The sequence below is a fragment of the Streptomyces sp. BL1 genome, from assembly GCF_057628045.1.
Genome location: NZ_JBXYWZ010000002.1, coordinates 4097497 through 4211193, shown reverse-complemented (window position 1 = coordinate 4211193; position 113697 = coordinate 4097497). Strand labels below are relative to the sequence as shown.

99 protein-coding genes, 8 tRNA genes and 1 riboswitch (2 of these 108 cut by a window edge) are annotated in these 113697 nt (G+C 71.3%); of the genes, 41 read left to right on the top strand and 66 right to left on the bottom strand.

The features are described from left to right. Both AC3AGO_RS18615 and AC3AGO_RS18610 read left to right on the top strand, forming a co-directional pair. On the top strand, nt 1–56 hold the 3' end of the coding sequence (locus AC3AGO_RS18615; protein WP_487821341.1) for a very short patch repair endonuclease. The gene continues 415 nt to the left of window position 1, outside the view; the window shows 56 of its 471 coding nt (coding positions 416–471); the start codon falls outside the window, past its left edge; it ends in the stop codon at nt 54–56. Nucleotides 57–280: 224 nt separating this feature from the next. Next, entirely contained in the window at nt 281–1036 is a 756-nt protein-coding gene (locus AC3AGO_RS18610) for an HNH endonuclease (RefSeq protein WP_487821340.1), read from the top strand. Here the strand turns inward: AC3AGO_RS18610 and AC3AGO_RS18605 are convergent, their stop codons facing one another. After that, complete coding sequence (locus tag AC3AGO_RS18605) at nt 1037–1483, bottom strand: ATP-binding protein (RefSeq protein ID WP_487821339.1); 447 nt, start codon at nt 1481–1483, stop codon at nt 1037–1039. Between the two features lie 178 nt (nt 1484–1661). Between AC3AGO_RS18605 and AC3AGO_RS18600 the strand changes: the two genes are divergently transcribed. From AC3AGO_RS18600 to AC3AGO_RS18590, 3 genes are all read left to right on the top strand, one after another. Then, nucleotides 1662–2510 (top strand): helix-turn-helix domain-containing protein, encoded by an 849-nt coding sequence (locus AC3AGO_RS18600; protein WP_487821338.1) that lies wholly within the window; start codon nt 1662–1664, stop codon nt 2508–2510. After that, nucleotides 2494–2706: a DUF397 domain-containing protein gene (locus AC3AGO_RS18595; RefSeq protein ID WP_487821337.1), complete on the top strand. Its 213-nt coding sequence runs from the start codon at nt 2494–2496 to the stop codon at nt 2704–2706. The genes AC3AGO_RS18600 and AC3AGO_RS18595 overlap by 17 nt, the downstream gene beginning before the upstream one ends. 162 nt (nt 2707–2868) lie before the next feature. After that, a complete protein-coding gene (locus AC3AGO_RS18590; RefSeq protein ID WP_487824704.1) occupies nt 2869–3273 on the top strand; it encodes a PPOX class F420-dependent oxidoreductase in 405 nt (134 codons plus the stop codon). On the opposite strand, the gene AC3AGO_RS18585 is transcribed toward AC3AGO_RS18590, so the two are convergent. The 4 genes from AC3AGO_RS18585 to AC3AGO_RS18570 form a co-directional block, all read right to left on the bottom strand. Then, nucleotides 3233–4297 (bottom strand): hypothetical protein, encoded by a 1065-nt coding sequence (locus tag AC3AGO_RS18585; protein WP_487821336.1) that lies wholly within the window; start codon nt 4295–4297, stop codon nt 3233–3235. The genes AC3AGO_RS18590 and AC3AGO_RS18585 overlap by 41 nt on opposite strands. Nucleotides 4298–4368: 71 nt before the next feature. Then, on the bottom strand, nt 4369–5340 hold the full coding sequence (locus AC3AGO_RS18580) for an aldo/keto reductase (protein WP_487821335.1): 972 nt from the start codon (nt 5338–5340) through the stop codon (nt 4369–4371). Nucleotides 5341–6182: 842 nt separating this feature from the next. Continuing rightward, the gene (locus AC3AGO_RS18575) at nt 6183–7337 is read right to left on the bottom strand and encodes a M23 family metallopeptidase (protein ID WP_487824703.1); all 1155 of its coding nucleotides are present in this window, start codon (nt 7335–7337) and stop codon (nt 6183–6185) included. Between the two features lie 256 nt (nt 7338–7593). Further along, nucleotides 7594–7811: riboswitch (cyclic di-AMP (ydaO/yuaA leader) on the bottom strand. Between the two features lie 287 nt (nt 7812–8098). Further along, complete coding sequence (locus AC3AGO_RS18570) at nt 8099–9241, bottom strand: PP2C family protein-serine/threonine phosphatase (RefSeq protein WP_487821334.1); 1143 nt, start codon at nt 9239–9241, stop codon at nt 8099–8101. A 248-nt stretch (nt 9242–9489) separates the two neighbouring features. Between AC3AGO_RS18570 and AC3AGO_RS18565 the strand changes: the two genes are divergently transcribed. The 4 genes from AC3AGO_RS18565 to AC3AGO_RS18550 all read left to right on the top strand — a co-directional run bounded on the left by AC3AGO_RS18565 (nt 9490) and on the right by AC3AGO_RS18550 (nt 16687). Then, complete coding sequence (locus AC3AGO_RS18565; RefSeq protein ID WP_487821333.1) at nt 9490–10803, top strand: PP2C family protein-serine/threonine phosphatase; 1314 nt, start codon at nt 9490–9492, stop codon at nt 10801–10803. Then, the gene (gene crcB, locus AC3AGO_RS18560) at nt 10800–11288 is read left to right on the top strand and encodes a fluoride efflux transporter CrcB (protein ID WP_487821332.1); all 489 of its coding nucleotides are present in this window, start codon (nt 10800–10802) and stop codon (nt 11286–11288) included. Before AC3AGO_RS18565 ends, crcB begins: the two co-directional genes overlap by 4 nt. Before the next feature lie 484 nt (nt 11289–11772). Then, complete coding sequence (locus tag AC3AGO_RS18555; protein ID WP_487821331.1) at nt 11773–12762, top strand: DMT family transporter; 990 nt, start codon at nt 11773–11775, stop codon at nt 12760–12762. Then, nucleotides 12752–16687, top strand: coding sequence for a non-ribosomal peptide synthetase family protein (locus AC3AGO_RS18550; protein WP_487821330.1), 3936 nt, complete (start codon nt 12752–12754; stop codon nt 16685–16687). The genes AC3AGO_RS18555 and AC3AGO_RS18550 overlap by 11 nt, the downstream gene beginning before the upstream one ends. A gap of 59 nt (nt 16688–16746) precedes the next feature. Here the strand turns inward: AC3AGO_RS18550 and AC3AGO_RS18545 are convergent, their stop codons facing one another. After that, a complete protein-coding gene (locus tag AC3AGO_RS18545; protein WP_487821329.1) occupies nt 16747–18159 on the bottom strand; it encodes an amino acid permease in 1413 nt (470 codons plus the stop codon). A 145-nt stretch (nt 18160–18304) separates the two neighbouring features. Here AC3AGO_RS18545 and AC3AGO_RS18540 point away from each other — a divergent pair, with 145 nt between their 5' ends. Then, nucleotides 18305–19144 carry an IclR family transcriptional regulator gene (locus AC3AGO_RS18540; protein WP_487821328.1) on the top strand — a complete coding sequence of 280 codons (840 nt, stop codon included), beginning with the start codon at nt 18305–18307 and terminating at the stop codon, nt 19142–19144. Between the two features lie 2 nt (nt 19145–19146). Here AC3AGO_RS18540 and hutC read toward each other — a convergent pair whose 3' ends face one another. Then, nucleotides 19147–19902 (bottom strand): histidine utilization transcriptional repressor HutC, encoded by a 756-nt coding sequence (hutC, locus tag AC3AGO_RS18535; RefSeq protein WP_487821327.1) that lies wholly within the window; start codon nt 19900–19902, stop codon nt 19147–19149. 209 nt (nt 19903–20111) lie between these two features. Between hutC and hutU the strand changes: the two genes are divergently transcribed. Continuing rightward, on the top strand, nt 20112–21797 hold the full coding sequence (gene hutU, locus AC3AGO_RS18530) for a urocanate hydratase (RefSeq protein ID WP_487821326.1): 1686 nt from the start codon (nt 20112–20114) through the stop codon (nt 21795–21797). Next, nucleotides 21794–22777: a formimidoylglutamase gene (gene hutG / locus AC3AGO_RS18525; protein ID WP_487821325.1), complete on the top strand. Its 984-nt coding sequence runs from the start codon at nt 21794–21796 to the stop codon at nt 22775–22777. The genes hutU and hutG overlap by 4 nt, the downstream gene beginning before the upstream one ends. Nucleotides 22778–22851: 74 nt before the next feature. On the opposite strand, the gene hutH is transcribed toward hutG, so the two are convergent. Further along, the gene (hutH, locus tag AC3AGO_RS18520) at nt 22852–24387 is read right to left on the bottom strand and encodes a histidine ammonia-lyase (protein ID WP_487821324.1); all 1536 of its coding nucleotides are present in this window, start codon (nt 24385–24387) and stop codon (nt 22852–22854) included. 107 nt (nt 24388–24494) lie between these two features. On the opposite strand from hutH, the gene AC3AGO_RS18515 reads away from it, so the two are divergent. Further along, nucleotides 24495–25268, top strand: coding sequence for an IclR family transcriptional regulator (locus tag AC3AGO_RS18515; protein WP_487821323.1), 774 nt, complete (start codon nt 24495–24497; stop codon nt 25266–25268). 153 nt (nt 25269–25421) lie between these two features. Here the strand turns inward: AC3AGO_RS18515 and AC3AGO_RS18510 are convergent, their stop codons facing one another. The 10 genes from AC3AGO_RS18510 to AC3AGO_RS18465 form a co-directional block, all read right to left on the bottom strand. Further along, nucleotides 25422–25856 carry an ATP-binding protein gene (locus AC3AGO_RS18510; protein ID WP_487821322.1) on the bottom strand — a complete coding sequence of 145 codons (435 nt, stop codon included), beginning with the start codon at nt 25854–25856 and terminating at the stop codon, nt 25422–25424. Nucleotides 25857–26039: 183 nt separating this feature from the next. Then, nucleotides 26040–26474, bottom strand: a complete 435-nt coding sequence (locus tag AC3AGO_RS18505; RefSeq protein ID WP_487821321.1) for a DUF3662 domain-containing protein — start codon at nt 26472–26474, stop codon at nt 26040–26042. 778 nt (nt 26475–27252) lie between these two features. Next, nucleotides 27253–27627 carry a hypothetical protein gene (locus AC3AGO_RS18500; protein ID WP_487821320.1) on the bottom strand — a complete coding sequence of 125 codons (375 nt, stop codon included), beginning with the start codon at nt 27625–27627 and terminating at the stop codon, nt 27253–27255. A gap of 258 nt (nt 27628–27885) precedes the next feature. Beyond that, on the bottom strand, nt 27886–28458 hold the full coding sequence (locus AC3AGO_RS18495) for an FhaA domain-containing protein (protein ID WP_487821319.1): 573 nt from the start codon (nt 28456–28458) through the stop codon (nt 27886–27888). A gap of 303 nt (nt 28459–28761) precedes the next feature. Further along, nucleotides 28762–28938: a hypothetical protein gene (locus tag AC3AGO_RS18490; RefSeq protein WP_487821318.1), complete on the bottom strand. Its 177-nt coding sequence runs from the start codon at nt 28936–28938 to the stop codon at nt 28762–28764. A 757-nt stretch (nt 28939–29695) separates the two neighbouring features. Then, the gene (locus AC3AGO_RS18485; RefSeq protein WP_487824702.1) at nt 29696–29977 is read right to left on the bottom strand and encodes a MerR family transcriptional regulator; all 282 of its coding nucleotides are present in this window, start codon (nt 29975–29977) and stop codon (nt 29696–29698) included. Nucleotides 29978–30964: 987 nt separating this feature from the next. After that, a tRNA-Lys gene (locus AC3AGO_RS18480) sits at nt 30965–31037 on the bottom strand. A gap of 96 nt (nt 31038–31133) precedes the next feature. Then, entirely contained in the window at nt 31134–33116 is a 1983-nt protein-coding gene (locus AC3AGO_RS18475; protein ID WP_487821317.1) for a DEAD/DEAH box helicase, read from the bottom strand. 276 nt (nt 33117–33392) lie between these two features. Further along, the gene (locus AC3AGO_RS18470; RefSeq protein ID WP_487821316.1) at nt 33393–33950 is read right to left on the bottom strand and encodes a hypothetical protein; all 558 of its coding nucleotides are present in this window, start codon (nt 33948–33950) and stop codon (nt 33393–33395) included. 128 nt (nt 33951–34078) lie between these two features. After that, on the bottom strand, nt 34079–34441 hold the full coding sequence (locus AC3AGO_RS18465; RefSeq protein ID WP_487821315.1) for a metallopeptidase family protein: 363 nt from the start codon (nt 34439–34441) through the stop codon (nt 34079–34081). A gap of 86 nt (nt 34442–34527) precedes the next feature. Here AC3AGO_RS18465 and AC3AGO_RS18460 point away from each other — a divergent pair, with 86 nt between their 5' ends. From AC3AGO_RS18460 to AC3AGO_RS18445, 4 genes are all read left to right on the top strand, one after another. Beyond that, nucleotides 34528–36261, top strand: coding sequence for a metallophosphoesterase family protein (locus tag AC3AGO_RS18460; RefSeq protein ID WP_487821314.1), 1734 nt, complete (start codon nt 34528–34530; stop codon nt 36259–36261). A 139-nt stretch (nt 36262–36400) separates the two neighbouring features. Next, nucleotides 36401–36473: transfer RNA gene (locus tag AC3AGO_RS18455), tRNA-Glu, on the top strand. Between the two features lie 37 nt (nt 36474–36510). Then, nucleotides 36511–36585, top strand: a tRNA-Asp gene (locus AC3AGO_RS18450). A 20-nt stretch (nt 36586–36605) separates the two neighbouring features. After that, nucleotides 36606–36679 (top strand) — tRNA-Phe (locus tag AC3AGO_RS18445). Between the two features lie 119 nt (nt 36680–36798). On the opposite strand, the gene AC3AGO_RS18440 is transcribed toward AC3AGO_RS18445, so the two are convergent. The 5 genes from AC3AGO_RS18440 to AC3AGO_RS18420 all read right to left on the bottom strand — a co-directional run bounded on the left by AC3AGO_RS18440 (nt 36799) and on the right by AC3AGO_RS18420 (nt 41620). Beyond that, complete coding sequence (locus AC3AGO_RS18440) at nt 36799–37857, bottom strand: hypothetical protein (protein ID WP_487821313.1); 1059 nt, start codon at nt 37855–37857, stop codon at nt 36799–36801. 205 nt (nt 37858–38062) lie between these two features. After that, nucleotides 38063–39322: an ABC-2 transporter permease gene (locus AC3AGO_RS18435; RefSeq protein WP_487821312.1), complete on the bottom strand. Its 1260-nt coding sequence runs from the start codon at nt 39320–39322 to the stop codon at nt 38063–38065. A gap of 42 nt (nt 39323–39364) precedes the next feature. Further along, nucleotides 39365–40201: a cytochrome c biogenesis CcdA family protein gene (locus AC3AGO_RS18430; RefSeq protein WP_487821311.1), complete on the bottom strand. Its 837-nt coding sequence runs from the start codon at nt 40199–40201 to the stop codon at nt 39365–39367. Further along, nucleotides 40201–41013: a DsbA family protein gene (locus AC3AGO_RS18425; protein WP_487821310.1), complete on the bottom strand. Its 813-nt coding sequence runs from the start codon at nt 41011–41013 to the stop codon at nt 40201–40203. Before AC3AGO_RS18425 ends, AC3AGO_RS18430 begins: the two co-directional genes overlap by 1 nt. Nucleotides 41014–41131: 118 nt before the next feature. Next, a complete protein-coding gene (locus tag AC3AGO_RS18420) occupies nt 41132–41620 on the bottom strand; it encodes a hypothetical protein (protein ID WP_487821309.1) in 489 nt (162 codons plus the stop codon). Between the two features lie 139 nt (nt 41621–41759). On the opposite strand from AC3AGO_RS18420, the gene hrpA reads away from it, so the two are divergent. The 3 genes from hrpA to AC3AGO_RS18405 all read left to right on the top strand — a co-directional run bounded on the left by hrpA (nt 41760) and on the right by AC3AGO_RS18405 (nt 46369). Beyond that, complete coding sequence (gene hrpA, locus AC3AGO_RS18415) at nt 41760–45842, top strand: ATP-dependent RNA helicase HrpA (protein ID WP_487821308.1); 4083 nt, start codon at nt 41760–41762, stop codon at nt 45840–45842. An 84-nt stretch (nt 45843–45926) separates the two neighbouring features. Further along, nucleotides 45927–46001, top strand: a tRNA-Asp gene (locus tag AC3AGO_RS18410). Between the two features lie 182 nt (nt 46002–46183). Then, a complete protein-coding gene (locus tag AC3AGO_RS18405) occupies nt 46184–46369 on the top strand; it encodes a DUF6274 family protein (RefSeq protein ID WP_487821307.1) in 186 nt (61 codons plus the stop codon). Between the two features lie 515 nt (nt 46370–46884). On the opposite strand, the gene bldC is transcribed toward AC3AGO_RS18405, so the two are convergent. Further along, complete coding sequence (bldC, locus tag AC3AGO_RS18400; RefSeq protein ID WP_003949541.1) at nt 46885–47091, bottom strand: developmental transcriptional regulator BldC; 207 nt, start codon at nt 47089–47091, stop codon at nt 46885–46887. A 499-nt stretch (nt 47092–47590) separates the two neighbouring features. Continuing rightward, entirely contained in the window at nt 47591–48466 is an 876-nt protein-coding gene (locus tag AC3AGO_RS18395) for a DUF8083 family protein (RefSeq protein WP_487821306.1), read from the bottom strand. A 220-nt stretch (nt 48467–48686) separates the two neighbouring features. On the opposite strand from AC3AGO_RS18395, the gene AC3AGO_RS18390 reads away from it, so the two are divergent. Both AC3AGO_RS18390 and AC3AGO_RS18385 read left to right on the top strand, forming a co-directional pair. Further along, complete coding sequence (locus AC3AGO_RS18390; RefSeq protein ID WP_487821305.1) at nt 48687–49853, top strand: Leu/Phe/Val dehydrogenase; 1167 nt, start codon at nt 48687–48689, stop codon at nt 49851–49853. A 262-nt stretch (nt 49854–50115) separates the two neighbouring features. Next, a complete protein-coding gene (locus AC3AGO_RS18385) occupies nt 50116–50370 on the top strand; it encodes a DUF3073 domain-containing protein (protein WP_487821304.1) in 255 nt (84 codons plus the stop codon). Between the two features lie 96 nt (nt 50371–50466). On the opposite strand, the gene purM is transcribed toward AC3AGO_RS18385, so the two are convergent. The 3 genes from purM to AC3AGO_RS18370 all read right to left on the bottom strand — a co-directional run bounded on the left by purM (nt 50467) and on the right by AC3AGO_RS18370 (nt 54158). Beyond that, nucleotides 50467–51540, bottom strand: a complete 1074-nt coding sequence (gene purM / locus AC3AGO_RS18380) for a phosphoribosylformylglycinamidine cyclo-ligase (RefSeq protein ID WP_487821303.1) — start codon at nt 51538–51540, stop codon at nt 50467–50469. 60 nt (nt 51541–51600) lie between these two features. Then, nucleotides 51601–53163: an amidophosphoribosyltransferase gene (gene purF / locus AC3AGO_RS18375; RefSeq protein WP_487821302.1), complete on the bottom strand. Its 1563-nt coding sequence runs from the start codon at nt 53161–53163 to the stop codon at nt 51601–51603. A gap of 161 nt (nt 53164–53324) precedes the next feature. Then, nucleotides 53325–54158: a sterol carrier family protein gene (locus AC3AGO_RS18370; protein WP_487821301.1), complete on the bottom strand. Its 834-nt coding sequence runs from the start codon at nt 54156–54158 to the stop codon at nt 53325–53327. Nucleotides 54159–54222: 64 nt separating this feature from the next. On the opposite strand from AC3AGO_RS18370, the gene AC3AGO_RS18365 reads away from it, so the two are divergent. Then, nucleotides 54223–54732 (top strand): PH domain-containing protein, encoded by a 510-nt coding sequence (locus AC3AGO_RS18365; RefSeq protein ID WP_487821300.1) that lies wholly within the window; start codon nt 54223–54225, stop codon nt 54730–54732. 78 nt (nt 54733–54810) lie between these two features. On the opposite strand, the gene purL is transcribed toward AC3AGO_RS18365, so the two are convergent. From purL to purS, 3 genes are read right to left on the bottom strand one after another with little or no spacing between them, the layout of a single operon-like run. After that, nucleotides 54811–57060, bottom strand: coding sequence for a phosphoribosylformylglycinamidine synthase subunit PurL (purL, locus tag AC3AGO_RS18360; protein ID WP_487821299.1), 2250 nt, complete (start codon nt 57058–57060; stop codon nt 54811–54813). Further along, the gene (gene purQ / locus AC3AGO_RS18355) at nt 57057–57734 is read right to left on the bottom strand and encodes a phosphoribosylformylglycinamidine synthase subunit PurQ (protein WP_487821298.1); all 678 of its coding nucleotides are present in this window, start codon (nt 57732–57734) and stop codon (nt 57057–57059) included. The genes purL and purQ overlap by 4 nt, the downstream gene beginning before the upstream one ends. Further along, nucleotides 57731–58003: a phosphoribosylformylglycinamidine synthase subunit PurS gene (gene purS / locus AC3AGO_RS18350; protein ID WP_487821297.1), complete on the bottom strand. Its 273-nt coding sequence runs from the start codon at nt 58001–58003 to the stop codon at nt 57731–57733. The genes purQ and purS overlap by 4 nt, the downstream gene beginning before the upstream one ends. 384 nt (nt 58004–58387) lie before the next feature. Here purS and AC3AGO_RS18345 point away from each other — a divergent pair, with 384 nt between their 5' ends. The 4 genes from AC3AGO_RS18345 to AC3AGO_RS18330 all read left to right on the top strand — a co-directional run bounded on the left by AC3AGO_RS18345 (nt 58388) and on the right by AC3AGO_RS18330 (nt 59335). Beyond that, complete coding sequence (locus AC3AGO_RS18345) at nt 58388–58705, top strand: histone-like nucleoid-structuring protein Lsr2 (protein WP_487821296.1); 318 nt, start codon at nt 58388–58390, stop codon at nt 58703–58705. A 136-nt stretch (nt 58706–58841) separates the two neighbouring features. Then, nucleotides 58842–58913, top strand: a tRNA-Gly gene (locus AC3AGO_RS18340). A 75-nt stretch (nt 58914–58988) separates the two neighbouring features. Continuing rightward, a tRNA-Gly gene (locus AC3AGO_RS18335) sits at nt 58989–59061 on the top strand. A gap of 198 nt (nt 59062–59259) precedes the next feature. Beyond that, a tRNA-Gly gene (locus AC3AGO_RS18330) sits at nt 59260–59335 on the top strand. Between the two features lie 107 nt (nt 59336–59442). On the opposite strand, the gene AC3AGO_RS18325 is transcribed toward AC3AGO_RS18330, so the two are convergent. From AC3AGO_RS18325 to purD, 4 genes are all read right to left on the bottom strand, one after another. Next, complete coding sequence (locus tag AC3AGO_RS18325) at nt 59443–60357, bottom strand: phosphoribosylaminoimidazolesuccinocarboxamide synthase (RefSeq protein WP_487821295.1); 915 nt, start codon at nt 60355–60357, stop codon at nt 59443–59445. A gap of 113 nt (nt 60358–60470) precedes the next feature. Continuing rightward, nucleotides 60471–61979: a N,N-dimethylformamidase beta subunit family domain-containing protein gene (locus tag AC3AGO_RS18320; RefSeq protein WP_487821294.1), complete on the bottom strand. Its 1509-nt coding sequence runs from the start codon at nt 61977–61979 to the stop codon at nt 60471–60473. A 148-nt stretch (nt 61980–62127) separates the two neighbouring features. Continuing rightward, on the bottom strand, nt 62128–63855 hold the full coding sequence (locus AC3AGO_RS18315) for a hypothetical protein (RefSeq protein ID WP_487821293.1): 1728 nt from the start codon (nt 63853–63855) through the stop codon (nt 62128–62130). 286 nt (nt 63856–64141) lie between these two features. Beyond that, entirely contained in the window at nt 64142–65431 is a 1290-nt protein-coding gene (gene purD / locus AC3AGO_RS18310) for a phosphoribosylamine--glycine ligase (protein WP_487821292.1), read from the bottom strand. A gap of 269 nt (nt 65432–65700) precedes the next feature. Here purD and AC3AGO_RS18305 point away from each other — a divergent pair, with 269 nt between their 5' ends. Further along, the gene (locus AC3AGO_RS18305) at nt 65701–66471 is read left to right on the top strand and encodes an SLATT domain-containing protein (RefSeq protein WP_487821291.1); all 771 of its coding nucleotides are present in this window, start codon (nt 65701–65703) and stop codon (nt 66469–66471) included. 124 nt (nt 66472–66595) lie between these two features. On the opposite strand, the gene AC3AGO_RS18300 is transcribed toward AC3AGO_RS18305, so the two are convergent. The 4 genes from AC3AGO_RS18300 to AC3AGO_RS18285 form a co-directional block, all read right to left on the bottom strand. Further along, on the bottom strand, nt 66596–67249 hold the full coding sequence (locus AC3AGO_RS18300) for a hypothetical protein (RefSeq protein ID WP_487821290.1): 654 nt from the start codon (nt 67247–67249) through the stop codon (nt 66596–66598). Nucleotides 67250–67336: 87 nt separating this feature from the next. Then, nucleotides 67337–68023 (bottom strand): GntR family transcriptional regulator, encoded by a 687-nt coding sequence (locus AC3AGO_RS18295; protein WP_487821289.1) that lies wholly within the window; start codon nt 68021–68023, stop codon nt 67337–67339. A 28-nt stretch (nt 68024–68051) separates the two neighbouring features. Continuing rightward, on the bottom strand, nt 68052–69431 hold the full coding sequence (locus AC3AGO_RS18290; RefSeq protein WP_487821288.1) for an aminotransferase class III-fold pyridoxal phosphate-dependent enzyme: 1380 nt from the start codon (nt 69429–69431) through the stop codon (nt 68052–68054). 90 nt (nt 69432–69521) lie between these two features. Further along, the gene (locus AC3AGO_RS18285; protein WP_487821287.1) at nt 69522–70139 is read right to left on the bottom strand and encodes a hypothetical protein; all 618 of its coding nucleotides are present in this window, start codon (nt 70137–70139) and stop codon (nt 69522–69524) included. A 114-nt stretch (nt 70140–70253) separates the two neighbouring features. Here AC3AGO_RS18285 and AC3AGO_RS18280 point away from each other — a divergent pair, with 114 nt between their 5' ends. The 3 genes from AC3AGO_RS18280 (at nt 70254) to AC3AGO_RS18270 (ending at nt 73730) form a co-directional block, all read left to right on the top strand. Beyond that, on the top strand, nt 70254–71024 hold the full coding sequence (locus AC3AGO_RS18280) for a response regulator transcription factor (protein ID WP_487821286.1): 771 nt from the start codon (nt 70254–70256) through the stop codon (nt 71022–71024). Then, complete coding sequence (locus tag AC3AGO_RS18275) at nt 71017–72453, top strand: sensor histidine kinase (protein WP_487821285.1); 1437 nt, start codon at nt 71017–71019, stop codon at nt 72451–72453. The genes AC3AGO_RS18280 and AC3AGO_RS18275 overlap by 8 nt, the downstream gene beginning before the upstream one ends. Before the next feature lie 86 nt (nt 72454–72539). Further along, a complete protein-coding gene (locus tag AC3AGO_RS18270; RefSeq protein WP_487821284.1) occupies nt 72540–73730 on the top strand; it encodes an acyltransferase family protein in 1191 nt (396 codons plus the stop codon). 82 nt (nt 73731–73812) lie between these two features. Here AC3AGO_RS18270 and AC3AGO_RS18265 read toward each other — a convergent pair whose 3' ends face one another. Further along, entirely contained in the window at nt 73813–74616 is an 804-nt protein-coding gene (locus AC3AGO_RS18265; protein WP_487821283.1) for a polyphosphate polymerase domain-containing protein, read from the bottom strand. After that, complete coding sequence (locus AC3AGO_RS18260; protein ID WP_487821282.1) at nt 74613–75182, bottom strand: DUF4956 domain-containing protein; 570 nt, start codon at nt 75180–75182, stop codon at nt 74613–74615. The genes AC3AGO_RS18265 and AC3AGO_RS18260 overlap by 4 nt, the downstream gene beginning before the upstream one ends. A gap of 231 nt (nt 75183–75413) precedes the next feature. On the opposite strand from AC3AGO_RS18260, the gene AC3AGO_RS18255 reads away from it, so the two are divergent. Continuing rightward, nucleotides 75414–77300: a protein kinase domain-containing protein gene (locus tag AC3AGO_RS18255; RefSeq protein WP_487821281.1), complete on the top strand. Its 1887-nt coding sequence runs from the start codon at nt 75414–75416 to the stop codon at nt 77298–77300. 49 nt (nt 77301–77349) lie between these two features. Here AC3AGO_RS18255 and AC3AGO_RS18250 read toward each other — a convergent pair whose 3' ends face one another. Together AC3AGO_RS18250 and AC3AGO_RS18245 are read right to left on the bottom strand one after the other, a co-directional pair. Then, nucleotides 77350–79011, bottom strand: a complete 1662-nt coding sequence (locus AC3AGO_RS18250; RefSeq protein WP_487821280.1) for an ABC transporter permease — start codon at nt 79009–79011, stop codon at nt 77350–77352. Further along, nucleotides 79011–79943: an ABC transporter ATP-binding protein gene (locus tag AC3AGO_RS18245; RefSeq protein WP_487821279.1), complete on the bottom strand. Its 933-nt coding sequence runs from the start codon at nt 79941–79943 to the stop codon at nt 79011–79013. The genes AC3AGO_RS18250 and AC3AGO_RS18245 overlap by 1 nt, the downstream gene beginning before the upstream one ends. Before the next feature lie 93 nt (nt 79944–80036). On the opposite strand from AC3AGO_RS18245, the gene AC3AGO_RS18240 reads away from it, so the two are divergent. Further along, the gene (locus AC3AGO_RS18240; protein WP_487821278.1) at nt 80037–80567 is read left to right on the top strand and encodes a GbsR/MarR family transcriptional regulator; all 531 of its coding nucleotides are present in this window, start codon (nt 80037–80039) and stop codon (nt 80565–80567) included. A 30-nt stretch (nt 80568–80597) separates the two neighbouring features. Here the strand turns inward: AC3AGO_RS18240 and AC3AGO_RS18235 are convergent, their stop codons facing one another. Continuing rightward, nucleotides 80598–81401, bottom strand: a complete 804-nt coding sequence (locus tag AC3AGO_RS18235; RefSeq protein WP_487821277.1) for a diacylglycerol kinase family protein — start codon at nt 81399–81401, stop codon at nt 80598–80600. A gap of 152 nt (nt 81402–81553) precedes the next feature. On the opposite strand from AC3AGO_RS18235, the gene AC3AGO_RS18230 reads away from it, so the two are divergent. Then, nucleotides 81554–82837 carry an adenylosuccinate synthase gene (locus tag AC3AGO_RS18230; protein ID WP_487821276.1) on the top strand — a complete coding sequence of 428 codons (1284 nt, stop codon included), beginning with the start codon at nt 81554–81556 and terminating at the stop codon, nt 82835–82837. A 69-nt stretch (nt 82838–82906) separates the two neighbouring features. Here AC3AGO_RS18230 and AC3AGO_RS18225 read toward each other — a convergent pair whose 3' ends face one another. The 13 genes from AC3AGO_RS18225 to AC3AGO_RS18165 form a co-directional block, all read right to left on the bottom strand. Then, complete coding sequence (locus AC3AGO_RS18225; protein ID WP_487824701.1) at nt 82907–83590, bottom strand: alpha/beta hydrolase family protein; 684 nt, start codon at nt 83588–83590, stop codon at nt 82907–82909. Between the two features lie 35 nt (nt 83591–83625). After that, complete coding sequence (kynU, locus tag AC3AGO_RS18220; RefSeq protein ID WP_487821275.1) at nt 83626–84864, bottom strand: kynureninase; 1239 nt, start codon at nt 84862–84864, stop codon at nt 83626–83628. Then, entirely contained in the window at nt 84857–85678 is an 822-nt protein-coding gene (locus tag AC3AGO_RS18215; protein WP_487821274.1) for a tryptophan 2,3-dioxygenase family protein, read from the bottom strand. The genes kynU and AC3AGO_RS18215 overlap by 8 nt, the downstream gene beginning before the upstream one ends. A gap of 183 nt (nt 85679–85861) precedes the next feature. After that, nucleotides 85862–86275: a DUF3151 domain-containing protein gene (locus AC3AGO_RS18210; RefSeq protein WP_487821273.1), complete on the bottom strand. Its 414-nt coding sequence runs from the start codon at nt 86273–86275 to the stop codon at nt 85862–85864. 89 nt (nt 86276–86364) lie between these two features. Further along, complete coding sequence (fbaA, locus tag AC3AGO_RS18205) at nt 86365–87393, bottom strand: class II fructose-bisphosphate aldolase (protein WP_487821272.1); 1029 nt, start codon at nt 87391–87393, stop codon at nt 86365–86367. A gap of 144 nt (nt 87394–87537) precedes the next feature. Then, entirely contained in the window at nt 87538–88776 is a 1239-nt protein-coding gene (locus AC3AGO_RS18200; RefSeq protein WP_487821271.1) for a Cmx/CmrA family chloramphenicol efflux MFS transporter, read from the bottom strand. 120 nt (nt 88777–88896) lie between these two features. Next, nucleotides 88897–89460: a TetR/AcrR family transcriptional regulator gene (locus tag AC3AGO_RS18195; RefSeq protein WP_487821270.1), complete on the bottom strand. Its 564-nt coding sequence runs from the start codon at nt 89458–89460 to the stop codon at nt 88897–88899. A 128-nt stretch (nt 89461–89588) separates the two neighbouring features. Next, nucleotides 89589–90128: an orotate phosphoribosyltransferase gene (pyrE, locus tag AC3AGO_RS18190; protein WP_487821269.1), complete on the bottom strand. Its 540-nt coding sequence runs from the start codon at nt 90126–90128 to the stop codon at nt 89589–89591. A gap of 11 nt (nt 90129–90139) precedes the next feature. Further along, nucleotides 90140–90967, bottom strand: coding sequence for an aldose epimerase family protein (locus AC3AGO_RS18185; RefSeq protein ID WP_487821268.1), 828 nt, complete (start codon nt 90965–90967; stop codon nt 90140–90142). Between the two features lie 142 nt (nt 90968–91109). Beyond that, entirely contained in the window at nt 91110–91970 is an 861-nt protein-coding gene (locus tag AC3AGO_RS18180; RefSeq protein ID WP_487821267.1) for an SRPBCC domain-containing protein, read from the bottom strand. Between the two features lie 54 nt (nt 91971–92024). Next, a complete protein-coding gene (locus tag AC3AGO_RS18175) occupies nt 92025–93746 on the bottom strand; it encodes a spermidine synthase (RefSeq protein WP_487821266.1) in 1722 nt (573 codons plus the stop codon). 109 nt (nt 93747–93855) lie between these two features. After that, entirely contained in the window at nt 93856–94428 is a 573-nt protein-coding gene (locus tag AC3AGO_RS18170; RefSeq protein WP_487821265.1) for a DUF2617 family protein, read from the bottom strand. A gap of 244 nt (nt 94429–94672) precedes the next feature. Next, nucleotides 94673–94948, bottom strand: coding sequence for a hypothetical protein (locus AC3AGO_RS18165; RefSeq protein ID WP_487821264.1), 276 nt, complete (start codon nt 94946–94948; stop codon nt 94673–94675). 198 nt (nt 94949–95146) lie between these two features. Between AC3AGO_RS18165 and AC3AGO_RS18160 the strand changes: the two genes are divergently transcribed. Next, the gene (locus tag AC3AGO_RS18160; protein ID WP_487821263.1) at nt 95147–96346 is read left to right on the top strand and encodes a pyridoxal phosphate-dependent aminotransferase; all 1200 of its coding nucleotides are present in this window, start codon (nt 95147–95149) and stop codon (nt 96344–96346) included. A gap of 48 nt (nt 96347–96394) precedes the next feature. Here the strand turns inward: AC3AGO_RS18160 and AC3AGO_RS18155 are convergent, their stop codons facing one another. Both AC3AGO_RS18155 and clpB read right to left on the bottom strand, forming a co-directional pair. Then, nucleotides 96395–96916, bottom strand: a complete 522-nt coding sequence (locus tag AC3AGO_RS18155) for a type III secretion system chaperone family protein (protein WP_487821262.1) — start codon at nt 96914–96916, stop codon at nt 96395–96397. 336 nt (nt 96917–97252) lie between these two features. Further along, nucleotides 97253–99883, bottom strand: coding sequence for an ATP-dependent chaperone ClpB (clpB, locus tag AC3AGO_RS18150; RefSeq protein WP_487821261.1), 2631 nt, complete (start codon nt 99881–99883; stop codon nt 97253–97255). Nucleotides 99884–99991: 108 nt separating this feature from the next. Between clpB and AC3AGO_RS18145 the strand changes: the two genes are divergently transcribed. Further along, on the top strand, nt 99992–100423 hold the full coding sequence (locus tag AC3AGO_RS18145) for a pyridoxamine 5'-phosphate oxidase family protein (protein WP_487821260.1): 432 nt from the start codon (nt 99992–99994) through the stop codon (nt 100421–100423). Between the two features lie 85 nt (nt 100424–100508). Here the strand turns inward: AC3AGO_RS18145 and AC3AGO_RS18140 are convergent, their stop codons facing one another. Genes AC3AGO_RS18140 through dnaK form a run of 4 tightly spaced genes read right to left on the bottom strand, consistent with a single transcriptional unit; the run spans nt 100509 to nt 104835 of the window. Further along, nucleotides 100509–100964 (bottom strand): heat shock protein transcriptional repressor HspR, encoded by a 456-nt coding sequence (locus tag AC3AGO_RS18140; RefSeq protein WP_487821259.1) that lies wholly within the window; start codon nt 100962–100964, stop codon nt 100509–100511. Between the two features lie 53 nt (nt 100965–101017). Continuing rightward, on the bottom strand, nt 101018–102223 hold the full coding sequence (dnaJ, locus tag AC3AGO_RS18135) for a molecular chaperone DnaJ (protein WP_487821258.1): 1206 nt from the start codon (nt 102221–102223) through the stop codon (nt 101018–101020). A gap of 45 nt (nt 102224–102268) precedes the next feature. Beyond that, on the bottom strand, nt 102269–102967 hold the full coding sequence (grpE, locus tag AC3AGO_RS18130; RefSeq protein WP_487821257.1) for a nucleotide exchange factor GrpE: 699 nt from the start codon (nt 102965–102967) through the stop codon (nt 102269–102271). Further along, a complete protein-coding gene (dnaK, locus tag AC3AGO_RS18125; protein WP_487821256.1) occupies nt 102964–104835 on the bottom strand; it encodes a molecular chaperone DnaK in 1872 nt (623 codons plus the stop codon). The genes grpE and dnaK overlap by 4 nt, the downstream gene beginning before the upstream one ends. 325 nt (nt 104836–105160) lie before the next feature. Here dnaK and AC3AGO_RS18120 point away from each other — a divergent pair, with 325 nt between their 5' ends. The 5 genes from AC3AGO_RS18120 to AC3AGO_RS18100 all read left to right on the top strand — a co-directional run bounded on the left by AC3AGO_RS18120 (nt 105161) and on the right by AC3AGO_RS18100 (nt 111579). Further along, nucleotides 105161–107440 carry a (Fe-S)-binding protein gene (locus AC3AGO_RS18120; RefSeq protein ID WP_487821255.1) on the top strand — a complete coding sequence of 760 codons (2280 nt, stop codon included), beginning with the start codon at nt 105161–105163 and terminating at the stop codon, nt 107438–107440. A gap of 175 nt (nt 107441–107615) precedes the next feature. Continuing rightward, nucleotides 107616–108650 (top strand): MEDS domain-containing protein, encoded by a 1035-nt coding sequence (locus AC3AGO_RS18115; protein ID WP_487821254.1) that lies wholly within the window; start codon nt 107616–107618, stop codon nt 108648–108650. Continuing rightward, nucleotides 108650–109096 (top strand): ATP-binding protein, encoded by a 447-nt coding sequence (locus tag AC3AGO_RS18110; protein WP_487821253.1) that lies wholly within the window; start codon nt 108650–108652, stop codon nt 109094–109096. Before AC3AGO_RS18115 ends, AC3AGO_RS18110 begins: the two co-directional genes overlap by 1 nt. Before the next feature lie 182 nt (nt 109097–109278). Beyond that, entirely contained in the window at nt 109279–110238 is a 960-nt protein-coding gene (locus AC3AGO_RS18105) for a Yip1 family protein (RefSeq protein WP_487821252.1), read from the top strand. 345 nt (nt 110239–110583) lie between these two features. Then, nucleotides 110584–111579 carry a hypothetical protein gene (locus AC3AGO_RS18100; protein WP_487821251.1) on the top strand — a complete coding sequence of 332 codons (996 nt, stop codon included), beginning with the start codon at nt 110584–110586 and terminating at the stop codon, nt 111577–111579. Between the two features lie 400 nt (nt 111580–111979). Here AC3AGO_RS18100 and AC3AGO_RS18095 read toward each other — a convergent pair whose 3' ends face one another. The 3 genes from AC3AGO_RS18095 to dcd form a co-directional block, all read right to left on the bottom strand. After that, nucleotides 111980–112546, bottom strand: a complete 567-nt coding sequence (locus AC3AGO_RS18095; protein WP_487821250.1) for a DUF5994 family protein — start codon at nt 112544–112546, stop codon at nt 111980–111982. 196 nt (nt 112547–112742) lie between these two features. After that, nucleotides 112743–113240, bottom strand: coding sequence for a phosphoribosyltransferase (locus AC3AGO_RS18090; RefSeq protein ID WP_487821249.1), 498 nt, complete (start codon nt 113238–113240; stop codon nt 112743–112745). A 112-nt stretch (nt 113241–113352) separates the two neighbouring features. Beyond that, nucleotides 113353–113697, bottom strand: partial view of a dCTP deaminase gene (gene dcd, locus AC3AGO_RS18085; RefSeq protein ID WP_487821248.1) — the 3' portion only. The gene runs 231 nt beyond the window's last position; the window shows 345 of its 576 coding nt (coding positions 232–576); its start codon lies off the right edge, out of view; its stop codon occupies nt 113353–113355.

Sequence of the window (113697 nt, the reverse complement as noted above, 5' to 3'; positions counted from 1 at the left end):
ACAACTGCGCTCTCACGATCGCTTCCACAGTCAGCCGCCTGCGGAATGAGAGTTGAGTTGATACATGCAGGCCAGTTATCTTGTGCGAATCATTTGCTACGCCAAGGACCTTGACACCGAGCTGCTTCCCGGCAGTTACTGCTGGACCTTTACCTTAAGTTTTCCGCACGCGTGGCTGTCGATCTCGACCAGGCAAGGCGCTGGAACCCTGCGTTGTGCAACCTGCCGGCCAGCCCCTACTTCCTCACAGGCTCCCGCACACGCTCATACGATATGTGCCATGCGGATACCTCCTTGGTCCTGGGACGAACTGATACTGGCCGGCGCGCTGGTGGTCCGGAACGGTTGGCAGGAGCTGCGTGAGCGGGACCGCGAGGTGCAGGCTCTCTCCGATCTGCTGCGCTCGCTCCCCCTCCATGGCGATGCCGTCCACCAATCAGAGAGCTTCCGCTCCCCTGCCAGCGTCAGCCGCAAGACCACGGACCTGGCGACCAATCACCCTGGCTACAGCAGAAAAGCGACTAAGGGCAGCAAACTCGATAAGCAGGTCATCACGGCCTTCATCGAGCATGAGAGTGAGATGCTCCAGGCTGCCGATGCGATCGAAGCAGGGGTTGGAACCGGGGAGCTTCACCGGATCCCGGAGCAACCCGATGAGGTCGGAGAAGACGGCGTAACCGCGCTCGAAGGGCGCCTCCTCTCCCGCTGGGCGACATCGCGTGAGCGAAACCCCAAGCTGCGTCGCCAGAAGGTGGAGCGGGCCCGGCGCCTCGGACAGCCCCTGCAGTGTGAGGTCTGCAGCTTCCGCTTCGATCTCACCTACGGCGAACTTGGCGAAGGCTACGTTGAGGTACACCACACCCTCCCCCTGCACATCTCGGGACCTCAGGAGACCAAGCTGGATGACCTCGCCTTCCTGTGTTCCAACTGCCATCGCATGTGCCACAAGAGCTTCCAAGGCGAGTCATGGCGCACACCTGCAGCGGTCCGGGCCGAGATCGCGAAGGCCGCAGAACGCACGAGCCGAGAGCCATAGTCACTCTGGCTCTGTCTGACCACGAGCCGGGTAGTCAGCCACAGTGATGACGTCCGAGGCGATCTCGCACCAGACTGTCTTGTGGTCGGGGTGTTGGGTGGTGCCCCAGCTCGTGGTTAGCGCGTCCAGCAAGGCCAGGCCTCGGCCTGATTCCTGGTTGGGCGTGGGGGTCAGTTGGAGGGGGAGGGCTCTTGGGGAGGGGTCGGTTAGTTCGATGCGGGGGTTGGGGGGCGTCATGACGAGGTGGAGCGTTGCCGGGGTGCCCTCGCCTACGTGGACGATCACGTTCGTGACCAGTTCGCTGACGCAGAGCTCCGCCGCGTCGGCCAGCCACGGCATGCCCCACAGTTCGAAGTGGGATCTCGTCCAGTGCCGCAGGTCAGCTACGGCCTTCGCCTCCGCGAGGAAGGACAGCGTCAGCTCTTCGCACTGATCCAACTCCCTCATCGCGCCGCCCCCTTGGCGGCGCACAGCACGTACGCAAGCCGACTCGCCCCTGAAACCCTCATTACGTCACCCTTCCGTGCGCTCTGTGATGTACCGCTCACAGCGTCGGCTGTCGGGCCGTAGCGTCATAGGGGTTCAGGTTCAGCGGGGAACGCTGCGGAAATGGAGGTGGCCAACCGTGCCACCGGACAAGGACCTTGACGCCTCAGCCGGCGTCCCGGAGTTCTACGGGGCGGAGTTGCGGCACAAGCGGAAGGCTGCCGGGCTGACCCTGCAGCAGTTGGCCGATGACGGCTTCTACAGCGTCGCGTTTCTGAGTCAGATCGAGATGGGCGACCGCCGGATGCCCGTCGACTTCGCTCGTCACGCCGATCAGAAGCTGGGTACGGACGGGTTCTTCGAGCGCCGTTGTGAAGACGTGCGCAAAGCCCGCCGCTCAGGCCATGCCGAATACTTCGCCGATGTTGCCGAGATGGAGAAGCGCGCGCAGACCATCGAGGACTGGGCGCCCGCGCTCGTCCCGGGGCTGTTGCAGACGGAGGCGTACGCGCGGGCAGTCGTCCGTGCCCAGTACCCGATGGACAGGTCCGCCGATGTGGACCGCAAGGTGAGTGCCCGGCTCGGCCGCGCCGGCATCTTCGATGAGCCGTCGATGCCGGAGCTCTGGGTGGTCCTGCACGAGGCCGTGCTGCGTCAGCCGGTAGAAGAACCGCAGGTCATGGCCGAACAGTTGGCTCACATCGTGGAGATGACGCATCGCTGCCACGTCATTACGCAGGTCGTGCCGCTGAACGCCGGGGCGTATCCGTTCATGATGGGCATGGCCCGGTTCATGACCTTCCCCGACGCTCCACCGATGCTGTACACGGAGGGCCTGCACAGCGGCCAACTCATCGACGATCCGGGCCTCGTGAAGCGATATGCGAGGTCGTACGATCTGCTCAGGGCCGCCGCATTGTCGCCGAAGGCGTCCCTGACCATGATCGAGACCGTGGCAGAGGACTACCGAAATGACCACCACCAGTGAGCTGACTGACGCCGTGTGGCGCAAGAGCAGCTACAGCAACGGTGACGGCGGAGAGTGTGTCGAGGTCGCCGTCGGCATACCCGGCCGGGTTCCCGTACGGGACAGCAAGGATCCGTACGGAGCCGAGCTCGCGTTCTCGTCACACAGCTGGGCCGGGTTCGTCGGAGCCCTGCGCGAGGGGCGGCTCCGCGGCTGAACCCGTAAGGGGGCTGAACCCGTAGGGGACGGCTGAGCCCGTAAGGGCGGGGCGCTCCGGCGTATGCCCCGGGCAGGGATCATCTCGGGGTCCGGGTTACGTACGATCAGGGGCGTTGGTCTCCTGAGAGGAGTTGCCGTGGACGACGCCGCGTTGTCGAGGATGCTGACCCGGTACGACCTGGGGGTGTTGGTCACCCTCAAGCGCGACGGCCGGCCGCAGCTGTCGAATGTCAACTACATCTACTCGCCGCAGAAGCGCCTCGTCCGTGTGTCGATCACCGCGGACCGTGCCAAGGCGCGGAACCTCGCCCGGGATCCGCGGACCAGCTTCTACGTCACCAGCAAGGACGGCTGGTCGTGGGCGGTCGCCGAGGGGAACACCGAGCTGACGCCCGTCGCGCAGGACCCGGGCGACGCGACCGTCGACGAACTGGTCGAGGTCTACAGCCTGATCCGCGGCGATCACCCCGACTGGGACGAGTACCGCGCCGCGATGGTCGCGGACCGCCGGCTCGTCGCGCGGATCAACGTGGAGCGGGTGTACGGGCACATCCAGCGCCGCTGACCCGTACGCCCGGAGCAGGTGCCCCGGCCCGCAGCGCGGCACGGACCGTACGGACGAGCTGCGCCGGATCCTCGCGCACCGTCTGTGGAGTGACCGTGATCACGCGCAGGCCGTGTTCCTCGATGCGCAGCCGCCGGGCCTGGGTGGACTGCCAGGCGTCACGCTCGAAGTGGTGCTCCGCGGAGTCCACTTCGAGCACGACGCCGTGATCCGGCCAGTACGCGTCGGGCCGCGCGATCCACCGCCCGTCCCCCGTCACCAGGTCCGCGTTCCACAGGGGCTCGGGCACTCCGGCGCCCCGCAGCACCCCGCGGGCGTCCCCCTCGGCCACGGAACGCACCCCGGCCACGAGCTCCTCCGCCGCCCCGCGCACCAGGGGCAACCGCAGCAGCCGCCCCTCCCGCAGCTCCGTCACCAACTCCCCCACGGTGCACCCGCCCCGCCGTTGCACCGCCGCGGCGAGCTGCGCCCGCAAGGCGTCGGGCAGCCCCTCCCAGCGCGCCGCGGCATCCGCGGCGGCCCGGGCCGGAAGGGTGCAGGGCACACCGTCGGGCCAGCCCCACCAGGACGGCCACCGTTTCGTACGGACCCGCCGTACGTACCCCTGACATTTTGCGCCCCGCCCCACGGGGACGAGCACCGGCACCGTCTCCACCGCATCGCGCCCGCTCCGCAGCCCGCGCAGAGCCAGCGCGGCCTCGCCGGTGACGAGCGCACCGGGTACGGCGCCGGGACGCAGCGGCCCCGATCCGGACCCTGACACCGACCCCGAGCCGGCCCCCGACCCCGACCCCGACGCGAACAGCGCGGCGGCGAGCGCCCGTTGTGCCGGGTCGGGCGGGCCCGTCTGGAGCAGGAAGACCCCCGGCAGCAGGCGCTGCCAGGGGCCGCCGGCACGACATCGCCGGGTGACCGACGTGGAACTGAGCCCCGCTGCCTCCAGCTGCGTACGGGTCGCCAGGCCGCGTTGGCAGCGGGCGAGTCCGGCGATCGCGTCGAGATCTGCCGTGGTCCGTCCGGGCATGGCCCCCGCCCCGTCGTGCGTCGTACCGTTCGTTCAACGAACAGTACGACGCACCACCGACAACGGCCCTGCTACGCCGACGCGACCGTCAGACTCGCGACCTCGGCTTCCGTCAGGGGCGTGTCGGCTGCCGCGAGCAGGGCTGGGAGTTGGTCGACCTTGCGGGCGCTGGCGATGGGGGCTGTGACCGTGGGCTGGGCCGCGAGCCAGGCGAGGGCGATGGTGGCGGGGGACGCGTCCCGCGACTGGGCGATCTCCTCCAGGGCCCGGAGGACCTTCTGGCCACGGTCGGACGCGAGGTAGTCCGCGACACGCGAGGCCCGCGCGCCCTCGGGCTGCTGCCCGGGACGGTACTTGCCGGTCAGGAAGCCGGACGCCAGCGCGTAGTACGGCATGACGCCCAACCCCTCCCGCGCCGCGAGCTGTTCGAGCTCACCCTCGTAGGTGTCGCGCGACATCAGGTTGTAGTGCGGCTGCAGCGCGACGTAGCGGGCGAGGCCCTCGCGGGAGCTGAAGTCGAGGGAGGCCTGGAGGCGGGCCGGGGTGATGTTGGAGGCCGCGATCTCGCGGACCTTGCCCTCCTTCACCAGCTCGTCCAGAGCGGTGATGATCTCCGAGACCTCGACGCTCTCGTCGTCGAAGTGCGTGTAGTACAGGTCGATGTAGTCCGTACGCAGCCGCCGCAGCGAGTCCTCGACGCCGGCCTTGATGGCCGGTGCGGAGAGGCCCTTGTTCGGGGGCAGCGCGCCGACCTTCGTCGCGAGGACGACCTGCTCGCGTACGGTGCTGCCGCGCTCGGCCAGCCAGTTGCCGATGACGGTCTCGGACTCGCCGCCCGAATTGCCGTCCACCCAGGCCGAGTAGACGTCGGCCGTGTCGATGAAATTGCCGCCGGCGGCGAGGTACGCGTCGAGTACGGCGAACGAGGTCGGTTCGTCCGCGGTCCAGCCGAAGACGTTGCCGCCGAGGGAGAGCGGGGAGACGGCCAGCGTGCCGAGAGGGCGCCGGTCCTCCGCGGAGTGGGAGTGAGAGTCAGAAGCCATGATCCCGACCGTAACTCCGTCCCGGCCACAACTCCCCTCGGAACGCCCACCGGACCGGAAAACCGGCGGCCCTGGTGTCGGGGGGTGAGCCACCAGAGCCGCCGGGGTCATGAGGGACGTGAGTCCGAGGACGTGAGTCCCGAGGACGTGAATCCCGAGGACGTGAGTCCGAGGGGCGCAGTCATGAAGGGCCGGGCTGAGGGCCGGGCTCCGCGGCCACCCCCGTACGGGCGCCTGCCCTACGGGATCGGCCCGTACGGGTCCTGGCCCCTACGGGAGGGCGCCCCTACGGCAGGGCCCCCGTTCGCCGCCGCCCCGTCCCCTCCTTGGTGTACCGCCGTGCAGGTCCGCAGGTCGGATGGTGCGTTGACCGGGCGGTTCCGCCGGCGGGCCGGGGCGGCGGCGTGCCCACGTCACCTGCGTGGTGGCCGGTGACGTGACATCTGCGGTACGGGGGCCGTGCTCCGGTACGAAGAGGCCGGGGTACCCGCGCACCGCCCGCCGAACCCCGAGGCGCAGGACGGAAGTAGAGAGCGGGCCGGCCCAGGAGCCCCGAGTCCGGCGGACCGGACCACGAGCCCCGCCGCCGAGTCCGGCGGACCGGACCACGAGCCCGGGGCCGGGTCCTGCGGACCGGACCAGAAGCCCTGCCGGGCCCGGCGGACCGGGCCCGGCAGGCCAGACCCGCCGCCCGGAGCCGGCGGCCCGGGACCGACCACAACCGGCCGGCCCCGAAGCCCTCAAGACCACAAAGCCCCAAGCCCCGAAGGAACCGAAGGCCCCCGAAGGTCCCGGAAGGCCCCGGAGATCCAGAGACCCCCAAGCCCCCAAGCCCCCGCCCCTCAGACGCTGAGGCCCTTCCCCCGCAGCCAGGCCAGTGGGTCGACCGCGTCGCCGCCGCCCGGGTGGACCTCCACGTGCAGGTGCGGGCCCGAGGAGTTGCCGGTGGAGCCGACCCGGCCGATGACGTCGCCGGTGTTCACCTTCTCGCCCGCCGACTTGTTCATCGACGAGAGGTGGCAGAACCACAGCTCCGTACCGTCGTCCAGCTCCAGCACGATGCGGTAGCCGAACGAGCCCGCCCAGCCCGCTTCCTTGATGGTGCCGGTGTGGATGGCCTTCACGGGGGTGCCCGTAGGGGAGGCGAAGTCCTGGCCCGAGTGGGTGGACTGCCACATGCCGCCGGAGGCGCCGAAGCCCTCGGAGAGCGTGTAGTTGGAGACCGGGACGGTGAAGGAGCGGGCCAGCTTGGCGAGTCGGGCGGCCTCCGCCTTGCGCTGCTTCTCCTCCTCGATCTTGCGCTGCTTCTCGGCCTCCGCCTTGCGTTCGGCCTTGGCGTGCGCGGCCGCCTTCTCCGCTGCGGCCTTCGCGGCCTGCTGCGCCGCGGCCTCGCGGGCCTGCGCGTCGGCCTCGTTCTGCTGCTGGTCGGCCTGCGCGAGGATGCGGGAGCGGAGCGCCTCGCCCGCGTCGGTACGGCCGGCCTCGGTGTCGCCGTCGGTGAGGCCCGCCTGCGTGAGGGGCCGGCCGGCGGCCACGGTGGTCTCGTCGTCCGAGCCGCTTGCCATCAGCTTGTCGACGCCGGGTATCTCGTCGGCGCCGGGGAGCTTGTCGGCCGCGGAGGCCAGGTCCGGCATCGAAATGGGCGCCGGGGCCTTGTCCTTGGCGGTGGCCATGCCGCCCGCGCCGACCGCGGCGATCATGCCGACGCCGAGGACGGCACCGCTGCGGGCCATGCCGCCGCTGCGCTGCTTGCCCACGCGGTGTCTGCCGCGGACGGGGCGGAGGGAGTCCTCGGTGGGGTTCCACTCGTCCCACTGCTCGCTGTCGTCCCGCGCGTCGGGCGGTCCGTACGCCACGCGGGGGAGGACGGAGGTGGCCGAGGGCGCGTCCCCGGAAAGGGAGTCCCCGGAGAGGGAGTTCCCCGACAGGGGTTCCCCTGACAGGGATGGGCCGGAGGGTGAAGTCCCGTACGGGGAGGGGCCGTAGGGGTCGGCCATGCTGCCGTACTCGTCGTACGCGGGCCGCGGCCCGCCGTGGGTGCCGTACGCGCCGCCCTGCGGCTCGTACGCACCGCCCTGCGGACCGTACGCACCGCCGCCGGACCCGTACGCGCCACCGGGCCCGTAGGAACCGCTGTGAGTACCGCCGTGGATGGTGCCGTGCTCGGTGCCGTACTCGCGGCCGCCGAAGGGCGGTTCGCTCACGGGCGAGGCTTCGGGGGCATGCCTCATGGACGCCACGGGTGGCGCTCTCCTTTCCTTCCTTCTCGCCTACCGGGTTAGCTGACGGGTTCGGAGCAGGAAGGTCTCCTACGGGCGCCTCGTGGGAGAAGGCGTCCGATTCACCCCGGACCTCTCCGGACGGCCCTTACGGGTCCGGCCGTTGAGGAACCCTTCTCCGGCGGCATCGTCGACGCCCGGCTGAGAAGGGGTGGTTCCCCGGTTCCCTCGGTGCTGTAGCTATCGAGTTGTGACTCGTGGTGCCGCACTTACAGGATTCGGCGACGGCGCACGGTGCCGTCTCTCGTGACGGCAGTGACGACCGCGCTGCGTTATCGAACGTTAATAGAGCCGGGCCCCGGATTCCAAGCCGTTCCGGTGAATTTGTAGTCGGGTTTGCCAGGCACTTTTCCCTCACACAGGGTCAATTGGGGCGCAGAATCACGCGTTTTGCGCCACGTACTCGCGGAGAGTGACGAACACGGAGCGGCATCGGCCCCGTTGACACGCCGTCACGTCAGCCGCCGGCCTTCACGTCGTCACCACGACTTCGCACTCGCCCCGTGATCAATGTGATCTTGAGCGGTACGCCGTGCCGCGAGCAGCGCCATGTCGTCGGTCGTCCCGCCGCCGCCCGTGTACGCCTGAACGTCCGCCATCACGGCGTCGAGCAGCGCGTCCACGGTCCCGAAGCGCTGCCCCGCCAGCTGCTTCACCGGCTCGTAGAAGGCGCCGTCGACCGCGGACCGGGCCTCCGACAAGCCGTCCGTGTAGAGGAGGAGTTGGGCGCCGGGCGAGAAGCGGACTTCCTCGGCGTGGTCCGGCCACCGCCCCAGCTCCGGCATCCCCAGGGGCAGCGCGTGGACCGAGGGGTCGACGGAGCGCACCGACCCGTCCGGGTCCAGCACCAGGGGGGCCGGGTGGCCCCGGTTGACGATGCGCAGGGTGTCGGGCCGGCCGGCGGGCAGTTCGGCCAGCACCGCCGTCGTGAACCCCTCGAACTGGTCCAGCCCCTGCCGCCGTTGGCCCTCCCGCTGCAGTGCCCCCTCCAGCCGCGCCGCCAGCCCCTCCAGCGTCCACTCCTGCTCGGCCGCCTCCCGGAAGGCGCCGATCACGATGACGACGGCCTCCACGGCGCCGAGTCCCTTGCCCCGTACATCACCGATCAGCATCCGCGTCCCGTACGGGGTTTCCTGTACGGCATAGAGGTCCCCGCCGATCCGCGCGTCGGTCTGCGCCGCCTGGTAGCGCGCCCCGAACTCGAGCGTCCCGATCCGGCCGGGCGGCAGCGGCAGAACGGCGCGCTGCGCGGCTTCGGCGATGCCCCGCGCGGAGGCGAGCGCGGCGTCGCCGCGGCTGAGCACCCGGTTGATGAAGACGGCGAGCGCGCCGACGGTGACGATCGTCAGCGTCCGCATGACGGCGGACAGACCGTCCGCTCCGACGTCGACGAGCAGCAGGTACGCGAAGCACAGCGAGGAGACCACGCCGGTGAGGGCGGTGCAGCGGATGCCGCAGAAGGGGGCGGCGACCAGCGGTGCGGCGGAGAAGAAGGGCGCTCCGGTGATCGCGGGATTGTCGGAGACCGCTTTGCAGAGGAGGCCGAGGACGATCAACAGAGCCGGAACCCAGCGGGCGTACACCGGCTTGTCCCTGCCTATGGCAGGCACTCTCTCCCGCACCAGTCCGCTCCCTCTGTTCCCGCTGTCCCTGTGCTGAGGCACCCGACCAATCTGGCCCGTCCCGTACGGGTCGGCCAGTTGACCTCCCCCATTCGCCCCGCCCCCGGCCGCTCCCGCCGCGCGGGCCGCGCCGCGGAACGTTCCACTGGAACGACTAGCCGGCAAGACGACCGGCCGGTAGGACGGGTCGGCGACGGCCGGAGACCGGTGTCCGGGGCATCGGAATGCCGCACGAAGGAGCGCGATCGGTGGGTACGGGCAGGGCCCTCACACAGGCGAGACCCGCCGCGTGGCCACCGGCGTGGATGCGCTGGCTGCCCCCGGTGCTCATCGTCCTCGCGGTCGTCCTGGAACTGGGCGCGCCGCCCCGGTACTTCTTCGGTTCGCTCCTCAGCGCGGCCGTGCTGCTCGGCGCACTCGTCTACCGGCCGCCGGCGACCGCCGCGACGGGCGTCACCTGCGTCGTCATCCTGCTGGTGCTCAACCTCGCCGACAGCGACGAGTACGACGCGCACATCGGCGGCTCCCTGGTGACCCTCGGCGTGGTCATCGTGCTCGTCACCCTGCTGTCCCTGGCCCGGGTGCGGACGCTGCGTCAGCTGAACCAGGTGCGGGCCGTCGCCCAGGCGGCCCAACTCGCCCTGCTGCGGCCCCTGCCGGAGCGTATGGGCCCCGTACGGATGGCCGGCTTCTATCAGGCGGCCACCGACGAGGCGCTCATCGGCGGCGATCTGTACTGCGTACGGCAGAGCCCCTACGGGCTGCGGGTGCTGGTGGGGGACGTACGGGGGAAGGGCATCGGTGCGACGGGGACGGTGGCCACGGTGCTGGCGTCGTTCCGCGAGGCGGCCACGGTCTGCCCGGACCTGCCGGAGGTCGCCGACAGGATCGAGGCGTCGCTGGCGCTGGACCGGGAGGACGCGGCCTCGGGGATGGTCTCCGGGATCGGCCCGGTGACCCTGACGGGGCCCGGAGGCCGGCACACCCGCGCGGCGGCCACCGTCTCGGGGAATCCTGCGGACATGGACGCCGTCGCCCGGAGCGCCGACGAGCTGTTCGCGACGGCCGTGCTGCTGGAGTTCCCGCCGGGGGAGGAAGTGGTGCGCATCCTCGACCGCGGCCATCCGCCGCTGATCCGCCTCGGCCGGGACGAGGTCACCCCGCTGGAACCCGAGTACGGGCTGCCGCTCGGCCTCGGCGAACTCGCCCCGTCCGCGCAGCGGGTGGGGGAGTTCGCGTTTCCGGCAGGCCGGATGCTGGTGGCCTACTCGGACGGCGTCACCGAGGCCCGCGACCGGGACGGCGCGTTCTATCCGCTAGAGGACCGGCTGGCCGCGCACTTCACGGACGCGGCGACGGACTGGGACGCGGCTCCCCCGTCGTCGCCCGCGGACGTCGTCACCTTCGTCCAGCACGACGTCACCCGCTGGACTCCCGTACTCGGCGACGATCTGGTCGTCGTCGTCCTCCAGCGCTGCGCCGACGAGCGCCGTCCGGACGGGGCCGGCGACGGGAGCGACGAACCCGGCGGCGAGAGCGACGCATCCGGCGACGGCCCGTGAGGGCTTCCGGCAGCGGGCAGGCGGGCGAGCCCCTCGACCCCGACGTCGATCTGCGGGTGCCCGCGCAACGGGGCGAACTGCGGCGCGGGCACGGGTCCGTACTGGCGGCGGTCGCCGTGGGCGGGGCGCTGGGCGCGGTCGCCCGGTACGGCGCCGCGCAGCTGTGGCCGACGTCTCCCGGCGGGTTTCCGTGGACGACGCTGTGGGTGAACGTGTCCGGGTGCGCGGTGATGGGCGTGTTCATGGTGCTGCTCACCGAGGTGTGGACTGCTCATCCGCTGGTGCGGCCGTTCTTCGGTACGGGGGTGCTGGGCGGGTTCACCACGTTCTCGACGTACGCGGTGGACATCCGGACGCTGGTGGCCGGCGGCGAGGCCCGTACCGGCCTGGCGTATCTGGCGGTGACGCTCCTGGCGGCACTGGCCGCGGTCTGGGCCACGGCGTGGACGACGCGCCGCGTCCTGGCCGTACGGAGGGCGCGGTGAACCGGGCCGGGCCGGCGGGGGCACACGCCGGCTGACCGGGCCGCGCGACCGGACCGCGACCGGGACCGGCACAGCGCAGCCGCCTGACTGTTCCTCACCACCCGCTCCCGCTCCGCCCGTTGAGCCGCGCGTGACCTGTCGCGGCTGCCCGCACGGCTTCGCATCCGTGGGGCCTGAGCTGCGGTGGTACCGGGAGGAACAGACCGGTTCGCGGGGGATGTCCAGCCGTCCGGCGGGGTTTGTTAGGTAAGCCTTACCTGCCTTAAAGTCTCCCGGCCAGATCCGGCCGTGCTCACCGCTCGACCGGCCGGATCCGACGCATCGTCATGTCCCGTCCGGGATGTGACGCCTTGCCATGTCCCGTCCGGGACAGTCCCCACCGGATCGGAGAACCGCACGTGTTCACTTCCGCCGCGCCCCCAGCGGCCGCAACCGCCCCGCCGCCCGCCTGCCTTGTGACGGCAGCCCCGCACGGGGAGGCCGGATGAGGGGCAACCGTACGGTGCTCGACCCCGCGCTCACCGCTCTCGCTCCGGCGGTCTGGGGCAGCACCTACCTGGTGACGACGGAGCTGCTGCCGTCCGACAGGCCGCTGCTGGCGTCCACCGTGCGCGCGCTGCCCGCCGGCCTCGTGCTCGTCGCGGCCGGCCGTGTCCTGCCGCGCGGCGCGTGGTGGTGGCGTGCGCTGGTGCTGGGCGTGCTGAACATCGGCGCCTTCTTCTACCTGCTGTTCGTGGCCGCCTACCACCTCCCCGGCGGCGTGGCCGCGCTCGTGGTGGCCATCCAGCCCATGCTCGTACTGCTGCTGGCGGCACTGCTGTTGAAGGACCGGATACGTCCGCTGCAAGTGGCGGCGTGCGTGCTCGGCGTACTCGGCGTGGCACTGCTCGTGCTGCAGCCGGAGGCCGGCGTGGACACCGTCGGCGTCCTGGCCGGACTCGGCGGCGCGGTCTGCATGGCCTCCGGCATCGTGCTCACCAAGCGCTGGGGCCGCCCGGAGGGGGTGAGCGTCTTGACGTTCACCGGCTGGCAGCTGGCTGTCGGCGGTCTCGTCCTGGCGCCCGCGACGCTGCTCGCCGAGGGCCTCCCCGACCGGATCACCGGGACGAACGTCACCGGGTTCCTCTATCTGAGCGTGATCGGCGCGCTGCTGGCGTACGCGGTCTGGTTCCGCGGCATCGAACGGCTGCCCGCGCTGGCGGTCTCCGTCCTCGGCTTCGCCAGCCCGCTGGCCGCCACCGTGCTCGGCTACGCCGTGCTCGGCGAGGCGCTGTCGCCGCTCCAACTGGCCGGTGCCGTGGCCGTCGTGGCCTCGGTCTTCCTCGCCCAGCCCCGGCAGCGGCCGGCCACGGCACCCCGTGGTCCCGAACCTGCCCGCGGCTCCCCGAGCACCCCGGGAGACCGGCAGGAAACGGAGCCCAGGACCGCGGCGGAGCCCCGGAACAGCGAGGAGTCCGCGACCCATGCGCAGTGACCACGTCCCCGGCGTCGGAGAGAAGCCCGTGAACATCCCCCGGCCGAGCACCACCCGAAAGCCGAACACCGCACGACCACGCGTACGACCACGGACCCGCCCGCACACACCCGGCACCCGTACGGGCACCGGCCTGCCCGCCCTCCTGCGGGAACAGGCAGCCGCCCGGCCCGACGGCACGGCGGTCACCGGTGACGGCGAGAGCCTCACCTTCCGGGAGCTGACCCGCACCGCCGAACGGCTGGCCGGAAAACTGCACCGGCTCGGCGCGGCACCCGGAGACACCGTCGGCCTGTACGCCGAACCGTCCCCCGGGCTGGTCACCGGGGCGTGGGGCGTCCTCTTCGCCGGAGCGGCCTATCTGCCGCTGGCCCCGGAGTATCCGGAGGAGCGGCTGCGCTACATGATCGAGGACAGCGGTACGCGCGTCATCGTCACCCAGGACCATCTCGCGCACCGGCTGGCCGAGTTGGCGCCCCGGGGAACGCACATCGTCACCCTTTCCGAGGCCGAGGAGTCCGCGGACACGTGTCCCGCGCCGCCGCGGGCCGACGACCTGGCGTACGTCATCTACACCTCGGGCAGCACCGGCAGGCCGAAGGGTGTGCTGATCGAGCACCGCAGTGTCACCTCCCAGATGCGCTGGATGCAGACCTGCGGCCACCTGGGCCGGGACACCACCGTGCTGCAGAAGACGCCGATGAGCTTCGACGCGGCGCAGTGGGAGATCCTCGCCCCCGCCGTGGGAGGCCGGGTCGTCGCCGGCGTGCCGGGCGTCCACCGTGACCCCGGGGCACTCATCCGTACGGTCACCGAGCACCGGGTGACCACGCTGCAGTGCGTACCGACGCTCCTCCAGGCGCTGCTGGACCACGAGGAGTTCTCCCGCTGTACCTCGCTGCGCCGCGTCTTCTCCGGCGGCGAGGCACTCTCCCGCCGGCTCGCACGCTCCCTCACGGACGAACTGCCGTGGGTCTCCCTGGTCAATCTGTACGGGCCGACGGAGTGCACCATCAACGCGACCGCGTATCTGGTCGACCCGGACGAGCTCGGCGACGACGCCGGAACGGTCCCCATCGGCGTACCCGTCGACAACACACAGTGCTTCATCCTCGACGAGAACCGCGCACCCGTGGACATCGGAGAAACGGGCGAACTGTATATCGGTGGCGTCCAATTGGCGCGCGGCTACCTGGGCCGGCCGGAGCAGACCAGTGAACGGTTCGTGCCCTCCCCCTTCGTACCGACCGAACGGCTGTACCGCACGGGCGATCTCGCGTACTGGAACCCGGACGGTTCGATCCAGTTCGCCGGACGGGCGGACAATCAGGTCAAACTGCGGGGCCATCGCGTCGAACTGGACGAGATCGCCCTGGCGATGGAGGAGCACACCTGGGTCCGGCGGGCTGCGGCACTCGTCACCGACGACGAACGGACCGGCTCCCGGCGCCTGGTGGCGTGCGTGGAGCTGAACCCGAAGGAAGCGGCCCTGATGGACCAGGGCAGCCACGGCGGCCACCATCTGTCCAAGGCGGACAAGCTCCAGGTGAAGGCGCAGCTGTCCGCCCCGGGACTGCGGGACGCCGCCGAGCTGCGCCGCCGCCCCGTGGTGGCCCTGCCCGGCGCGCGGGAGACCGTACGGCAGCGGCGCGAGACCTTCGCCCGCAAGACGTACCGGTTCTACGAGGGCGGCAAGGTCACCCGTGACGACCTGCTGGAGCTCCTCGCCCCGCGCCCGGCAGGCAGCGGCAGGGGCCGCGGCCTGCACGAGGTGACGCTCGCCGAGACCGGCGAACTCCTCCGCTGGTTCGGCCAGTTCCGCAGTGAGGAACGGCTGCTGCCGAAGTACGCGTACGCCTCGCCGGGCGCGCTGTACGCGACGCAGCTGTACGTGGAGACGGGCGGCGCCTGCGGTCTGGAAGCGGGCGTGTACTACTACCACCCCGTCGAGCACACCCTCGTCCGCGTCGGCGACGCGGAAGGCACTGCCGGGCCGTACCTGTCGGTGCACTTCGCCGGCCGGCAGCGGGCGATCGAGCCGGTCTACAAGAACAACATCCGCGAAGTGCTGGAGTTCGAGACGGGCCACATGGTCGGCCTGTTCGAGGAGGTGCTCCCCGAGTACGGGCTGAACATCCGCCCCCAGGGCCACCACCCGGCCGTGCGGGACCGGCTGGACCTCGCCGAAGAGGACCACTACCTGGGCACGTTCGAGATCCACCCGGACGACGGGCGGCCCCGGCAGGACACGGCCGAGATCTACGTACAGGCGCATCCCGGAGGAGTCGAGGGCCTGACGCCGGGTCAGTATTGTCATGAGCGTGGCAAGCTGCGCCGGATCTCGGACGAGCTGGTGCTCTCCCGGCACGTCATCGCCATCAACCAGCAGGTGTACGAGCGGGCCGCGTTCGGCATCACCGCAGTGAGCCGGGCCCCGGAGCCGTGGCTGGAGTACATCGGCCTCGGCACGAAGCTCCACCACCTTCAGCGCAACGGGCTCCATTTTGGTTTCATGTCCGCGGGCTACAGCTCGAAGACGGGCACTCCGCTGCCCGCCGCACGGCGCATGGACGCCGTCCTGAGCTCCTGCGGCATCACGCCCGGGCCCTCGTACTTCTTCGTCGGCGGCCGGGTCAGCGACGAGCAGATCCGCAGCGAGGGCATGTACGAGGACTCCGTCCACATGCGGGGACCGGCCGAGACCGTCAGGGACGAGCTGAACCGGCAGCTGCCCGGCTACATGGTTCCGGACCGGATCCTGGTGCTCGACGAACTGCCGCTGACTGCCAACGGGAAGGTCGACGCGGTGGCGCTGGCCGCCTCCGAGGACGTCCGCTCCGCGGAGACGGGCAGCCCGTACGTGGCCCCGTCCACGCCGACCGAACGGTGGCTCGCGGAGGCCTGGGGCGCGGCGCTGAAGTACGGACACGTGTCCGTGGAGGACGAGTTCTTCGCCTCCGGCGGGAACTCGCTGCACGCCGTCGCACTGATCCACAGGATCAACAGGGAGTTCGGCACACAGCTGCCGCTGCAGGCCGTCTTCGAGCACCCGAAGCTGGCCGGCCTGGCTGCCCGGATCGACAGCGGCCTCGGCACGCCGTCGTCACGGCTGGTGCTGCTGGACGGAGAGGGCGAGCGGGAGCCCGTGTTCTGCTGGCCGGGGCTCGGCGGCTACCCGATGAACCTCCGCCATCTGGCACGCGCCGCGGGCGACGGCCGGCCGTTCTACGGGATCCAGGCGCACGGCATCAACGCCGGCGAGACCCCGTACCCCACGGTCCGCGACATGGCGGCCGCCGACCTGGCCGAGATCCGGCGCACACAGCCCGACGGGCCCTACACGCTGTGGGGTTACTCCTTCGGCGCCCGCGTCGCCTTCGAGACGGCCTGGCAGCTGGAGCAGGCCGGGGAAGAGGTGACGGAACTGCTGCTGATCTGCCCCGGGAACCCGGAGATCCGCACGCACGACGCCGAACGGCACGGCCGGACCGCCTCGTACGGCAATCCCGCCTACGTGACGATCCTGTTCTCCGTCTTCGCCGGAAACGTCAGTGGAGCGGCGCTGCGGCGCTGTCTGGCGGTGACCCGCGACGAGGACACGTTCGTGGCGTTCGTCCACGGCCTGTACCCGGCGCTGGACGAGGAGCTGATCCGCAGGATCGTCCGGATCGTGGGGGAGACGTACGAATTCGAGTACAGCTTCCGCGAGTTGGCCGACCGGCGGCTGAACGCCCCGGTGACCGTCCTCAAGGCCGCCGGGGACGACTACTCGTTCCTCGAAGGGCACTCCGGCTACTCGGCCGAGCCCCCGGCGGTGGTCCAGCTGGACGGCGACCACTACAGCGTCCTGAAGGAGGACGGCGTCGACGGGCTGGCCTCGGCGATCCGCGGTCGGACAGCACGAAGCCCCGGCCGGGAATCCTGACCGGGGCCCGAAGGTGCCGGCCGCTGCCCCTCCACCGGGAGGGGCAGCGGCCGGTCCGCTCACGCGTCGAGTTCCGCGAGATCGTCCTCGGTGCGCTTCTCCGCGGCCGGGCCCGCCGACCGGGGCCGGACCCACAGGGCGTGGATCCCGGCGAGGAGTGCCAGCCAGACCACGCCGACCACCAGAGCGGTCCGCGTGCCGTCGTAGAAGCCGAGCAGCACCACGATGCCGACCATGAAGACGATGGCGGCGATCTGTCCGTACGGCCAGAAGGGCGCGGGGAACTTCAGCGCCGCCGTCTCCTCCGCCGACATCTTCCGGCGCGCCCTGACATGCGTCAGCAGGATCATCAGCCACACCCAGACCGTGGCGAAGGTCGCGATCGAGGAGATGATCAGGAAGACGCTCTCGGGCATCAGGGCGTTCAGCAGGACGCCGCCGAGCAGGGCACCGGTCATGATGACGGTGGTCACCCAGGGCACGCCGTTGCGGGTGACCTGCCGCATGACCGCGGGCCCCTGGCCGCGCTCCGCCATGCCGTACATCGTGCGGCCCGCGGCGAAGATGTCGCTGTTGATCGCGGAGAGCGCCGCGGTGAGGACGACGGCGTTCAGCACGGCGGCCGCGGACTTGAGCCCGACGCCGCTGAAGATCTCGACGAAGGGGCTTCCCGAGGCGTCGATCTGCTGCCAGGGCGTGACCGACATGATGACGGCGAGCGTCAGCACGTAGAAGAGGATGATGCGCACCGGGATGGAGTTGATCGCGCCGGGGATCGTCTTCTCCGGGTTCTCCGCCTCACCCGCCGTGACGCCGATGATCTCCGTGCCGCCGAAGGCGAACATGACCACGGCGAAGGACATCACGAAGCCGTCGATGCCGTTGGCGAAGAAGCCGCCGTGGGACCACAGGTTCGACAGTCCGACATCGGCACCGCCGCTGCCGATACCGAAGGCGATCACGGCGATGCCGGCCAGGATCATCGCGATGATGGCGACGATCTTCACCAGGGAGAGCCAGAACTCCAGCTCACCGAAGACCTTGACGCTGACGAGGTTGAGCGCGCCGATGAGGAGAACCGCGGCGAGCACCCAGATCCAGCGGGGCACGTCGGGAAACCAGAACCCCATGTAGACGCCGACCGCGGTCACGTCCGCCACGCAGACGATCACCATCTCGAAGGCGTACGTCCAGCCTGTGGTGAATCCGGCGAGCGGGCCGAGATGCTTGGTCGCGTACTCACCGAAGGAGCCGGCGCTGGGGGAACTCACCGCCATCTCGCCGAGGGACCGCAGGACGAGGAAGACGGCCGCTCCGCCGATCAGATAGGCCAGGAGGACCGCGGGGCCCCCGGCTTGGATCGACTCGGAGGAGCCGTAGAAGAGCCCGGTGCCGATGGCGGACCCCAGGGCGATGAAACGGATGTGCCGGGAACGGAGCCCTCTGCTCAGGCCGGCCTTGTCATTACGCAAACGTGTGCTCTCCTCTTCGGGCCTGCACCGGAGTATGCCGGGGCGGCCGTTCCCGGCCGCGCGGCGGTCCGTCTGTCGGGGGAAGCCGCGACGAACGGGGAGCCTGTATATTCCTGCCTATACAGGAGCGTCAAGAGGTGGTCCGATGAGTGAACGGCGGCCAACACCCGGGGCGACGTCGTCGAGTTCCTCTCCGGCCGTCGGCCGGGCGCTGGACATCCTGGTGCATCTCGCCGGCCGCCCGGGACCGGTGCGAGCCGTGACGCTCGCCCGTGACCTGGGCATTCCCCGCTCGTCCGCGTACCACGTCCTCACCGTCCTGGCCGACCGCGGCTTCGTCACGTACCTGCCGGAGGAGCGGGCGTACGGGCTCGGCGTCACCTCGTTCGAGGTCGGCTCCGCCTATCTGCGGCACGAGCCCCTGGAACGGCTCGCCCGTCCCGTCCTGCGCACCCTCGCGAACCGTCTCGGCCAGACCGTGCACCTGGGCATCCTGCACGGCGCGGAAACCGTCTATCTGCTCAAGGAGCGGCCGCCCGCCGTACGGGCCGGCGACGTCGACATCGCGCTCGTCACCGACATCGGCGTACGGCTGCCGGCCCACCTCACGGCCAACGGGCGGGCCATCCTCGCGCACACCTCCGAGGCCCAGCTCCGGGCGCTCTTCCCGCGGCCCGGCGACCTGACGACCCGTACGGGCAAGGGGCCCCGGACCCTGCCGGGGCTGGCCGGCGAACTGGCGCGGGAGCGGGAGCGCGGCTGGTCGCAGGAGATCGAACTGGTCACCCAGGGGTTCCGTTCGATGGGGGTGGCCGCCTTCGACCACAACGAGCGGCCGGTCGCCGCGATCAGCAGCACCTGGCGCCGCCACCGCTGCCGGCACGACGTGGACCAGGTGCGGGACATCCTGCAGCAGGGCGCCGCGCGGCTCACCGCGGCCGTCTCGGGCCGTGCGCCACAGTCGTCGGGACCGCGGGCCGCCTGAGGTCAGTGCGTGTCGAACGCGCCCTCGAGGCGGTAGCGCGAGCCGGGGTGCAGCAGCCGCGCGATGCTCACGAGAACGTCCCGTGACCAGGTGCGGCGCAGCACGAGCAGGCACGGCTCGCCCGGCGCGACCCCGAGGATCGCGCACTCCTCCTCCGAGGCCAGGACCGCCTCCACGATGTGTTCGCCCCTGCCCGGCGGCGCGACCTTGGAGAGGAACGTGAAGGGCGTCTGCCGGCTGAAGTCCTGCTCCAGGTAGCCGGGCGCGAAGGCCGGGTTGACGTAGCGGTCCTCGAGCTGGACCGGCACCCCGTCCTCGTAGTGCACCACCCGGGAGTGGAAGACGGGCCGCCCCTCGGCGAGACCGAGCTGCGCGCCCGTCTTCGCGTCGGCCGGCTCCTCGCGCACCGCCAGCACCCGGGCCCCGTAACGGTGGCCGCGCTGCCGCACCTCGTCGGCGATGTTGTGCACCTCCAGCAGCGCGGAGCTGGACTTGGCCGGCGCCACGAAGCTGCCCACGCCCATGACCCGCCGGATGACGCCCTCGGTGGCCAGCTCGCGCAGGGCACGGTTGATCGTCATCCGGGACAGCCCGAGCGCCTCGACGAACTGGCTCTCCGAGGGAAGGGCGTCGTCCTCACGCCAGTTGCCGTCCGCGATCTGCCCGGCGACGAGATCCTTCACGCGCTGATACGCGGGAGTGGAACCGGCCGAGCGCTGCTCGTACAGACGGCCGAGGTCCGCCGGATCCACGACCACGCCGTCCACCCTCCTCGTCACCACTGCACTGCAACTGCCCCGTACGCCACCGAAGTCTAGGGGGAACGTCCCCGTCGCCGGGGGCCGAGGACGCGCTGCCGCACAGGAAGGTCTCGGATCCGAGAAACCCGGACGACGCCGCTGGTCCGGCGACCGCCGCTGCCGTGTCATGGCGGGACATCAGCTCGTTCCCCCGCCGAGGAGTGCACATGACCAGCGTTTCCCCCGACGTACCGGGTGTCGTCCGCGCCCCGCGCGGCACCGGACTCAACTGCCTCGGCTGGCAGCAGGAGGGCGCCCTGCGGATGCTCATGAACAACCTGGACCCCGAGGTCGCCGAGCACCCCGAGGACCTGGTCGTCTACGGCGGCACCGGCAAGGCGGCCCGCAGCCGGGAGGCGTACGACGCCATCGTCCGCACGCTGAAGACGCTGAAGGACGACGAGACGCTGCTGGTCCAGTCCGGCAAGCCCGTCGGCGTCATGCGGACCAGCGAGTGGGCGCCGCGCGTCCTGCTCGCCAACTCCAACCTCGTGGGCGACTGGGCCAATTGGGAGGAGTTCCGCTCGCTGGAGGCGCGCGGGCTCATCATGTACGGCCAGATGACGGCCGGTTCGTGGATCTACATCGGCAGCCAGGGCATCCTCCAGGGCACCTACGAGACGTTCGGCGCCGTCGCCCGCAAGAAGTTCGGCGGCAGCCTCGCCGGCACCATCACCCTCACAGCGGGCCTCGGCGGGATGGGCGGCGCGCAGCCGCTCGCCGTCACCATGAACGAGGGCGTGGCAATCTGCGTCGACTGCGACCCGTCCCGCATCGAGCGCCGCATCGCCCACCGCTACCTGGACGTGGCGGCCGACGACCTGGACCACGCGCTCCGCCTCGCCACCGAGGCCCGTGACGCGCGCAGGCCGCTGTCCATCGGCCTGGCCGGGAACGCCGCCGAGGTCTTCCCCGAACTGCTGCGCCGGGGCGCGCCCATGGACATCGTCACCGACCAGACCAGCGCCCACGACCCGCTGTCCTACCTCCCCGTGGGCGTGACCCTGGAGGAGTGGCACGAGCGGGCCCGCAAGGATCCCGCGGACTTCACCGAGCGCTCCCGTACGTCCATGGCCCGGCACGTCGAGGCCATGGTCGGCTTCCTCGACGCGGGCGCCGAGGTCTTCGACTACGGCAACTCCATCCGCGACGAGGCCCGGAAGGCGGGCTATCAGCGCGCGTTCGACTTCCCCGGCTTCGTACCGGCGCACATCCGGCCGCTGTTCGAGGAGGGTCTGGGCCCGTTCCGCTGGGCGGCGCTCTCCGGTGACCCGAAGGACATCGAGGCCACCGACAAGGCGATCAAGGAGCTGTTCCCGGAGAACCAACACCTGCACCGCTGGCTCGACATGGCCGGCGAGCGCGTCGAGTTCGAGGGCCTGCCGGCCCGTATCTGCTGGCTCGGATACGGCGAACGGCACCGCGCCGGCCTCAAGTTCAACGAGATGGTGGCCTCCGGCAAGCTGTCCGCGCCGGTCGCCATCGGCCGCGACCACCTGGACTCCGGCTCCGTCGCCTCGCCGTACCGCGAGACCGAGTCGATGCTCGACGGCTCCGACGCCATCGCCGACTGGCCGCTGCTCAACGCCCTGGTGAACACCTCGTCCGGCGCCTCCTGGGTCTCCCTGCACCACGGCGGCGGCGTCGGCATGGGCCGCTCCATCCACGCCGGCCAGGTCTGCGTCGCCGACGGCACGGACCTCGCGGCACAGAAGCTCGCCAGGGTCCTCACCAACGACCCCGGCATGGGCGTCATCCGGCACGTCGACGCCGGTTACGAGCACGCCGCCTCGGTCGCCCAGGAGCGCGGCGTGCGCATCCCGATGACGGAGACCGAGGACGGTACGGCGTGAGCGTCGCGCGTACGGCCGGGCCGCCGCTGTCCGTGGACGTCCCGGCGGCTGCGTGGAGCGGCCGGGACGACGGCCCCGGCGCCGACGACCTGCGCTGGCACCGGGCCGTCCGCCTCGACCCGGACCAAGTGGCCCCGGGCGACGTCGCGTTCGTCGGCTTCCGCAGCGACGAGGGCGTACGCCGCAACAAGGGCCGGCAGGGCGCGGCGGACGGCCCGGCCGCGCTGCGCCGCGCCCTCGCCTCCATGGCGCTGCCCGAGCGGCTCCGGGCGCTGGACGCCGGCGACATCGAGGTGCCGGGAGAGGGCGAGGACGGCCTGGAGTCCGGGCAGCAGCGCCTGGGCCGTACGGTCGCCGCGCTGGCCGACCGGGGGCATCCGGTGATCGTGCTGGGCGGCGGCCACGAGGTCGCGTACGGCAGCTACTGCGGGCTGGAACAGTCGCGCGCGCTGCGCGGGGGCGGCCGTCTCGGAGTGCTGAACCTCGACGCGCACTTCGACCTGCGCGACGACATCCGGCCCAGCTCCGGCACGCCCTTCCTGCAGATGGCGCAGAGCGAGAAGCGGCACGGCCGGGAGCTCGGCTACCGGGTCCTGGGCATCAGTCAGCCGAGCAACACACAGCGGCTGTTCAGGACGGCGGACGCGCTCGGGGTCCGTCATCTGCGGGACACCGAGTGCGGACTGCTGGACATGGCGCGCGTCGAGACCTTCGTCAGGGAGTTCCTCGCGAGCTGCGACATCGTGCATCTGAGCATCGACCTCGACGTGCTCCCGGCCGCCGTCGCCCCGGGCGTCAGCGCCCCCGCCGCACACGGGGTGCCGATGGAGGTCATCGAGCAGGTCTGCGCCCGGGTGGCGGCGAGCGGCAAGCTCGCGGTGTGCGATGTCGCCGAGCTGAACCCGGAGTTCGACGTGGACGGGCGCACGGCGCGCGCCGGCGCCCGCCTGATCCACCGCATCGCGACGTCTCGCGGCTGAACGGGGGCGGGCCGGTCAAATCCGGCCCGCCCCCGTCCCGTTGGGTGCCCGCCCCCCGTCCTGTCGGGCCGGAGTCAGACCAGCGGTCCCGCGGCGGCCTCCGCGGCGGCGAGGGCGCGGCCCGACGACACGTACTGGACGGTCTCCTCGATCTCCGGGGCGAGCCAGCGGTCCGTCCCGGGGCCCTCGACCGTCTCGCGCAGCCCGTCGCGTACGGCGGCGGTGGCCGGCGCCGGCGTGAGCGGTGCCCGCATGTCGAGGGCGCGCGCCGCGGTGTAGATCTCCACTGCGAGGACGCGGCCGAGGCCGTCGACGGCACGGCGCAGCTTGCGCGCCGCGGACCAGCCCATCGAGACGTGGTCCTCCTGCATGGCGCTGGACGGGATCGAGTCGACGGAGGCCGGCGCGGCCAGCCGCTTGAGCTCGGAGACGATCGCGGCCTGGGTGTACTGCGCGATCATGTGGCCGGAGTCGACGCCGGGGTCGTCCGCGAGGAAGGCGTTGAGGCCGCGGTTGCGCGCCGGGTCGAGGAACCGGTCCGTACGGCGCTCGGCGTTCGAGGCGACATCGGCGACCGAGATGGCCAGGAAGTCGAGGACGGCCGCGACGGGAGCGCCGTGGAAGTTGCCGTTGCTCTCAACCCGGCCGTCGAGGGTGACGACGGGGTTGTCGACGGCGCTGGCCAGTTCGCGGGAGGCCACCAGTTCGGCGTGCGCGAGGGTGTCCCGGGCCGTGCCGTGGACCTGCGGCGAGCAGCGCAGCGAGTACGCGTCCTGGACGCGGGTGCACTCCGGTCCCTTGTGGCTGGCGACGATGCCCGAATCGGCAAGCAGGACCCGCAGGTTGGCGGCGCTGTCGGCCTGGCCCGGGTGCGGGCGCAGGGCCTGCAGGTCGGCGGCGAAGACGGCGTCGGTGCCGAGCTGGCCCTCGACGCTCATCGCGGCGGCGATGTCCGCGGTGCGCAGCAGCCGCCGCAGGTCGTCGGCGGCGAGGACGAGCATGCCGAGCATGCCGTCGGTGCCGTTGATGAGGGCGAGGCCCTCTTTCTCCTCCAGGACGACCGGGGTGATGCCGGCGGCCGCGAGCGCCTCCGCGGCGGGCTTGCGCTCGCCGCCGGCGGTACGGACCTCGCCCTCGCCCATGACGGCGAGCGCGCAGTGCGCCAGCGGCGCGAGGTCGCCGGAGCAGCCGAGGGAGCCGTACTCGTGCACGACCGGGGTGATGCCGGCGTTCAGCAGCGCGGCGTACGCCTCCGCGGTCTGCGTCCGTACGCCCGTACGGCCCGTGGCGAGGGTGGACAGGCGCAGCAGCATCAGCGCGCGGATGACCTCGCGCTCGACCTCGGGTCCCGAGCCCGCGGCGTGCGAGCGGACCAGGCTCCGCTGGAGCTGGGCGCGCAGCTCGGTGGGGATGTGGCGGGTGGCCAGCGCGCCGAATCCGGTGGAGACGCCGTAGTGCGGCGTGGTGTCCTCGGCGAGGGCCTGGACGACCTCGCGGCTGCGGGTGATTTCCTTGAGCGCCTCCGGGGCGAGGGATACCGGGGTACCGAGACGGGCAACGGACACAACTTCGTCGGCAGAGAGCGCGCCGACACCGACAACAACGGTCATGCCTTTATGAAGCCGCAGGTGGGCAGCGGTTTGCGAGGGGGTACCGGCCGGGAGTGTCTGGGATCCAAGACAATTGGTTTACGACTTCAGCGGTCTACGCTCGCCCCATGAGCATCGTCCCGGCCGCCGCGCAGGTGCTGGCCGTCCTCCGCTATCTGGCCCGGCAGGCCGCACCCGTACCCGCCGCCGCCATCAGCCGCGACGTGGGGCTGCCGCGCTCGACCACGTACCACCTGCTCGACACCCTCGCCGCGGACGGATTCGTCGTGCATCTGCCGGAGGAGCGGCGCTACGGCCTCGGCGTCAGCGCCTTCGAACTCGCCTCCGGATACGAGCGCCAGGCGCCGCTCCAGCGCCTGGCGCGGGTGCCGCTGGCCACGCTCGTCGACCGCACGGGACACAACGCGAACCTCGCCGTACTGCACGGCCGCGAGGTCATCTACGTGATCGAGGAGCGCGCCCCGGGCCGGGCCCCGCTGATCAGCGAGGTGGGCGTACGGCTGCCGTCCCAGCTGACCGCCAGCGGACGGGCGGTGCTGGCGCTCCTGCCGCCCGCGCAGGTGCGGGCGCTGTTCCCGGACCGGTCGTCCTTCGTGCTGCGGCACGACGTCGGCCCGGCGTCGCTGACGGCGCTGCGCGGCCTGCTGGCCGAGGTACGGCGCCGCGGGTACGCGACGGAGGAGGGCGAGGTCACCCCCGGCCTGTCCTCCGTCGCCGCGCCCGTGCTGGACCACCACGCACACCCGATCGCCGGCGTCTCGGTCACCTTCCCCGGCGAGCCGGCCGACGAGGCCGAGCGTCACCGGATCGCGGGTCATGTCGCGCAGACAGCGCGGGAGTTGACCCGCCGGCTGGGCGGCGTCACCGAAGCGAAGCGGTGACGCGACGGCCCGGAAACACGTCAGGGCCCCGGCCGGGAAGACCCTCGTGCACCACTGCGCACCAGCACCGGTGTGGTCAGCAGTGCAGCCAGTGCGTTGGCTGGCTGCACTGCTGATCAGTCACCGGAGGAGGCTGCGGCTGGTGTGTCCGCTCTACAGCGGGAGGCCGACCCGGATGGTCTTGGTGTGGTCGGGTCCGAGCCGGATGTCGATCTGGTGGGCGAAGTACTGCACCAGCGGCCATCCGAAGCCGCCGGTCTCTCCCAGGTCGCTGCCCGCGAGGTCGGGGGTGCGCTGGCTGGGCAGCTGCGGGCTGGGGTCGGCCACCGTGATGTGCAGGATGTTCCGGTGGGTGGCGAGGCCGAACTCGGTGACGCCGGAGGCGTGCTGGAAGGCGTTGGTGACCAGTTCGGAGACCACCAGCAGGACGTTGTCCGCGGTCTCCGGGGACGGCGCGGAGGAGAGCGCGCAGAGGTATTCGCGGGTGATGTCGCGGGCCTGCGCGCTGCTGCGCAGCATGCTGGTGCGGGTTTCGGGCCCGGCTCCATTGCTGTGGTGGCTGCGCTGGAGAGTGTCGGTGGAGCTCATGTGTATCACCCTCTGGCCGAGATGGAATCTGAAATTCCGGTCGATTACGGGAGACGCCGGCCCGGCGACTCGCCGCCTTCCCTGACATGTCGCGGGACTGTATCCCAACGGGCCCCGTATTCCCCGCTGTTGCCGGTGCGGAGTGCACGGTCACTTACCCGGGCGCCGCTTCCCTAATCCCCGTCATTCCTTCGGCTTCACCGCGGGGAGGGCTTTGGTGGAATCGTCGAACGGGGCCGGTGCCTGACAGGGGACAATGTGGCTGCGGACGCGGTAGCGGTCGGATGCCGTTCCCGCGTGCGGTGTGAGCTGCACCGTGACCGGGCCGGTGAAGTGGTACCGCCGCTCGGCCGCATGCCGGCGGACCTGCGCGGCCAGCTGCGCCGACACATCCCCGCTGTGGCCGGAGAGTTGACCATGCGCGGTGGGCGGCAGCTCGATGGTGAAGTGATTGGGCACCAGGGTGCGGCCCCGCTTCATGATCAGCGCGTTGTCGTCGCACTCCCGGCGCAGCACCGCCACCACTTCCATCGACTTGGGACGCGACGGGCGCACGACCGACCAGGCGGAGTGCGTCCAGCGTTCCATGGCACGTTCGAAGTTCCGGATGAGTCTCATTGCGCTCGGCTCCCCGATTCCAGATAGACCATGTTCCTCCATTGCGGTGTTCCGGAAATTTTCCGGTCCTGCCGGGTTCAACAGTCCGTACACCTGGGAGGAAATGTCCGAAGTGGGCGTCGCGGAATATCCGTTGCCGGCCGGGAACACCAGTGCGCGGACACCTGTCCGGGATATCGCAATTCAGTTGGCATTGACGGGCGACAGGAAGCCGCATGAGCAGCGCTTTCGCCAATAACGCCGGCGCCGCGGTGCAGTGTGTTTCTCTGCCCTCAAGTCGACGCTCCGTCAATTGGCCTGAGGCATCGTTCGACAAGGGTTCGGTGCCGGCGAACAGACGCGGCGTATGGCCGGCCGAAGCGACAGGGAAGAGTGGGACCGGCTGGTGACAGCCGGCCCGGCGCGGCGTCGTACCGACGTCGGTCGCCGCGGGCAGCCATCGCGAGTCGGGTGCGCCGTCAACGAGAGGACGGCGGCGGGCCCCAAGTCCCGCCGCCGTGGAGGCGTCGCACGTTTCCGGCCCGCGGCTTCTCCTGCCCTCCGGGGCCAACCGCCCGAAGGGGCGGCCCCACTGTGGACTCACGCGGGCCGGGAACGCGTGACGAGGAGAACAACGCGGGCCCGGGCGGAAGGTTACGTGCCCCCGTGCCTTCCCAACGCGGGTCAGGGCAGGGCGAGTACGGCACCACACTGTTTTGCCGCCGTGCGGGTGGCGGGTCGTGTGCAGCCGGTGGGCAAGGGCCGCGTGCCCACGCGCAGCTGTCGTCCTGCTGATGCCTCAGGTAGGTACGCAAGCGTGCAGGCTGCTGCTGCCCGGGCGTGGCCAGGCGAGGGTGACCGGTCCGGCCAGGCCGGGCGGCAGTATCTCCGCGGCGGGCAGCGATAGGTGCCCGGGGGCGGTGACGCGCAGGTGCACCGCCTCGTCCGTGGCACGCAGATGCAGGTCAGGGGGCCGTGGGCAGAAAGCCAGGGCGTGGTCCACCAGTACGCGGGCGGTCTGCTGGACCGCCTCCCAACAGGCGCGGGACGGGGCGGGGGTGAGGGTGAGCAGGAAGCCGGAGGCGATGCCGGCGGCCTGCGCCCCGCTCTCCAGGCAGCCCTCCGCGGGCGGGGTCGGGCGGGTTTCGGGCCGTCTGGCGGGCGTGATGGTCATGGCGGCCTCCTTCATCTCTGCCGGCGACGTGGCGCCGGCATCACGGTGATACCCGGCCCGCTGCCTGCTACCCCAGCGCGTCCAGGGCACACCCGCCCAGCCACCCACACAGCACCCCCTTCCCCGGACTGAGTAATGGGCCGGGCGCCCGGAGGAGCGATGCCGCCACGATCTCTGCCGACATCCCCTGCGCCCGCGCACCGGGCGGGCATCTGATGTCGGTGTGTCAGCAGCCCGCCCTGCCGGGGCTGTTGGTCTTCACCGGCGCGACCGTCCCGTACGCCACAACCCTCGCCCGGGCACGGGCAGCCTGCCCGCCCGCACCATCGGCGTATTGAGGCAGCTGAGCGGGACCACATCCGGCTTGTCCGCGGGCCGCAGCCCGGCCGCCGAGCCCTGCACCGGCGGCGCCGGCTGTGCTTCCACGACCGGCAGTTCCTTGGTCAGATCCGACGGCGAGGCGGGGGCTTGGTGCCGGGCCAGATGGCTGTGCACCCGGTAGCGCCGCTGCCCCGCGTGGTGGTCGGCGGTGACCGGGCCGGTGAAGCGGTAGCGCTGCTCGGTGGCGTACTGGCGCACCTGCGCGGCCGGCTCCACCCCCAACCGGCCATGGTGTGCCGCCAGTTGGTGGCAGCTGTCCTTGGGCAACTCGATGGTGAAGTGATGGGGCACCAGCGTGCGGCCCTGCTCCATGGTCAGCGTGTTGTCGTCGCACTCCCGGCGCAGTATCGCCACCACATCCGTCGGCTTGGGCCGCGGGCTGCGCACCGCCGACCACAGCGTGGAGGTCCAGCGCTCCATTGCCCGTTCGATGCCTGTCAGTGTCCGCATCAATGGCCGCTGCCCGCTGAGAGCACGGTCATGTTCCCCCAAACCGGTGGAGCGCAGTGGAAGCAACTGACAGTCCAGGACCCCTCATCGGCCTACACGTGCCCCTGCACCACCCCGAAGGAAGCCACGCACCCTGCGCCGGACGGCCTGAACGTACCCAACCCGGCACAGGCCGCGCAGCGCGGCCGACGAGAGAGGCGGCGCGACGGGCCGGTGCGGCCAACGGTCCGGAGCAGCGGTCGCGTTCGCCCCGTGCCGGCCGGCACGAGTGGTGCCCCTACCGGCGCGTCTCCCTGAGAGTTGTCAGTGGCTCTGGTCCGGGGCCGCAGTGAACGCATACGCCTCGGCCAAGTTCCTCAGCTCTTCAGCCTGGCTGCCTGGCACGTCACTCTCGGCGATCTTCTTGGCCTGACTGGTGATCGCGTCGTACAACGCCTGCCGAGTCAGCTGCCTGGCGTGCTCTTCACCGGCATCAGCCATGAGAACCTCCTTCAACGGCGGGCCCCTCGGTGTCCACGTAGGAGTGTCAGTTCCCACCGGCATCGTTCGGAACACATCTGCCACGAGTCGGCAGAGGCCGAAGCGGCATCGACGATACGAACGACCGGCCGGCTGGGGCCGGCAGTTCGCCTACTCACTCAGCGCCCCAGCACCCCTCATGTCTTCAACGGCCGACTGTCCGCGCCCCAACTCTGTAGCCCTCAACACCAGTTACACCACCTGTGCGGCCGGAGGCCGGTGTGGGCGGCGCGGAAAGCGGAAACCGTGTACCAGCAACGGCCGCCTCCATGACCCGGAGGCGGCCGTTGCGGGCGCGGGGGCCGGCTCCCCCCAAACCCTCGCGCCGGCCCTTCCGGAGACGACGGGGGTGCTTCGCAACCCCGCCCCTGGAACGCCGCCAGAAGGGCGCGAGGTTGGGCCGCAGATGGTTTTACGGCCCAACCAGTCCTTGCCGGATCTCATTCACGGCACCGGGGTCTGGGGAGCCAAAGCTGAAGAAGGCGTCACTCTCAGCGATAACGCTGTTGCCTTCAGTAGAGACCGTACAGGCATCTGCCTGCGGGAAAAAGGGCGCCAGAGAACCACCTTCACGCCTCTGGTCAGGCGGTACACACCACACCGCCCTCATGTACAGCACGAATCATCATGATCCCCAACAACAGGGACCCTGATATCGATGCCGCCCTCGGCAGTCAGTCCGGCCACCGGTTCTTCGCAGAGGGTGCGCCGGGGATCGTCAGGCGTCGGCCTTCGAGTCCGAGGACGCTTCCGGATTGCGCAGCTGTTCGTTGATGCGCTGGGCCTCTTCGAGCTGGTCTTCCAGGATGATGATGCGGCAGGCCGCCTCCACGGAGGTGCCCTGGTCGACCAGTTCACGGGCCCGGGTGGCGAGCCGCAGCTGGTAGCGCGAGTAGCGGCGGTGGCCGCCCTCCGAGCGCAGCGGCACGATCAGCTTCGCGTCACCGATGGCCCGCAGGAAAGCGGGGGTGGTGCCGAGCATCTCGGCGGCCCGCCCCATCGTGTAGGCGGGGTAATCGTCGTCGTCGAGGTTGCTCGACGGGGTCGTGCGGTTTTCTGCGGCCACTGGCACCTCTCGGGTAACGCGCGTCGAGGGGCCCTGGCGCCGTACGGCACCAGGGCCCCGAGGGGATCAACACCATCTACCGGCTATACGCACCGGGTTCCTTGTCCGCACCACCGTCAGGGGGATGGACGGGTGCGGGGATCGCAACTGCGTGACCGAGGACCACCTTCCAATCCGGGGTCTGCGGTGCCCGGGCCGACCCTTCCTGCCCGGGCGATCCTGATGGCGCTTCTCTCCTCCTCCTTCTCTACTGATCTCTCTGTACTGCTCGACCTTGCAGAACTTCCCGCGCCCCCTGGGGGCGCCTGGCCCGGCAGCCAGTGGTGAAGCCCTCACCATCCGGCCGCACCACTCGACCGCCGGTCCACAACGTGCTTGACCTGCATGCGGGGCAGATGCGTCCGCTGCCCCGCCCTTCTGATCTCTGCGAGTACGAGAAGGACGCTACCTTCGACACCGCCTCATGTCTACTACCGCGATCACAGGTTTTCTCCAGGATGGATATCCGTGAGTCTCATCCCTGCACATGGCGGAACTCTGCACCGGCGCCGCGCTCCGGGTGTCCCTGTGCTCTTGCGGGGGCGGCCGGGCCCGGACTGTGGTGCGCGGCATGGAGGACGGTTTGGCGTACCTGGGCGGCCAGTTGGGGGTCACTGCCCCTCGCGGAGGGCTCCTGAGCGATGCTCTCGTTGCCACTGCCGGCGACGGCGTCCCGGGGTGGCTGCGTCAGTTCGACCTCGCCACACAGGAGTTGGCGTGTGCCTCGCTCCCGCGCGCATCCGCGGTCGTACGCCTCAGCCGGGGCCGTCCGCTCACGCATCGCTCACGCACAGCAGGGTGAAACGACGAAGCGCCCGGAACCGTAAGACCGGTTCGGGCGCTTCTGTGCAGGTCAGAGGGTTATCTCTGGCCCGCGAGCGGTAGGCCGTGTGGGACTCGAACCCACAACCAATGGATTAAAAGTCCACTGCTCTGCCAATTGAGCTAACGGCCCGCCCCCGCAGCATAGCCCGGCTGCTCTCCGCATCTCGAAGGCATTCCCCTTCGAGATGCGGACGAGCCGCCGGACGGGCTCACGGGGCGTCAGCCGTCAGCCGTTGCGCTTCCAGCGCGGCTTGTCGGCGCGGCGGTCGAAGGAGCCGCCGCCGCGGTGCTCGCCGCGGTGCTCACGGGGACCGCTGCCACGGCTGTCGCGGTGATCGTCACGGCGGCCGTACGGGCGGCTGTCGTCACGGCGTTCGCGGTTGTACGAAGGGCGGCTGTCGCGGTCGTCACGGCGGAAACCGCCACCGCCACCACCGCGGTTGTCCCGGCTGTCACGGTTGTACGGAGGACGGCCGCCGCCACCCTGACGGTCGTCACGGCGGAAGCCACCGCCGCCACCGCCACGGTTGTCGTCACGGCGGTCGTCGCGCCGGCCACCACCCTGACGGTCGTCACGGCGGAAGCCACCGCCGCCGCCACCGCCACGGTTGTCGTCACGGCGGTCGTCGCGCCGGCCGCCACCCTGACGGTCGTCACGGCGGAAGCCACCGCCGCCGCCACCGCGCTTGTCGCCCTGCTCGTCGCGCTTGGCGTCGCGGCGCTCCCGCTCGCGCTCCTTCTCCTCGCGGCGGGCCTCACGGCGTGCCTCGGCCTCGGCCTCCGCCTCGACCTCGGCGGTCAGCACGGCCTGCGCCTCCGCCACGGCCTCGTCCGGGTCGTCGCCGCGCTCGCGCGCCGCACGCGCCGTCAACCGCTCGGCCTCCTCGCGGAGTTCGGCGGAACGCCGCTGCGCGCGCTCCAGCTGCCGGGCGAGCTGCTTGGCCTCGCGCTCGGCCTGCTTCGCGGAGTCGCCGGCCGACTGGGCCTGCACCTCGGTCAGCGACCGGGCGCCGGTGATACGCGCCACATCCTCGTCGAAGACGTCGCCGCGGCCGATGAGGTGCCGCGAGGCGTCGACGCCCGCGTCCTCCATCAGCCGGAAGATCTGGCGGCGCTGGTGCGGCAGCGCCAGGGACACGACGGTGCCGGACTGGCCGGCCCGCGCCGTACGGCCCGAGCGGTGCAGGTAGTCCTTGTGGTCGCCGGCCGGGTCGACGTTCAGCACCAGGTCGATGCCGTCGACGTGGATGCCGCGCGCCGCGACGTCCGTGGCGACCAGCGTGTTGACCTTGCCGTCCTTGAAGTCGGCGAGCGTACGGGTACGGGCGCCCTGGGTCATGCCGCCGTGCAGCGCGTCGGCGCTCACGCCGGTCTCGCGCAGCTGCTCCGCGACCCGGTCACAGCCGAGCTGGGTGCGCACGAAGATGATGGTGCGGCCGCCCTTGCGCGCCGCGATCGCCGCGGTGACCGGCGTCTTGTCGCGCGGCTTCACCACGAGCACGTGGTGGGTCATGGTGGTGACCGCGCCCTGCGCCGCGTCGACCTCGTGGACCTCCGGGTCCGTGAGGTAACGCTTCACCAGCGAGTCGATCTCCTTCTCCATCGTCGCGGAGAAGAGCATCCGCTGGCCGCCCTCGGGGACCAGGTCCAGCAGCTCGGTGACCTCGGGCAGGAAGCCCAGGTCGGCCATCTGGTCGGCCTCGTCGAGGATGGCGACCTCGACGTCGTCGAGGGAGCAGGAGTTGCGGTTGATCAGGTCGCGGAGCCGGCCCGGGGTGGCGACGAGGATGTCGACGCCGCGCTCCAGGGCGGAGATCTGGTTGCCCATCGAGGTGCCGCCGCAGACGACCTTCAGCTTGAGGCCGAGCACGTCACCGTACGGCTGCAGGGCGTCGGAGACCTGCATCGCCAACTCGCGGGTGGGGGTGAGGATCACACCGCGCGGGCGCTTCTTCTGCGTACGGCCGCCGTTCAGCCGCGTCATCAGCGGCAGGCCGAACGAGAGGGTCTTGCCGGAACCGGTGCGGCCCCGGCCGAGGATGTCCTTGCCGGCCAGCGCGTCCGGAATGGTCGCGGCCTGAATGGGGAAGGGGGTGGTCACGCCGCTCTGCGCGAGCTTGCGCACGACCGGCTCGGCAAGGCCGAGGTCGGCGAACGTGACGGTTTCGGTGTCCTCGGGCAGGACAGCGTCGGGTGTGGCTACAGACATGCGAAATGCGTACCTTCCGGAGTCATCGGCACGTGCCCCAGACTCCGTGAATGCGCATACGACCGCCTCAATGCGGTCTCCATCACGGCTAAGCAGGAACGCGCCACACGGCGCGATCAAATCGGGCGCCGGGCAAATGGGATCAAACGATCTAGCAGCATACGCGGCGTTGACGCCCCTGCGCAAATGAACTCAGAGGCCATGGCGCCACTTCACCACCACATCACAGGCGCCAACACGCCTCACCCCTCGTTCATTCCCGCTCCGGGAGATCCGTTACCGCTCCTGCGGCGGCGGGGTCCCTCCCCCGCCCCCGGGCTGCGGCGACTGCGAGGGAGAGCCGGTCTCGGACGGTTCGGGCGGCGGCGGGGTGGGCCTGCCGGTGGGCGACTGCGACGGTGCCGGACGCTGCGGGGCGGCCGTCGAAGGAGCCGAACTCCGTGTGGCGGACGGCACATCGGGCACGGCGCCGCCGCCGGGCGGCGCGCCCTGATCCGGCGCCCCCGCCCGCTGCCGCTGCCGGCCCTCCGACGAGGACGGCGCGTCCGCGTTTCCGCCTCCGGCCCGGGAGCCCGCGCCGGGGCGCCCGCGCCGCTCACCGCCGCGCTCGCCGATGCCGCGCTCCCCCTGCTCTGTCACGCCGGCGCCGGAGCCGTAGCCGTACCCCGCGCCGCCGTCCCGCGCGGCGGCACCGGGGCCCGGGGCGCCCGGCACCTGACCGGCCCCGCCCTCCCCGTGCACGGTCACACAGCCGCTCACCGCGGCGAGTATCAGCGCGCCGGCTGTCGTACGGGCGGCCGCTCGCACGACCGGCAGGGCTCGGGACGGATTCACGGGCACGGCGGAACCTCCTGGCACAGGGGACCGGAACGCTCGGCAGGCACAGACACCGCCGTGGACGCGAGCGCACGCGCGGACGCCGTGCCCAACTCCCGTTCACCCCAACAGGTAACGCGTGCCGCTCATCCGTAACCGAGGGCGTGCAGCCGCTCGTCGTCGATGCCGAAGTGGTGCGCGATCTCGTGCACGACCGTCACCTCGGCCTCCCGCACCACCAGTTCGCGGTCGCCGTCCTCCGCCGAGACCATCCGCAGCGTCGGCCCCCGGTAGACGGTGATCCGGTCGGGCAGCACCCCCGCGTACCACTCGCCGCGCTCGGTCAGCGGCGTCCCCTCGTACAGACCGAGCAGCTCCGGATCCTCGGCGGGGGGCTCGTCCTCGACGAACACCGCGACGTTGTCCATGAGTCTGGTCAGTTCGGGCGGAATGCGGTCGAGCGCCTGGGCGACCAGCTCTTCGAACTCCTCGCGTGTCATCTCCAGCACGCGCCCATTGTCGGTCACCGCGACGGCTCGTGCTCCCCTCCGCGCGCGCCGCATAGTCCCGGGCGGGGTAGGGCATACGGGGCCCCATGGCCCGCGAAGCCGGTAACCCGCACATATCGCCCCGTCCGCTCCGTGCCCCAGGGCTTCTCCGGTCCGTCTCAGCCGCCGCCCTGGCCGGCGTCCTCCGCTGGGCCCGCCGGTTACCCGCCGCGGTACTGCGGCGGTACCGCTCGCACCACACGACGCCGACCGCCTCCCTCACGCAGACCCCGCACCCGTACTGGCGCGCCGCCGGGCTGGTCGCCGTCACCCTGCTCGGCGCCTGGCTGGGCCTGCTGATCGTCGGCAGCATCCGTACGCCGGTCGGCCCGATGGACACGCAGATGACGCTCCGTCCGTCCTTCACCGGCGGTACGAAGGTGAACGTCTCGCCGCTCGGCGCGCTCGAACTCCGCAGCCACACCGGCCCGCTGCGCCTCGACGTCGACGTCGACCAGCTCGACCAGCAGCGCGCCGCAGCCCTCGTCGACCACCCGGAACGCCTCCGCGGCCTGGAGGACAACATCACCGCCGACGTCCGGGCCGGCACGGCGAGCCTCGCCCTGCGGTCGGCCGTCGCGGTCGTGTCCGGAGCCGCCGCGCTGAGCCTCGCCGTGTACCGCAGCCCGCGCCGCGCGCTCACCTCGGGCGGCCTCGCCCTGACCCTGCTCGCCGCGTCGGGCGGCACCGCGTACGCCACCTGGAATCCGGACTCCGTCCTGGAGCCGAAGTTCTCCGGGCTGCTGGCGAGCGCGCCCTCGGTGGTCGGCAACGCCCGCAGCATCGTCACCGACTTCGACGTGTACCAGCGGGAGCTGGCCCGGCTGGTCGGCAACGTGTCCAAGCTGTACGAGGCGACCTCCACCCTGCCGACGTACCAGCCGAGTCCGAACACCACACGGGTGCTGCACGTCTCCGACATCCATCTGAACCCGGGCTCCTGGCGGATCATCCGCTCCCTCGTCGACCAGTACGGCATCGACGTGATCGTGGACACGGGCGACACGATGGACCACGGAACGGCGGCGGAGAACGGCTTCCTGAACCCGGTCACCAACCTCGGTGCCCCCTACGTCTGGGTCCGCGGCAACCACGACTCGCTCACCACCCAGAAAGCGGTCCAGAAACTCGCCGACAAGAAGGGCAGCAGGGTGCACGTACTGGACAGCGGCGTACCGCTGAACGTCGCCGGACTGCGCTTCGCCGGCTGGGGCGACCCGCAGTTCACCCCGGACCGCTCCGTCGTGCCGCAGGGCGACGACTCCGAACGGCGGGACGGCCGGAAGCTGGGAGTGGCGCTGCGCGCCCAGAAGGCGAACGGCACACCGGTCGACATCGCCGTCGGCCACAACCCGGTGCTGGCGAAACAGGCCGACGGGCTGGCCCCGCTGACGCTGGCCGGACACACCCACGAGCGCAGCAACGAGGTGCTGCCGAAGGGCACCCGGCTGATGGTCGAGGGCACCACGGGCGGCGGCGGACTGCGCGCGGTCGAGAAGGACGAACCGCAGAAGGTCGCGGCGTCCGTGCTCTACCTGAACCAAGACACCGGAAAACTCCAGGCCTGGGACGAGATCACCCTGGGCGGGCTCGGACTGTCCTCGGCGGAGGTCGCACGGCACCTCCCGGACGAGGCCAAGCCCGGATCCTCCGGCCGCTCCCCCTCGGGTACGCCGTCCGGCTCCCCCTCCGGCGCCTCCCCTTCCGACGGGGCGACTCCCTCACCCCCTGGCGGGACCTCCCCCAACTCCCCTGCGGGGACCCCGAGTCCGTCCCCGTGACGGGCCTCCGGGGGTCCCTGAGGAGGGGGTCCGGAGACTGCTCGGGGAAAGCGTTTTGGCGAACGGTCCCGGTATCCCATATGCTTCTCACGTCCCCGACGCGCTGACGCGAAAACGGAAGCGCCCAGGTGGGCCATCAGCCCTCATCGTCTAGTGGCCCAGGACGCCGCCCTTTCAAGGCGGTAGCACGGGTTCGAATCCCGTTGGGGGCACGCACCACCTGTGCGAGACTTGTCTCGCACAACGCTTGGTCCTGTGGAGCAGCTTGGAGTGCTCGCCACCCTGTCAAGGTGGAGGCCGCGGGTTCAAATCCCGTCAGGACCGCTGCGATCTCCGGATCGCGTGGCTGGGTAGCTCAGTTGGTACGAGCGTCCGCCTGAAAAGCGGAAGGTCGCCGGTTCGACCCCGGCCCCAGCCACCGCCATACGGCCCCGGGAGGTTCTCCTCCCGGGGCCGTTTTCGTGTGTCCGTTCTTCGTGCTCCGGTCCGCGCGGGGCCGGTGCCGTGCTGCTTGCGCCGGCACCGGCCGTACGACGGCTACTCGTACATCACGTACTCCGGTTCGGGGCGCAGGGCCAGGACCTCGTCCGGCTTCATCATCCGGCCGGCCTCCGCGTCCTCCTCGTAGAAGAGCTTGAAGCCGGTGTGCACCCCGTCCGGCATGTCCTTCACCAGCTTGTGCCAGGTGTCCCGTTTCATCCCCGGGGTGCCGATGCCGTCGGCGCTCTTGATGACGGCGACGCCGGGGGCCGGGCGCAGCTCGTCCTGGCCGGGCACGACGGAGACGGCGACCTGGTGGAAGACGAACGCCTTTTCCGGCAGGTCGTGTTCGTCGACGAGGTCCGACAGATAGCGCGCCACCTTCGTCAGTTCGGCCCCGCTGGTACGGCCGTACGTGTCGCCCGGCACCTCTCCCGGGCCCATGTCCCACTCCGGGTCGAGCGCCACGCCCACATCGGGGTGGACGAGCCAGTGGCGCAGCGCCTTCACCTCGTCCAGCGCCTTGGAGCGGCCCGGCTGGATGTTGAGCAGCAGCAGGGCGCGGTGCTCGCGGGCGACCTTGTGGAAGCGGCGGATGGTGCTGTCGGGGACGCGGGTGCGGTACGTACGGTCCGGTCCCGGCGCCGAGTTGGTGACCGTGGCGAGGAGTTCGAGAACGGGCAGCGGTTCGCGTCCCGCCGCGTACGTACGGGCCTTCTTCTCGATCTCGTCGGCCCGGTCCGCCAGGTCGCCGGTGCCGAGCCGGCCCAGCGCCTCGGCGCCGGGCAGCCCGCAGAAGCCCACCAGCCGGTAGTGCGGGAACAACGTCCTGCCCCCGCGCGGCAGTTGGGGCCGCTTCCTGGTCCGGCTCGGCGAGGGGGACGGGGAACCGGACGTACCCGGGGAGGATCCGGGGGTCTGCTTCGCGGCGGCGTCCGTACTGCCCGCCTCCGTGCCGCAGGCGCTCAGCAGGCCGCCGAGTCCGGCCGCCGCCGCGGCCGCCAGCACCCCGCGCCGGGTGCGCGCGCCCGGCCGCACGGTGGACGGGGGCGGCGCGGCCGGCTCCGTACCGGTTCTGTTGTCCCCGCTGTCCTCGGCCCCGGGCTTCCCGCTCATGCCGCGCAACGCGCCCCCTCTCGTTCCGGAACTCCGTCCTCAATGCTTCACCAGGGGCCCATCTCCATGCCCCTGCCAGGCGAAACACCTCTGCAACAGTGCCAGGTACGGCGGCCCGGGGGACTCACGCCCCGCGGTCGGCCGGGTGACGGTCGCGAACGGGTCGGGTGACGGCAGCGAACGGTCGGAAGGTGCCGGCGAACGGTCAGGTGGCGGGCGAAGCGGCCGCGTGCGCGGCGGACGAACGGCCTCCGGGGTGCCGGTGCCGCCAGATCCAGAACACGGCGCACGACACGACCGCCCAGGCGCCCAGCACCAGATACGGCTGGAGGTGCTGAAAGCCCGGGAAGTACACGGCGGTGTGCTGGGCGTTCACCGAGGCCCCGGGCGGCAGCCAGCGCCCGATCGTGCCCAGTACGGACGGCAGCAGCGGCCAGGACACCGCGCCGCCGGAGGACGGGTTGCCGAGCAGCACCATCAGTCCCCAGGTGGGGATCATCGCCCAGCGCCCGAAGAGGGTGTTGAACATCGTGAAGACCATGCCCGAGGTGAACATCGTCAGCGAGAGGATCAGCCACGAGTGCACGAAGGGCAGTTGGAGCGCGCCGAGCAGCCAGTCCACGACGGCCGCGATCACGAACCCGCCGAACAGCGCGTACGCCACCGTGAATCCGATCCGCTCCAGCGGCGCCAGGGCCCGCGCGTGCACGCTGAGCTGGATCGCCCCGACGAACCCGATGATGACGGCGGCCAGCGAGATGTAGAACACGGACAGGCCGCGCGGATCACCCGTGTCGAGCGGCTTCAGGTCCTTCACGGACACCTGGACGCCGACCTTCTTCCCCACCTGTGGACCGGCCTGTTGCAGCACCTGCGCGACGGAGGCGCCGGAAGCACTGGCGATGTCCATCTCCACGCGGCTGCCCGGCTTCACCTGCAGCACCGTGAAGACCTGCTGCTCCTCGATGGCCTTCTCGGCACGCTCGTACGTGGGGTAGTGGCGCAGTTCGAGCGAGGAGCCCAGCGCCTTCTCCATGCCCTGGAGGAAGGCCTGGGCCTCCTTCTCGCTGCTGGGCGCGCCGACGACGGCCGCCGGTACGTGATGGGGCGTCGGATCGGCCATCGCGTACGTATAGGACCCGGCGAACAGTCCGGCCGCCGCGCCGAGGATCAGCACCAGCACGAGGGCGGGGAGGTACGGCGACTTCTTGAACCCCCGCCACTTGTCGGCGTTGGTGGGGGTCCGCCCGTGCGCGCCGTGGCCGTTACCGGTGTGGCCGTTCCCGTCGTGGCCGTTCCCGGTGTGGCCGTTCCCGCCTGCGTCGCCGGTTCCGCCCGGGCCACCGTCCCGGACGGATTCGCCGTTTCCGTCGGGAGCCTGCGGGCCGGAGTCGGGCCGCGCGCCCGGCGCTCGGGTGGCGCCGGGCGCGCTGTCCGGGGATTCGGGCGGATGCTGATCGCTCATGCGCCACACTTTAGGACCTATTTGTCCGATTTTCCGTGAGGGTCACTCCTCCCGGGGCGCGACCGTCCGCCGCCCGCGGAGCCACTGCACGAGGAGCACCACCGCGACGGCCGCCACGACGAGCGCGACCAGCAGCCCGTCCGGCACCGCGCGTCCGATCCGCTCCGCCCACTGCTCGGCCGCGAACGCCCCGTCCACATCGGTCAGTCCGGGCAGCGAGGCCGCCCCGTCGAAGGCGAGGAAGAGCACGCCGAGGACGAGGAAGAAGAGCCCCGACAGCAGCGAGGTCGTGTGCAGCCGCAACCGTCCGAGGGTGAACTCGCGGCCCCGCAGCCAGCGGCGCCGGCCGAGGTCGAAGCGGTCCCACAGCAGCACGAGCACGAACAGCGGCACGGCCATGCCCAGCGCGTACACCGCCAGCAGCAGCCCGCCGTACACCGGGTTGCCGCCGACCGCCGCGACGGTGAGCACGCTGCCGAGGATGGGGCCCGCGCAGAAACCGGCGAGGCCGTAGACCATGCCGAGCGCGTAGACGGAGACGGCGGTGGTCGGACGGATCCGCCCCGAGAGCTCCTGGAGCCGGCGGGGCGCGAAGCCCAGCCCGAGGATCTGCACCACGCCGAGCACGATGACCAGCCAGCCGCCGCCGGTGACGAGCGCGTCCCGGTGCCCGTAGAAGAGCCGCCCGGCGAAGGAGCCGGCGGCGCCGAGCGGGACGAGGGTGGTGGCGAGGCCGAGGTAGAAGATCCCGGTACGCGCCACCAGCTTCCCCGCCGAACTGATCGAGTACGCGAAGAACGCCGGCAGCAGCAGCGCGCTGCACGGGCTGAGCAGGGCCAGCAGCCCGCCGAGGAAGGCCGCGAAGTAGCCGGCGTCCATCACTCGCCGCCCGTCCCCGCGGACTTCTCCGACTGCTTCTCCGACGGCTGCTTCTTCGCCGCCGCTGCCGCGCGGTCGATCGCATCCGTGAAGACCTTGTCGGGCTGCGCTCCGGCGATCGGCTCACCGTTGATCAGGAAGGCCGGAGTGGCACTGGCGCCCAGCCCGTACGCCTCGTTCTGATCCGTCGTCAGGTCCTGCTTCGCCGCGGCGCTCTTCCGGTCCCGGTCGAAGCGGTCCAAGTCCTCGATGCCCGCCTTCTCGGCGATGTCGTGCAGGTGGGCGTCGCTGAAGCCGTTCTTCTCGTTGCCCTCGTCGGCGTAGACGGCCTTGTAGAACTGCCAGAACCGGTCCTGCTTGCCGGCGGCCCAGCCCGCGAGCGCGGCCCGGTTCGAGCCCTCGCCGAAGACGGGGAAGTTGCGCCACTCGATGCGCAATACGCCCTTGTCGATGTACTTCTTCTCCAGCTTCGGCTCCGTGTCGCGGGCGAACTTGCCGCAGAAGGAACAGCCGAAGTCGGCATACTCGATCATCACCACGGGCGCGTCCTTGTCGCCGCGCGCGTACGGGTCGTCGGCGTCACGGCGTGCGAGCTTCATCAGCTGCGGGTCGCCCGCCGTGTCGCTGCCGCCGCCCTCGACGGTGGCAGCACTGCCGCCGGAACCGCCGGAACCGCCGCTGCCCCCTCCGTCGTCGACGGCGAACTGCGAGAGCCAGCCGGCCAGCAGCGCCACGACGGCGACGAGCCCGCCGATGAGCAGCCCCTTCCGGGACGAACGGGATGAGCTGGATGTACGGGTCGAGTCAGGCATGGGTGTCTCCTGTCCTGCGCGCCCGGGCACGGTCATGCCGGGGCACGTGAGGTCTGCGCGTAAACGGTGTGAGCTGCCGGGACGGCACCCGCGCACACGCGGGCACCGTCCGGCGCATCTACACGCGCAGGACGGAGAGTTCGGCCTGGGAGAGCGGGGGCAGCGGGTCGGGCCCGCGTACGGGCGGCCGCGCGTGCGCCGCGCCGAGCGCGCCGTGCGACTCGGGGGTGAGGCACAGGGGCAGCGGCGGCAGGAGGGGCTGCGAGGTGCCGGAGGGAGCGGTGGCGGGAACGGTGCCGTGGTTGCCGTCCTGCTGCTTGCGGCAGCCCGGCATGCTGCCGGGGTCGTCCTCCGGGGTCACCGCGGAGGGGCTCGCTTCGGCCGTGGACGCCACCTGCGGGGAGCCCGCCGGTACGCCGTGGTCCGCCCGTACGCCGTTGCCGGCCGGAGCCACAGCCGGAACCGGGGCCGCAGCCGTGGACCCCGCCCGCGCGGATCCCGTCGCGGCCTGGGTGCTGCCCGCCGTGGAGAACAGCGCCCCGCACACCGCGATCAGCAGGCCCAGGAACGCGACGGCCGTGTGCCGTCGCCGGGACCTGCTGCTCACCACGGGCCGGGCCGCCTCTCGTTCCGTACGGGTATCGCGCCGCACAGCCTAACGGCGGCCTGCTGCGGCGGGTGCCGGGCGGCCGCGCTGAACAAACCGTTCGCCAGGCCGATCCGCGAGGTGAGATCCTGGGCCAGGTATGTCGACTTCCACGCCCCCTTCCCCCGCCGCTCTCCGCGAGCGTCTGCCCGAGCTGATGCTGCGTGACCAGTCGCGCCTGGCCCGCAGGCTGGACGGGGCGCGGAAGATCCGCAAGCCCGAGGCGCGGGACGCCGTGCTCGCGGAAATCGCCGCCGCCATGGACGAGTCGGAGCTCAAGGCCGTCTCCCGCCGCGCGGCGGTTCCGGAGATCAGCTATCCCGAACAGCTGCCGGTCAGCCAGAAGAAGGACGAGATCCTCGAGGCGGTCAGGGACCACCAGGTCGTGATCGTCGCGGGCGAGACCGGCTCCGGCAAGACCACGCAGATCCCCAAGATCTGCATGGAGCTGGGCCGTGGTGTGCAGGGCGTCATCGGCCACACGCAGCCGCGCCGTATCGCGGCCCGTACGGTCGCGGAGCGGGTCGCCGAGGAGCTGAAGTCGCCGCTCGGCGAGGCCGTCGGCTGGCGGGTCAGGTTCACCGACCAGGTCGGCGACAACACCCTGGTGAAGCTGATGACGGACGGCATCCTGCTGGCCGAGATCCAGCAGGACCGGGAGCTGCGCCAGTACGACACGATCATCATCGACGAGGCCCACGAGCGCAGTCTCAACATCGACTTCCTGCTGGGGTATCTGGCCCGGCTGCTGCCGCGCCGCCCGGACCTGAAGGTCGTGATCACCTCCGCGACGATCGACCCGGAGCGTTTCTCCCGGCACTTCGGGGACGCGCCGATTGTGGAAGTATCGGGCCGTACGTATCCGGTCGAGGTGCGCTACCGGCCGCTGCTGGAGGAGGAGTCGGATACCCGCGACCGGGATCAGATCACCGCGATCTGCGACGCGGTCGGCGAGCTGCAGAGCGAAGGCCCGGGCGACGTCCTGGTGTTCCTCTCCGGCGAGCGCGAGATCCGGGACACCGCGGACGCGCTGGAGAAGCGGAGACTGCGGAACACCGAGGTGCTGCCGCTGTACGCGCGGCTGTCGCACGCCGAGCAGCACCGGGTGTTCCAGCGGCACTCCGGGAGACGCATCGTGCTGGCCACGAACGTCGCCGAGACCTCGCTGACGGTGCCGGGCATCAAGTACGTCATCGACCCCGGCACGGCCCGCATCTCCCGGTACAGCCACCGCACCAAGGTGCAGCGGCTGCCCATCGAGCGGATCAGCCAGGCCAGCGCCAACCAGCGCAAGGGCCGCTGCGGCCGTACGTCGGACGGCATCTGCATCCGGCTGTACTCGGAGGACGACTTCCTCTCCCGCCCGGAGTTCACCGACGCGGAGATCCTCCGTACGAATCTGGCGTCCGTCATCCTGCAGATGAACGCGGCGGGCCTCGGCGACATCGAGAAGTTCCCCTTCATCGACGCGCCGGACCACCGCAGCATCAAGGCCGGCGTACAGCTCCTCGAAGAGCTGCACGCGCTGGACATGACGGAGAAGGACCCGAAGAAGCGCCTCACGCAGACCGGCCGCAAGCTTGCGCAGCTGCCCGTCGACCCGCGGCTGGCCCGGATGGTCCTGGAGGCCGACCGGAACGGCTGCGTACGCGAAGTCATGGTGATCGCGGCCGCGTTGTCCATCCAGGACCCGCGGGAGCGCCCTTCCGAGAAGCAGCAGCAGGCCGATCAGCAGCACGCCCGCTTCAAGGACGAGACCAGCGACTTCCTGGCACTGCTGAACCTCTGGCGATACGTGCGCGAGCAGCAGAAGGCGCTGTCCACCTCCGCGTTCCGCCGTATGTGCAAGTCGGAGTTCCTCAACTACCTGCGCATACGCGAGTGGCAGGACATCTATACGCAGCTGCGCCAGGTCGCCAAGCAGCTCGGCATCACGATCAACGCCGAGACGCAGGAGCCCGACGAGAACCGCGTGCACCAGTCCCTGCTCGTGGGTCTGCTCTCGCACGTGGGCGTCAAGGAGGGCGAGAAGAACGAGTATCTGGGCGCCCGCGGCGCGAAGTTCGCGGTCTTCCCCGGTTCGGCGCTCTTCAAGAAGCAGCCCCGCTGGGTGATGTCGGCCGAGCTGGTCGAGACGTCCAAGCTGTGGGCCCGGGTGAACGCGAAGATCGAGCCGGACTGGATCGAGCCGCTCGCCGGACACCTGGTGAAGCGGACGTACAGCGAGCCGCACTGGGAGCAGAAGGCGGCGGCGGTGATGGCGTACGAGCGGGTGACGCTGTACGGCGTGCCCATCGTCCCGGCCCGCAAGGTCAACTACGGGAAGATCGATCCGGAGACGTCCCGGGATCTGTTCATCCGCAGCGCACTGGTCGAGGGCGACTGGCGCACGCACCACCAGTTCTTCCATGACAATCGCAAACTCCTCGGCGAGGTCGAGGAGTTGGAGCACCGGGCACGGCGCCGCGACATCCTGGTCGACGACGAGACGCTGTACGACTTCTACGACCAGCGCGTGCCCGAACACATCGTGTCCGGGGCGCACTTCGACTCCTGGTGGAAGAAGAAGCGCGGCGAAGAGCCGGATCTGCTCAACTTCGAGAAGTCCATGCTCATCAACGAGCAGGCCGAGCAGATCACCGAGGCCGACTATCCGGACACCTGGCAGCAGGGCCGGCTGCGCTTCAAGGTGACGTACCAGTTCGAGCCGGGCGCGGACGCCGACGGTGTGACCGTGCACATCCCGCTCCAGGTGCTGAACCAGGTGACGGACGAGGGCTTCGACTGGCAGATCCCGGGCCTGCGCGCGGACTTGGTGACCGAGCTGATCCGCTCGCTGCCGAAGCCGGTCCGGCGGCACTGCGTCCCCGCGCCCGACTACGCCCAGCGGTTCCTGGCCGCGGCCTTCCCCTCCTCCGGCGAGGGCGCGCAGCCCGGCGAGGCGCCGCTGGCGGTGGCCCTGGCGGGCGAGCTGAAGCGGATGACCGGAGTGCAGGTCGCCGCCGAGGACTTCACGCTGTCCAAGGTCCCGGACCATCTGCGGATCACGTTCCGGGTGACCGACGAGCGGCAGCGCAAGCTCGCCGAGTCCAAGGACCTCGAAGAGCTGCAGCTGAAGCTGAAGAGCCGTACGAAGGAGGCCATCAGCAAGGCCTTCGAGTCCTCCGAGCGCTCCCGCTCCCGCAAGGGCGCACAGGGCGGCGGGAAGGCCAAGAGCGGTGCGCAGCAGGCCGGTTCGGAGCAGCGGGAGCCGGAAGGCCCTGACGCGGGCGACTCCCCCACGGCTCAGCGCACCGGCCTCACGAGCTGGACGCTCGGCACCCTGCCCCGCACCTTCGAGACGAAGCGCGCGGGCCAGCCCGTACGGGCGTACCCCGCGCTGGCGGACGACGGACCGGACAAGAACACCGTATCCGTGCAGCTCTTCGACACGGAGGTGGAGCAGCAGCGGTCGATGTGGCTCGGCACCCGCCGGCTGATCCTGCTCAACATCCCCTCGGACCCTGCCAAGTTCGCCGCCTCGAAGCTGTCGAACCCGCAGAAGCTGGCGCTGTCCCGCTCCCCGCACGGCAGCGTGCAGGCGCTGTTCGAGGACTGCGTGACGGCCTCCGCCGACCGCCTGATCGGCGTGCACGGCGGCCCCGCCTGGGACGAGGAGTCCTTCCGCAAGCTCTTCGACGCCGTACGCGCGGACCTCGTCGACGCGACGCTGCGCACGGTCAAGCAGGTCCAGGAGGTGCTGGCGGCCTGGCACGCGTGCGAGCAGCGGCTGCGGGACGTCACCAGCCCGGTGCTCAAGTCGTCCGTGCAGGACGTACGGCAGCAGCTGGACGCCCTGATCCGGCCGGGCTTCGTGACGCTGCACGGGGCCGGCCGGCTGTCCGACCTGCTGCGCTATCTGGTCGCGGCCGACCGCAGGCTCCAGCAGATGCCGGTCAACGCCGAGCGGGACCGCTCCCGGATGGCGAAGGTCCAGGAGATGCGGGACGAATACCTGTGGCTGCTGGAGCAGTTCCCCCAGGGCCGGCCCGTCCCGCAGGCGGCGCTGGACATCCGCTGGATGATCGAGGAACTGCGCGTCAGCTACTTCGCACATGCCCTGGGCACGGCGTATCCGGTATCGGACAAACGCATCATGAAAGCCGTGGACGCGGCGGCTCCGCCGGGGGCGGCCTCCGCGTGACCTCGCGGTCGCACACCGTGAGTTCGCTTCTCCGGCCTCACCTGCTGTAAAGTCTCGTCTCGCGCCGAACGCAGCGCACCACGAGGTCCTGTGGAGCAGCTTGGAGTGCTCGCCACCCTGTCAAGGTGGAGGCCGCGGGTTCAAATCCCGTCAGGACCGCAGCAGTCGGAAGGCCCGTCCCCTCTCTGGGGGCGGGCCTTCCGGCATTTCCGGGCTCGTTCCGAGCCCCTCTCCCCCGCACCCCGGAAGGCCTCGACGGCCCCGGTTGCGGCCGGTTGTCCGCCTTGACGCCCGTACGGGCCGCCGGTACCCCTGCAAGGGGGACGAGGAGGTGGCCGGCGATGACGGAGCCGACAGGTGTTCCGGCGCGGCACGAGACCAGGGCGCTGCTGCGCGCCCATCTGGCGGCCGCTACGAGGTACCGCCACGTCACCCGGCACTGCCCCGTGTGCCACCGGCTGCTGCGGCTGGCGATGGAAGCGCAGGCCGACGATTCACGTCAGGACCAAAGTCCTCCCCCGAAGTGACCAAAGAGGCCCCTCGGCGCCCTTCCCGGATGTCACGCTGGAGAGCGAACGGACGGCGCACCGACGGGTGTTCCACTACCGCAGCGAGCGCTCTGGCTTCAACAAGTCACTGCTGTGACGGGTGTCACCGAAGTCCCCCCGGCCGATGGGGAACTCAGACGCCCGCCACACCGGGTCAATTTAATATGTGCAATTGCACCGCCCTCTCCAGTGTCCCGGCGGCCCTCCGGACACGGTGCACGCACCCCGGGCGCGGCGCCCCGCAGGAGCCCAAGTGACGTCCGTACGGGCCGATTCGGGCCGGTCAGCGGCCCGTGGAGAAGCTACTGGCGAGTTGCCGGCGGACAGGCCCGCGGGCACAAAAAGATCGCGCTGGACCCGGCGGAGTCCAGCGCGACCGACGCACAAGCACTGTCGGAGACAGTGACACGGCGTGTGCTGCCTGTCGGACGTCGACGGGAGTGGGGGCCCGAAAACGCCCTGGTTGAGCGGTTTTGTTAGCTGCTATCGCCTGATCAGGCTTCGCTGCGCTGCTGCGGAATGCCCGCCAACAGCGCACGCACCTCCGCTTCGCGGTAGCGGCGGTGCCCTCCGAGCGTGCGGATGGACGTGAGCTTGCCTGCCTTTGCCCAGCGCGTAACCGTCTTCGGGTCCACGCGGAACATCGTGGCAACCTCAGCCGGGGTCAGCAGCGGCTCGGCATCAGGGGTGCGAGCGGTCATGAGCGGCCTCCTCGGGAGAACCGAACCATCACGGTTCTTTCCTCTAAATTCTGCACCTTGACCCGCGTTGCCCGAAATGGCGCACGCGAGCCGAGTCGGTTATAGGACGAACGGCTTGTCCTCGGCACTACAACTACACCATCTGTCCAGCCACGACGGCCAAACCGATGGAATTGCCCTCTCAGGTGTTCAACCTCGGCGGAAGCCGATGGACCGTGCCATAGCGGACAGTTACGTCGCCGTGACGATCAGTCACAACGTGACCAGTCGCCACCAGACCCACCAAGGAGCGCAATACCGAATAATCCGCCCTTAGTTGGACGGAAGGAGCCCTCTCCGAACTCCTTGTCCTATTTTGACACGAGAGGTAGGTCTGCGAGCAAGACCCCAGTTACGTGCTGTCCGTCACGCTTGAACCAATAGCCCGGTTCAGGACCTAGGTCCTGTGCACGTTGAACAGGCAGTATGCCCTATTCGCCCGACCTGCCGTACACGGCGGTCAGTTGGCGAACTGGAGCTCCCGGACCGCACGCCAGCGGTCGGTCAGCCGCTCGTACGCCACTCCGGCCCGCTCCCCGTCGCCCTCGCGCAGTGCCGCGATGCCCTCCGCCACGTCCGCGGCAGAGTGGTCCTCGGCCAGCCGGTCCTCGGAGATGACCTGCACGAGACCGCCGTAATCCAGTTCGACGAGTGAGCGCGGGTGGAACTCCTCCAGCCAGCGCCCCACGTCGACCAGACCGTCGACGAGCGGTCCCTCCTCCAGCTCCTCGCGGAGCACCTTCAGACCGCGGGCGAGACGGCGCCTCGCCTGGACCATCGGAGTGCGATAGCGGAGAACGAACTGCTGACCGCTCTCCTCACCCGTTCCGGGCTTCGCAAACTCCTTCTCCTCATCGGAGAAGAGTACGAACCATCGCACGGGTACATGCCACACGGCCGTACGGATCCATGGGCGCGCGTCCGGATTGCGGGACAGCCACGCCTCGTAGTCGGCCGCCGCCTCCCTGCGCACGACCGGCGGCACCGCCGCGTCCAGCACCGGCTGCGGCAGCGCGACCTCCTGCTCGCCGGCGGCCGTGGTGAGCGCGGAGAGCGCCTGCCAGCCGCGCAGCCGGGTGCGCCAGGGACACACGCAGGTGACGCCGTCCACCTCCGCCACGAACGCGTCCGCGCTCTCCCGCACGGGCACCGCGACGGGCGGCGTGGGCAGCAAGTCGGCCAGGGAGCGCCGGAGTTCGTCCTGAGCGGTCGGCAGCTTCTCCCGCTTGGCGTACCGCACCCAGTGCGAGCGCTCCGGCTCGGGGAACGCGGCGAGTGGCTCGTACACCCGCAGATACGCCGTGTACGGGACCATGACCGCCGCCTGCTGCGCCACGCGTTTCTCCTCCGTCGATCGTGCGGCCGTGCTGTCCACTGTGCTGGCGGCGCCCCGATGAGCGCCCCTGGACGGACAGTTGACTACCCCGATCGTGGCACCGCAACGATGCGGCGACTTCCAGGCCCTACGCTGCTGTCCGAGCGGCCCCTCGACACCCCTTGACGGGCCGCCGGCGACCACCCGTCACAGCGGCACCTCACACACAGGAGTCACCACCGTGACCGACGTACGTCATTCGCCCTCGCGTTCCGCGCGGGGACTCTCCCCGGTCAGCTCCGACGGCTCGGGCGACGCGGGAGTTCTGCGGACCCTGTTCCACTCCGATCAGGGCGGACACGAGCAGGTCGTGCTGTGCCAGGACCGGGAGAGCGGGCTGCGGGCCGTCATCGCCCTGCACTCCACCGCGCTGGGCCCGGCCCTCGGAGGCACCCGCTTCCACCCGTACACGGACGCGGCCGGCCACGGCCGCACCCCGGACGAGGCGGCGGTCCAGGACGCGCTGAACCTCGCCCGCGGGATGTCCTACAAGAACGCGCTCGCCGGGCTGGACCACGGCGGCGGCAAGGCCGTGATCATCGGCGATCCCGATCAGATCAAGACCGAACAGCTGCTGCTCGCCTACGGCCGCGCCGTCGCCTCTCTCGGCGGCCGCTACGTCACCGCCTGCGACGTCGGCACATACGTCCAGGACATGGACGTCATCGCCCGGGAGTGCCGCTGGACCACCGGCCGCTCCCCGGCGAACGGCGGCGCCGGCGACTCCTCCGTGCTCACCGCGTACGGCGTCTTCCAGGGCATGCGCGCCGGCGCCCACCGGCTGTGGGGCGACCCCACCCTGCGCGGCCGCACCGTCGGCGTCGCCGGCGTCGGCAAGGTCGGCCACCACCTGGTCGGGCACCTGCTGGAGGACGGCGCGCACGTCGTGGTCACCGACGTACGCGACGCGTCCGTCGACCGAATCCGCGCGGCCCACCCGCAGGTCACCGCCGTCCCGGACACGGAGACCCTGATCCGCTTCCCCGGCCTGGACTTCTACGCGCCCTGCGCGCTCGGCGGGGCGCTGGACGACGACACCGTCCCCGCGCTCACCGCCAAGGCCGTCTGCGGCGCAGCGAACAACCAGCTCGCCCACCCCGGCGTGGAGAAGGACCTCGCCGACCGCGGCATCCTCTACGCCCCCGACTACGTGGTGAACGCGGGCGGCGTCATCCAGGTCGCCGACGAGCTCCACGGCTTCGATTTCCAGCGTGCAAAAGCAAAGGCAGCAAAGATCTACGACACCACTCTGGAGATCTTCGAGCGGGCCGCGGCGGACGGTGTGCCGCCGGCGGCGGCGGCCGACCGGCTCGCCGAACAGCGGATGGCCGCCGGAAAGAACCGCTGACGGGAGGCGGCGAGACCCTTCTCACGACCCCTCGGCGGGTCGCCGCCGAGGGGCAAGGTAAAATCTCATCTGACCAGCAAAGAGATGGTCACCGGGTGCATCGGGGTGCTCCCGTGTCGTGCGGGCGACGTACCGTACGGCCGCGGAAGCAGGTACCGTTGAAGCCCTACGGACCGGTCTCTCTGTCGAGAGTCCGTTCTGCATCATGAACGCGTGTCAAGACTCTGGGGCCGTCGAGCCCCGTCGTTGAGGGGGTCGAGCCATGGGGCGCGGCCGGGCCAAGGCCAAGCAGACGAAGGTCGCCCGCCAGCTGAAGTACAACAGCGGTGGGACGGACCTATCGCGCCTGGCCGAGGAGCTGGGCGCATCGACATCGAACCAGTCGCCGAACGGCGACCCGTTCGAAGACGATGAGCTGGACGACGACCCGTACGCACAGTACGCGGAGCAGTACAACGACGAGGACGAGGAAGAGGGCGACTCCTCCGACTCCCCGTCACAGCGACGTCGCGCTTGACGTCCACTCACCACAGCCCGGTCCGGCATCCGCCGGACCGGGTTCTGTGCTGTCCAGGTCCCTGCCGCAGGGCAGGGAACCCGGACGGTGCGCGGCTCAGCGCGCATAGTCACCTGTGAGCGTGACCGGCTCGGTGTGGCCGTCACGCTCCCCGACCTCGCCCGCCACCCAGGCGTCCACGCCGCGGTCGGCGAGAGTGGCGAGGGCCACATCTGCGGACTCCTGCGGGACGACGGCGATCATGCCGACGCCCATGTTCAGAGTCTTCTCCAGCTCGGGCCGCTCGACCTGGCCCACGGAACCGACCAGGTCGAAGACCGGGCCCGGCGTCCAGGTCGAACGGTCGACCGTGGCGTGCAGCCCGTCGGGCACGACACGGGCCAGGTTGGCCGCCAGACCGCCTCCCGTGATGTGCGAGAACGCGTGGACCTCGGTGGTGCGGGTGAGGGCCAGACAGTCCAGCGAGTAGATCTTGGTGGGCTCCAGCAGCTCCTCGCCGAGGGTGCGGCCGAACTCCTCGACCCGCTCGTCCAGCCGGCGGCCGCCGCGGTCGAAGAGGACGTGGCGCACCAGCGAATACCCGTTGGAGTGAAGGCCGGAGGCGGCCATGGCGATCACGGCGTCGCCCGTTCGGATGCGATCCGCGCCCAGCACCCGGTCGGCCTCGACCACGCCGGTGCCGGCGCCCGCGACGTCGTACTCGTCCGGGCCGAGCAGTCCGGGGTGCTCGGCGGTCTCGCCGCCGACGAGGGCGCAGCCGGCGAGCACACAGCCCTCGGCGATGCCCTTCACGATCTGTGAGACGCGCTCCGGGACGACCTTGCCGACGCAGATGTAGTCGGTCATGAAGAGCGGCTCGGCACCGCACACGACGAGGTCGTCGACGACCATCGCGACCAGGTCGTGGCCGATGGTGTCGTGGATGTCCATCTGCTGGGCGACGGCGACCTTGGTGCCGACGCCGTCCGTGGCGGAGGCCAGCAGCGGGCGCTCGTACCGCTTCAGCGCGCTCGCGTCGAAGAGACCGGCGAAGCCGCCCAGCGAACCGACCGACTCGGGCCGCTGGGCCTTGCGCACCCACTCCTTCATCAGGTCGACGGCGCGGTCGCCGGCCTCGATGTCGACACCGGCCGCTGCGTAACTGGCGCGCTCGGCGGAGGGATCAGGCATGACAGGGGACCCTTCGGGATCGGGAGGGGGAACGCGGGTGCCGGGAGGACCGGTCCGGGACTACGGACGCTTCAGCGCGTCGGAGCCGCCCAGACCGGCCGTCAGCGTCTCGACGCCGTCGGCGTCGGTGTGCGACGGGGACTCGGTCTCCGCTTCCAGGAGGTGCTTGCCCAGCAGCTCCGGGTCCGGCAGCTCCATCGGGTACTCCCCGTCGAAGCAGGCGCGGCACAGGTTGGGCTTGGCGATGGTGGTCGCCTCGGTCATCCCCTCGAGGGAGATGTACGAGAGGGAGTCGGCGCCCAGCGACTTGCCGATCTCCTCGACCGTGAGGCCGTTGGCGATCAGCTCGGCGCGGGTGGCGAAGTCGATGCCGAAGAAGCAGGGCCACTTGATGGGCGGCGAGGAGATGCGCACGTGCACCTCGGCCGCACCGGCCTCGCGGAGCATCCGGACCAGGGCCCGCTGGGTGTTGCCGCGCACGATCGAGTCGTCGACGACGACGAGCCGCTTGCCGCGGATGACTTCCTTGAGCGGGTTCAGCTTCAGCCGGATCCCGAGCTGCCGGATGGTCTGGCTGGGCTGGATGAAGGTCCGGCCGACGTAACTGTTCTTGACCAGTCCGCTGCCGTACGGGATACCGCTCGCCTCGGCGTATCCGACGGCCGCCGGAGTGCCGGACTCCGGAGTCGCTATGACCAGATCCGCGTCGGCGGGGGACTCCTGCGCGAGCCTGCGGCCCATCTCCACACGCGAGAGATAGACGTTCCGGCCGGCGATGTCGGTGTCCGGGCGGGCCAGGTACACGTACTCGAAGACACAGCCCTTGGGCTTTGCTTCGGCGAACCGGCTGGACCGGAGGCCGTTCTCGTCGATGGCGATGAACTCGCCCGGCTCGATCTCGCGGATGAACGAGGCACCGCAGATGTCGAGCGCCGAGGTCTCGCTGGCGACGACCCAGCCGCGCTCCAGGCGGCCCAGCACGAGCGGCCGGATCCCCTGGGCGTCGCGGCCCGCGTAGAGCGTGTGCTCGTCCATGAAGACGAACGAGAAGGCGCCCTTGACCTGGGGCAGCACGCGGGGCGCGGCCTCTTCCACGGTCAGCGGGGTGCCGTCCTCGTCGGTCTGCCCCGCGAGCAGGGCCGTGACGAGGTCGGTGTCGTTGGTGGCGGCGACCTGGGTGGCCCGTCCGTTGCCGGCGGTGGCCTGCTTGGCGACCAGCTCGGCGAGTTCGGCGGTGTTGACCAGGTTGCCGTTGTGGCCCAGGGCGATGGAGCCGTGGGCGGTTGCCCGGAAGGTGGGCTGGGCGTTCTCCCATACGGACGCGCCGGTGGTCGAGTACCGGGCGTGGCCCACCGCGATGTGACCGCGGAGCGAGCCGAGGGAGGTTTCGTCGAAGACCTGGGAGACCAGCCCCATGTCCTTGAAGACCAGAATCTGGGAGCCGTTGCTCACTGCGATGCCCGCGGACTCCTGACCGCGGTGCTGCAGTGCGTACAGCCCGAAATACGTGAGCTTGGCGACCTCTTCCCCCGGGGCCCAGACTCCGAAGACGCCGCAGGCGTCCTGGGGACCCTTCTCACCGGGGAGGAGGTCGTGGTTGAGTCGTCCGTCACCACGTGGCACGTCCCCGAGTCTAGGACAGGTGGCGCGCTGCTCCGAATCCGGTACGAAGGATGGGACGCCCCGCCTCCTGCGGGTGACGGGGACGCCACGGGCGGTGATCGGAGGCGGGGTTCCGCGGACCCCGGAGGGCGGGCCGGAGAGCGCGCGCGATCCGGGCCGGATCAGCCCAGGACGGGCAGCAGCGCTTCCAGGTCGGAGCGTTCGCCGTTCGCCGAGAGGGTGCCGGCTTCCCGTGCCGCGGCCCAGGTCGTACGGCCCGTGGCGAGCCGGAGCCAGGTGAGCGGATCGGTCTCGACGACACCCGGCGGGGTGCCACGCGTGTGTCGGGGACCCTCGACGCACTGGGTGACCGCGAACGGCGGGATGCGCACCTCGACGGCGCCGCCGGGCGCCTTGGCGGCGAGCGCGTCCGTGAGCAGTCTCACGGCGGTGGCGAGGGCCTGCCGGTCGAGGTGCACCCGGACGCCGGTGGCGCGGGTCAGGTCGTCGCTGTGGACGGTGAGTTCGACGAGCCGGGTGACGGTGAAGTCGAGCATCCGCATGGCGCCGAATCCGTGCGGGATGAGCAGGTCCGGACGTACGGCCGACTCCAGGACCGGGTCGAGCTGGGCGATCGCCTCGTCGATGCGGGCCGCGCCGTCGGAACACCTGTCGGATTCCATACGGGTCTCCTCGTCCATGGGGCATCCCCGGCCGGAGGCTGGGGAATGGTCCGCGACGCTCGCCGTGCTCAGGGCCCAGGCGGACAGGCCGAGTTCGGGGCCGGCGGCAGGGGAGCCCGGGACGGCGAGGTACCGCGGCACCAGATCGATCTGCAGGGCGATGTGCACGAGCAATCGGTGGACGTCCCAGCCGGGCAGCCCGGAGGGCAGCGCGCGCTGCTCGGGCGTGAGCGCGTGCGCGGCTTCCGCTACCGCTTCGACCTGCGCGATGAGCGCCTGACGGACCCGGGCCGGGTCGTACGTGCGGGGTTTGGTGCGTTTGGCAGGCGGCATGAACGTGAGGTTAGCGCTCCGCCGGTACGGCAGGGGTGGAGGTTGGTGTGCCACGATGTCCCATATGTCCTCTGCTGAGCGGTATCTCGCCGAAGATGAGCAGCTGCTGCATGTGACGCGTCAGCACTGGAGCCAGCTCGTCGAGGAGTTCGCGGTCCTGGCAGGAATCTGGGTGGTGGCCGGACTGCTCGTGGCGGTGCTGCCCGCCGGGTCGAGCTGGGGCGGGGTCGCCTTCTGGCTGCTGGTCGGCCTGGCGCTGCTCGCGTCGCTGCGGTTCTGGCTGTACCCGGTGCTGAAGTGGCGCTACAAGTTCTACATCCTCACCACGAAGCGGATCTACAAGCACTCCGGCTTCCTGACCAAGAGCAGCCGCAGCATCCCGCTGCTCAGGGTCAACGACGTGAGTTTCCGCGCGACCGTGTGGCAGCGGGTCATGCACTACGGCACGCTCTCCATCCAGTCGGCGTCCGAGCAGGGCATGCTGACGCTCCGTCACGTACCGGAGCCCGAGTGGTTCAAGGGCGAGATCTACCGCGCGGCGGACGAGGAGCAGAAGCAGCAGCCGCTGCTGTGACGCCGACGCGGGCGCGTACGTACGGAAGGGTCCCCGGGGCGCCGTGCCCCGGGGACCCTTCCGTACGTACTGCGGGTGTCAGCCGAAGAGGGCCGGGATGGTCGCCTCGTACGCCTCGCGGAGCTCGCTCAGCGGGAGGCTGAACTGGCCCTGCACCTCGATCTCTTCGCCGTCCACGACGCCGATGCGGGCGGCCGGCAGGCCGCGGGCCGCGCACATCTCGGTGAACCGCACCTCTTCGCTGCGCGGGATCGCGACGACGGCGCGGCCCTGCGACTCGGAGAAGAGGAAGACGAACGGGTCGACGCCCTCCGGCACGATGATCCGCGCGCCGTTGCCGCCCTTCATGCAGGACTCGGCGACGGCCTGGATCAGACCGCCGTCGCTGAGGTCGTGCGCCGCGTCGGCCATGCCGTCCCGGGAGGCGGAGATCAGGATCTCCGCGAGCAGCCGCTCGCGCTCCAGGTCGACGGCCGGCGGCAGGCCGCCCAGGTGGCCGTGGGCCGACAACGACCAGGCGGAGCCGCCCAGTTCCTCCCTGGTGTCGCCCAGGAGATAGAGCAGCTGCCCCTCCTCGGCGAAGGCCATGGGGGTACGGCGGGTCACGTCGTCGATGACGCCGAGCACGCCGACCACCGGAGTGGGGTGGATGGCGGCCTCGCCGGTCTGGTTGTACAGCGACACGTTGCCGCCGGTGACCGGGGTGCCCAGCGTCAGGCAGGCGTCCGCCAGACCACGCGTGGCCTCGGCGAACTGCCACATGGCGGCCGGGTCCTCGGGCGAACCGAAGTTCAGGCAGTCCGTGACGGCGAGCGGCTTGGCGCCGGTCGCGGCCACGTTCCGGTACGACTCGGCGAGGGCCAGCTGCGCGCCCGTGTACGGGTCGAGCTTGGCGTACCGGCCGTTGCCGTCGGTGGAGACGGCGACCCCGAGACCGCTCTCCTCACTGATGCGGATCATGCCGCTGTCCTCGGGGGTGGCCAGCACCGTGTCGCCCAGGACGTAACGGTCGTACTGATCCGTGATCCAGGACTTCGCCGCCTGGTTCGGCGAGGACACCATCTTCAGCACGTCGGCGCGGAGTTCGTCGCCGGTGGCCGGACGGGGCAGCTTCGCGGCGTCGTCGGCCTGGAGGGAGTCCAGCCAGTCGGGACGCGCGTACGGACGCTGATAGACCGGGCCCTCGTGCGCGACGGTACGCGGGTCGACGTCGACGATCTTCTCGCCGTGCCAGAAGATCTCCAGCCGGTCGCCCTCGGTGACCTCACCGATGACGGTGGCGATGACGTCCCACTTCTCGCACACGGCGAGGAAGTCGTCGACCTTGCCCGGCTCCACGACGGCGCACATCCGCTCCTGCGACTCGCTCATGAGGATCTCCTCGGGCGAGAGCGTGGAGTCGCGCAGCGGTACGTCGTCCAGCGAGACGCGCATCCCGCCGGAGCCGTTGGACGCGAGCTCGCTCGTGGCGCAGGACAGGCCCGCCGCGCCGAGGTCCTGGATGCCCACGACGAGGTCCTGGGCGAACGCCTCCAGGGTCGACTCGATGAGGAGCTTCTCCTGGAAGGGGTCGCCGACCTGAACGGCCGGGCGCTTGCTCGGCTTTGTGGCGTCGAAGGTCTCCGAGGCGAGGATGGAGGCGCCGCCGATGCCGTCGCCGCCGGTACGGGCGCCGTACAGCACGACCTTGTTGCCCACACCCGCGGCCTTGGCGAGGTGGATGTCCTCGTGCTTCATCACGCCCACACAGAGGGCGTTGACGAGCGGGTTGCCCTGGTAGCAGTCGTCGAAGACGACCTCGCCACCGATGTTGGGCAGGCCCAGGCAGTTGCCGTAGCCGCCGATGCCGGCGACGACGCCGGGCAGCACCCGGCGGGTGTCGGGGTGGTCGGCGGCGCCGAAGCGCAGCGGGTCCATCACGGCGACCGGGCGGGCGCCCATCGCGATGATGTCGCGCACGATGCCGCCGATGCCGGTGGCGGCGCCCTGGTACGGCTCCACGTACGAGGGGTGGTTGTGCGACTCGACCTTGAAGGTGACCGCGTACCCCTCGCCGACGTCGACGACGCCGGCCTGCTCGCCGATGCCGACCAGCATCGCGTCCGACTCCGGGGCCTTGTCGCCGAACTGCTTGAGGTGCACCTTGCTGGACTTGTAGGAGCAGTGCTCCGACCACATCACCGAGTACATGGCCAGCTCGGCGCCGGTCGGACGGCGGCCGAGGATCTCGCGGACCTGCTCGTACTCGTCCTTCTTCAGGCCGAGTTCGGCCCACGGCTGGTCGGTGCCGGGAGTCTCCGCCGCGTGCGTGACAGTGTCCAGAGTCATGCGTTGACCAGCCTCTTGAGTACCGAGGTGAAGAATCCGAGCCCGTCGGTCGTCGGGCCTGTCAGCTCCTCGACGGCGTGCTCGGGGTGGGGCATGAGACCGACCACGTTCCCGGCCTCGTTGGTGATGCCGGCGATGTCGCGGCGCGAACCGTTCGGATTCCCGCCCACGTAGCGGAAGACCACCCGGCCCTCGGCCTCCAGCGCGTCCAGCGTGCGCTCATCGGCGACATAGCCGCCCTCGCCGTTCTTCAGCGGAACGGTGATCTCCTGGCCGTCCGCGTAATCGGCAGTCCATGCGGTGTCCGCGTTCGTCACCCGCAGCCGCTGATCGCGGCAGATGAAGTGGAGGTGATCGTTACGGGTCAGCGCGCCCGGCAGCAGATGTGATTCACACAGCACCTGGAAGCCGTTGCAGATGCCGAGCACCGGCATTCCGTTCTTCGCCTGTTCCACCAGCGTTTCCATCACGGGCGAGAAGCGGGCGATGGCACCGCACCGCAGATAGTCGCCATAGGAAAAACCACCCGGCAGAACGACCGCGTCGACCTGGTGCAGATCCTTGTCCCGGTGCCAGAGCGCGACCGGCTCGGCACCGGCCAGGCGCACGGCGCGCTGGGCGTCGCGGTCATCGAGCGAACCGGGGAAGGTGACGACGCCGATCCGGGCGGTCACGCGGCGGCCCCTTCGGCTCCCGCGGGCTCCTCGACGCGGACGGTGAAGTCCTCGATGACGGTGTTGGCCAGGAAGTTCTCTGCGAGGTCACGGACGCGGGCGAGCGCCGCGTCGTCCACGGGGCCGTCCACCTCCAGCTCGAAACGCTTTCCCTGGCGGACATCGGCGATGCCTTCGTACCCGAGACGGGGCAGTGCGCGCTGCACCGCCTGCCCCTGCGGGTCGAGGATCTCCGGCTTCAGCATGACGTCGACTACGACGCGGGCCACTGGTACTCCCGGTGATGTGGTGATGGGCGCTGCGTTCGACAGCCTACCGGCCCACAGAATCTACGCGCGTTGATATCGTGGACGGTCTGCGGGAGACTTCATCTCGGGACTCCGGGCCACTGGGAAAACCAGCGCGAAAAAAGTATGGTCCCGATTGCGGGATGACACGCGAGCCGGAATATCCGCGTTTCGCAATGCGATGTCCGCGGCTGTACAAATACAAAGGCATTGATCCCGATCCACCGGATCGCCGGCATCTCCGCACGGGCGCGACCGTCAATACAGGTTGCCGCACGTCGACGCGCGTGAACACGGAACGACGACGCGTCGGCGGGGAGATGACCCGTGATCTCCTTCGTGATCCAGACGGAAGGACCGATATCCGTGGCGCAGCGCGTAGTGGTGACACTCTCCGACGACATCGAGGGCGGGGAAGCGGCGGAGACGGTCTCCTTCGGGCTCGACGGCACGTCGTACGAGATCGACCTGAGCGACGGCAACGCGAAGAAATTGCGCGAGGAACTCGCACCGTATGTGCAGGCCGGCCGGAAGCGGGCGAAGTCGGGCAAGGCGTACCGGCACACCGCCGTCGCGCCGGATCCGCGGGCCGTACGCGCCTGGGCGGAGTCGAACGGCTTCGAGGTGCCCGCCCGCGGGCGCATCCCGAAGAAGGTCTACGACGCCTTCAACGCCTCGCGCTGACCGGGCATTTGGGCTCCGCGACGTGCGTCGCGGAGCCCGGCGCGGCCCGACTTGCCACGCACCCCGGGTAGTCGGCTAGAGTCGTGCTCACGCCGCGAGGGAACGGGCCGGAAACGGCACGGACCTCACGGAACATGCGGGTGTAGCTCAGTAGTAGAGCGCCCTCTTTCCAAGAGGGAGGCGCAGTGTGCGATCCCTGTCACCCGCTCTCACTGAACCGACCATCGGCCACGATGGGGTACAGTATGGGTCGCGCCGCCCGGTGAAAGCCGGGTGGATGCAGGCGGACGTAGCTCAGCTGGTAGAGCGCAACCTTGCCAAGGTTGAGGTCGCGAGTTCGAACCTCGTCGTCCGCTCGGCAGAGAAGAGCCCCGGTCTTCGGACCGGGGCTCTTCTGCGTTGCCAACTCCCCCTGCCCGGGCGGCAGTAGAGCGCGGGAGCGCAGCGGCGTACGGCCGGTGCGGGCCCGTCGTGAGCGGCGTCACGCCACCGTGGACACGACCGCTCCGGGCATTGGATATAGTGGATCCCGCAGCGCACGGAAGTGCGGGCAGGCGGACGTAGCTCAGCTGGTAGAGCGCAACCTTGCCAAGGTTGAGGTCGCGAGTTCGAACCTCGTCGTCCGCTCCATACGGAGAAGGGCCCCGGTCATCGACCGGGGCCCTTTTCGTTACAGCTGCGCAGCGTTGTGCGGCTGCGCGTCGTTGTGCGGCTGCCTCACGGGGAGGCGGCGTGGGTCAGTCCCACGCGACGCCGGTGAGGAGGCGGTACGCCTCCGCGTACTTGGCGCGGGTGGCCTCGACGATCTCCGCGGGGAGCGGCGGCGGGGGCTGCTCGCTGTTGCGGTCCCAGCCGGAGTCCGGGCCGGTCAGCCAGTCGCGGATGAACTGCTTGTCGAAGGACGGCTGCGGGCGGCCCGGCCGCCACTGGTCCGCGGGCCAGAAGCGGGACGAGTCCGGGGTCAGCACCTCATCGCCCAGCACCAGTTGGTCCTCCAGCTCGCCGCTCTCGCCGAAGCCGAACTCGAACTTGGTGTCCGCGAGGATGATGCCCCGCTCGCGGGCGATCTCCTGCCCGCGCTGGTAGATGGCGATGGTGGCCTGGCGGAGCAGGGCCGCGGTGTCGGGGCCGACCTGGCGGGCGACCTCCTCGTAGCTGACGTTCTCGTCGTGGTCGCCGACCGCGGCCTTGGTGGCCGGGGTGAAGAGCGTGCCGGGCAGCTCGGAGCCGTCCGTCAGGCCGTCGGGGAGGGCGAGGCCGCAGACCGTACGGGACTGCTCGTACTCCTTCAGGCCGGAGCCGGTGAGATAGCCGCGGGCCACGCACTCGACGGGCACCATGCGCAGCGAGCGGCACACCATCGTGCGCCCCTCCCAGTCGGCGGGGGCGCCGTCCGGGACCTCGGTGCTGATCACATGGTTGGGCACGATGTCGGCGAGCCGGTCGAACCACCACAGCGACAGCTGCGTGAGGATCCTGCCCTTGTCCGGGATCTCGGTCGGCAGCACCCAGTCGTACGCGGACGTGCGGTCGCTGGCGACCATGACGAGGTCACCGGCCGCGTTCCGGTACAGATCGCGCACCTTGCCCGTGTGCAGGTGCACCAGGCCGGGCACCTGCACGGGTTCGGGCTTCTCCACGAATCCGGACACAGCTCCTCCGAGGGGTTACGGTCCAAGACCGGACGGGTGGTCGGGGGTCCGATTGTTCCGTACGCGTCGGGCCCCGCCGCACGCGCCCTGCTGCACCGGCACCTGCCGACGGGTCAGACGCGGCTGCAAATGCGGTCGAGGAGATTGGCCGTCGCGCGCTGGATGCGCGGATCGACATGGCCCGGCCGGTCCAGCGCCGGGGACCACGCGAAAGTGCCGGAGGAGAAGACGTACGCACCGGACGGGGCGCGGTAGAGCGAGCTCTCCTGATGCCGGCGGGCACCGCGCTCGTCGCGGTACGGAGAGTGGGCCAGCAGCACCCGGTCGGTGTGCTCGGGCAGACAGGTCCGCGGGAAATAGCGGTCGGCCTCACCGGCGAGCAGCTCCGGCAGCTCGTCGCCCTCGCCCGCTCCGGTGGCCTCCCACAGCCAGTGCCCGGCGTTCCGCACCACCAGCGGATGCGGCTCGGGCACCCGACCCGCGTACTGCACGCCGATCAACTGCTGCTCCGGCTCGCCCTGTTCGCGCCAGAGCGCGGAGCGGCCCGGGCCGCGGAACTTGCGGCAGGACAGCAGCCGGTCGGGGGCGCCGCCGGGCAGCGCGTCCAACTCGACCTGCCAGTACATGGAGTTGGCGGAGAGGAAGACCAGCGAGGTGCCGTTGTCCCTGGCCTTCTCCGCGGCCCGGCGCATGGGCACCGACCAGTACTCGTCGTGCCCGGGGAAGACCAGGCCGCGGTACTGGGTGGTGTCCACCCGCCCCGCGTGCAGATCGCGGGCGTCGGCGAACGCCATGTCGTAGCCGTACCGTTCGGCCCAGCGGATGACGTCGTACGCGTGGCCGACGTGCAGGGGGAGGCCGGCGCCCGCATACGGACGGTCGAAGGAGACCGTGCCGGCGGCGTCCGGCTCGCCGAGCAGCCCGCCGTCGTCGTCCCAGGCGTGATAGAGACTCGCCCCCGTGCGCCCGTCCTCCGGGAAGAGGTTGTACGCCTGCCAGGTGACGTCGGGCATCAGCAGCAGCAGATCGGCCGGCTCGGTCTCCCGGACGGTGAACGGCACGTGGGAGCGGTGGTTTCCGTCCGCGGTGGTGAGGACCGCGACATAGGCGCCCGTCGACCAGTACTCCGGGATCTGCAGCCGCCAGGAGAGCCACCAGTGGTGGCAGGAGACGGTGCGGTCGGCGGTGAGCGGCGGCAGCTGCACGATGCCGGAGAGCCGCGGGCTGGTGGTGAACTTGGCGGCGCCCTCACCGCCGTAGTGCCCGATGCGGTAGACGTCGACGCTGAACGGCTGCGGCGGATCGACGGTGACCCGGAAGTCGACGGACTCGCCGGGCAGCACCGCGCCGGCGTGTGCGGCGAAGCCCTTGATCTGGCAGTCCACGTCATTGGCCATCCGGGGGCCGGAGGAGGCGGAGCGGCGGATGCGCTGGGCGGGGATCAGCCGGTCCAGATCGGCGTCGTCCACATACCAGGGGACGACCTGGCCGTTCTCGAAGTAGTGCTCGCTGCCGCGCAGCCACGGCAAGGGGCCCTGCCCGAACGGGTCGGTGACGGCGTGTGCGAGGGCGCCCGGCTGCCAGCGCCCGATCGTCCCGGTCACCTTCGTCGCCTTGGTCACAGCCGCTTCCCTCCCTCGTCCCCCGGCTTCTCCTACGGGTGCGTGGTCCGCGCCGACACACCAGGACATCACATGGGGCGAGTAAACCGTCACCGTTCGTTGTGAATTGGCCTGCGCCGGGCCCGCGGGACGCGGGGCTCCGAAAGGCTCAGACGAGGCGTACGGGCTTGTCGGGACGCACTCCGACCTGCGAGAGCCAGTCCCGCAGGGGCTGAGCGTCGCCGTCCTCGACCAGATCGAGCACGGGGCGCGTCAGGTCTGCCTTGCGCGCCCCGTCGAGAAGGAGCGCCGGGCCGTCGAGCCAGTCGAGCCCGGGGGCTGCGCCCGCCGTGTCGACGGCGGCGCAGCAGACGGCGGCCGTGATGTGATCGGCCATCAACTCCCGCCCGGTGCGGGGCGGTTGGAGAGGCAGCCCCATGGGAGCCGCGGCATTGTCCGCTGCGCCCGGTATGTACGGACCGATGGCCGGGGCGCCGGGGGCCGAGGGCACCGGGCCGCCGGCGTCCTCACGGGCCGCGGCCCTGCTGATCCGGGCCGCCAGGGTGTCGGCGTGCTGCCCGCCGCCGTCGGCGAGCCGGTCCATGATCCGGGCCAGGGTCGGCCCGCACAGGCCGTCGTCGGTGTCGCAGGGGGCGGCGGACTCTCCCGGGCCGCCTCCCGGGCCGATGGCCGCGCCGCCGTGCTGGTGGCGCTCCTCCGTCGCGTCGAGGGCCGCGAACAGCCGGGAGGCCTCCATCCGCCAGATGCGGTCGACGACTTCCTCGGGATACTCGTCCCAGCCGACCGGCGACCAGTCGGGCCCGAAGTCGTCGGTGCCGAGGCACACCCGGGCGGCGAGCAGCGACACCGCGCCGTCGACGGTGCCGGGCTCCTCGAGCAGGTCGCAGGCGGGGCGCTCGCCGAGCCGGGAGGTGAAGCCCTCGGCCAGCCGGTCGCGGCGGGACAGCTCGGTCAGCGCGGAGACCACTCCGGCGTCCAGCCGGGAGGGCCAGCGGCCGATGCGCCAGGCGGGCAGCGCGACCCGGGTGAGCAGCCGGTCCCAGCCGGCGTAGGCCAGACCGACCTGCTCCTGGGCGACGACGCGCAGGCCGTGGTCGACACCGTGGGCGCGGGCCGAGGCGGCGGCCGCGACGCCCCGCTCCATCTCCGCCGCGTGCGGGCCCGCGGCGCGCAGCATCCGCCGGGTGATCCACCCGACGGGGCCGAGCAGCGGGCGCAGCGGCGGCGCAGCGCGGTCGGCGACGGCGACGGCCGCGTCCAGCCCGCGGATGAAGCGGCGGGCCGCGGCTATGTCCGGGTGGGCCGAGGGGCCGGTGCCGGCCACCACCGGGGCGAGCAGCGCCCGGAGTTCGGCGATGCGCATCCACCACAGGAAGGGCGAGCCGATCACCAGCACGGGGGCCGTACGCGACGGGGAGCCCGCCTCTCCGCCGGGGCGCTGCGACATCCGCCGGGCCCTGCCGCCGGCGCGCTGCGCGGGGTGGGCGCGGTCCTCCAGCCAGCTGTCGCAGTCCGGGGTGAGGGCGATCGCGGAGGGGGCGGGCACATCGAGCCGGTCGGCCAGGTCCCGCACGAGGTTGTAGAGATCGGGGGCCTCGCGCTCCTCGACCCCGACGGTGGGCGAGACCGCGGGCCTGGCCCGCATGACGACCGCGGCCACGCACAGCGCGGGCACCAGCACGAGCACGGCCAGCGCCGTCACCGTCCAGCGCAGTCCGTCCCAGCCCGGGCCCATCCGTCCGGTGCCGGCAGCGGCGGCGAGGACCACCGCGACCGCCGCGGGCAGCAGCGCCGCCCCCAGCGCCGTGCCGCGGATGCGCAGCACGGCCAGCGCGTGTGCACGCGCCGAACCGGCGTCTGCCTCCTGGCCAACCACGAGCTCCCTCACCCCCAAACGGCGTTCCCGGATGTCCGGGCTTTCCGGCCCGGAATCACGGGTCTTCCGGCTCTCCCCACTCTGGCACCGGGCACTGACAGCGCAATGCGTCCAGGGCCAGTCGACGGACGCTTCGTGCTGCTCACAGCACTTGCGCGGAACCCTAGTTGGGGGTGCGGCGCACGTCAGCCGTACCGGGAGTTGGTCACCCGATGGAATGGCTTTGGGGAGAGGTGTTGCGTACGAGGGGGGTGAGCGAGGTGCCCTTTATGAGGGCCTTCTCGGATTACGCGGGGCTGTCGTCCCGCGCCCCGGCCTGCTGCTCCGCGGCGCGGGCCGCGATGTCGCCGCGGTGGTGCGCCCCGTCCAGCCGGATCCGGCCGACGGCCCGGTACGCGCGCTCGCGGGCCGCCGCGAGGTCCGCACCGGTCGCGGTGACCGACAGGACGCGCCCGCCGGCGCTGACGACGCGCCCTCCGTCGTCCCGCGTGGTGCCGGCGTGCAGCACGTACGCGTCCGGGGCGTCCTGCTCCGCGACCTCGTCGAGGCCCTCGACGAGGTCGCCCTTGCGGGGCGTGTCCGGGTAGTTGTGCGCGGCGACGACGACCGTGACGGCCGCGCCGTCGCTCCAGCGCAGCGGCGGGAAGGCGGCCAGGTGCCCGGTCGCGGACGCGTGCAGCAGCCCGGACAGCGGGGTCTTGAGCCGGGCCAGCACGGCCTGCGTCTCCGGGTCGCCGAAGCGGGCGTTGAACTCGATGACCCGTACGCCGCGGGAGGTGAGCGCGAGGCCCGCGTACAGCAGCCCGGAGAACGGGGTGCCGCGGCGGCGCAGTTCGTCGACGGTGGGACGGAGCACGGTCTGCTCGATCTCGTCGACCAGCTTCGGGTCGGCCCACGGCAGCGGCGTGTAGGCGCCCATGCCGCCGGTGTTGGGGCCCTCGTCGGCGTCGTAGGCGCGCTTGAAGTCCTGGGCGGGCTGCAGCGGGACGACCGTCTCGCCGTCCGTCACCGCGAACAGCGACACCTCGGGGCCGTCGAGGAACTCCTCGATCACGACGCGGCCGCAGGCCACCGCGTGCTCGCGGGCCTCGGCCGGGTCGTCGGTGACGACGACGCCCTTGCCGGCGGCGAGGCCGTCGTCCTTCACCACGTACGGCGGGCCGAAGGCGTCCAGCGCCGCGTCGGCCTCGGCCGGGGTGGTGCACACGTAGCTGCGCGCGGTGGGCACGCCCGCCGAAGCCATCACGTCCTTGGCGAACGCCTTCGAGCCCTCCAGCCGCGCGGCCTCGGCGGACGGGCCGAACACGGCCACGCCGCGGGCGCGGACCGCGTCGGAGACGCCGGCCACCAGCGGGGCCTCGGGGCCGATGACGACGAGATCGGCGCTCACCTCGAGGGAGAGCGCGAGCTCCGCGACGGCGTCGCCGTCGACAGCGTCGACGGCGTGCAGCGTCGCGACCTCGGAGATTCCGGCATTGCCGGGCGCGCAGTGCAGCGCGGTGACCTCGGGGTCGAGCGAAAGAGAGCGGCACAGGGCGTGTTCGCGGGCGCCGCCGCCGATGACCAGGATCCTCACGCCTTCACCCTACCGACGCCCGGGCAGTGCCCTGTCACCGCGGCCGGACCGGTCCGGTATGCGGACGGCCGGCTGCCGGTCGCAGAGGCGTTCCGGACGGACCGCCTCTTTCGAGTGAGAAGGAGGTTCGCCCTATACCTGACGGGAGACCACTTACGGGCGGAATTCCCGGTAAAACGGCGCTGGGAGCCCACTTTCGGCGGTATGAAGTGTTCTTCGAGTGGTGGTCTTCGAGTGGTCGGAGTGCGGCCTGTTGTAGGGAGTGGCGGGTGAGTCAGCCGGAGATGCAGCCCGAGGGCGCCTCACGGAAAGGCAGTACCGGCAGTGGGGATCTGCTGGGCCGGGCGTTCCCGCTCGGGGACTGGGGAGAGCCCGCCGAGCGGCTCGACGAGCTGTACCAGTGGGCCGAGCAGGGGGCGCTGCAGATCGTCGACTGGTACCTCACCGGCCGTACGGGCAAGCGCAGAGCCGCGCGCGCTCTGCGGACCGGCACCGCCGTGTGCACGGGGGTGGCGGCCGCACTGCCGCTGCTGGAGCTCGCGGGCGGCGGCCCCGGAGGACACGGGCCCGCCGGGGGGCTGCTGCCGTGGGGGTATGTGGCGCTGCTCGGCGCGGCCGTGTGCATGGGCTGCGACCGGTACTTCGGGGTGACCGCGGGCTGGATGCGGGACGTGGCCACCGCGCAGGCGGTGCAGCGGAGACTGGAGACGCTGCAGTACGACTGGGCGACCGAGAGCATCCGGGAGGTGCTCGGGCCGACCGAGGGCACGGCGAGCGAGGCCGCGGAGCGGTGTCTCGGGGTGCTGCGGCGGTTCGCCGAGGACGTGTCGGAGATCGTACGGACCGAAACGGCGGACTGGATGGCGGAGTTCGGGTCCGGGGCCGCGCCGTTGCGGTTGCAGCAGGCGCCGCGGCGGCCGCGTGGCGGTGGGGCGGAGGGGCATTCGGCGGGGGTCAATGGGACGCCGCACTTCACCATGCCGCCGGGGGCGCGGCCCAGTATGCCGCGGCAGCGGCCTCCTGAGGGGCCGGCCCGGTAGCGGCTGCGCCTTTGGGTTCTCGGGAAAGAACCCGGCACCTGCGTGGGGTTACGCGGGTGCCGGGGCTGCGGTCCGTTGTGCCCACCCGTTCCGCCCCTTGGGCGGACCAGCTGCCCACAACTCGTCAGCTGAAGACGATCATGGAGCCTTGGGCGAGGCTTCGGGTGGCTGCGGTGTGCAGGCCGAGCCAGACGTGCCGTTCCCTGCCGAAGGGGCCCTCCCCGTAGCCGGCGGGGACGGTGGCGGGTTCGTCCAGGTCCGTCGGCCGGTCCGGAGGCTCGGGCGCGGACGGCGGGTTGGCCGGTTCGATGCCCAACGCCGGTGCCACCGCTTCGAGTTCGCGGAGCAGTCCGTGGCTGGAGCCGAGCGGGCCGCCGCCCTCCATGAGTTCGTCCGTCGCGAGCGGCGCCGCGAAGTCGAGGGGGACGTAGGCGCCGGCGTGGTCGTAGTGCCACACGAGGTGCGACTGCTGGGCGGTGCTCTCGAACATCTCCAGCAACTGCTGGTAGTCCCCGCCCAGTTCGTCGACGGGGGTGACCTCCAGGCCGCACAGCTGGAGCAGATGGGCGCGGCGCAGGAAGTGCAGCGCCTCGTAGTCGAATCCGGCGGCCGGGGCGACGTCGCCCACCAGGCCCGGCATGTACGGGTGGACGGGGACCGGCGGCAGGCCCGCTTCGCTCAGGGCCTTGTCGTACGCAGCGATCTCCTCGGCGAAGGGGTTGTCGGGGCTGTGGCACAGCACGTCGACGAGGGGAACCAGCCAGAGATCACATGCCAAGAGGGAGCTCCCTCCTCGGGTAACGGTCGGACGGGCCAGCGTAGTGGCGCGTTCACGGTACGCATACAGGGCCGCGCGCACTGCCGGTCACGGCTGGGAGTCTGCCCGTTCGCCGGGGTCTTCCACCAGGTTGAGGGCATGCCGGTTGTAGCCCTCGATGAGCCGCCGGGCCGCGTCGGCGTCGCGTTCCTCGACGGCGTCGGCCAGTTCGCGGTGTCCGCTCCACAGCCGTCCCGCGAGCCGTTCCCGGGTGCGCAGCCACGGCACCGTGTAGACCCAGCACTGCACGCGCAGCCGGTCGAGGAAGTCGCAGACGTACGGGTTGCCGAGCAGGCCGCTCAACTCCCGCCAGTAGCGCAGGTCGTAGCCGATCAGCACGTCCACGTCGCCGGACAGCGCCGCACGGCGTGCGGCGTCGGCGCGGCGGCGTACGGAGGCGGGCGCGCCGGGTGCCGCGGGCCGGCCCGGGTCCGGCAGCCTGCCGTCCTCCGTGCGGTGGAACAGGCCGTCGTAGACGAGCTGCCGTGCCTGGACCATCGCGCGGTAGTCGTCGATCGTGAACTCGTGGACGCGGAAGCCCTTGTGCTGCTCGACGTCCAGCAGCCCCTGCGCGGACAGGTCCACCAGTGCCTCGCGTACGGGCGTGGCGGACACCCCGAACTGCTCGGCGATCTCCTTGACCGTGAAGTGCCTGCCGGTCGGCAGCCGGCCGGCCAGGATCTCGTCGCGCAGCGCGGAGGCGATCTGCGCGCGCAGGGTGCTGCGTTGGATCATCGTCGGCGCGTTCCGTCGGTCCGGGTGCTCAGTTGCCGGCGACGGTGTGGGCGTCGGCCGCGTTCAGCGCCTCGTCGAGCACCGACAGGCCTTCCTTGAGCTCGGCCTCGCTGATGGTGCACGGCGGTACGACGTGGGTGCGGTTCATGTTGACGAACGGCCACACGCCGCCGCGCTTGCAGGCCGCGGCGAAGTCCGCCATCGGCTTGTTGGCCTCGCCGCTCGCGTTGTACGGCACCAGCGGCTCGCGGGTGCTCTTGTCGCGGACGAGGTCCAGCGCCCAGAACACGCCCATGCCGCGCACCTCGCCGACGGAGGGGTGCCGTTCGGCGAGCTCGCGCAGCGCCGGGCCGATCACCGTCTCGCCGAGGTGGGCCGCGTGCTCGACGATGCCCTCCTCCTCCATCACGTTCAGCGTGGTGACGGCGGAGCCGCAGGCCAGCGGGTGCCCGGAGTAGGTGAGACCGCCGGGGTACGGGCGCTGCTCGAAGGTCTCCGCGATGGCGCCGGAGATGGCGACGCCGCCCAGCGGTACGTAGCCGGAGTTGACGCCCTTGGCGAAGGTCAGCAGGTCCGGGACGACCCCGAAGTGGTCGGCGGCGAACCACTTTCCGGTCCGGCCGAAGCCCGCCATGACCTCGTCGAGGATGAAGACGACGCCGTACTTGTCGCAGATCTCGCGGACGCCCTGGAGGTAGCCGGGCGGCGGCACGAGGATGCCGGCGGTGCCGACGACGGTCTCCAGGATGACGGCGGCGACCGACTGCGGGCCCTCGGAGGCGATGGTCTGCTCGAGGTGCGCCAGCGCGCGCTCGGTCTCCTGCTCCTCGGACTCGGAGTAGAACGGCGAGCGGTACGCGTGCGGGCCGAAGAAGTGCACGGTGCCGGCCGTGCCGTTGTCGGAGGGCCAACGGCGGGCGTCGCCGGTGATGTTGATGGCGGTGCCGGTGGCGCCGTGGTACGAGCGGTAGGTGCTCAGGATCTTGTTCCGGCCGGTGTGCACGCGGGCCATCCGCACGGCGTGCTCGACGGCCTCGGCGCCGCCGTTGGTGAAGAAGATCTTGTCGAGGTCGCCCGGGGTGCGCTGCGCGATCAGACGGGCGGCCTCGGCGCGTACGTCGACGGCGAAGCCCGGCGCCATGGTGCACATGCGCCCGGCCTGCTCCTGGATGCCCGCAACGACCTTCGGGTGCTGGTGGCCGATGTTGGTGTTGACCAGCTGGGAGGCGAAGTCGAGGTAGCGGTTGCCGTCGTAGTCCCAGAAGTACGAGCCCTCACCGCCCGCGATGGGCAGCGGGTCGATGAGGCCCTGCGCCGACCAGGAGTGGAAGACGTGGGCGCGGTCCTTCGCCTTGACGGCCTTGCCGGCCTCGGGGTCGGCGGGGATACCGGCTGGGTGCGTGGTCACTGTCGATACCTCAGTTCACTCGCTTCTCGTCCGCACCGGTGCCTGGGCGGACCACGCAAGCCTAATGCCGGGAGCGGAAGGGGCACCGGGTCAGTCGTCGTCCTCGTCGTCGGCGACGGCCGAGACCCGCGGTTTCCCGTCGGCGCAGCGTACGAGGGCGTTCACGTCGTGTGCGTCGTCGTCGCCCGGCTCCAGCTCCACCTCGGCGGCGCGGGCCGGGCCGTGGTCGACGTCGTCGACGCTGTAGCCCTCGGCGGGGATGACGCTCAGCACCCGCACCCGGCCGTCGGCGTCGCAGCGTGCGGAGCCGGTGGCGGAGGAGCCGGGGAAGCGGACCGTGACAGCGGGGGACGCGCTCTTCCCGGCGGGCTTCCCCGTGGGCTTCTCCGCGGGGGCGGAGGGGGAAGTGCCCCCGGACGACGGGGTTTCGGAGGGCTTGTCCTGGTTCTGGCCGGTGCCGTTCTGCCCGTTCTCCTGGGCCGCGCGCTGCTGTTCCTGCTGGAGCTCCCGGTGCACGCCCGCGTCGCCGAGCGGCTCGGGCCGCTCGTACCGGCCGCCCGGCTCCGCGTGCGCGAACGACCACGCGCCGAGGACGCCGGCCGCCACGACCGAACACACCCACGCCGTCGCCGCCAGTGCCGTACGACGCCGCCGCCGCGACGTCTCCTCCGGACCACTCGGCGCCCGGTCCTCCGCTCCCTCTGCCATGCCGCCAGTCTGCCGGGCCGTTCCCTAACACCCGGTTAAGGGCCGTACAAAACCCCTGGCAGCAGGTGGACACCCGGTGACGAGGACATGGACGGCATGGCTAACGTGACAGGTATGTCCCACCTTCTCGTCGTCGAGGACGATCCCCAGCTGCGCGGTGCGCTGGTGCGCGCGCTGCGCGACCGCGGCCACGCCGTGGCCACCTCCGCGACGGGCATGGACGGTCTGGACGCCGCCGTCACCCACCGCCCGGACCTCGTCGTGCTCGACCTCGGGCTGCCCGATGTGGACGGGGCGCGGGTGCTGCGCATGCTGCGCGCCGTCAGCGACGTACCGGTGATCGTGGCGACGGCGCGGGACGAGGAGGGCGAGATGGTCTCGGTGCTGGGCGAGGGCGCCGACGACTACATCGTGAAGCCGTTCGGCGCCGGGCAGTTGGACGCCCGGGTGAAGGCCGTGCTGCGGCGGCTCGGCAAGGGCGGCGCGGCGGAGGAGCCGGAGGCGCCGGTACGGGTGGGCGGGCTGACGGTCGCGCCGTCGGCCCGCGAGGTGACGCTGGACGGCGAGCCGCTGGAGCTGACGCCGCGCGAGTTCGACCTGCTGTGCTTTCTGGCCCGCCGCAAGGGGCAGGTCGTCTCGCGGCGCGAGCTGCTGGCCGAGGTGTGGCAGCAGCCGCTGGGCGGCGCGGACAAGACGGTGGACGTCCATCTGTCGTGGCTGCGCAGGAAGTTGGGCGAGACGGCGCAGCGGCCGCGCTATCTGCACACCGTACGGACGGTCGGCGTGAAGCTGGCCGCGCCGGACGACGAACAGGACGACGGCGAGCAGAACGGCGGCGGGCCGGACAGCGGCAGGCAGGGCGGCAGCGGGGCCGGCGATGCGTAAGCGGCTGCTGGTGCTGACCGGGGCGACCACGGCCGTGGTGCTCATGGTGCTGCTGATCCCGCTGGGGCTGCTGGCCCGCAGCCACGCCGAGGACCGGGCCATGACGGACGCGACGGAACGCGCGCAGTCCGTCGCGGCCGTCGTCGGCGGGTCCCTCGGCGGCAAGGACGGCCCCGAAGTGGTGCGGGGCGTACTGGACGGGCTCAACGGCGAGAGCCAGCCCCGTACTTCGGTGGTGCTGCCGGACGGCACACGGCTGGGGCAGCAGGCGCGGGGCGTGAGCGCGGACGCGCAGAAGCTGGCGCAGCAGGGCCGGGCCTTCACGTACGCGCCGAAGGCGGGCGGTCGCGTGGTGCTGGTGCCGGTGCTGGGCGGACAGACCGGCCCCTCGGCACAGTCCGGCACAGCGGCACAGTCCGGCACGGCGGCGCAGCCGGGCGGGAAGGGCAGCAAGGGCGACGGGGCCGCGGTGGTCCAGGTGTCGGTCAGCGAACAGCAGTTGAGGGCCGGCGTGCTGCCGTCCTGGCTGGCCGTCGCGGGGCTGGGCGTGGCGCTGATGCTGCTCGGGCTGGCCTTCGCCGACCGGCTCGCGGCCCGCCTCGTACGGGCCACGCGCCGGCTCGCGGGGGTCGCCAACCGGCTTGCCGGCGGCGATCTGGAGGCCCGCGCCGAGCCGTCGGGTCCGCCCGAACTGCAGCGCGTCGCGGGCCGGTTGAACGAACTGGGCGAGCGCATCGGCGTACTCGTCGCGGCCGAGAGGGAACGCGCCGCCGATGTCGCGCACCGGCTGCGGACGCCGGTCGCCGCGCTGCGGCTGGACGCGGAGGGCCTGCGGGACGCGGAGGAGGCGGCCCGGATCGGCGCGAGCGTCGCGGCGCTGGAGCGCGGCGTGGACGACGTGATCCGTACGGCGCGCCGGGCCGGCGCCGAACCGGGCAGCGAGCGCGGCGACCTGGCGGCCGTGGCCCGTGAACGCACGGACTTCTGGGCCCCGTTGGCGGAGGACCAGGGGCGCGCGATGACGGTGGACGTACCGGCGTCCGCCGTCCCGGTGCGGGTCTCGGAGGAGGATCTGTGCGCGGTGCTGGACGCGCTGATCGGCAATGTGCTGGACCACACCCCGGACGGCACGGGGCTGTGGGTCACCGTCACCCCGGAGGGCTCCCTCACGGTCGCCGACGACGGTCCGGGCTTCCCCGACGGGGGCGTCACCGGGCGCGGCACGAGCGGCGCGGGCTCCACGGGGCTGGGGCTGGACATCGCGCGGCGTACGGCGGAGTCGTCCGGCGGCGAGGTGACGTTCGGGCCCGGCGCGTCCGGGACGGGCGCGCGGGTGCACTGCGCCTTCGGCGCGGCGTCCTCCGCCGCCGGCCCTTCCCTGGCCGCCCCTTCCGGACCTGCGGCTTCCTCCGGAGCGCACGCCGAATGAGAAACGCATGAGAACCGTGTGAGTTCAGCCTCCTGGCCCCCTTCGGAGCAACTGATTGGCGCCTGCAGGCAACTACAGTGAAGCCGATGTCGACGGAGCCGTACCGCACCGCGTCCCTCAGCCCGCCGCCGGAGTCACGGGCCGGGACCGCCGTGACAGACGCGGACCCGGAGCGCCGGAGCAGCGGGCAGCAGGCGACTGGAGAGCAGCAGGCCGAGGGCGCCAAGGGTCAGGCCCGGCCTGTGAAGCAGCGCGATCCGCTGTTCGACAACGCGAAGTATCTGGCGATCGTCCTGGTGGCCATCGGCCACTCCTGGGAGCCGATCCGGGACGGCTCGCACACCGTCCTCGCGCTCTATCTCTTCGTCTACGCCTTCCACATGCCGGCGTTCATCGTCGTCTCCGGCTACTTCTCGCGGAGCTTCGAGGCGACGCCCCGTCAGCTGCGGCGCCTGGTCACCGGGGTGGCCGTCCCGTACGTGCTGTTCAAGCTCGCCTACACGGGCTTCGAACGGATCACGGGCGACGATCCCGGGCAGCCGATCGCGCTGCTCGACCCGTGGTGGCTGACCTGGTTCCTGGTGGCGCTGTTCGTCTGGCGGCTGACAACTCCCCTGTGGAAGACGGTCCGCTGGCCCATCGGCCTCTCGCTGGCGGTCGCCGCGCTCGCGACCGTCTCGCCCGAGATCGGCGACGACCTCGACCTCCAACGGGTGCTCCAGTTCCTGCCGTTCTTCGTGACAGGGCTGTTCCTGCGCCCCGAGCACTTCGAGTGGCTGCGCCTGCGCACCGTGCGGCGGCTCGCCGCGCCGGTGGCCGCGGCGGCGCTGGCCTTCGCGTTCTGGGCGTCGCGGCACATGAACGAGACCTGGTTCTACCACCGCGACAGCGCACAGGAGCTGGGCGCTCCCTGGTGGGACGGGATCGTGATGACGTTCGCCATGTTCGGCTGCTCGATGGTGCTGACGGCCTGCTTCCTGGCCCTGGTGCCGCGCCGCCGGATGTGGTTCACGGGCCTCGGCGCGGGCACCCTGTACGGCTTCCTGCTGCACGGGTTCTTCATCAAGGGGGCCGGTGCCCTGGGCTGGTACGGCGCTTCCTGGGTGCACACGCCGTGGGGCGCCGTCCTGGTGACGGTGCTCGCCGCGACGGTCGTCACCCTGCTCTGTACGGAGCCGGTGCGCCGGGTGTTCCGGTACGCCGTGGAGCCGCACATGAGCTGGGCGTTCCGCCGGGAGGGCACACCGCAGGAGGCCCGCCACCGCGCGTCGCGGTGACGGGCCGGGCCGTACGTACAACAGGTCGGCTGCGTACGGCGGCCGGACCCCGTACGCGGGGCCGTTCAGCCGTCCGGGCCGGTCAGCCCGCGGCGACCGTGGCGGGCAGCGCGGGGAAGGCGGCGCGCAGGCCCCGGCGCCAGCGGTTGCCGGGGAGGCCCGGGCGGAGCCCGGCCAGCGCCGCGTACTTGGTGAACTCCGCGGGCCGGATGCCCGCTTCGTGCAGCAGCCGGTCCGCCTCGGTCAGATGCCCCGTCGACTTGGTCTCGACGAGGACGAGGTCGCCGGCTCCGTGCACCGCCGCGCCCGTCTCACCGTCCCGGCACACCAGGCCGGCGTCGCAGGTGACGCGCTGTCCGTCGGCGACGAGCGTCACCCGCTGGTAGTCCGTGACGAGGGAGGGCCGCAGCCCGGTGGGCGCCTCGATGCCGTACTCCCGCCGAAGGGTGTCGGCGAGGAAGCGGCGCGGGCGCTCGCCGAGCGCGTCGCCCTCCAGCGGCTGCCGGAACTTCACGGTCTCGCCCCGGCCGCTCTTCAGCTTCAGCTCGAACTGCCGCTCCCCGGAGTCCTCGTAGAGCCGCTCACGGATCTTGAACCGGTGCCGGCGCTCCTGCCGGTGGTCGTGGTACGCGCGCAGCCCGGCCGTGTCGTAGTAGACCGAGTGGTAGCGGAACCAGCGCTTCCCGTCGATGGACAGCGCCCGGAACGGTTCGCCGCGGTGCGGGTCGGTGAGCTTCGCGGCGAAGTCCAGGAAGGTGCGCGCTGGCACCAGGTACGCGCGGTCGAAGCGGGCCAGCAGCTGCGCCCGTTCGAGGACGTCGGCGAGGGCGACGGGGTGGGCGGCGAGCGCGGCGCGGCCGATGGCGCGCAGGGCGGGGGCGGTCATACGGCTGCCTCCTGGGTGCGGTAGCGGACATCGACGACGACGAGGTCGCGTACGTAGTCGACTTCCTGGACTCTCCAGGACAGGGGTTCCCCCAGATGCTTGCGCACATAGGCGTCCACGGAGGGGGGTTCCGTGACAGCCGCGTCGAAGGTGACGACGGCGCGGTTCGTCCGGGCGAACAGCCGTGGGTGGTCCGCGCCGTACACGACGGCCAGCGGCAGCAGGCACAGCGTGGCGGACAGCCACAGCGGCAGGTGCGGCAGACCGGACAGCAGGCCCAGTACGAGGGTCGTGAAGTAGTAGGCGACCTCCTCGTTCTGGATGGACTCCGACCGCAGCCGGATCATCGACAGCACGCCGAAGAGCCCGAAGCCCAGGGCGAGCCCGCCGTTCCCGCCGGCCTGGGCCAGCGCGGAGACGACGGCGAACAGCGCGACGTTCAGCGCGAGATAGGCGGGCACCAGGTCCCGGCGCCGGTGCCGCGGGTAGTAGATGCCGAAGGTGAGCACCGACACCGCGGCCAGGTCGAGCACGAGGTGTGCGAGGAGCTGTCCGATCGATTCCATGCCGGGGACGGTAGGGAGCCGCGGGTTAAAGCGACCTCCCCCGGCCGTTAACGCTCGCGGCGGACCGCGACGGGCGCCCCTCGGACATCCGTTTCCTCCCCCGGCACATCAGTACGGTTCGGCACCCCTATCCTCGGGGGCAACGGCCATGGCACCGGGACAGCCGAGTGCGCCGGGACGGCCGGCAACAGGCCACCGCGCCGACGGCAGGGATACGGGGGAGATGCGCACGTGGAGCCGCTGAAGGGCGAGGACCCGCGCTGGATCGGCGGATACCGGCTGCTGGGCCGGCTCGGCGAGGGGGGCATGGGCCGGGTCTACCTCGCCCGTTCGGAACGCGGCCGCACCGTCGCCGTGAAGACCGTCCACGCGGAGCTGGCGCAACAGCCGGACTTCCGCAAGCGGTTCTCCCTGGAGATCAACGCGGCCCGGCGGGTCGGCGGGGAGTGGACGGCCCCCGTGCTGGACGCCGACACCGAGGCCGCGAACCCGTGGGTGGCCACCGGTTACGTCGCCGGGCCCTCGCTCTCGGAGGTGGTGGACCGGCAGTACGGGCCGCTGCCGCGCTCTTCCGTCACCGCCCTCGCCGCCGGCCTCGTCCAGGCGCTGCACGCGGTGCACGGCGCGGGGCTCGTACACCGCGACCTCAAGCCGTCCAACGTGCTCATCACCATCGACGGGCCGCGCGTCATCGACTTCGGCATCGCCCGCGCCCTCGACACGGCCGTCCAGTCGGCCGGCGGGCTGACCCACACCGGCGCCCTGGTGGGCTCGCCGGGCTTCATGTCGCCCGAGCAGGTGCGGGGGCTGCCGGTGACCCCGGCGAGCGACGTGTTCTGCCTCGGCGCCGTGCTGGCGTACGCGGCGACCGGCCGGATGCCCTTCGGCACGGTCGACAGCGGCATCCACGCACTGCTGTTCCGGATCGCCGAGGAACACCCCGATCTCAGCGGTATCGACCCGGACTTGGGCGGTCTGCTGGCCGGCTGCCTCGAGAAGTCCCCCGAGCAGCGGCCGACGCTGGACGAGCTGGCCGCCGTACTGCCGTACGGCAGCGCCTCGCTGACGAAGGGCACGCTGGACAGCAGCGCGTGGCTGCCCGGCGAGGTGCTGGCCGAACTGGGCCGGCACGCCGTGCAGTTGCTGGACAGCGAGGACCCGCACCACGAACAGCCGGGCAGCGGCGGCGGGTTCGGCCCGGCGCCGGGGCCCGCGGCCGGCGCCCCCTCGACGCCCCCGCCCGCTTTCGGCGCGCCGGCCGGTCCGTACGGTCCGGCGGCTCCCGTACCGCAGCAGGGCGGCCCGTGGCAGCCGGCCGCTTTCGCCGGCTCCCCGCAGCCGGCGTACGGGGGCACCCCGCCGCCCGGTTACGGAGGCACACCGCCACCGGGTTACGGAGGCACGCCCCCGCCCGGTTACGGCACTCCGCAGCCGCCGACGCAGGCCCGGCAGCCGGAACCGGCCCGTACCGCCCGCAAGTTGGCGCAGCCGCTGATGTGGGTGCTGGGCGGGATGCTGGTGTGGCTGCTCGTCCATCTGATCGTGGATATCGGCGCGTACGTCACGGTCGGCGGGGTCTCCGGCGATTCGTGGGCCGCGTCGGAGGTCGGGGGCTGGCAGACCGGCTCCCGGACCCTGCGCTTCCTGGGCTGGCCGCTGTTCCTGTCCGTGGTGGCGCTGTGGCTGGCGTGGTTCTGGCGGGTACGGCTCAACGCGGAGGCCTTCGTGCCCGGCCGCATCCGGCAGAGCCCGGGGATGGCGCTCTACGCGTGGTTCATCCCGGTGCTCGCCTTCTTCGTGCCCAAGATGATCGCCAACGACATCTGGACCGCCACGTCGCCGGAGGGCGAGCGGTGGCTGCACAGCAGCGAACGGCCGCATGTGCACCGCGTACTGCTGAACACGTGGTGGACGCTGTGGCTCGTCTTCTTCAACGTCGGCTTCGTCGCGTTCTGGACCAACTGGTACGAGGACCACACCGTGCAGGGCGCGCGGTCCGATCTGGGCCGGGCCCTCCTGATGGACGCGGTCGGCATCCCCGCCACGGTCGCGGCCCTGCTGCTGGTCGCCCGGCTGTCCGCGCGCCAGCAGCGGCGGATCACCGCGGCGGGCCACTGACCGCTCCACGGCGGGCCGCCGCCGCGGGGCAACGGCCCGTCGCCCGGGCCTACTTGAGGTCGAGGTCGCGGCGGCGGAAGCCGGCGAGACCCGCGGCGGTCAGCAGCAGCGCCACGGCCGTGAGCGCGCACAGCGGCAGCCACTCCAGGTCCTGCGAGGGCAGTTGCGGTACGTGCCCGAACGGGGAGAGGTTGTCGGTCCAGCCGGGGAACTGCAGCATCTTCCCCAAGTAGCCGACCACGAAGGCGTACACGGGCACCGCCCACGCGAACGCGGCGGCCCGCGGCAGCCAGCCGAACAGCAGCACGGCCACCCCGGCGGTGACCCACACCGCCGGCGCGTACGCCACCGCCGCGCCGAGCAGCGAGCCGATCAGCCCGGCGTCGCCCGCCGAGGCCGCGCCCGTCAGACCGAAGCCGAGGCCGGCCAGCGCCAGCAACACCGTGCCGCCCACCGCCGCGACCAGCACGTGGCTGACCACCCAGCGGGTACGGGACAGGCCGGTGGCGAGCAGGGGTTCGGCGCGTCCCGCGGTCTCCTCGGCACGCAGCCGGAGCGCCGCGATGACGACGTACACGGCGGCGAGCACGGCGATCACGATCATCACGACGGAGGCGAAGGACTCCTCGACCGAACCGCCCGTCCTGGCAAGGGCCTTCTGCACCGCGTCGACGTTCGCGATCATGTCCTTGACGTCGCCGAGGATCGAGCCGTACATCCCGCCGAGCACGAACACGGCCGAGCCGAAGCCGATCAGCAGCCCGCGCTGCAGCCGCAGGGCGAAGCCCAGCGGCCGGACCAGCGCGGCCGAGGCGGCGGCCGCGCCCTGCTTCTGCGGCCGCAGGCCCGCGCCCACGTCGCGGCGGGTGCTCAGCACGAATCCGGCGGCTGTGGTCAGCGCGGCCAGCGCCAGCGACAGCAGCAGCGGCCACCAGTGATTGTCGACGTACGGATAGCTGCGCTGCGCCCAGCCGATGGGCGAGATCCAGGACAGCGCCTCCGAGCCGACGTCGCCCGCGGCGCGCAGTACGTACGCGACGCCGATCACGGTCAGCGCCATCCCCGAGGCGGCCCGGGCATGCCCGGTGATCTGTACGGTGACGGCCGCGACGCCCGCGAAGGCGAGGCCCGTCGCGGTGTGCGCGGCCCCGTACACCAGCGATCCCGCCCAGGTGACGCCGTCCAGGCCGAGCCCGCCGAGGCCGAGGGCGAGCAGCAGTCCGAGCGCCACGTTCGCGAGGGCCGCCAGCGCGAGTCCGGACGCCAGGGTGGCGTGCCGACCGACGACGGCGGAGCGCACCAGCTCGGCCCGGTTCGCCTCCTCCTCGGCGCGGGTGTGCCGCACGACGATCTGCACGCTCATCAGCCCGACCAGTACGGCCATGAAGCCGATCATGCGGTGGGAGAGCATCGCGCCGTAGTTGTAGTCGGTGAGGAAGTGCGCGGGGCCGGTCATCGCCAGCCCGGCGGGGCTGTCGATGGTCCGCGCCATGGAGGCGCGGTCGGCGGCGTCCGGGTAGAGCTGCGCGGTGCTGTTGGCGGTGGAGAGGGTGCCGGCGACGAGCGCGAACAGCCACACGGGCGTCCGTACCCGGTCGCGCCGCAGCCCGAAGCGGATCAGGGTGCCCGTACCGGCCAGCGCCCCTCCGCCGCGCGGCCCGCGGTCCGCGGGCGCGGCGGCCCGCTCGGGGGTCCGGGTGGCGGTGGACATCACGCCGCGTCCTCTCGTGAGCCGTGGCCGTTGGCGGCGAGCTCGTCGCCGTAGTGCCGCAGCATCAGCTCTTCGAGCGTGGGCGGGTGGCTGACGAGGCTGCGGACGCCGAGTCCGCTCAACTGCCGTACGGCGGCGTCCAGATGCTCGCCGTCCACCGCGAAGTGCACGCGCGTGCCGTCGGTCCGTACGTCGTGCACGCCGGGCAGCGAGTCGAGCCCGGCGGCGGGGCGTTCGGTCTCGGCCTCGACGGTCGTGCGCGTCAGGTGCCGCATCTCGCTCAGCGTTCCGGACTGCACGTTCTTCCCGAGCCTGATGATGCTGACCCGGTCGGCCAGCTTCTCGACCTGCGCCAGGATGTGGCTGGAGAGCAGGACGGTCTTCCCCGCCGCCTTCGCCTGCTGGATGACGTCCTGGAAGACGACCTCCATCAGCGGGTCGAGCCCGGCGGTCGGCTCGTCGAGCAGCAGCAGTTCGGCGTCCGAGGCGAGCGCCGCGACGATGGCGACCTTCTGCCGGTTGCCCTTGGAGTAGGTCCGGCCCTTCTTGGTGGGGTCCAGGTCGAACCGCTCGACGAGTTCCGCGCGCCGGGCCGGGTTGATGCCGCCGCGCAGCCGGGCGAGCAGGTCGATGGCCTCGCCGCCGGTGAGGCTCGGCCACAGCTCGACGTCGCCGGGCACGTAGGCGAGCCGCCGGTGCAGCGCCACGGCGTCGTGCCAGGGGTCGCAGCCCAGCAGCCGGCTGTCGCCGGAGTCGGCGCGCAGCAGTCCGAGCAGCACCCGGACGGTGGTGGACTTGCCGGCTCCGTTGGGCCCCAGGAAGCCGTGCACCTCGCCGGTCGCGACCTCCAGGTCGAGACCGTCCAGCGCGCGGGTGCGTCCGAAGGTCTTCACCAGCCCCGAGACGGAGATGGCAGTGCTTGCTGTCGTCATGCTTGCGAAGCTACGCGCACTTCACAAATTTGTGAAGTTAAGGAAGCGTTAGGATCGACGCAGCAACAGCCTGAGCAGGGAGAAGCTGAAACGGTGACAGCGGAGAGCGAGCACGAGACCCCCGAAACGGCGGAGAAATCCCCGGAGTTGAAGAGTTACGACGAGACGGTCTCCCCGTTCGTCGAGCGCTTCGCCGCCGACCTCACGGAGGCCGGCATGCAGCGCATGGCCTCCCGCGTCTTCGCCTGCCTGCTCGCCTCCGACGACGGCGCGCTGAACTCCACCGAGCTCGGGGAGCGGCTGCGCATCAGCCCCGCAGCGGTCTCCGGGGCGGTCCGCTATCTCGCCCAGGTGCACCTGATCAGCCGGGAGCGCGAACCGGGATCGCGCCGCGAGCGGTACCGCGTGCACTCCGACCTCTGGTACGAGACGTTCACCAACCGCGACCAGCTGCTGGCCCGCTGGGCCGGCACGATGGGCACCGGTGCCGAGGCGGTCGGCCCGGACACCCCGGCGGGCCGGCGCATCCTCGAGACGCAGGAGTTCTTCCTGTTCCTGCGCTCGGAGCTGTCCGACATCATGCGCCGCTGGCGGGAGCACAACGCCGGCCGGTCACAGTCCTGAAGACCGCGACTCCCGTACTCCGGGAGCCGGTCACCGGGGCACCATCACCCGCAGTGCCCCCGGGGCCACCGTCCAGGTGCGGGTGCCCCGTACGGGACCCCGCCCCTCGCCGCCCGACCGGTACCTGAACTCCGGTCCGGCCACGGTGATCTGACGGGCCCTCACCCGTACCGGGCGGGCCCCCTCCACGGCCACCTCCGCGAAGCCCGCGCCGTCCTCCCGCGTCACGACGGACACCTGCCGCGCGGGGCGCTCCCAGTCGGCCAGCACCTCGCCGTCGGCCTCCACCCGCATCCGGATCCGCGGCTGCCGGCCCGTACGCCCGGCGGCCGTGAGCGGGCGGCGCACCCGCCGCCACGGGGACTCGGTGCCGCCCCCTTCGCACGCGAGCCGCAGGTCTCCCAGCACCACCCCGCCGCAGTCGTCGACCAGCAGGTCGAGCTGCCGCTCCGTGCCGCGCAGCGCGGCCCGCGCCGCGGCCACCGCGTCCGCGGGGATGCCGAGCCGGCGGGCCAGCTCCACCCGCGGCGAGGCGCCCACCGGCACCACGGACAGCGCCGAGGCGCCCAGCGACCGCTCCTGGTGCAGCAGCTGTACGGCGCGCAGCAGCGCCCCGTCGTCCCCGACCACCACGGGGCGCCGGGTACCGCCTCTGGACAGCGCCCGCGCGGCGTCCGCCGCGCTCTGCGGAAGACACACCTTCGCGCCCGGCGCACCCGCGCACAGCACGTCCCGCGCGATGCGCACGGACTCCCCGTCCGCCTCCCTCGCCGCGGGGTCGATGACCACGAGCAGCGGCGCACCGGAGGTCCTCGTGGGGTCTGGAGCCGACACCTCGTTCCTCTCTCAGGTAACCTCTCGGTGCAAGAGCCCCTGTCGCTGTTGCGTCAGGGGCTTCCTCTATCTGGGGCACCGGACCGCGGCTCTTGCGATGGCAACAGCGCCACGCACGTGGGACATGCCCCGCCCGGAAGGGGTGTACGCCTGTGCCCGCACTCGTGCTGCTCGGTGCTCAGTGGGGTGATGAAGGCAAGGGAAAGGCCACCGACCTGCTCGGTGGCTCGGTGGACTATGTGGTGCGCTACCAGGGCGGCAACAACGCCGGCCACACGGTCGTCGTGGGCGACCAGAAGTACGCGCTGCATCTCCTCCCTTCCGGAATCCTCTCCCCGGGGTGCACTCCGGTCATCGGAAACGGGGTCGTCGTCGACCCGTCGGTCCTGCTCTCCGAGCTGAGCGGACTGAACGAGCGCGGCGTCGACACCTCCAAACTGCTCATCAGCGGTAACGCGCACCTGATCACGCCGTACCACACCGAGGTCGACAAGGTGACGGAGCGCTTCCTCGGGAAGCGCAAGATCGGCACGACGGGGCGCGGCATCGGCCCGGCGTACGCGGACAAGATCAACCGCGTGGGCATCCGCGTCCAGGACCTCTTCGACGAGTCGATCCTGGAGCAGAAGGTCGAGGCGGCCCTCGACTTCAAGAACCAGATCCTCGCCAAGCTCTACAACCGCCGCGCGGTCAGCGCGTCCCAGGTCGCCGAGGAAATGCTGGGCTACGCCGAGCAGCTCCGCGGCTACGTCGCCGACACCGGCCTGATCCTCAATCAGGCCATCGACGACGACAAGGTCGTGCTGTTCGAGGGCGGCCAGGGCACGCTGCTGGACGTGGACCACGGCACGTATCCCTTCGTCACCTCCTCCAACCCGACCGCCGGCGGCGCCGTCACCGGTTCGGGCGTGGGGCCGACGAAGATCGGCCGCGTGATCGGCATCCTCAAGGCCTACACCACGCGTGTCGGCGCGGGCCCGTTCCCGACCGAACTGCTCGACGCGGACGGCGAGGCGCTGCGCGACATCGGCCACGAGCGCGGTGTGACGACCGGACGGGACCGCCGCTGCGGCTGGTTCGACGCGGTCATCGCGCGCTACGCGACGCGCGTGAACGGCCTGACCGACTTCTTCCTCACCAAGCTCGACGTGCTGACGGGCTGGGAGCGGATCCCGGTCTGTGTCGCGTACGAGATCGACGGCGAGCGCGTCGAGGAACTCCCGTACAACCAGAGCGACTTCCACCACGCGAAGCCGGTCTACGAGTACCTCCCCGGCTGGTCCGAGGACATCACCAAGGCCAAGTCCTTCGAGGAGCTCCCGAAGAACGCGCAGGCCTACGTGAAGGCCCTGGAGGAGATGTCCGGCGCCCCGATCTCCGCGATCGGCGTCGGCCCGGGCCGCGACGAGACGATCCAGATCAACTCGTTCCTCTGAGCCGCCCCTCAGCCCGACCGGCGCCCCGGTCCGCCCTCGCGGGCGGGCCGGGGCGCCGTGCTGTGCGGCTCACTTGCGCAGCGTGTCGACCAGGACCTCGAAGGCCGCGGTGCGCGGCGTGAACGGGGCGTAGTGGCCGCAGCCCAGCAGGTGCAGCCGGGTGCCCCAGCCGTTCGCGTAGCGGCGGGACATCTCCACCGGGACCTCGGCGTCCGCCGTCCCGTGCAGGATCTCCACCGGTATCCGCGGCAGCAGCTGCATCGGGCACGCGTCGTACAGCCGGGACGCGACCTGCCCCTCGCCGCCGAGGAAGCCGGCCACCGCGCCCTCGCTCAGGCCCAGTTGATGCGCCCGGGCGAGGTCCGCGACGGGCGCGACGCACACGGCGCGGGTCGCCGCGTGCTCCCGCTTCGACGCCGCCCACAGGGCGAGCTGCCCGCCCGCCGAGTGGCCCAGCAGCACATCGGGCGGAGTGCCCAGGTGCTCCAGCGCCGCGTCGACGTCCTCGACGGTGGCCGGCCAGCCGCCGCCCCCGCCGACCCGCCGGTACTCGATCAGCGCGACGCGCATGCCGCGGCCCGCCAGCGCGGCCGCGAACGGCGTCAGATGCGTGCGGTCGTACGCCTCCCGCCAGAATCCGCCGTGCAGCACGGCGATCCGCGGTCCGGGCGCGCCCTCCCCATAGAAGTCGATCATTTGTGAGGCATGGTCCCCGTACCGCTCCGTACGCTCCGGAACGGCCGGGTCGAGCATCAGCAGTGCCTTGTATTCGGCGTCGCCGGCGTCACTCACCCCGTCACCCCCGTCACCTCCCCCAGGACGCGAGCCGCCTGCTCAGCGTCCCCGTACGAAGTGTAGAGCGGGGTGAAGCCGAAGCGGAGTACGCCGGGACGCCGGAAATCCCCGACCACACCCCGTGCGGTGAGGTCCCTCATCGCCCGTTCCGCGTCCACGCCGTCGCCGCACAGCAGCGAGATCTGGCTGCCGCGGCGCGCGTGCGCCTCCGGGGTGACGGAGGTGACGCGGCCCTCGGGGAGGTACGTACGGACGCAGCGCAGGAAGAAGTCGGTGAGTCCGAGGCTCTTCGCCCGCACCGCTTCGAGGTCCACCCCGTCCCAGACGGTCAGCGCCTCCTCCAGCGCGAGCAGCGACAGGATGTCCGGGGTGCCGACGCGGCCGCGGGCCGCACCCTGCGCGGGCTGGTAGCCGGGGTCCATGGCGAACGGGTCGGCGTGCGAATTCCAGCCGGGCAGCGGTGAGTCGAAGGCGGGCTGGTGCACGGTGCGCACGTACAGGAAGGCGGGGGAACCGGGGCCGCCGTTCAGGTACTTGTAGGTACAGCCGACGGCGAAGTCCACACCGTGCGCGTCGAGTCCGACGGGCAGCGCGCCCGCGCTGTGGCACAGGTCCCAGACGGCGAGCGCGCCGGCCCTGTGCACGGCGGCGGTGATGCCGGGCAGGTCGTGGAGTTCGCCGGTGCGGTAGTCGGCGTGGTTGACGAGCACCGCCGCGGTCGCCGTACCGGCGGCGGCCGGAATGTCCGCGGGTGCGAGGGCCCGCACCGTACAGCCCGTCATCCGGGCCGCGGAGGCGGCGATATAGCCGTCGGTGGGGAACGTGGTTCCGTCGACAAGGACTTCGGTACGGGCCGGGTCCGCGCTCTGCGCGAGGCGCACGGCGCCGACGAGCGCCTTGAACACGTTGACGCTCGTCGAGTCCCCGACGACGACCTGCCCCGGCGCGGCCCCGACGAGCGGCGCGACGCGCTCGCCGATCCGCTCGGGCGCCGTCCACCACCCGGACTCGCTCCACGAGCGGATGCCCATCTCGCCCCATTCGCGGGCGACGACGTCGGCGAGCCGCGCGGGGACGCCCCGCGGCAGCGCGCCCAGGGAGTTCCCGTCGAGGTAGACGGTGCCCTCGGGGAGCGCGAACTCCTTGCGCTTCCCGGCCAGTACGTCCTCGGCGTCGAGCGCGGCGGCCTGCGCCGCGAGGCCTGTCTTCTGCACACCCCTGGGCTCAGACATGGCTGCGCGCCGTCCACAGCTCGGGGAAGACGTTCTTCGTGGCGCGCTTCTCCAGCCAGGCCACCCCGGCGGAGCCGCCGGTGCCGGTCTTGGAGCCCATCGCCCGCCTGGTGGCCACGAGATGGTCGTTGCGCCATCGCCACACCAGCTCGGCGACCTCGGTCAGGGCCTCGCCCAGCCGCAGCAGTTCGCCCTCCGGCTGCTCGCCGGCCTTCGCGTAGATCCCGGCCCACACGGCCTCGACGCCGGCGTCGGGCTCGTACCGCTGCGTCACGTCGCGCTCCAGCGCGGCGGCGGGAACGTCCTCGCCGCGGCGGGCCAGGAAGCGCAGCACCTCGTCGTAGAGGCTCGGTTCGTGCAGCGCCTTCTCCAGCTCGGCGTGCACCCGCGGCGCGCCCCGGTGCGGCACGAGCATGGACGCGGACTTCTCGCCGAGCAGGAACTCCATCCGCCGGTACATCGCCGACTGGAAGCCGGAGCCCTCACCGAGTGCGGAGCGGTACGAGTTGAACTGCTGGGGCGTCAGATGCGCCAGCGGCTCCCAGGAGGCGTTCAGCGACTGCAGTTCGTACGTGGAGCGGCGGAGCGCCGCCAGCGCCCCGGGGACGTCGTCGCGGCGCAGCGCGTGGGCCGCGGTCTGCCACTCGTGCACGAGCACGGTGAACCACAGCTCCATGACCTGGGTGGTGACGAGGAAGACCATCTCGCCGGGATCCTCGGACAGCGGATGCTGGAGGTGGGTGAGCGTATCGGCCTGTACGTAGTCCTCGTACGGCGTCGTGCCGTCGAAGTCGAGATTCGGGGATTGCGACATCGCAGACTCCTCGCAGTGGGCTACCGGGTAGCGGTCCGCTCCTTCCCGATCGACGTCGGAGCCCCGGTCCCCTCGGGTGCCCGCGCTGCGGCACGGGACCCACCGGGAATCATCCGCGAACCCTCCCGGCACACGCAAGGGTTGCCTGGACCGGAGCCCGGGCAACCCTTGTACGGTGCGCCGTCAGGAGAGGGTGGACGCCGCCGTGGGCGAGCTCTCCTTGAGGAAGGTGCTGCAGCGCTCGTACTCCTCTTCCTCACCGATCGCCTGCGCGGCCCGCGCCAGCGCGTGCAGCGCGCGCAGGAAGCCGCGGTTCGGCTCGTGCTCGAAGGGGACGGGGCCGTGGCCCTTCCAGCCGCTCCGCCGCAGCGCGTCGAGGCCGCGGTGGTAGCCGGTACGCGCGTAGGCGTAGGACGCGACGACGTCGCCGTTCTCGAACGCGTCGTCGGCGAGCTGCGCCCACGCCAGCGAGGAGGTCGGGTGCTTCGCCGCGACCTCTGACGGGGCGGTCCCGGAGGCGAGCAGCTCGCGCGGCTCGGGCTCCTCGGGGAGGTGGGTGGGGGGCGGTCCCCCGAGCAGGTTCTCGTGAATGGCCATGTCTCCCAGTCTCGCAGGGCGGAAGCAGAAGCGGCGCGGGGCGGCGGACTGCTCCGCCGTCCCGCGCCGCTCTGCGGACGCCGGGTCCGTTACTTCAGCTTGGTGCCGGTGGAGCGCAGCGCGGCGCAGGCCTGCTCGACCCGCTCGGCCATGCCCTTCTCGGCGGCCTTGCCCCAGCTGCGGGGGTCGTAGACCTTCTTGTTGCCGACCTCGCCGTCGACCTTCAGGACACCGTCGTAGTTGCGGAACATGTGGTCCGCGACGGGACGGGTGAAGGCGTACTGGGTGTCGGTGTCGAGGTTCATCTTCACGACGCCGTTCTCCAGCGCGGTGGCGATCTCCTCGTCGGTGGAGCCCGAGCCGCCGTGGAAGACGAAGTCGAACGCGTCGTTGCCGGTCTTGCCGTACTGCGCGCCGACGCCGGACTGCAGCTCCTTGAGCAGCTCCGGCTTCAGCACGACGTTGCCCGGCTTGTAGACGCCGTGCACGTTGCCGAACGAGGCGGCCAGCAGGTAGCGGCCCTTCTCGCCCAGACCCAGCGCCTCGGCGGTACGCAGCGCGTCCTCGACGGTGGTGTACAGCTCGTCGTTGATCTCGTGGGTGACGCCGTCCTCTTCACCGCCGGTCGGGGTGATCTCGACCTCAAGGATGATCTTCGCCGCCGCGGCCTGCGCGAGCAGCTCCTGGCCGATCGCCAGGTTGTCCTTCAGCGTCTCCGCGGAGCCGTCCCACATGTGGGACTGGAACAGCGGGTTCTGGCCGGCGTCGACGCGCTCCTTGGAGACGGCGAGCAGCGGACGCACGTACCCGTCGAGCTTGTCCTTCGGGCAGTGGTCGGTGTGCAGCGCGATGTTGACCGGGTACTTCTTCGCCACGATGTGGGCGAACTCGGCCAGCGCGACCGAGCCGGACACCATGTCCTTGCTGTACTGGCCGCCCAGGAACTCCGCACCACCCGTGGAGATCTGGATGATGCCGTCGCTCTCCGCTTCGGCGAAGCCGCGCAGCGCCGCGTGCAGGGTCTGCGTCGAGGTGACGTTGATGGCGGGGTAGGCGAACTTGCCTGCCTTCGCCCTGTCGAGCATCTCGTTGTAGACCTCAGGGGTCGCGATGGGCATCTGTCCGCTCCTTGGTGTGCGAGTGCGTGTCGGCTCTGGTTCGGCTCAACGGATCGACGTCATCGTCGACCCCATCTTCCCAGACGGCTCCGGATGCTCCAGCCCCGTGCGCGGCGGGCTTCCCGACCGGTGACCGCGCGCCTCTCAAGACCCCTGGAGCTCCCGGGACATGGTTTCACGTGAAACTTTCCCGACGGCCCTCGACTCCTCGACGACGGTGCCCGTACGGCCCGTGTGCCGGGCCTCCAGGGCCCTGGCGAGCAGCACGGCGAGGACGCCCACGACGCCGATTCCCGCGCCGGTCCAGGCCACCGAGGCGAAGCCGTAGCCGGCGCCGATGGCCAGGCCGCCGAGCAGCGGGGCGAGGGTGATGCCGACGTTGAACGCCGAGGTGTTGGAGGCCATCGCGAGAGTGGGGGCCTTCCGGGCGATGGTGGCGACGCGCTGGTTGACGGCGGGGTTGGTGACGAAGCCGGTGAAGCCGAGCAGGAAGGAGAGCGTCACGGCAGCCGCGGCGCTCTCCGCGGTGAGGGCCAGCGCGACGGACACGACGACCAGTCCGCCGATGCCGAGCAGCAGCGTGCCAAAGGGGTGCGCGTCCGAGGTGCGCCCGCCGACGACGAGTCCGGCGAGGGCGCCCAGCCCGTACAGCGCGAGGACTCCCGGCACCCAGCTCTCCGGGACCCCGCTGACCTCGGTGAGCAGGGAGGCGAGATAGCTGAAGGTGACGACGACGGCGCCGACGCTGAGCGCGGTGTTGGCGTACGCGAGCCACAGCCGCGGGGTGCGCATCGTGCGCAGTTCGCGGTGCAGGGTGACGGGTTCCGCCGTACGCGGGGAGCCGCCGGGGAGCGCCACCAGCAGGGACACCAGGCTGGCCGCCGTCAGTGCGGCGACCGCCCAGAACGCGGCGCGCCAGCCGGCGTGCTGGCCGAGCAGGGTGCCGGCCGGAACTCCGACGATCATGGCGACGCTGAGCCCGCCGGCGACCACGGCCATGGCCTTCGCCCGGGCGTTCGGACCGCTCATGCCGATCGCGGCGATGGCGGCGACGGCCCAGAAACCGGCGTACGCCAGGGCGCTGACCACCCTGGTCGCGAACAGCGTCCCGTAGCCGGGGGCGAGCGCGGCCACGATGTGCGCGGCGATGAAGACCGCCTGGAAGGCGACCAGCGCGGTACGGCGGGGCCAGCGCAGCGTGAGCACGGCCAGCAGCGGAGCGCCGACGATCATGCCGACGGCGAAGGCGGAGATCAGCAGACCGGCGTCGGGGATGGAGACGCCCAGGTCGGCGGCGAGGGAGGGGAGCAGCCCGGAGAGCATGAACTCCGAGGTGCCCTGGGCGAAGATGCCCAGTCCCAGCAGATACACGGCGAGGGGCATGAGAGCCGCACTCCTTTTCCGAAGTTTTGTATTAATCAGTTCAAAACGTGGGCACAGCACGGCCCGGCCCGGACGCCTTGCCGGGCGCGGGAGTTCAGCGGTACGGAGCCCCGGAGAGTCTCAGAGCAGCGCGAGCGCGGTGTCCGCGACGGCACGCAGCTGCCGCGGCCCCGTGCCGTTGCGGGCGCTCACGCGGAGGCCCCCCACGGTCGAGACGAAGAAGCGCGCGAGCGTGGCCGCGTCCTTGTCCCGGTCCACCTCGCCGGCCCGCTGCCCCGTCTCGATGGCGGCGCGTACGGCGGCGACGCGGCGTTCGTTGTCCTTGTGCAGCATGTCGGCGATCTCCGGGTCCCGGCCCGCCAGTTCGATGGCGGTGTTCACCGAGAGACAGCCGCGCTCCGCGGTGTCCAGCACATCGCCCAGCAGCTTCCCGACCTTGTCGCGGACCGGGGCCTCGCCCTCCATGATCTCCAGCTGCGCGCTGGTCATCCGCTCCATGTAGCGGGCCAGCGAGCGGCGGAAGAGGTCCTGCTTGCTGTGGAAGGTGTTGTAGATGCTGCTCCGCCCCAGCCCCGTGGCCTCGCACAGGTCCTGGGTGGAGGTCGCCTCGTACCCCGCGTCCCAGAACGCGTCGAGCGCCGCGTCGACCGCGCGCTCCTCGTCGAACTTCCTCGGGCGTGCCATGCCGGCACGCTAGCAGGTTATGAACCGAGCAGTCCAATACTCGGCCGGTTCCGTCCGCGTGCCCGGGTACGCGAACGGCCCCCGCCGCGGGGCGGGGGCCGGGTGTCCGAGCTGTGCCGTGCCGCCGGTCAGGCCAGGCCGAGGTCGCCGAGGGTGTAGGCGTGCACGTACGGCAGGCCGGCCTCCTCGATGGCGCCGGCCGCGCCGCGCTCCACGATCGTCGCCACCGCGACGACCTCCGCGCCCGCCTCGCGGGCCGCCTCGACGGCGGTCAGCGGGGAGTTGCCGGTGGTCGAGGTGTCCTCGACGATCAGCACCCGGCGGCCCGTGATGTCCGGGCCCTCGATGCGGCGCTGCAGGCCGTGCGCCTTGCCGGCCTTCCGTACGACGAAGGCGTCCAGCTTCCGGCCCCGCGCCGCGGCCGCGTGCAGCATCGACGTCGCGACCGGGTCGGCGCCCAGCGTCAGCCCGCCCACGGCGTCGAAGTCCAGGTCGGCCGTGGCGTCCAGCATCACCTGGCCGGCCAGCGGGGCCGCCGTACCGTCGAGGGTCACCCTCCGCAGGTCGATGTAGAAATCGGCCTCCTGCCCGGAGGAGAGGGTCACCTTGCCGTGCACCACGGCCTTGTCCTTGATCTGCTGCAGCAGCTCGCCACGTGTGTCGCTCATGAGGGACGAGCCTATGACAGCGTCCGCCAGGTCCAGGTCGTGGATACCTCCAGCGGATCTATGGGGGTGACCAGCTGGGGGCGGCTGTTCAGTCCGTTCGGCGGGCCGGTCTGCGGCTCGACGCAGACGGCCTCCGGCTGCTCGTCGTAGACCACGGCCCACTCGGCGCGGGACGCGACCTTCAGCTCCAGCTCACCGGGCCAGGTGAGGGTCACGTCGACGCCGTCCGGCATGCCGAAGCAGTCGTCCCACGGGCCGGGCAGGGGCGTGATCCGCTTGCCGGTGGGGAGGTGGTCGGCGCCGCGCTCCTCCTGCCACTCCGGGTCGAAGCCGATCCGTACGTCCTCGCCGCCGTTCCCCAGGTTCCGCAGGAACCACGGGTGCCAGCCGGCCTGCGCGGGGAACGAGTCGTCGGCGGTCTCCACGCCCAGCGTGAGCGTGACCCCGCTGCCGTCCTCGGCCAGCTCGACGTGCTGGGAGACCGTGCCCTCCCAGGGCCACGGATCGGTGAGGGCGATGGTGAACGCGGCCGTACGGTCGGTGTGTTCCGCCGTGCGGAACCGCCGCCACGGGGCGTTGCGCACCGTGCCGTGAATGGCGTGCGGGCCGCTGTTCACGGGGAGTTGGTACAGCTCGCCGCCGTTGCGGAAGCGTCCCTGGTCGGTACGGCCGCACCAGGGGGCCATGACGAAGGCGCCGTACTTCTCGCCCTGCCGCAGCAGTTCGGTGCCGGCCACCTTCAACGAGCTGATCCGGCATCCGTTGCCCGGAGCGACGGTGAGCTCGGTGTCGCCGGCGCGGAGCGTCACGTCCCCGGCGGAGGTGGAGGGTTGCGTCATACGGCGACCCTAACCGGCAGGGCCCGCCCCGGCGGCACCCCACACGTCCCCCTGCCGGGGGTCGTCACTCCTCGAACACCAGTCGTCCACCCGGCCCTTCGAACGGCACGGGGCAGCCGGACGGCACGGACGGACGGCACTGTCAGCCCCGGCGGCGCAGCGTGCGGGTCAGGACGATGGCGCCGGCGATGGCGGCCGCCGCCGCGGGCGCCGCCCAGCGGAGCGTGGCCGTCGTGGCCGCCGCCTCCGGCGCGGGAATCGGCGCGTACCGGCCGCGCGGCGGGGCGTGGTCGACCTCCTCCGCGCTGCGCCCGATCATCGTGCGGCGCGCGTGCGCCGCCTCCGCCGTGACCGCGCGGTCCGCCTCGGCGTCCTCCGCGTCGTCGCCCTCGTCCATCATCGGATCCAGGGACGACGGCGGGATCTCGGCCTCGAACACGCTGATGTGGTCGGGGTCTTCGGGGTCCGCCTCCGGGTTCGGGATGCCCGGGATGGCCCGCTCGTTGTCGTCCGGCTCACCGATGCCGGCGCCCTCCCCGGGCGCCGCGGCACCCGGCGGATTCGCGCCGATGCTCTCGCCCAGCGCCGCGCCGAAACGGTCCAGCAGCCGCGCGCCGGCGGACTGCACGGTCTTCTCCTCGAACTCCGCGAGCCGGCCCTGGCCCTTCACGGTCCCCGCGCAGACCAGCCGCGTGCCCTCGCCGTCCTCGGAGAGCCGCGCCGCCAGCGTGAGCGACAGCTCCACCGAACCGCTGCCGCGCGCCTCGGCCCCGCCGCCCTCCACGGACAGCCCGTCATGGCCCGGCGTCAGCCGCACACTTCCGCGGTACGTGATCGTGGAGCTGCCGATCCGGACCCGCAGCCGGCCCTCGAGCGCGTCCTGCGACGCGTCGTCGGAGGCGTCCAGCTGCAGACCCGGTACGCAGCGCGCCACGCGCTCCCGCTCGGCGAGCGCCGCCCGCACCGATCCGACCGAAAACGGAACGTACACCTCGTGCTCCATAGGGCGGAGCCTACCCACCACACCCCGTACATGTGACCGGTCGTTCGTTTCGACTCACTGCAGATAGCGCGGATGCATCAGCGAGGAGGGCGGCAGACCCCCGGTCCGCTGCCGCTCGGCGCGCTGCCGCGCGGCCGCCAACTCGACCTCCGACAGCGCCCGCAGCCGGGGCCGGACCACGCTGCCCGTGCTGCCCGCCGAGGTGACGGTGCCGCCCCGGGAGGCCAGGACGAACCCCCAGTCCCGCGGCCGGCCCGGCGCGTCACCGGCTCCCTTCTGCAGCGCCCTGTCGGGGCCCGCCGTGAAACCGGAGAGCCGGCCGTCCACCACGTACGGCGCGGTCCGCAGGCCGACCGAGCGGACCGTGGACTCCACCGTCCAGTAGTCGCGCGGCCGGACGCTCGGCGCCCCGGCGTGCACCACCAGGCGCCCCTGCGGCGCGAGCGCCCGTGCCGCGAGGCCGTAGAACTCCTGCGAGTACAGCTTGGTGTCCGTCGAGATCCCGGGGTCCGGCAGATCGGAGACGACGACGTCGTACGGGACGGCGCCGGGTGTACGCGCCCGGTTCCGCAGCCAGTTGAACGCGTCCCCGGTGGTCTGCCGTACCCGCGGATCGCGGAGCGCGTCACGGTTGAGCCGCCGCAGCCCCGGGTCCTCGCGGGCCAACCGGGCGACGGCCGGGTCGAGTTCGAGGACGGTCACCTGCCGTACGTCCCGGTACCGCAGCACCTCGCGCAGCGCCAGGCCGTCCCCGCCGCCCAGCACCAGCACCCGGCCGTGCGGTCCGCTCCGCATCGCGGGGTGCACCAGCGCCTCGTGGTACCGCGCCTCGTCCTCGGAGCACGCCCGCAGCCGCCCGTCCACGAAGAACTTCAGCGCGTCCTCGCCCTCCCCCTCGTCCCGGGTGCCGCAGGCGGGCCCCGCCGAGGCGGACCGTTCCCGCCCGCGTCCGTACGCCTTCGGCCTGTCCCCTCCCGCGAGGACCACCTCCTGCACCCCGGACCGCAGCGCCACCCGCACATCGCCGCCGTACACCGCGCTGCGCGCCGCCCTCTCGAACGCGCCGGACAGCACCATCCCGGCCGACAGCAGCAGGAGTACGGCCCCGTTCACGGCGAGCAGGGCCCACCGGGAGCGGGCGCTCACCTCGTGGCGGAACAGCCACAGCACCACCACCCCTCCGGCGACCGCGTTCACCACGCCCGTCAGCAGCGCACCGGTCAACTGGCCGAACAGCGGCAGCAGGAGGAAGGGGAACATCAGCCCGCCGAGGAGCGCGCCCACATAGTCGGCGGCGAACAGGTCGGCGACGGCGCCGCCGGGGTCCTGCTGCCGGATGCGCTGGATGAGCACCATCAGCAGCGGCATCTCCGCGCCGATCAGCACCCCGATGGCGAACGAGAAGACGACGAGCGCGGACTGCGCCCCGCCGAACCACGCGAAGCTCGCGTACAGCGCCATCGCCGAACTGCCGCCGACGAGCGCCAACAACGCCTCCACCGCGCCGAATCCGGCGGCCGCGCGGCACCGCAGCCGCTTGGCGAGCAGGGAGCCGACGCCCATCGCGAAGACCATCACGGACAGTACGACGGAGGACTGGGTGACCGAATCGCCCACCAAATAGGAGGCCAGTGCGACGAGTTCGAGCTCATAGACGAGTCCGCACGCCGCGCAGACGAAGACCGAGGCGAGGACGAAGCCGCGTCCGAGGGCCGCCGGCACGGGCAGTCGGACGCTGTCCCGCTGGCCGGAACGGCGCAGGGCGCAGTCGATCATGAATTGCACGCTACGTGAGGGCCCTGCGGCCGCCGGTCACCCACACGGGTGTTCTCCCGTACCCGCGGAACGCCGGCGCGCGCGTTCCGGCAGGCCGGGCGCCGCCCGGTCAGGCGGGGGCCACGTGCCCGGCGCCGACCTGCTCGCCCGCCGTCACCAGTTCGTCCATCCGGTCAAGTGCCCGCACTCCCACGCGCGTTCGGGTGGACACCAGGCAGCCCTCCTGCGGGTAGGAGTGCCACGTACGCCAGTGCATCTGCCCCTCGTGCCGCTGCACCAGCAGCGCCGTGAAGGCGTGCGGCGCCCCGGGGAAGGTGCCCGCGAGGCCGTTCGGATGGTCGGCGACCAGCGCCAGCAGCTCCTGCGCGCGCCCCGCGAACGAACCGCTGGAGAGCGACTCGACCCGCGCGGCGAACTCGTACTCCCAGCCGTCGACCTGCTTCGAGACGCCCAGGGGCAGCGGCGTGCTGCTGCCCGGCATACAGGCGACGGTCTCCGAACAGCTGCCGTGCCGCTCCTCCAGCAGCACCTGATGGGAGGCGCCGAGCAGGCTCAACCGCACCCGGGCGCCGGTGAGTTCGAGGTCGAGCGACGCCAGGGCCGGCATCGGCTCACGGCCGAGCGCCCAGGCCAGATCACCCGCACGGGTGTCGGTATAGGGGGTGTGGAGAGTGGTGAGCATGGGTCGGCTCCGCAAACAGGCAGTGGAGGGTGGGCCGGTCCACCCCTCGACACCAGACCAGGGGTCATACGTACGCCGGCTCGTGCCCACGCCAGGTCCGGGGTAGAAAGTCACCGAATCATGGAATGCGGGGCGCCCACAGCGTTTTTACCCATGTTCACCGGGTTTCCATCCCCTCGGGGGCCGTACAGCTCAGGTGTTCAACTGCCGGGCACACCACGAGAGGACGGAACCCACGCGCGGCTCAGTTGCCGCCGCCGCCTCCTCCGCCACCGCAGCCACCGCCGCCGCCACCGCCGCAGGACGAGCCGCCTCCGCAACCGCCGCCGCCACCACAGCCGCCACCGCCGCCGTGGTGGCCGTGGTGACCGCCGGAGTCGCCTCCGCCGCCGGCCCACCAGCTGCCGCCGTCACCGCCGTGGTATCCGCCGCCGCCACCACCGGTGCCGCTGATCCGTTTCGCCAGAGAGAGGGCCGCGACCACGACGATCACGATGCCCACGACGAAGAAGACTGACATGACGATTCCCCCTTGGGTCGTTCTGTGTGCGTTCGCCCCGATTTAAGCGCGTGCGCACCTCCGCGTCTCCGCGGTTCCGTACATCTGCTCGGACGCCGGCAGGGCCCGCTGCCGTTCCGGCGCGGAGCGCGCCTGCCCGCTCGCACATGACGTCAAGCATGGTTGAGGAAGACGAGAGCTTCGCGGAGGATGAAGCGCATGACTTCTGCACGTCCCCTGCTCAACCGCCGGCTGGCCGAATTCGGCACGACGATCTTCGCCGAGATGTCGGCGCTCGCCGTGCGCACCGGCGCCATCAACCTCGGCCAGGGGTTCCCGGACACCGACGGTCCCGAGGAGGTGCGGGAGGCCGCCGTACGGGCGCTGCGCGACGGCCGCGGCAACCAGTACCCGCCCGGGCCCGGCGTCCCCGAGCTGCGCGCGGCCGTGGCGGACCACCAGTCCCACTGGTACGGACACCTGGGCGTGACCTGCGACCCGGACACCGAGGTGCTGGTGACCGCGGGCGCGACGGAGGCGATCGCCGCCTCGCTGCTGGCGCTGGTCGAGCCGGGCGACGAGGTGATCGCCCTGGAGCCGTACTACGACTCGTACGCGGCGTCCATCGCGATGGCCGGCGGCACCCGCGCGCCGGTGACGCTGCGCCCGCACACCGGCGAGCAGGCCTCCGGGAGCTACCGCCTGGACCTGGACGAGCTGCGCGACGCGGTCACCGACCGGACGCGGCTGATCCTGCTCAACACCCCGCACAATCCGACCGGCACCGTGCTGAACCGCGAGGAGCTCACGGCCATCGCCGAACTGTGCGTGGAGCGCGGCCTGTTGGCCGTCACCGACGAGGTGTACGAGCACCTGGTCTTCGACGGCGAGCACCTGCCGCTCGCGTCCTTCCCCGGCATGCGGGAGCGCACGGTCACGATCGGTTCAGCGGGCAAGACCTTCTCGTTCACCGGCTGGAAGGTCGGCTGGGTGACGGGCACCCGCGAGCTCGTGTCCGCGGTCCGCTCGGCGAAGCAGTACCTGACGTACGTCTCCGCGGGCCCGTTCCAGTACGCGGTGGCCGAGGCGCTGCGGATGCCGGACAGCTACTTCACGGAGCTGCGGGACGACCTGCGGGCCAAGCGCGATCTGCTGGCGCGCGGCCTTTCGGAGGCGGGCTTCGGCGTCTTCCGCTCGTCCGGCACCTACTTCGTCACCACCGACATCCGCCCGCTGGGCGAGAGTTCGGGCATCGACTTCTGCCTCGCGCTGCCGGAGCGCTGCGGTGTCGTCGCCGTACCGACGCAGGTCTTCTACGACCACGAAGCACAGGGCGCCCCCTTCGTCCGCTTCGCCTTCTGCAAGAAGCAGGAGGTCCTCACGGAGGCCGTCACACGGCTCAAGGGGGCGCCCCGGTAAGGCGCGTACGCGTACGCCTGGGGGTGCGCGCCTGGGACGCGCGCCGGGTCACTCTTCTTCGGTGCCGGTCTCCGCGTCCTTCTCCAGGCCGAGCTGCTCGATGAGCCACTTGTCGAACTCGATCGAGGCGCGCACCCAGCTGACGGTGCTGGACACGAAGTGCTCCAGCGACACACCGGTGCCGATCAGCATCTGCGCCTCGCCGATCAGGCGGACGGTGCCGTCATCGTGGGTGTGGCTGTAGACCTTGGGCCACAGGGTGCGGCGGTTCCAGTCGTCGATGGTCTCCAGGACCTTGGACTTGTCCTCGATCGGGTGCGGCCGGTCGTAGAACGTCCGGACGGAGAAGACCTGCTGGTCCTCCTCGCCGCGGAACATGAAGTAGGTACGGAACTCCTCCCACGGCGCCGCGAGGTCTCCCTCTTCGTCGACGACGTACTTCAGCTCCATCTGGTCCAGGAGCTGCTTCACCAGGTCCTGGTCCGGGATGATGGGCCCGGTGGGTGCGGACTCCTGCGAGTCGGGCTGCTGGTCCCCGAAATTCGGGATCGAGGACGGGTCGATGCTCACCGTGGATTTCCCTTCGTACGGAATCCCGTCATCCTCCCTCACCCCGGCCCCGTCCTGGCAAGCCCGACGCCCACGGCCCCTGCGGGGCCTCGGACAGCGCGCCTGTGGGTCGCCACGTCCGCGCTGACGCGTCACGCCCTCCTTCCCCGCCGCGGCGGCGCTCCGGCGAGCGGATCCGGTCGGCGGTCCCGACGCAAGCCGCGCCGAGACCGCCGGTCCGTACCGCTGAACTCCCTTACCGCTGCGGCGGGAAGAGGGCGCCACGCCGCCCGCGGCGGGAGGACGGCGTCACGCCCGCGCACGGTCGGCAGGGCGCCCCGCAGGGGCGCCCCAGGGTCACCCCTCCGCGGCAGCGGAACCCGCGGAGGACTTCCCGACCATCAGGCCGTCCCACCCGTCGACATGGTCGACGCGGACCGTGTCGCCGTCCTGGACCTCGCCCGAGAGGATCTCGCGGGCGAGCTGGTCGCCGATGGCCGTCTGCACGAGACGCCGCAGCGGGCGCGCCCCGTACGCCGGGTCGTTGCCCTCGCTGGCCAGCCACTTGAGCGCGGCCGGTGTGACGTCCAGGGTGAGCCGCCGGTCGGCGAGCCGCCGCTGCAGCGAGTCGATCTGCAGCTGCGCGATGCTGCTCAACTCCGCACCGCTGAGCGCGGAGAAGACCACCAGGTCGTCCAGCCGGTTGAGGAACTCGGGGCGGAAGGAGGCCCGTACGGTCGCGAGGACCTTCTCCCGCTTCTCCTCCTCCTTCTCCAGCGGGTCGACGAGGTGCTGGCTGCCGAGGTTGGAGGTCAGCACCAGGATGGTGTTGCGGAAGTCCACGGTCCGGCCCTGCCCGTCGGTGAGCCGCCCGTCGTCGAGCACCTGGAGCAGGATGTCGAAGACCTCGTGGTGCGCCTTCTCCACCTCGTCCAGCAGCACGACGCTGTACGGGCGCCGCCGCACCGCCTCGGTGAGCTGGCCGCCCTCCTCGTACCCGACGTAGCCGGGCGGGGCGCCGACCAGCCGCGCGACGCTGTGCTTCTCGCTGTACTCGCTCATGTCGATGCGGACCATCGCCCGCTCGTCGTCGAAGAGGAAGTCCGCGAGGGACTTGGCCAGTTCGGTCTTGCCGACACCGGTCGGGCCGAGGAAGAGGAACGAGCCCGTGGGCCGGTCCGGGTCGGCGATACCGGCCCGGGTGCGGCGTACGGCGTCGGAGACCGCGCGGACGGCCTGCGACTGGCCGATCAGCCGCCTGCCCAGCTCGTCCTCCATGCGCAGCAGCTTCTGCGTCTCGCCCTCCAGCAGCCGGCCCGCCGGGATGCCCGTCCACGAGGCGACGACGTCGGCGATGTCGTCCGCGCCGACCTCGTCCTTGACCATCGTGTCCTTGGCGGTGCCCTCGGACGCGGCGGCCTCCTCGGCGGCCGACGCCTCCTCCAGCTCCCGCTCCAGGGTGGGGATCTCGCCGTACAGCAGCTGCGAGGCGGCGGCGAAGTCGCCGTCCCGCTGGGAGCGTTCGGCCTGGCCGCGCAGCTCGTCGAGCTTCTCCTTCAGCTCGCCGACGCGGTTCAGCCCCTGCTTCTCCTTCTCCCAGCGGGCCGTGAGACCGCGCAGCTCCTCCTCGCGGTCGGCGAGTTCGCGGCGGAGCCGCTCCAGCCGCTGGACGGAACCGGGGTCGGTCTCGTTGGTGAGCGCCAGCTCCTCCATCTTCAACCGGTCCACCGAACGCTGGAGTTCGTCGATCTCGACCGGGGACGAGTCGATCTCCATCCGCAGCCGGGAAGCGGACTCGTCCACGAGGTCGATGGCCTTGTCCGGGAGGAACCGGGACGTGATGTACCGGTCGGAGAGCGCGGCGGCGGCCACCAGCGCGCCGTCGGAGATCTGCACCTTGTGGTGCGCCTCGTAACGGCTCTTCAGGCCGCGCAGGATCGCGATGGAGTCCTCGACGGTCGGCTCGGACACCAGCACCTGCTGGAAGCGGCGCTCCAGCGCGGCGTCCTTCTCGATCCGCTCGCGGTACTCGTCGAGGGTCGTCGCACCGACCATCCGCAGCTCGCCGCGGGCCAGCATCGGCTTGAGCATGTTGCCCGCGTCCATCGCGGAGTCGCCCCCGGCGCCCGCGCCGACGACGGTGTGCAGCTCGTCGATGAAGGTGATGACCTGCCCGTCGCTCTCCTTGATCTCGGAGAGCACGGTCTTCAGCCGCTCCTCGAACTCGCCGCGGTACTTCGCCCCGGCCACCATGGCGCCCAGGTCCAGCGCGACGAGCCGCTTGTTCCGCAGGGACTCGGGCACGTCGCCCTTCACGATGCGCTGGGCCAGCCCCTCGACGACGGCGGTCTTGCCGACGCCGGGCTCGCCGATCAGCACCGGGTTGTTCTTCGTACGCCGGGAGAGCACCTGCACGACGCGGCGGATCTCCTGGTCGCGCCCGATCACCGGGTCCAGCCGGCCCTCGCGGGCCGAGGCGGTGAGGTCGGTGCCGAACTTCTCCAGCGCCTTGTACGTGCCCTCCGGGTCGGCGTTCGTGACGCGCTTGCTGCCGCGCGACTCCTGGAAGGCGTCCAGCAGCTTCTTGTCGGAGGCGCCCTGCTCGGAGAGCACCCTGCCGGACTCGCCGCCCTTGGCCGCGATGCCGATCAGCAGGTGCTCGGTGGACACATAGGCGTCGCCGAGCTCCTTGGCGCGCTGGCTCGCGTCCGCGATGACGGCCAGCAGCTCACGGTCGGGCTGCGGCTTCGCGACGGTCGAGCCCTGCACCTTGGGGAGGGCGGCCAGCTGCCGCTCGGCGCCGGAGCGCAGCGCGGCCTGGTCGGCGCCGACCTCGACGATCAGATCCTGGATGTTCTCGTTGTCCTCGCCCTCCAGCAGGGCGAGAAGCAGATGGGCCGGGGTGATGTCCGGGTGCCCGTCCCCGATGGCGCGGTCGTTGGCCGCGCTGATCGCGTCCCGGCTCTTGTTGGTCAGCTCGGCGTCCACTGTCGTGCGCTCCTCCTATGTCGTTGTCCGCACTACCCTCTGACTGCTTCAGCATCCATCAAGTTGAGTCTATTCCACTCAACTCTGTAGGGGCTACATTCGTTCCCCATGACCACCTCCGAACCGGCCACCGCGGCCACCGCCCCCGGACCCGCCTTCACGGAGTTCTGGCGCGCGAAGCACTACGCGACCCTCACCACCATCCGACCGAACGGCACCCCGCACGTGGTGCCCGTCAGCGTCACGTACGAACCGGAGACCGGCACCGCGCGGGTGATCGCGAGCCGCGGCAGCCGCAAGGTCCGCAACATCCTCGCCGCCGGCGACAACGGCATGCGGGTCGCGCTCTGCCAGGTCGAGGGCCACCACTGGGCCACCCTGGAGGGCCGGGCCCGCATCCGTACGGACGCGGAGGACGTGGCCGACGCGGAGCGCCGCTTCGAGGAGCGCTACGGCCGTACGCCCCGCCCCAACCCGGAACGGGTCCTGGTGCACATCGCCGTGGACCGCACCATGAGCAGCAGCGCCCTGCGCGGCTGACGGCCGGCACACCGGACACGGAAGCCCCCGCCGTACGCCGTACGGAGGGGGCTTCGTCGCGCGTCGGCGGCGCACCGCCGCGCCGTCAGTCCCGGCGCTTCTTGGGCCGCCAGACCACCAGCGCGCTGGACTGCTGCACATCCTGATAGGGCACCAGATCGCGGCGGTACGACTGGTGCACCTGCGCCTCGCGCTGCTGCATCGCCGCCGCCGCGCCCTCCACCGCCTGCTGGAGCTCGGCGACCCGCGACTGGAGCGCGGTGACCTGGTTCTCCAGCTCGATGATGCGCTTGATGCCGGCCAGGTTGATGCCCTCGTCCTGGCTCAACTGCTGGACCTGGCGCAGGAGTTCGATGTCCCGCGCCGAATAGCGCCGGCCACGCCCGGCCGTGCGGTCGGGAGAGACCAGGCCGAGCCGGTCGTACTGGCGCAGGGTCTGCGGGTGCAGACCGGAGAGCTGAGCGGCCACCGAGATGACGTAGACAGGCGTCTCCTCGGTCAGCTCATACGGGTTGTGCCTGCGTCCGCCTCGGCCATTCACCTTCAGTCTCCCTTCGCGGCCATGACCGGTTCTCTACGCCTGGGGGTCCGGGCTCAGTCTCCCTTCGCGGCCTCGAACAGCGCCGCGCGGAGATCCTCCTCGCCCGCTGTCGCGTCGCGGTAGGACTCCAGCGTGTCCTTCGCCTTGTCCGTCAGGTCCTTCGGCACCGACACCTCGATGGTGACCAGCAGGTCTCCCCGGGTGCCGTCCTTGCGCGCCGCGCCCTTGCCGCGTGCCCGCATGGTGCGGCCGCTCGGCGTGCCGGGCGGCAGCTTGAGGGTGACGGGGGGCCCGCCGAGCGTGGGCACCTTTATCTCACCGCCGAGCGCCGCCTCCGGGAAGGAGACGGGCACGGTGACGGTGAGGTTGTCGCCCTTGCGCCCGAACACCGGGTGCTCGTCGACGTTCACCACGACGTAGAGATCTCCGTTCGGACCGCCGCGCTCCCCCGGGGCGCCCTTGCCGCGCAGCCGGATCCGCTGCCCGTCGGAGACCCCGGCGGGAATGCGGACCTGCATGGTGCGCGAACTCGTCGCCCTGCCCGACCCCTTGCAGGTGTCGCAGGGAGTCTCGGCGATCAGACCGCGGCCCTTGCAGTCCCGGCACGGGTCGGTCAGCGAGAAGCCGCCGCCCGTCCCGCGCGAGACCTGCCCGGTGCCGACACAGGTGGGGCACACCCGGGGCGTGCCGTTCTTGTCGCCGGTGCCCGAACACGCCTTGCACGCCGCCGAGGAGGACATCCGGAGCGGGACCGTGGCCCCGTCCACCGCCTCGGTGAAGCTCAGCGTCACCTCGGACTCGACGTCCTGACCGCGCCGCGGCTGCGTACGGGTGCCGGCGCCGCCGCGGTTGAACAGCCCGCCGAACACGTCGCCGAGCCCGCCGCCGAAGCCGCCGGCACCGCCCGCGCCGGCGGGGCCGCCGGCCCCGCCGGGCTGGGTTCCGCCGAACAGGTCGCCCAAGTCGAAGTTGAAGCTGCCGCCGCCGGGTCCCCCGGCACCGCCGGGACGGTAGCCGCCGTTGCCGAAGAGCGAGCGGGCCTCGTCGTACTCCTTGCGCCGCTTGGCGTCGCCGAGCACGTCGTACGCCTCGGACGCGTCCTTGAAACGCTCCTCGGCCTTCGGGTCACCGCGGTTGGCGTCCGGATGGTTCTCGCGGGCGAGCTTCCGGTACGCCTTCTTGATCTCGGCCTCGGTGGCGTCCTTGGGGACGCCGAGGACCTTGTAGTAGTCCTTCTCGATGAAGTCCTTGGTGCTCATCCCCGACGTCCCTCCTCCCGTATACCGAACTTCCCGGCGTGGGCGTCAGCCCTCGTCCGGGCCACCGGTCTCCTCGTCTTCAGCACTGTCCCCGTCCTGCGCCGCACCCGCGGGACCCGACGCGCCGGGCTGCGGCTCGGCGACGCCGACCCGCGCGGGGCGGATCGTACGCTCGCCGATCCGGTACCCGGGCTGAAGGATCTGCACGCACGTGGTCTCGGTGACCTCGGGCGAGTACGAGTGCATCAGCGCCTCGTGCACGGTCGGGTCGAAGGGCTCGCCCTCCTTGCCGAACTGCATCAGGCCCATCTTCGCCGCGACCATCTCCAGCGACTCCGCCACCGACTTGAAGCCGCCGACGAGTTCGCCGTGGTCCCGGGCGCGACCGATGTCGTCGAGCACCGGCAGGAGTTCCGTCAGCAGATTCGCGACGGCGGTCTCCTTGACCGCGGCACGGTCCCGCTCGACACGGCGGCGGTAGTTCTGGAACTCCGCCTGCAGCCGCTGCAGATCCTGGGTGCGCTCATGGAGCGCCGTCCGGGTCTGGTCGAGCTGCGCCACGAGCGAGGCGTCCTGTGCGTCCGGCATGTCCTGCAGGGTCTCGTCCCCGGCCGGGGCCGCCGGCCCGCCCGCCGCCTCGTCGGCGGGGGCGGAGCCGGCGGCCTGCGCCGCAGCGTCCTCGGGCTGTACGGCGTCGGCGGGGACGTCGGACTCCTTGGGGGAGCCCGGGGTCTCCTCCGTCACGCTGCACCGTCCTTCGGCTTCTGCTGGTCGTCGTCCACGATCTCGGCGTCGACGACGTCGTCGTCCTGGCCCTCGGCCTTGGCCTCGCCGGCACCGGCCTGGGCACCCTCGGCGCCGTCGCCGGCCTGGGCGGCCTGCGCGTCGGCGTACATGGCCTGGCCCAGCTTCTGGCTGGTGGCCGCGACCTTCTCGCTGGCCTCGCGGATCGCCGCGGTGTCCTCGCCCTTCAGCTTCTCCTTGAGGTCGCCGACGGCGGTCTCCACCTCGGTCTTGACCTCGGCCTCGACCTTGTCCGCGTTGTCCTCGAGGAACTTCTCGGTCGTGTAGACGAGCTGCTCGGCCTGGTTCCGCGTCTCGGCCGACTCACGGCGCTTGGCGTCCTCGTCGGCGTACTGCTCGGCCTCGCGCATCATGCGCTCGATGTCGTCCTTCGGCAGGCTGGACCCGCCGGTGACCTGCATCTTCTGTTCCTTGCCGGTGCCGAGGTCCTTCGCCGACACGTGCATGATGCCGTTCGCGTCGATGTCGAAGGTGACCTCGATCTGCGGGACGTTCCGCGGGGCCGGGGGGAGGCCGGTCAGCTCGAACATGCCGAGCTTCTTGTTGTACGCCGCGATCTCGCGCTCGCCCTGGAAGACCTGGATCTGCACCGACGGCTGGTTGTCCTCGGCCGTGGTGAAGGTCTCCGAACGCTTCGTCGGAATCGTGGTGTTGCGCTCGATGAGCTTGGTCATGATGCCGCCCTTGGTCTCGATACCGAGGGACAGCGGGGTGACGTCCAGCAGCAGGACGTCCTTGACCTCACCCTTGAGCACACCGGCCTGCAGGCTGGCGCCGATGGCGACGACCTCGTCCGGGTTGACGCCCTTGTTGGCGTCCTTGCCGCCGGTCAGGTCCTTGACCATGTCGGCGACGGCCGGCATACGGGTCGAACCGCCGACGAGCACCACGTGGTCGATCTCGGACAGCTGGATGCCGGCGTCCTTGATGACGTTGTTGAACGGCGTCTTGCACCGCTCCAGCAGGTCCGAGGTCAGCTGCTGGAACTGAGAGCGCGTCAGCTTCTCGTCCAGGTGCAGCGGGCCCTCGGAGGAGGCCGTGATGTAGGGCAGGTTGATCGTGGTCTCGGAGGACGAGGACAGCTCGATCTTCGCCTTCTCCGCGGCCTCGCGGAGACGCTGGAGCGCCATCTTGTCCTTGGACAGGTCCACGCCGTGCCCGGAGTTGAACTGCTTGACCAGGTGGTCGACGATCCGCTGGTCCCAGTCGTCACCGCCGAGGTGGTTGTCACCGTTGGTGGCCTTCACCTCGACGACGCCGTCGCCGATCTCCAGCAGCGAGACGTCGAACGTACCGCCACCGAGGTCGAAGACCAGGATGGTCTGGTCTTCCTTCTCCAGGCCGTACGCGAGGGCCGCGGCAGTGGGCTCGTTGACGATGCGCAGGACGTTGAGGCCCGCGATCTCGCCGGCCTCCTTGGTGGCCTGCCGCTCCGCGTCGTTGAAGTACGCCGGGACGGTCACGACGGCGTCGGTGACCTTGTCGCCCAGGTAGGACTCCGCGTCGCGCTTCAGCTTCTGCAGGATGAAGGCGCTCATCTGCTGCGGGTTGAAGTCCTTGCCGTCCAGGTCGATCTTCCAGTCGGTGCCCATGTGGCGCTTGACCGACCGGACCGTCCTGTCCACGTTCGTGACAGCCTGGCGCTTGGCGACCTCGCCGACCAGCACCTCGCCGTTCTTCGCGAAGGCGACAACGGACGGCGTGGTCCTGGCGCCCTCCGCGTTCGCGATGACGGTGGGCTCACCGCCTTCGAGCACACTGACGACGGAGTTCGTCGTACCCAGGTCGATGCCGACCGCACGTGCCATTTCGTGTTCCTCCAGCTGATGTCTTGAGTGAAGCTGACTCAAGAGTGCACGACGGATCCCCTGGCGTCAACGGACCTTAGTCCCCCCGACTCAACTCTTATGCGCACGAGCACTGTTTTCGCAGGTCGGATAGGGTCCGGAGAAGTCTGGACGGGGTGATCGCTGAGGGTGGCCTCAGCGACGCAAATCACCGCCGCGTCGACTACAGCGCGCCCGCGAGAATGGGTAACCTCGTACAGACTGGATAAGTTACTGCTTAGTAAGAGCAAGCCACGGGCGGACGCGACCGCCCGGGCGAGCTGTCCCGCAGGTCCGAGGAGCCGACATGCAACTCGCCGCGATCGTCGTCACGCTGGTGCTCACCGCGGTCGGCGTTGCGCTATTCGCCCGCGCCATCGCGCAGATCTACCGCTTCGTGAAGCTCGGTCAGCCGATCCCCGCGGGTTCGCGGACCGACAGCCCGAAGCAGCGCACCGCCACACTGATCAAGGAATTCCTCGGTCACTCCCGGATGAACCGCTGGGGTGTGGTGGGCGTCGCGCACTGGTTCGTGGCGATCGGCTTCCTGACCCTGCCGCCCACGATCATCAACGCGTACGGGCAGCTCTTCCAGGCCGACTGGACGCTCCCGGTCATCGGCGGCTTCCTGCCGTACGAGATGTACATCGACTTCATCGGCGTCGCGACGACCGTCGGCATCGCGGTGCTGATGGTGATCCGGCTGCTGAACCTGCCCTCGCGGGCGGGCCGCAAGTCCCGGTTCACCGGCTCGAAGGCGGGCCAGGCGTACTTCGTCGAGTACGTCATCTTCATCATCGGCCTGGCCATCCTGATGCTCCGCGGCCTGGAGGGCGCGCTGCACCACGTGGACAGCTACGAGGCGGACTACTTCCTCTCGTACCCGCTGGTCGCGGCCTTCCACGGGCTCGACACCGGCACGCTGCAGACCCTGGTCTACTTCTGGGCGATGGTGAAGCTGAGCGTCACCATGATCTGGATGATCACGGTCGGTCTGAACACCAACATGGGTGTGGCCTGGCACCGGTTCCTCGCCTTCCCCAACATCTGGTTCAAGCGGGACGCCAAGGGCGGCACCGCGCTGGGCGAGCTGAAGCCGATGGTCTCCGGCGGCAAGGAGATCGACTTCGAGACCGCGCTGGACGACGACAACGAGGAAGAGGTCCGCTTCGGCGCCTCGGCCGTCGAGGACTTCTCCTGGAAGGGCATCCTCGACTTCTCCACCTGCACCGAGTGCGGCCGCTGCCAGTCGCAGTGCCCCGCCTGGAACACCGGCAAGCCGCTGTCGCCGAAGCTGCTCATGATGAGCCTGCGCGACCACGCGCACGCCAAGGCCCCCTACTTGCTCGCCGGCGGCGGCAAGACCATGGAGGGCGAGGAGAAGGCCACCGCCGAACAGCTCAAGAACGTCCCGCAGTCGGCGCTCGACGAGGCCGAACGCCCCCTGATCGGCACCGCCGAGGAGAACGGCGTCATCGACCCGGACGTGCTGTGGTCCTGCACCACCTGCGGCGCCTGCGTCGAGCAGTGCCCCGTCGACATCGAGCACGTCGACCACATCGTCGACATGCGTCGCTACCAGGTGATGATCGAGTCCGCGTTCCCGTCCGAGGCGGGCACGATGCTCAAGAACCTGGAGAAGAAGGGCAACCCCTGGGGCCTGGCCAAGAAGCAGCGGCTGGAGTGGACCAAGGAGGTCGACTTCGACGTCCCCGTCGTCGGCAAGACGGTGGAGGACCTCACCGAGGTCGAGTACCTCTACTGGGTCGGCTGCGCCGGCGCGCTGGAGGACCGGGCGAAGAAGACCACCAAGGCCTTCGCGGAACTGCTGAACATCGCCGGCGTCAACTTCGCCATCATGGGCGGCGACGAGAAGTGCACCGGTGACTCCGCCCGCCGTCTGGGCAACGAGTTCCTCTTCCAGCAGCTCGGCGAGGAGAACGTCTCCACCCTCAACGCCGCCTTCGGCGAGGACGAGGACGAGGGCGTCACGGTCGAGCAGTCGAAGAAGAAGATCGTGGCGACCTGCCCGCACTGCTTCAACACGCTCGCCAACGAATACCCCCAACTCGGCGGCCACTACGAGGTCATCCACCACACGCAGCTGCTCCAGCACCTGATCGACGAGGGCAAGCTGGTGCCGGTCACCCCCGTGGATGGCTTGATCACGTACCACGACCCCTGCTACCTGGGCCGGCACAACAAGGTCTACACGCCCCCGCGCGAGATCATCGGCAAGGTCCCGGGCCTCCGTAACGAGGAGATGCACCGGCACAAGGAGCGCGGCTTCTGCTGCGGCGCCGGCGGCGCCCGCATGTGGATGGAGGAGCGGATCGGCAAGCGCATCAACAACGAGCGCGTCGACGAAGCCCTCTCCATCAACCCGGACATCGTCTCCACCGCCTGCCCCTTCTGCCTCGTCATGCTGACCGACTCGGTCAACGGCAAGAAGAACGACGGCAAGGCCAAGGAAGAACTCCAGGTCGTAGACGTGGCCCAGCTGCTGCTGGACTCCGTCAAGACGCCCGCCGACCCGTCGGACGAGAGCGCTTCCGAAGAGGCCCCGGAGCCGGAACCGGCCAAGTAAGCACCACAGGGCGCGAGAAGAACTCGCAGCTTACGAACGGAGTCTGCCGTGGAACGGCAGACTCCGTTCGTATTCGGTCAGTTGTCGCCTTACATGGGCCAACCCGTGATGGGGGATACCGTTCGACGCGCAACGGCTCTAGCCTCCTGATCAGCGGCAGAGGAGGCGACACCGGGTGTCGGACGGCGCGGCGGACGATGGGGACCGCTATATCCCCGTGCAGCGGATACGGCCGGGCGATCACGCGTTCACGGCGTACGACGGCGACCGGGACCAGTGGTCCGTGCTGGGCGCCTTCGTACGGCAGGGGCTGATCGAGGGCGAGAAAGTGCTGGTCTTCATGGCGCCCGAGGTCACCGACGAACAGCTGCTCAGCCGGCTCGACGCCCGTACGCCCGCACTCGTACAGGCCTGGCAGCGCGGCCAGTTGGCGCTCAGCAGCATGCGCGCGCTGATCCGGCCCGACCGCGGCTTCACCGCGGAGCGGCAGTGGCAGCGGCTCATCGAGGAGGCCGACCTCGCGGTGCGCGAGGGCTATCCGGCGATGCGCGCGTACATCGACATGGCGTGGGTCGCCGATCTCGGTACGGACGTCGACGACGTGATGCGGCGCGAGTGTTCGGCGCAGCACCTCTTCGAGGGCCGCCCGTACAGCGAGGTCTGCGCCTACGACGGGCGGTGGTTCAGCGGCGAGGTGCTGGAGCGGATGCTGCGGGCCCATCCGCGCACGCTGCTGGACGCGGTGGGCTCGCTGCGGTCGGTCCCGTCCGGTCCGGCGGAGCCGGCATCGCTGCGGCTCATCGGCGAGGCGGACATCGCCACGAGCGACGAGTTCTGCCACGCGCTGCACACCGCGCTCAAGGACGCGGTACGGCGGGAAGAGCGGGGCTCGGGTGACGGGCCGGGCTCGGGTGACGAGTGGCGTTCGCGTGAGAGGCGGATCCCGGGTGACGGGCGGGCTTCGCGTGACGGGCCGGACGCTCATAGCGGGCCGGTCTCTCGTAACGGGCTGGGCGCCGCGGCGTTGACCGTGGATCTCACCGGGCTGCACTTCCTCGGCGTCGGCTGCGCCGCCGACCTGTTACGCCTGGCCTCGGAGGCCCGGGTCGGGGTCGCCGTCAACTGCACCCCGTTCCAGGCCCGTACGCTCCGCAGGCTGGGCTCCGACTCCATCAGCGCGCTCACCCTCTCCGTCGAGGAGGTCAACTGATGCTGAGCGACGAGCGCCTGTGCCGCATGCGCTTCACCTCCCGCGATCTGCCGCGGCTGCGCATCCAGGTCGAGGAGTGCGCCGCCTGGGCCGGCCTCGGGGAGCCGCGCCGCGGCGAGTTCATCGTGGCCGTGGACGCCGTGGTCACCAACGCCGTCGAGCACGCGGGCGGCCGGGGCAGCCTGCTGCTGCGGCAGCTCGGGACCGAGCTGGAGTGCCGGGTCGAGGACTCCGGCCCCGGCTTCACCGAGGACGTGATTCCCAAGCTGGCGCCGGGAGTCGACGGGGCGCCCAGCGGACGCGGCCTGTGGCTGGCCCGGCTGGTCACGGACCGGCTCACGGTGGAACGGGCGAACGGCTCCGGCGCCGTGGTGACCCTCGCCGTACAGCTCCCGGGGCACGACGTCGTACAGCAGGCGGCCCCCGCACGCCGGAGCACCCCCTGAGCGCGCCGTACGCCGGGCTCTGAGCGCGCCGTACACCGGCGCATCCCCTAGGGGCGAACCCCGGGGAATTCCGGGAGCTTTCTCCGGGATCCGCCCGAGGTGTTGTACCGGAACAGCCACAATGCGGTTCCCGGCCCCCTCACCCCGACTACCGGCGGCCCGTGAAGAGGTACGTTCGAGACGTGGCTGGTTTCAGGATCGGACGCGGCCGGGGCTCCCGGGACGCGCAGCAGCAGAGGCAGTATCCCCCGCGCCCGCAGCAGGCGCCGGGGGCCCAGGGCGGGCAGCAGCCGCCGAACCGGCCCCCGCGCGGCGGCCCCCAGGGCGGCGCTCCGCGGCAGCCCTGGCCGCAGGCGGGCGGCCCCTCGGGGCCTTCGGGACCGGCGGCTTCCCGCGGCGGACGGCACGGCGAGCCGGAGTACCTCGGTGATCCGCGCGCCGGGCAGGCGCCCGGCCGCCCGCAGGGCGCCCCGCACGACCCCTACGCCAACAACCCCGGCCACACACAGGCGTTCAGCGTGTCCGACCCGTACGGGCCGGACAGCGGCTACAGCCAGGGCGACACCTACGGGCCCGGTGGCTCCGCCGCTCCGCCGCCCGGGCCGCGGCTGCACTGGAAGGACCTGCTCCGGGGCATCGTGACCCGCCCCGACGCGACCTTCTGGCAGATGCGCGACTACCCGGTGTGGGGCCCGGCGCTGATCGTCACCTTCGTGTACGGGCTGCTGGCCGTCTTCGGCTTCGAGGAGGCCCGCGAGGAGGTCATCAACGCCACGCTGGCCAGCGCCATCCCGTACGTGCTGACCACCGGCGTCGCGATCGTCCTGGCCGGCCTCATCCTGGGCGCCGTGACACACACGCTGGCGCGCCAGTTCGGCGGGACCGGCTCGTGGCAGCCCACGGTCGGCCTGTCCATGCTGATCATGTCGATGACGGACGCGCCGCGGCTGCTGTTCGCCCTCTTCCTCGGCGGCACGGCCCCGCTGGTGCAGGTGCTCGGCTGGGTGACCTGGATCGTGGCCGGCGCGCTGTTCACCTCGATGGTCAGCCGCTCGCACGACCTGCCCTGGCCGAAGGCGCTCGGCGCCTCCGCGATCCAGCTCATCGCGCTGCTGGCCCTGATCAAGCTCGGCACGCTGTAGACCGCGGGCCGCAGGCCGCGGCCCGCAGCTCGCGGCTTGCGCGCTGGAGACCTCCGCGCGCCGGACGACGCGCGCGACGCTCCCCCGCCCCGTACGCCGACAGGCGCACAGGACGGGGGAGTTGTGCGTTTCCGTCCTGCTTTCGCCCCTGATACAGACCGGACAGATCAGCACACAATTCACCTTCTGCGAGCAACGATTGTGTTGCGGCGCGGAGCCGTACGTACCCGCCCTCGTTGATCCGACCGGGAACGGCTTGTGTCCGCGGAGTGGACCGCGCGGAGGAAGTAACGTTCCGCCACCTGTATCCACCGGAAACCGGCATTACGCACATCAGGGGCAAATATGGAGACCTCGACGGGCGTCGGAGCGCTGTCGCTCGCGGCCACGGGCCGCACGGTACGCGTACAGGCACATCCAGCCGTGCCCCCGCAGCCACAGCAGTACCCCGAGCCGGCCGCACCGCCGGCCTCGCAGGCGCTCGTGCAGTCGGCTTCGCAGTCGCCATCGCAGACGCCTTCACAGTGGCCCGGGCATGCGCCCGCGCAGTCGCTCGCGGTTCCGCAGCCGTACGCACAGCCGTACGCGCAGCCGCATCCGCCCGCGCAGGCACAGCCGCAGCAGTTCGGGCAGACCCAGCAGCTCGGGCCGCCCCCGCGGTTCGGACAGAGCGAACAGCTCGGCCGGTCCCAGCAGTTCGGCACTCAGCAGCCGGGCGCTCAGCAGCTCGGCGCCGAGCAGCTCGGTACTCAGCAGCTCGGCCGGCCTCAACAGCCCGGCCCGGGACGGCAGTCGGGCCTGACGCAGCAGGCGGCACCGGCGCAGCCGGCGAGCCCGTCACACCGGTCCGGCCTCTCGCAGGTGCGGCAGGCCCAGCCTCAGCAGGCGCAGCAGTCGCAGGTCCGGCAGGCCCGGATCCGGGGGACCCAGGTGCGGCAGTCGTACGTGGAGCAGCCGTACACACCGCAGCCGTCGGCGTACCCGCGGCCCGCTGCGCAGCCGTACACGCCGCCCGCTTCCCCCGGCCACGGGCAGTCCCACGGGCAGTCGGCCCCCCAGTCGCCTTCGCAGACGCACACACAGTCGGGCTCCCCGTCGTACACGCAGGCGCCCGGTCAGGCGCCCCCGCAGCCGCGCTCACCGGGGCGGCCGCAGCCGGACCCCGTCGCGGCGTACTGGCGCGAATCCCCCATCTACGCCGAGCTGTTCCGGCAGTGGCAGCAGCGCGGCCGTCAGACTCCCCGCCCGGCGCCGGCCACCCCCCTGCCGCCGGAACCGGGCGGGGTCTCCGTCACCACCGGACCCGCCGCGCTCCTCGGCACCTCCGTCACCCCGGCCTGACCCGGCGGCGGCTCACGCGCCCGCCCCGTGCGGTTCCCGCACCCGCGTCGGGGCGGTTCGCACCTTTCCCGGTGCTTTGGTGAACGGGTCAAGGGCCTTTCACAGCAGGGTTACTGATGCGTAATAGACGCCGCGTCAAATAGTGCGCGTCGACACCGAACGGCGCCGGGGGCTGCGGATCCCGGCCGGCGGCGCCGGGTGACGGCGGACCGACCTGCCGCGTGAAACGGAGAAGAAGATGGCCCTCGTCAGCGACCTGCTCGGGACCGTGACCGGCGTTCTGGAAACGGCCCTGGGTCTGCTCGGCCTCTGAGCCACCCCCCTGCACCACCGAGTACGTACTCCTGTGCCCTCGCCGGGGACGCCCGGCGGGGGCACGCGCGCGTACGGGCCTCCGACCTCACGCCTTCCCGGCCCGTGCCGCGGGCACCGCGCGGGACGCGGCCGCCGCGGAGACGGCGCCGCCTTCCGTCTCCCACTGCTCCCGGAGGCGCCGCCACCCGACGATCGACTGGGCCGCGTCGTCCGCCGCGATGAGCGCGCTCGCGGTGCGGAGGTCACCGGAACCGTTCGCGGCCGCCATGAGCCGGGCCGCCGTCGCCGCACTCGCCTCGGGCGGAATGACCAGCAGGTCCCAGCGGCCCACGCGGTACGACACGAGCAGCAGCTTGTGCGGGTCCTGTTCCGCCCTGAACCAGCCGACCTTCACCGAATGCCCGGTGACCGGCACCATCCGTGGCACGACGGGCCAGCGCTCGGGATTCACGGAGATCCGTGTGATGCGGCCCCACAGCGGGTCCAACACGTCGGTGAGCGCCGGGAGTTCCCGGAGGAGATTGCGGGAGCGGGGCCACCACGCACCGTCCAGGAGCCCTGCGGGGGCACCCTCCGGCTTGAGGGCCAGCCGTAGGTCCGGTGCCGGGCGGGACTCATGAATCATGAGTGTGCGGTCTGCGGTCACGTTCATGACGCGTGCCTGCCTCCGGGCCGGCGGAGCGCCCGGCGTCTTCGATCACCAAGAACGGCGCCGTCGTGGAAGACGGCACGCGAAGAACCCTCAGTACACCCCAGTTTACGCCGCGGTACGGTCCGGCGGACGGCCAGGCGGGGCAGGATCCCGAAGGGCCCGCCGGGCGCGCGGCGTACCGCTCAGGCGTCGAGGCTCAGGCGTCGAGGATCTGGCCCTCGCGGCGGACGACCGGAGGCTCCACGCTCCACGGGAAGTTGATCCACTGGTCGGTGCGCTTCCACACGTACTCGCACTTCACCAGCGACTGCGACTTCTCGTAGATCACCGCGCTGCGGGTGTCCGCGACGTGCTCGGCGCAGAAGTCCTGCACCAGCTTCAGGGTCTTGCCGGTGTCCGCGACATCGTCCGCGATGAGCACCTTCTTGCGGCTCAGGTCCACGACGTTCGGCACGGGCGGCAGCATCACGGGCATGTCGAGCGTCTCGCCCACGCCGGTGTAGAACTCGACGTTCATCACGTGCAGGTTCTTCACGTCCAGCGCGTAGCCGAGACCGCCGGCGACGAAGAGGCCGCCGCGCGCGATGGACAGGATGATGTCCGGCTCGAAGCCGTCGTCCGCGACCGTCTGCGCGAGCTCGCGGATGGCCTGTCCGAAGAGGTTGTACGTCAGATTCTCGCGCTCTGCAGTCACGTTCGTGCCCTTGTTCGCCTTGTTTGCCCTGTGCTGCGGTCTGTTGGACCTGTGCGGTCCACCCGGAACGGTGCGGTCCCGGACGTGGGGTGCCGGTCGTGGGGTGCCGGTCTCAGACCTGGGTGCGGTGGAAGTTCTGGAACGAGCGCGAGGGCGTCGGCCCCCGCTGTCCCTGATAACGCGACCCGTACTGGGCGGACCCGTACGGGAACTCCGCCGGCGAGGTCAGCCGGAACATGCACAGCTGACCGATCTTCATCCCCGGCCACAGCTTCATCGGCAGCGTCGCGACGTTCGACAGTTCGAGCGTCACGTGGCCGGAGAAGCCGGGGTCGATGAAGCCCGCGGTGGAGTGCGTCAGCAGCCCGAGCCGGCCGAGCGAGCTCTTCCCCTCCAGCCGGGAGGCGAGGTCCTCGGGAAGCGTGATCACTTCGTACGTGGACGCGAGCACGAACTC

What these genes read in the sequence shown, in the direction of transcription:
- AC3AGO_RS18610 (WP_487821340.1), top strand. Translation starts at nt 281, where the DNA reads ATGCGGATACCTCCTTGGTCCTGGGACGAACTGATACTGGCCGGCGCG.
- AC3AGO_RS18605 (WP_487821339.1), bottom strand. Translation starts at nt 1,483, where the DNA reads ATGAGGGAGTTGGATCAGTGCGAAGAGCTGACGCTGTCCTTCCTCGCG.
- AC3AGO_RS18595 (WP_487821337.1), top strand. Translation starts at nt 2,494, where the DNA reads ATGACCACCACCAGTGAGCTGACTGACGCCGTGTGGCGCAAGAGCAGC.
- AC3AGO_RS18590 (WP_487824704.1), top strand. Translation starts at nt 2,869, where the DNA reads ATGCTGACCCGGTACGACCTGGGGGTGTTGGTCACCCTCAAGCGCGAC.
- AC3AGO_RS18585 (WP_487821336.1), bottom strand. Translation starts at nt 4,297, where the DNA reads ATGCCCGGACGGACCACGGCAGATCTCGACGCGATCGCCGGACTCGCC.
- AC3AGO_RS18580 (WP_487821335.1), bottom strand. Translation starts at nt 5,340, where the DNA reads ATGGCTTCTGACTCTCACTCCCACTCCGCGGAGGACCGGCGCCCTCTC.
- AC3AGO_RS18575 (WP_487824703.1), bottom strand. Translation starts at nt 7,337, where the DNA reads ATGGCCGACCCCTACGGCCCCTCCCCGTACGGGACTTCACCCTCCGGC.
- AC3AGO_RS18555 (WP_487821331.1), top strand. Translation starts at nt 11,773, where the DNA reads ATGAGGGGCAACCGTACGGTGCTCGACCCCGCGCTCACCGCTCTCGCT.
- AC3AGO_RS18550 (WP_487821330.1), top strand. Translation starts at nt 12,752, where the DNA reads ATGCGCAGTGACCACGTCCCCGGCGTCGGAGAGAAGCCCGTGAACATC.
- AC3AGO_RS18540 (WP_487821328.1), top strand. Translation starts at nt 18,305, where the DNA reads ATGAGTGAACGGCGGCCAACACCCGGGGCGACGTCGTCGAGTTCCTCT.
- hutU (WP_487821326.1), top strand. Translation starts at nt 20,112, where the DNA reads ATGACCAGCGTTTCCCCCGACGTACCGGGTGTCGTCCGCGCCCCGCGC.
- hutH (WP_487821324.1), bottom strand. Translation starts at nt 24,387, where the DNA reads ATGACCGTTGTTGTCGGTGTCGGCGCGCTCTCTGCCGACGAAGTTGTG.
- AC3AGO_RS18515 (WP_487821323.1), top strand. Translation starts at nt 24,495, where the DNA reads ATGAGCATCGTCCCGGCCGCCGCGCAGGTGCTGGCCGTCCTCCGCTAT.
- AC3AGO_RS18510 (WP_487821322.1), bottom strand. Translation starts at nt 25,856, where the DNA reads ATGAGCTCCACCGACACTCTCCAGCGCAGCCACCACAGCAATGGAGCC.
- AC3AGO_RS18505 (WP_487821321.1), bottom strand. Translation starts at nt 26,474, where the DNA reads ATGAGACTCATCCGGAACTTCGAACGTGCCATGGAACGCTGGACGCAC.
- AC3AGO_RS18500 (WP_487821320.1), bottom strand. Translation starts at nt 27,627, where the DNA reads ATGACCATCACGCCCGCCAGACGGCCCGAAACCCGCCCGACCCCGCCC.
- AC3AGO_RS18495 (WP_487821319.1), bottom strand. Translation starts at nt 28,458, where the DNA reads ATGCGGACACTGACAGGCATCGAACGGGCAATGGAGCGCTGGACCTCC.
- AC3AGO_RS18490 (WP_487821318.1), bottom strand. Translation starts at nt 28,938, where the DNA reads ATGGCTGATGCCGGTGAAGAGCACGCCAGGCAGCTGACTCGGCAGGCG.
- AC3AGO_RS18485 (WP_487824702.1), bottom strand. Translation starts at nt 29,977, where the DNA reads ATGGGGCGGGCCGCCGAGATGCTCGGCACCACCCCCGCTTTCCTGCGG.
- AC3AGO_RS18475 (WP_487821317.1), bottom strand. Translation starts at nt 33,116, where the DNA reads ATGTCTGTAGCCACACCCGACGCTGTCCTGCCCGAGGACACCGAAACC.
- AC3AGO_RS18460 (WP_487821314.1), top strand. Translation starts at nt 34,528, where the DNA reads ATGGCCCGCGAAGCCGGTAACCCGCACATATCGCCCCGTCCGCTCCGT.
- AC3AGO_RS18440 (WP_487821313.1), bottom strand. Translation starts at nt 37,857, where the DNA reads ATGAGCGGGAAGCCCGGGGCCGAGGACAGCGGGGACAACAGAACCGGT.
- AC3AGO_RS18435 (WP_487821312.1), bottom strand. Translation starts at nt 39,322, where the DNA reads ATGAGCGATCAGCATCCGCCCGAATCCCCGGACAGCGCGCCCGGCGCC.
- AC3AGO_RS18430 (WP_487821311.1), bottom strand. Translation starts at nt 40,201, where the DNA reads ATGGACGCCGGCTACTTCGCGGCCTTCCTCGGCGGGCTGCTGGCCCTG.
- AC3AGO_RS18425 (WP_487821310.1), bottom strand. Translation starts at nt 41,013, where the DNA reads ATGCCTGACTCGACCCGTACATCCAGCTCATCCCGTTCGTCCCGGAAG.
- hrpA (WP_487821308.1), top strand. Translation starts at nt 41,760, where the DNA reads ATGTCGACTTCCACGCCCCCTTCCCCCGCCGCTCTCCGCGAGCGTCTG.
- AC3AGO_RS18405 (WP_487821307.1), top strand. Translation starts at nt 46,184, where the DNA reads ATGACGGAGCCGACAGGTGTTCCGGCGCGGCACGAGACCAGGGCGCTG.
- bldC (WP_003949541.1), bottom strand. Translation starts at nt 47,091, where the DNA reads ATGACCGCTCGCACCCCTGATGCCGAGCCGCTGCTGACCCCGGCTGAG.
- AC3AGO_RS18385 (WP_487821304.1), top strand. Translation starts at nt 50,116, where the DNA reads ATGGGGCGCGGCCGGGCCAAGGCCAAGCAGACGAAGGTCGCCCGCCAG.
- purM (WP_487821303.1), bottom strand. Translation starts at nt 51,540, where the DNA reads ATGCCTGATCCCTCCGCCGAGCGCGCCAGTTACGCAGCGGCCGGTGTC.
- AC3AGO_RS18370 (WP_487821301.1), bottom strand. Translation starts at nt 54,158, where the DNA reads ATGCCGCCTGCCAAACGCACCAAACCCCGCACGTACGACCCGGCCCGG.
- AC3AGO_RS18365 (WP_487821300.1), top strand. Translation starts at nt 54,223, where the DNA reads ATGTCCTCTGCTGAGCGGTATCTCGCCGAAGATGAGCAGCTGCTGCAT.
- purL (WP_487821299.1), bottom strand. Translation starts at nt 57,060, where the DNA reads ATGACTCTGGACACTGTCACGCACGCGGCGGAGACTCCCGGCACCGAC.
- AC3AGO_RS18295 (WP_487821289.1), bottom strand. Translation starts at nt 68,023, where the DNA reads ATGATCCAACGCAGCACCCTGCGCGCGCAGATCGCCTCCGCGCTGCGC.
- AC3AGO_RS18285 (WP_487821287.1), bottom strand. Translation starts at nt 70,139, where the DNA reads ATGGCAGAGGGAGCGGAGGACCGGGCGCCGAGTGGTCCGGAGGAGACG.
- AC3AGO_RS18280 (WP_487821286.1), top strand. Translation starts at nt 70,254, where the DNA reads ATGTCCCACCTTCTCGTCGTCGAGGACGATCCCCAGCTGCGCGGTGCG.
- AC3AGO_RS18275 (WP_487821285.1), top strand. Translation starts at nt 71,017, where the DNA reads ATGCGTAAGCGGCTGCTGGTGCTGACCGGGGCGACCACGGCCGTGGTG.
- AC3AGO_RS18270 (WP_487821284.1), top strand. Translation starts at nt 72,540, where the DNA reads ATGTCGACGGAGCCGTACCGCACCGCGTCCCTCAGCCCGCCGCCGGAG.
- AC3AGO_RS18265 (WP_487821283.1), bottom strand. Translation starts at nt 74,616, where the DNA reads ATGACCGCCCCCGCCCTGCGCGCCATCGGCCGCGCCGCGCTCGCCGCC.
- AC3AGO_RS18260 (WP_487821282.1), bottom strand. Translation starts at nt 75,182, where the DNA reads ATGGAATCGATCGGACAGCTCCTCGCACACCTCGTGCTCGACCTGGCC.
- AC3AGO_RS18250 (WP_487821280.1), bottom strand. Translation starts at nt 79,011, where the DNA reads ATGTCCACCGCCACCCGGACCCCCGAGCGGGCCGCCGCGCCCGCGGAC.
- AC3AGO_RS18245 (WP_487821279.1), bottom strand. Translation starts at nt 79,943, where the DNA reads ATGACGACAGCAAGCACTGCCATCTCCGTCTCGGGGCTGGTGAAGACC.
- AC3AGO_RS18225 (WP_487824701.1), bottom strand. Translation starts at nt 83,590, where the DNA reads ATGCTCGACCCGGCCGTTCCGGAGCGTACGGAGCGGTACGGGGACCAT.
- kynU (WP_487821275.1), bottom strand. Translation starts at nt 84,864, where the DNA reads ATGTCTGAGCCCAGGGGTGTGCAGAAGACAGGCCTCGCGGCGCAGGCC.
- AC3AGO_RS18215 (WP_487821274.1), bottom strand. Translation starts at nt 85,678, where the DNA reads ATGTCGCAATCCCCGAATCTCGACTTCGACGGCACGACGCCGTACGAG.
- AC3AGO_RS18210 (WP_487821273.1), bottom strand. Translation starts at nt 86,275, where the DNA reads ATGGCCATTCACGAGAACCTGCTCGGGGGACCGCCCCCCACCCACCTC.
- fbaA (WP_487821272.1), bottom strand. Translation starts at nt 87,393, where the DNA reads ATGCCCATCGCGACCCCTGAGGTCTACAACGAGATGCTCGACAGGGCG.
- AC3AGO_RS18200 (WP_487821271.1), bottom strand. Translation starts at nt 88,776, where the DNA reads ATGCCCCTCGCCGTGTATCTGCTGGGACTGGGCATCTTCGCCCAGGGC.
- AC3AGO_RS18195 (WP_487821270.1), bottom strand. Translation starts at nt 89,460, where the DNA reads ATGGCACGCCCGAGGAAGTTCGACGAGGAGCGCGCGGTCGACGCGGCG.
- pyrE (WP_487821269.1), bottom strand. Translation starts at nt 90,128, where the DNA reads ATGAGCGACACACGTGGCGAGCTGCTGCAGCAGATCAAGGACAAGGCC.
- AC3AGO_RS18185 (WP_487821268.1), bottom strand. Translation starts at nt 90,967, where the DNA reads ATGACGCAACCCTCCACCTCCGCCGGGGACGTGACGCTCCGCGCCGGC.
- AC3AGO_RS18180 (WP_487821267.1), bottom strand. Translation starts at nt 91,970, where the DNA reads ATGGAGCACGAGGTGTACGTTCCGTTTTCGGTCGGATCGGTGCGGGCG.
- AC3AGO_RS18175 (WP_487821266.1), bottom strand. Translation starts at nt 93,746, where the DNA reads ATGATCGACTGCGCCCTGCGCCGTTCCGGCCAGCGGGACAGCGTCCGA.
- AC3AGO_RS18170 (WP_487821265.1), bottom strand. Translation starts at nt 94,428, where the DNA reads ATGCTCACCACTCTCCACACCCCCTATACCGACACCCGTGCGGGTGAT.
- AC3AGO_RS18165 (WP_487821264.1), bottom strand. Translation starts at nt 94,948, where the DNA reads ATGTCAGTCTTCTTCGTCGTGGGCATCGTGATCGTCGTGGTCGCGGCC.
- AC3AGO_RS18160 (WP_487821263.1), top strand. Translation starts at nt 95,147, where the DNA reads ATGACTTCTGCACGTCCCCTGCTCAACCGCCGGCTGGCCGAATTCGGC.
- AC3AGO_RS18145 (WP_487821260.1), top strand. Translation starts at nt 99,992, where the DNA reads ATGACCACCTCCGAACCGGCCACCGCGGCCACCGCCCCCGGACCCGCC.
- dnaJ (WP_487821258.1), bottom strand. Translation starts at nt 102,223, where the DNA reads ATGAGCACCAAGGACTTCATCGAGAAGGACTACTACAAGGTCCTCGGC.
- dnaK (WP_487821256.1), bottom strand. Translation starts at nt 104,835, where the DNA reads ATGGCACGTGCGGTCGGCATCGACCTGGGTACGACGAACTCCGTCGTC.
- AC3AGO_RS18120 (WP_487821255.1), top strand. Translation starts at nt 105,161, where the DNA reads ATGCAACTCGCCGCGATCGTCGTCACGCTGGTGCTCACCGCGGTCGGC.
- AC3AGO_RS18110 (WP_487821253.1), top strand. Translation starts at nt 108,650, where the DNA reads ATGCTGAGCGACGAGCGCCTGTGCCGCATGCGCTTCACCTCCCGCGAT.
- AC3AGO_RS18100 (WP_487821251.1), top strand. Translation starts at nt 110,584, where the DNA reads ATGGAGACCTCGACGGGCGTCGGAGCGCTGTCGCTCGCGGCCACGGGC.
- AC3AGO_RS18095 (WP_487821250.1), bottom strand. Translation starts at nt 112,546, where the DNA reads ATGAACGTGACCGCAGACCGCACACTCATGATTCATGAGTCCCGCCCG.